Annotated in this window: 103 protein-coding genes, 3 tRNA genes, 2 pseudogenes and 1 riboswitch (2 of these 109 cut by a window edge); of the genes and pseudogenes, 57 read left to right on the forward strand and 51 right to left on the reverse strand. The window is 67.8% G+C overall.

The window, feature by feature from the left end; all coding sequences use genetic code 11:
* The 4 genes from cydD to hisC form a co-directional block, all read right to left on the reverse strand.
* A protein-coding gene (cydD, locus tag OG972_RS20815) for a thiol reductant ABC exporter subunit CydD (RefSeq protein ID WP_266983634.1) crosses the window boundary here: on the reverse strand, positions 1-1,961 show its 5' portion. 1,552 nt of this gene lie to the left of the window's left edge; the window shows 1,961 of its 3,513 coding nt (coding positions 1-1,961); the start codon lies at positions 1,959-1,961; its stop codon lies off the left edge, out of view.
* Positions 1,962-2,078: 117 nt separating this feature from the next.
* Positions 2,079-3,080, reverse strand: coding sequence for a cytochrome d ubiquinol oxidase subunit II (cydB, locus tag OG972_RS20820; protein WP_266983636.1), 1,002 nt, complete (start codon positions 3,078-3,080; stop codon positions 2,079-2,081).
* 18 nt (positions 3,081-3,098) lie between these two features.
* Positions 3,099-4,610 carry a cytochrome ubiquinol oxidase subunit I gene (locus OG972_RS20825; RefSeq protein WP_266983637.1) on the reverse strand — a complete coding sequence of 504 codons (1,512 nt, stop codon included), beginning with the start codon at positions 4,608-4,610 and terminating at the stop codon, positions 3,099-3,101.
* A 235-nt stretch (positions 4,611-4,845) separates the two neighbouring features.
* Positions 4,846-5,925, reverse strand: coding sequence for a histidinol-phosphate transaminase (hisC, locus tag OG972_RS20830; protein WP_266983639.1), 1,080 nt, complete (start codon positions 5,923-5,925; stop codon positions 4,846-4,848).
* A 369-nt stretch (positions 5,926-6,294) separates the two neighbouring features.
* Here hisC and OG972_RS20835 point away from each other — a divergent pair, with 369 nt between their 5' ends.
* From OG972_RS20835 to OG972_RS20845, 3 genes are all read left to right on the forward strand, one after another.
* Positions 6,295-7,407, forward strand: a complete 1,113-nt coding sequence (locus OG972_RS20835; RefSeq protein WP_266983641.1) for a LacI family DNA-binding transcriptional regulator — start codon at positions 6,295-6,297, stop codon at positions 7,405-7,407.
* A gap of 173 nt (positions 7,408-7,580) precedes the next feature.
* Entirely contained in the window at positions 7,581-8,636 is a 1,056-nt protein-coding gene (locus tag OG972_RS20840) for a metallophosphoesterase (protein WP_323135880.1), read from the forward strand.
* A 182-nt stretch (positions 8,637-8,818) separates the two neighbouring features.
* Positions 8,819-9,643, forward strand: a complete 825-nt coding sequence (locus OG972_RS20845) for a hypothetical protein (protein ID WP_266983643.1) — start codon at positions 8,819-8,821, stop codon at positions 9,641-9,643.
* 333 nt (positions 9,644-9,976) lie between these two features.
* On the opposite strand, the gene OG972_RS20850 is transcribed toward OG972_RS20845, so the two are convergent.
* Positions 9,977-11,389: an NF041680 family putative transposase gene (locus OG972_RS20850; protein WP_323135951.1), complete on the reverse strand. Its 1,413-nt coding sequence runs from the start codon at positions 11,387-11,389 to the stop codon at positions 9,977-9,979.
* Positions 11,390-11,550: 161 nt separating this feature from the next.
* Positions 11,551-13,341: a phosphomethylpyrimidine synthase ThiC gene (thiC, locus tag OG972_RS20855; protein WP_266983647.1), complete on the reverse strand. Its 1,791-nt coding sequence runs from the start codon at positions 13,339-13,341 to the stop codon at positions 11,551-11,553.
* A riboswitch (TPP riboswitch) is annotated at positions 13,334-13,467 on the reverse strand. It overlaps the preceding gene by 8 nt.
* Positions 13,468-13,537: 70 nt before the next feature.
* Between thiC and OG972_RS20860 the strand changes: the two genes are divergently transcribed.
* Entirely contained in the window at positions 13,538-14,875 is a 1,338-nt protein-coding gene (locus OG972_RS20860) for a YibE/F family protein (protein ID WP_266983649.1), read from the forward strand.
* 81 nt (positions 14,876-14,956) lie between these two features.
* On the opposite strand, the gene OG972_RS20865 is transcribed toward OG972_RS20860, so the two are convergent.
* From OG972_RS20865 to OG972_RS20880, 4 genes are all read right to left on the reverse strand, one after another.
* A complete protein-coding gene (locus OG972_RS20865; protein WP_266983651.1) occupies positions 14,957-15,394 on the reverse strand; it encodes an SsgA family sporulation/cell division regulator in 438 nt (145 codons plus the stop codon).
* A 100-nt stretch (positions 15,395-15,494) separates the two neighbouring features.
* Positions 15,495-16,265, reverse strand: a complete 771-nt coding sequence (locus tag OG972_RS20870; protein ID WP_323135881.1) for a helix-turn-helix domain-containing protein — start codon at positions 16,263-16,265, stop codon at positions 15,495-15,497.
* Positions 16,266-16,509: 244 nt separating this feature from the next.
* The gene (locus tag OG972_RS20875; RefSeq protein ID WP_266990618.1) at positions 16,510-16,722 is read right to left on the reverse strand and encodes a DUF5326 family protein; all 213 of its coding nucleotides are present in this window, start codon (positions 16,720-16,722) and stop codon (positions 16,510-16,512) included.
* 127 nt (positions 16,723-16,849) lie between these two features.
* Positions 16,850-17,167, reverse strand: a complete 318-nt coding sequence (locus OG972_RS20880; protein ID WP_266983653.1) for a cupin domain-containing protein — start codon at positions 17,165-17,167, stop codon at positions 16,850-16,852.
* A gap of 68 nt (positions 17,168-17,235) precedes the next feature.
* On the opposite strand from OG972_RS20880, the gene OG972_RS20885 reads away from it, so the two are divergent.
* The 4 genes from OG972_RS20885 to OG972_RS20900 all read left to right on the forward strand — a co-directional run bounded on the left by OG972_RS20885 (position 17,236) and on the right by OG972_RS20900 (position 20,427).
* On the forward strand, positions 17,236-17,613 hold the full coding sequence (locus OG972_RS20885; protein ID WP_266983655.1) for a phage holin family protein: 378 nt from the start codon (positions 17,236-17,238) through the stop codon (positions 17,611-17,613).
* A 39-nt stretch (positions 17,614-17,652) separates the two neighbouring features.
* Positions 17,653-18,777 (forward strand): cystathionine gamma-lyase, encoded by a 1,125-nt coding sequence (locus OG972_RS20890; RefSeq protein ID WP_266983657.1) that lies wholly within the window; start codon positions 17,653-17,655, stop codon positions 18,775-18,777.
* A gap of 220 nt (positions 18,778-18,997) precedes the next feature.
* Positions 18,998-19,894: a LysR family transcriptional regulator gene (locus OG972_RS20895; RefSeq protein ID WP_266983659.1), complete on the forward strand. Its 897-nt coding sequence runs from the start codon at positions 18,998-19,000 to the stop codon at positions 19,892-19,894.
* Positions 19,895-19,947: 53 nt separating this feature from the next.
* Positions 19,948-20,427, forward strand: coding sequence for an NUDIX domain-containing protein (locus OG972_RS20900; protein ID WP_037702185.1), 480 nt, complete (start codon positions 19,948-19,950; stop codon positions 20,425-20,427).
* Between the two features lie 44 nt (positions 20,428-20,471).
* On the opposite strand, the pseudogene OG972_RS20905 reads toward OG972_RS20900, so the two are convergent.
* Positions 20,472-21,596, reverse strand: a pseudogene (locus tag OG972_RS20905) (globin domain-containing protein); the annotation flags it as partial.
* Between the two features lie 454 nt (positions 21,597-22,050).
* On the opposite strand from OG972_RS20905, the gene OG972_RS20910 reads away from it, so the two are divergent.
* Positions 22,051-22,941 carry a GNAT family N-acetyltransferase gene (locus OG972_RS20910; protein WP_266983664.1) on the forward strand — a complete coding sequence of 297 codons (891 nt, stop codon included), beginning with the start codon at positions 22,051-22,053 and terminating at the stop codon, positions 22,939-22,941.
* Positions 22,942-23,107: 166 nt separating this feature from the next.
* On the opposite strand, the gene OG972_RS20915 is transcribed toward OG972_RS20910, so the two are convergent.
* From OG972_RS20915 to OG972_RS20925, 3 genes are all read right to left on the reverse strand, one after another.
* Positions 23,108-23,347, reverse strand: coding sequence for a hypothetical protein (locus tag OG972_RS20915; protein ID WP_266983666.1), 240 nt, complete (start codon positions 23,345-23,347; stop codon positions 23,108-23,110).
* Positions 23,348-23,418: 71 nt separating this feature from the next.
* On the reverse strand, positions 23,419-23,847 hold the full coding sequence (locus OG972_RS20920; RefSeq protein ID WP_266983668.1) for a heme-binding protein: 429 nt from the start codon (positions 23,845-23,847) through the stop codon (positions 23,419-23,421).
* A gap of 66 nt (positions 23,848-23,913) precedes the next feature.
* Complete coding sequence (locus OG972_RS20925; protein WP_266983670.1) at positions 23,914-25,125, reverse strand: MFS transporter; 1,212 nt, start codon at positions 25,123-25,125, stop codon at positions 23,914-23,916.
* A 138-nt stretch (positions 25,126-25,263) separates the two neighbouring features.
* On the opposite strand from OG972_RS20925, the gene OG972_RS20930 reads away from it, so the two are divergent.
* The 3 genes from OG972_RS20930 to OG972_RS20940 are packed head-to-tail and all read left to right on the forward strand — an operon-like array spanning position 25,264 to position 27,413.
* On the forward strand, positions 25,264-25,722 hold the full coding sequence (locus tag OG972_RS20930; RefSeq protein WP_266983672.1) for a MarR family winged helix-turn-helix transcriptional regulator: 459 nt from the start codon (positions 25,264-25,266) through the stop codon (positions 25,720-25,722).
* 28 nt (positions 25,723-25,750) lie between these two features.
* Positions 25,751-26,203 carry a GNAT family N-acetyltransferase gene (locus OG972_RS20935; protein ID WP_266983674.1) on the forward strand — a complete coding sequence of 151 codons (453 nt, stop codon included), beginning with the start codon at positions 25,751-25,753 and terminating at the stop codon, positions 26,201-26,203.
* Positions 26,204-26,249: 46 nt separating this feature from the next.
* Positions 26,250-27,413, forward strand: coding sequence for a winged helix DNA-binding domain-containing protein (locus OG972_RS20940; RefSeq protein WP_266983676.1), 1,164 nt, complete (start codon positions 26,250-26,252; stop codon positions 27,411-27,413).
* Positions 27,414-27,466: 53 nt separating this feature from the next.
* Here OG972_RS20940 and OG972_RS20945 read toward each other — a convergent pair whose 3' ends face one another.
* The gene (locus tag OG972_RS20945; RefSeq protein WP_266983678.1) at positions 27,467-28,849 is read right to left on the reverse strand and encodes a serine hydrolase; all 1,383 of its coding nucleotides are present in this window, start codon (positions 28,847-28,849) and stop codon (positions 27,467-27,469) included.
* 64 nt (positions 28,850-28,913) lie between these two features.
* Positions 28,914-29,498: a dihydrofolate reductase family protein gene (locus tag OG972_RS20950; RefSeq protein ID WP_266983680.1), complete on the reverse strand. Its 585-nt coding sequence runs from the start codon at positions 29,496-29,498 to the stop codon at positions 28,914-28,916.
* Between the two features lie 117 nt (positions 29,499-29,615).
* Between OG972_RS20950 and OG972_RS20955 the strand changes: the two genes are divergently transcribed.
* Positions 29,616-30,221: a TetR/AcrR family transcriptional regulator gene (locus tag OG972_RS20955; protein WP_266983681.1), complete on the forward strand. Its 606-nt coding sequence runs from the start codon at positions 29,616-29,618 to the stop codon at positions 30,219-30,221.
* Between the two features lie 78 nt (positions 30,222-30,299).
* Here the strand turns inward: OG972_RS20955 and OG972_RS20960 are convergent.
* The 3 genes and pseudogenes from OG972_RS20960 to dnaB form a co-directional block, all read right to left on the reverse strand.
* Positions 30,300-30,706, reverse strand: a pseudogene (locus OG972_RS20960) (N-acetyltransferase family protein); the annotation flags it as partial.
* Between the two features lie 425 nt (positions 30,707-31,131).
* Positions 31,132-31,728, reverse strand: a complete 597-nt coding sequence (locus OG972_RS20965; protein WP_266983682.1) for a dihydrofolate reductase family protein — start codon at positions 31,726-31,728, stop codon at positions 31,132-31,134.
* 211 nt (positions 31,729-31,939) lie between these two features.
* Positions 31,940-33,400, reverse strand: a complete 1,461-nt coding sequence (dnaB, locus tag OG972_RS20970) for a replicative DNA helicase (protein WP_266990620.1) — start codon at positions 33,398-33,400, stop codon at positions 31,940-31,942.
* A 478-nt stretch (positions 33,401-33,878) separates the two neighbouring features.
* Between dnaB and OG972_RS20975 the strand changes: the two genes are divergently transcribed.
* Positions 33,879-35,216 carry an MATE family efflux transporter gene (locus OG972_RS20975; RefSeq protein ID WP_266983683.1) on the forward strand — a complete coding sequence of 446 codons (1,338 nt, stop codon included), beginning with the start codon at positions 33,879-33,881 and terminating at the stop codon, positions 35,214-35,216.
* A gap of 90 nt (positions 35,217-35,306) precedes the next feature.
* Here OG972_RS20975 and rplI read toward each other — a convergent pair whose 3' ends face one another.
* The 4 genes from rplI to rpsF all read right to left on the reverse strand — a co-directional run bounded on the left by rplI (position 35,307) and on the right by rpsF (position 36,992).
* Positions 35,307-35,753 (reverse strand): 50S ribosomal protein L9, encoded by a 447-nt coding sequence (rplI, locus tag OG972_RS20980; RefSeq protein WP_266983684.1) that lies wholly within the window; start codon positions 35,751-35,753, stop codon positions 35,307-35,309.
* Positions 35,754-35,771: 18 nt separating this feature from the next.
* On the reverse strand, positions 35,772-36,008 hold the full coding sequence (gene rpsR / locus OG972_RS20985; RefSeq protein ID WP_003967857.1) for a 30S ribosomal protein S18: 237 nt from the start codon (positions 36,006-36,008) through the stop codon (positions 35,772-35,774).
* A gap of 43 nt (positions 36,009-36,051) precedes the next feature.
* A complete protein-coding gene (locus OG972_RS20990; protein ID WP_266983686.1) occupies positions 36,052-36,627 on the reverse strand; it encodes a single-stranded DNA-binding protein in 576 nt (191 codons plus the stop codon).
* A gap of 74 nt (positions 36,628-36,701) precedes the next feature.
* Positions 36,702-36,992, reverse strand: coding sequence for a 30S ribosomal protein S6 (gene rpsF / locus OG972_RS20995; protein WP_015609864.1), 291 nt, complete (start codon positions 36,990-36,992; stop codon positions 36,702-36,704).
* Positions 36,993-37,268: 276 nt separating this feature from the next.
* On the opposite strand from rpsF, the gene OG972_RS21000 reads away from it, so the two are divergent.
* The 3 genes from OG972_RS21000 to OG972_RS21010 all read left to right on the forward strand — a co-directional run bounded on the left by OG972_RS21000 (position 37,269) and on the right by OG972_RS21010 (position 40,057).
* On the forward strand, positions 37,269-37,580 hold the full coding sequence (locus tag OG972_RS21000; protein ID WP_266983688.1) for a hypothetical protein: 312 nt from the start codon (positions 37,269-37,271) through the stop codon (positions 37,578-37,580).
* A gap of 217 nt (positions 37,581-37,797) precedes the next feature.
* Entirely contained in the window at positions 37,798-38,916 is a 1,119-nt protein-coding gene (locus tag OG972_RS21005) for a peptidoglycan bridge formation glycyltransferase FemA/FemB family protein (protein ID WP_266983690.1), read from the forward strand.
* Positions 38,917-39,025: 109 nt separating this feature from the next.
* Positions 39,026-40,057, forward strand: a complete 1,032-nt coding sequence (locus OG972_RS21010; protein ID WP_037702122.1) for an alanine racemase — start codon at positions 39,026-39,028, stop codon at positions 40,055-40,057.
* A gap of 90 nt (positions 40,058-40,147) precedes the next feature.
* Here OG972_RS21010 and OG972_RS21015 read toward each other — a convergent pair whose 3' ends face one another.
* From OG972_RS21015 to OG972_RS21025, 3 genes are all read right to left on the reverse strand, one after another.
* A complete protein-coding gene (locus tag OG972_RS21015) occupies positions 40,148-41,674 on the reverse strand; it encodes a glycosyltransferase family 87 protein (protein WP_266983694.1) in 1,527 nt (508 codons plus the stop codon).
* A 113-nt stretch (positions 41,675-41,787) separates the two neighbouring features.
* Positions 41,788-44,073 carry a transglycosylase domain-containing protein gene (locus OG972_RS21020; RefSeq protein WP_266990622.1) on the reverse strand — a complete coding sequence of 762 codons (2,286 nt, stop codon included), beginning with the start codon at positions 44,071-44,073 and terminating at the stop codon, positions 41,788-41,790.
* A 107-nt stretch (positions 44,074-44,180) separates the two neighbouring features.
* A complete protein-coding gene (locus tag OG972_RS21025) occupies positions 44,181-44,303 on the reverse strand; it encodes a hypothetical protein (protein ID WP_266983696.1) in 123 nt (40 codons plus the stop codon).
* A 584-nt stretch (positions 44,304-44,887) separates the two neighbouring features.
* Between OG972_RS21025 and OG972_RS21030 the strand changes: the two genes are divergently transcribed.
* The 4 genes from OG972_RS21030 (at position 44,888) to OG972_RS21045 (ending at position 48,740) form a co-directional block, all read left to right on the forward strand.
* Positions 44,888-45,595, forward strand: a complete 708-nt coding sequence (locus OG972_RS21030) for a PadR family transcriptional regulator (protein ID WP_266983698.1) — start codon at positions 44,888-44,890, stop codon at positions 45,593-45,595.
* Between the two features lie 67 nt (positions 45,596-45,662).
* The gene (locus OG972_RS21035) at positions 45,663-46,745 is read left to right on the forward strand and encodes an inositol-3-phosphate synthase (RefSeq protein ID WP_266983700.1); all 1,083 of its coding nucleotides are present in this window, start codon (positions 45,663-45,665) and stop codon (positions 46,743-46,745) included.
* A gap of 124 nt (positions 46,746-46,869) precedes the next feature.
* A complete protein-coding gene (locus tag OG972_RS21040) occupies positions 46,870-48,138 on the forward strand; it encodes an MFS transporter (RefSeq protein ID WP_266983702.1) in 1,269 nt (422 codons plus the stop codon).
* A 245-nt stretch (positions 48,139-48,383) separates the two neighbouring features.
* On the forward strand, positions 48,384-48,740 hold the full coding sequence (locus OG972_RS21045) for a hypothetical protein (RefSeq protein WP_266983704.1): 357 nt from the start codon (positions 48,384-48,386) through the stop codon (positions 48,738-48,740).
* Positions 48,741-48,860: 120 nt separating this feature from the next.
* Here OG972_RS21045 and OG972_RS21050 read toward each other — a convergent pair whose 3' ends face one another.
* The gene (locus tag OG972_RS21050; RefSeq protein WP_266983706.1) at positions 48,861-50,303 is read right to left on the reverse strand and encodes a CCA tRNA nucleotidyltransferase; all 1,443 of its coding nucleotides are present in this window, start codon (positions 50,301-50,303) and stop codon (positions 48,861-48,863) included.
* A gap of 183 nt (positions 50,304-50,486) precedes the next feature.
* Here OG972_RS21050 and OG972_RS21055 point away from each other — a divergent pair, with 183 nt between their 5' ends.
* The 7 genes from OG972_RS21055 to trxA all read left to right on the forward strand — a co-directional run bounded on the left by OG972_RS21055 (position 50,487) and on the right by trxA (position 60,127).
* Positions 50,487-52,784: a DUF6049 family protein gene (locus tag OG972_RS21055; RefSeq protein WP_266983708.1), complete on the forward strand. Its 2,298-nt coding sequence runs from the start codon at positions 50,487-50,489 to the stop codon at positions 52,782-52,784.
* Positions 52,785-52,833: 49 nt separating this feature from the next.
* Positions 52,834-54,996 (forward strand): murein biosynthesis integral membrane protein MurJ, encoded by a 2,163-nt coding sequence (gene murJ / locus OG972_RS21060; RefSeq protein WP_266983710.1) that lies wholly within the window; start codon positions 52,834-52,836, stop codon positions 54,994-54,996.
* Between the two features lie 129 nt (positions 54,997-55,125).
* On the forward strand, positions 55,126-56,847 hold the full coding sequence (locus OG972_RS21065) for a protein kinase family protein (protein WP_266983712.1): 1,722 nt from the start codon (positions 55,126-55,128) through the stop codon (positions 56,845-56,847).
* A 160-nt stretch (positions 56,848-57,007) separates the two neighbouring features.
* Positions 57,008-57,712, forward strand: coding sequence for an RNA polymerase sigma factor SigM (gene sigM / locus OG972_RS21070; protein ID WP_266983714.1), 705 nt, complete (start codon positions 57,008-57,010; stop codon positions 57,710-57,712).
* Positions 57,709-58,653 carry a hypothetical protein gene (locus tag OG972_RS21075; RefSeq protein WP_266983716.1) on the forward strand — a complete coding sequence of 315 codons (945 nt, stop codon included), beginning with the start codon at positions 57,709-57,711 and terminating at the stop codon, positions 58,651-58,653. Before sigM ends, OG972_RS21075 begins: the two co-directional genes overlap by 4 nt.
* A gap of 133 nt (positions 58,654-58,786) precedes the next feature.
* Positions 58,787-59,749, forward strand: a complete 963-nt coding sequence (gene trxB, locus OG972_RS21080) for a thioredoxin-disulfide reductase (RefSeq protein ID WP_266983718.1) — start codon at positions 58,787-58,789, stop codon at positions 59,747-59,749.
* 45 nt (positions 59,750-59,794) lie between these two features.
* Positions 59,795-60,127 carry a thioredoxin gene (gene trxA / locus OG972_RS21085; protein ID WP_030930508.1) on the forward strand — a complete coding sequence of 111 codons (333 nt, stop codon included), beginning with the start codon at positions 59,795-59,797 and terminating at the stop codon, positions 60,125-60,127.
* An 81-nt stretch (positions 60,128-60,208) separates the two neighbouring features.
* Here the strand turns inward: trxA and OG972_RS21090 are convergent, their stop codons facing one another.
* From OG972_RS21090 to rpmH, 9 genes are all read right to left on the reverse strand, one after another.
* Complete coding sequence (locus tag OG972_RS21090; protein WP_266983721.1) at positions 60,209-60,826, reverse strand: GNAT family N-acetyltransferase; 618 nt, start codon at positions 60,824-60,826, stop codon at positions 60,209-60,211.
* Between the two features lie 303 nt (positions 60,827-61,129).
* A complete protein-coding gene (locus tag OG972_RS21095) occupies positions 61,130-62,239 on the reverse strand; it encodes a ParB/RepB/Spo0J family partition protein (RefSeq protein ID WP_266983723.1) in 1,110 nt (369 codons plus the stop codon).
* A complete protein-coding gene (locus OG972_RS21100; RefSeq protein WP_323135882.1) occupies positions 62,236-63,312 on the reverse strand; it encodes a ParA family protein in 1,077 nt (358 codons plus the stop codon). Before OG972_RS21100 ends, OG972_RS21095 begins: the two co-directional genes overlap by 4 nt.
* Positions 63,313-63,605: 293 nt before the next feature.
* Entirely contained in the window at positions 63,606-64,322 is a 717-nt protein-coding gene (gene rsmG / locus OG972_RS21105) for a 16S rRNA (guanine(527)-N(7))-methyltransferase RsmG (RefSeq protein WP_266983725.1), read from the reverse strand.
* Positions 64,323-64,431: 109 nt separating this feature from the next.
* Positions 64,432-64,941: a R3H domain-containing nucleic acid-binding protein gene (locus OG972_RS21110; RefSeq protein ID WP_266983727.1), complete on the reverse strand. Its 510-nt coding sequence runs from the start codon at positions 64,939-64,941 to the stop codon at positions 64,432-64,434.
* Positions 64,942-64,955: 14 nt separating this feature from the next.
* Complete coding sequence (gene yidC / locus OG972_RS21115; RefSeq protein ID WP_266983729.1) at positions 64,956-66,236, reverse strand: membrane protein insertase YidC; 1,281 nt, start codon at positions 66,234-66,236, stop codon at positions 64,956-64,958.
* Between the two features lie 3 nt (positions 66,237-66,239).
* The gene (gene yidD / locus OG972_RS21120; protein ID WP_078840445.1) at positions 66,240-66,599 is read right to left on the reverse strand and encodes a membrane protein insertion efficiency factor YidD; all 360 of its coding nucleotides are present in this window, start codon (positions 66,597-66,599) and stop codon (positions 66,240-66,242) included.
* Positions 66,596-66,967: a ribonuclease P protein component gene (rnpA, locus tag OG972_RS21125; RefSeq protein WP_078840444.1), complete on the reverse strand. Its 372-nt coding sequence runs from the start codon at positions 66,965-66,967 to the stop codon at positions 66,596-66,598. Before rnpA ends, yidD begins: the two co-directional genes overlap by 4 nt.
* 18 nt (positions 66,968-66,985) lie before the next feature.
* A complete protein-coding gene (gene rpmH / locus OG972_RS21130) occupies positions 66,986-67,123 on the reverse strand; it encodes a 50S ribosomal protein L34 (protein ID WP_030930485.1) in 138 nt (45 codons plus the stop codon).
* A 380-nt stretch (positions 67,124-67,503) separates the two neighbouring features.
* On the opposite strand from rpmH, the gene dnaA reads away from it, so the two are divergent.
* The 9 genes from dnaA to OG972_RS21175 all read left to right on the forward strand — a co-directional run bounded on the left by dnaA (position 67,504) and on the right by OG972_RS21175 (position 80,270).
* Positions 67,504-69,306, forward strand: a complete 1,803-nt coding sequence (gene dnaA, locus OG972_RS21135; RefSeq protein ID WP_323135883.1) for a chromosomal replication initiator protein DnaA — start codon at positions 67,504-67,506, stop codon at positions 69,304-69,306.
* A 1,047-nt stretch (positions 69,307-70,353) separates the two neighbouring features.
* Entirely contained in the window at positions 70,354-71,484 is a 1,131-nt protein-coding gene (gene dnaN, locus OG972_RS21140; RefSeq protein ID WP_266983733.1) for a DNA polymerase III subunit beta, read from the forward strand.
* 131 nt (positions 71,485-71,615) lie between these two features.
* Entirely contained in the window at positions 71,616-72,494 is an 879-nt protein-coding gene (gene gnd / locus OG972_RS21145; protein ID WP_037702073.1) for a phosphogluconate dehydrogenase (NAD(+)-dependent, decarboxylating), read from the forward strand.
* 83 nt (positions 72,495-72,577) lie between these two features.
* The gene (gene recF / locus OG972_RS21150) at positions 72,578-73,708 is read left to right on the forward strand and encodes a DNA replication/repair protein RecF (protein WP_266983737.1); all 1,131 of its coding nucleotides are present in this window, start codon (positions 72,578-72,580) and stop codon (positions 73,706-73,708) included.
* The gene (locus OG972_RS21155; RefSeq protein WP_266983739.1) at positions 73,705-74,286 is read left to right on the forward strand and encodes a DUF721 domain-containing protein; all 582 of its coding nucleotides are present in this window, start codon (positions 73,705-73,707) and stop codon (positions 74,284-74,286) included. Before recF ends, OG972_RS21155 begins: the two co-directional genes overlap by 4 nt.
* Positions 74,287-74,702: 416 nt before the next feature.
* Positions 74,703-76,772, forward strand: coding sequence for a DNA topoisomerase (ATP-hydrolyzing) subunit B (gyrB, locus tag OG972_RS21160; RefSeq protein ID WP_323135884.1), 2,070 nt, complete (start codon positions 74,703-74,705; stop codon positions 76,770-76,772).
* 47 nt (positions 76,773-76,819) lie between these two features.
* Positions 76,820-79,444: a DNA gyrase subunit A gene (gene gyrA, locus OG972_RS21165; RefSeq protein ID WP_266983741.1), complete on the forward strand. Its 2,625-nt coding sequence runs from the start codon at positions 76,820-76,822 to the stop codon at positions 79,442-79,444.
* 93 nt (positions 79,445-79,537) lie between these two features.
* Entirely contained in the window at positions 79,538-80,122 is a 585-nt protein-coding gene (locus OG972_RS21170) for a DUF3566 domain-containing protein (RefSeq protein ID WP_266983743.1), read from the forward strand.
* A gap of 71 nt (positions 80,123-80,193) precedes the next feature.
* Positions 80,194-80,270 (forward strand) — tRNA-Ile (locus tag OG972_RS21175).
* Positions 80,271-80,786: 516 nt separating this feature from the next.
* Here the strand turns inward: OG972_RS21175 and OG972_RS21180 are convergent.
* Complete coding sequence (locus OG972_RS21180; RefSeq protein WP_266983745.1) at positions 80,787-81,152, reverse strand: DUF6344 domain-containing protein; 366 nt, start codon at positions 81,150-81,152, stop codon at positions 80,787-80,789.
* Positions 81,153-81,427: 275 nt separating this feature from the next.
* Between OG972_RS21180 and OG972_RS21185 the strand changes: the two genes are divergently transcribed.
* The 3 genes from OG972_RS21185 (at position 81,428) to OG972_RS21195 (ending at position 85,007) form a co-directional block, all read left to right on the forward strand.
* Positions 81,428-81,562: a DLW-39 family protein gene (locus OG972_RS21185; RefSeq protein ID WP_221939369.1), complete on the forward strand. Its 135-nt coding sequence runs from the start codon at positions 81,428-81,430 to the stop codon at positions 81,560-81,562.
* A gap of 230 nt (positions 81,563-81,792) precedes the next feature.
* Positions 81,793-83,655 (forward strand): VWA domain-containing protein, encoded by a 1,863-nt coding sequence (locus OG972_RS21190; protein WP_266990630.1) that lies wholly within the window; start codon positions 81,793-81,795, stop codon positions 83,653-83,655.
* Entirely contained in the window at positions 83,655-85,007 is a 1,353-nt protein-coding gene (locus OG972_RS21195) for a hypothetical protein (protein WP_266983749.1), read from the forward strand. The genes OG972_RS21190 and OG972_RS21195 overlap by 1 nt, the downstream gene beginning before the upstream one ends.
* A gap of 22 nt (positions 85,008-85,029) precedes the next feature.
* Here OG972_RS21195 and OG972_RS21200 read toward each other — a convergent pair whose 3' ends face one another.
* Both OG972_RS21200 and OG972_RS21205 read right to left on the reverse strand, forming a co-directional pair.
* On the reverse strand, positions 85,030-86,418 hold the full coding sequence (locus OG972_RS21200) for a serine/threonine-protein kinase (protein WP_266983751.1): 1,389 nt from the start codon (positions 86,416-86,418) through the stop codon (positions 85,030-85,032).
* 217 nt (positions 86,419-86,635) lie between these two features.
* Entirely contained in the window at positions 86,636-87,184 is a 549-nt protein-coding gene (locus OG972_RS21205; RefSeq protein WP_266983753.1) for a DNA-binding protein, read from the reverse strand.
* Positions 87,185-87,355: 171 nt separating this feature from the next.
* On the opposite strand from OG972_RS21205, the gene OG972_RS21210 reads away from it, so the two are divergent.
* Positions 87,356-87,428, forward strand: a tRNA-Ala gene (locus tag OG972_RS21210).
* 84 nt (positions 87,429-87,512) lie between these two features.
* Here OG972_RS21210 and OG972_RS21215 read toward each other — a convergent pair.
* Positions 87,513-88,232, reverse strand: coding sequence for a DUF5324 family protein (locus OG972_RS21215; protein ID WP_266990632.1), 720 nt, complete (start codon positions 88,230-88,232; stop codon positions 87,513-87,515).
* A gap of 321 nt (positions 88,233-88,553) precedes the next feature.
* On the opposite strand from OG972_RS21215, the gene OG972_RS21220 reads away from it, so the two are divergent.
* Together OG972_RS21220 and OG972_RS21225 are read left to right on the forward strand one after the other, a co-directional pair.
* Positions 88,554-89,081, forward strand: coding sequence for a peptidylprolyl isomerase (locus OG972_RS21220; protein WP_266983755.1), 528 nt, complete (start codon positions 88,554-88,556; stop codon positions 89,079-89,081).
* A gap of 157 nt (positions 89,082-89,238) precedes the next feature.
* Complete coding sequence (locus OG972_RS21225) at positions 89,239-90,138, forward strand: rhomboid family intramembrane serine protease (RefSeq protein WP_266990634.1); 900 nt, start codon at positions 89,239-89,241, stop codon at positions 90,136-90,138.
* Positions 90,139-90,425: 287 nt separating this feature from the next.
* Here OG972_RS21225 and crgA read toward each other — a convergent pair whose 3' ends face one another.
* Positions 90,426-90,680 carry a cell division protein CrgA gene (gene crgA / locus OG972_RS21230; RefSeq protein ID WP_266983757.1) on the reverse strand — a complete coding sequence of 85 codons (255 nt, stop codon included), beginning with the start codon at positions 90,678-90,680 and terminating at the stop codon, positions 90,426-90,428.
* A gap of 141 nt (positions 90,681-90,821) precedes the next feature.
* On the opposite strand from crgA, the gene OG972_RS21235 reads away from it, so the two are divergent.
* From OG972_RS21235 to OG972_RS21260, 6 genes are read left to right on the forward strand one after another with little or no spacing between them, the layout of a single operon-like run.
* Positions 90,822-91,589 (forward strand): DUF881 domain-containing protein, encoded by a 768-nt coding sequence (locus tag OG972_RS21235; protein ID WP_266983759.1) that lies wholly within the window; start codon positions 90,822-90,824, stop codon positions 91,587-91,589.
* A gap of 25 nt (positions 91,590-91,614) precedes the next feature.
* Positions 91,615-92,343, forward strand: a complete 729-nt coding sequence (locus tag OG972_RS21240; RefSeq protein ID WP_266983761.1) for a class E sortase — start codon at positions 91,615-91,617, stop codon at positions 92,341-92,343.
* 56 nt (positions 92,344-92,399) lie between these two features.
* Entirely contained in the window at positions 92,400-92,582 is a 183-nt protein-coding gene (locus OG972_RS21245) for a hypothetical protein (protein WP_037702041.1), read from the forward strand.
* Entirely contained in the window at positions 92,579-93,217 is a 639-nt protein-coding gene (locus tag OG972_RS21250; protein WP_266983765.1) for an aminodeoxychorismate/anthranilate synthase component II, read from the forward strand. The genes OG972_RS21245 and OG972_RS21250 overlap by 4 nt, the downstream gene beginning before the upstream one ends.
* Positions 93,214-94,560, forward strand: coding sequence for a class E sortase (locus OG972_RS21255; RefSeq protein ID WP_266983767.1), 1,347 nt, complete (start codon positions 93,214-93,216; stop codon positions 94,558-94,560). Before OG972_RS21250 ends, OG972_RS21255 begins: the two co-directional genes overlap by 4 nt.
* A gap of 26 nt (positions 94,561-94,586) precedes the next feature.
* Positions 94,587-95,315 (forward strand): class E sortase, encoded by a 729-nt coding sequence (locus tag OG972_RS21260; protein ID WP_266983769.1) that lies wholly within the window; start codon positions 94,587-94,589, stop codon positions 95,313-95,315.
* A gap of 104 nt (positions 95,316-95,419) precedes the next feature.
* Here the strand turns inward: OG972_RS21260 and OG972_RS21265 are convergent, their stop codons facing one another.
* The 7 genes from OG972_RS21265 to OG972_RS21295 all read right to left on the reverse strand — a co-directional run bounded on the left by OG972_RS21265 (position 95,420) and on the right by OG972_RS21295 (position 104,763).
* Positions 95,420-96,457, reverse strand: coding sequence for a restriction endonuclease (locus tag OG972_RS21265; protein ID WP_323135885.1), 1,038 nt, complete (start codon positions 96,455-96,457; stop codon positions 95,420-95,422).
* Between the two features lie 215 nt (positions 96,458-96,672).
* Entirely contained in the window at positions 96,673-98,673 is a 2,001-nt protein-coding gene (pknB, locus tag OG972_RS21270) for a Stk1 family PASTA domain-containing Ser/Thr kinase (RefSeq protein WP_266983773.1), read from the reverse strand.
* A gap of 167 nt (positions 98,674-98,840) precedes the next feature.
* Positions 98,841-100,295 (reverse strand): penicillin-binding protein 2, encoded by a 1,455-nt coding sequence (locus OG972_RS21275; protein ID WP_266983775.1) that lies wholly within the window; start codon positions 100,293-100,295, stop codon positions 98,841-98,843.
* The gene (locus OG972_RS21280) at positions 100,292-101,701 is read right to left on the reverse strand and encodes an FtsW/RodA/SpoVE family cell cycle protein (RefSeq protein ID WP_266983777.1); all 1,410 of its coding nucleotides are present in this window, start codon (positions 101,699-101,701) and stop codon (positions 100,292-100,294) included. The genes OG972_RS21275 and OG972_RS21280 overlap by 4 nt, the downstream gene beginning before the upstream one ends.
* Positions 101,702-101,723: 22 nt before the next feature.
* Positions 101,724-103,241, reverse strand: coding sequence for a Stp1/IreP family PP2C-type Ser/Thr phosphatase (locus tag OG972_RS21285; RefSeq protein WP_266983779.1), 1,518 nt, complete (start codon positions 103,239-103,241; stop codon positions 101,724-101,726).
* 129 nt (positions 103,242-103,370) lie between these two features.
* Positions 103,371-103,886 carry an FHA domain-containing protein gene (locus OG972_RS21290; RefSeq protein ID WP_037702017.1) on the reverse strand — a complete coding sequence of 172 codons (516 nt, stop codon included), beginning with the start codon at positions 103,884-103,886 and terminating at the stop codon, positions 103,371-103,373.
* A 10-nt stretch (positions 103,887-103,896) separates the two neighbouring features.
* The gene (locus tag OG972_RS21295) at positions 103,897-104,763 is read right to left on the reverse strand and encodes an FhaA domain-containing protein (protein ID WP_266983782.1); all 867 of its coding nucleotides are present in this window, start codon (positions 104,761-104,763) and stop codon (positions 103,897-103,899) included.
* Between the two features lie 317 nt (positions 104,764-105,080).
* Between OG972_RS21295 and OG972_RS21300 the strand changes: the two genes are divergently transcribed.
* The 3 genes from OG972_RS21300 to OG972_RS21310 all read left to right on the forward strand — a co-directional run bounded on the left by OG972_RS21300 (position 105,081) and on the right by OG972_RS21310 (position 106,954).
* Positions 105,081-105,163, forward strand: a tRNA-Leu gene (locus tag OG972_RS21300).
* Between the two features lie 231 nt (positions 105,164-105,394).
* Positions 105,395-106,159 (forward strand): histidine kinase dimerization/phosphoacceptor domain-containing protein, encoded by a 765-nt coding sequence (locus OG972_RS21305; RefSeq protein ID WP_266983784.1) that lies wholly within the window; start codon positions 105,395-105,397, stop codon positions 106,157-106,159.
* A gap of 135 nt (positions 106,160-106,294) precedes the next feature.
* On the forward strand, positions 106,295-106,954 hold the full coding sequence (locus OG972_RS21310) for a response regulator transcription factor (protein ID WP_266983786.1): 660 nt from the start codon (positions 106,295-106,297) through the stop codon (positions 106,952-106,954).
* 198 nt (positions 106,955-107,152) lie between these two features.
* Here the strand turns inward: OG972_RS21310 and OG972_RS21315 are convergent, their stop codons facing one another.
* Positions 107,153-107,764 (reverse strand): FMN-dependent NADH-azoreductase, encoded by a 612-nt coding sequence (locus OG972_RS21315; protein WP_266983788.1) that lies wholly within the window; start codon positions 107,762-107,764, stop codon positions 107,153-107,155.
* A gap of 132 nt (positions 107,765-107,896) precedes the next feature.
* Here OG972_RS21315 and OG972_RS21320 point away from each other — a divergent pair, with 132 nt between their 5' ends.
* A complete protein-coding gene (locus OG972_RS21320) occupies positions 107,897-108,244 on the forward strand; it encodes a helix-turn-helix domain-containing protein (protein ID WP_266983790.1) in 348 nt (115 codons plus the stop codon).
* Between the two features lie 13 nt (positions 108,245-108,257).
* Here the strand turns inward: OG972_RS21320 and OG972_RS21325 are convergent, their stop codons facing one another.
* A complete protein-coding gene (locus tag OG972_RS21325) occupies positions 108,258-108,725 on the reverse strand; it encodes a MarR family winged helix-turn-helix transcriptional regulator (protein WP_266983792.1) in 468 nt (155 codons plus the stop codon).
* A 75-nt stretch (positions 108,726-108,800) separates the two neighbouring features.
* On the opposite strand from OG972_RS21325, the gene OG972_RS21330 reads away from it, so the two are divergent.
* Positions 108,801-109,943 carry a hypothetical protein gene (locus tag OG972_RS21330; RefSeq protein WP_266983794.1) on the forward strand — a complete coding sequence of 381 codons (1,143 nt, stop codon included), beginning with the start codon at positions 108,801-108,803 and terminating at the stop codon, positions 109,941-109,943.
* 182 nt (positions 109,944-110,125) lie between these two features.
* On the opposite strand, the gene OG972_RS21335 is transcribed toward OG972_RS21330, so the two are convergent.
* Positions 110,126-110,719 (reverse strand): YdeI family protein, encoded by a 594-nt coding sequence (locus tag OG972_RS21335; protein WP_266983796.1) that lies wholly within the window; start codon positions 110,717-110,719, stop codon positions 110,126-110,128.
* Between the two features lie 110 nt (positions 110,720-110,829).
* On the opposite strand from OG972_RS21335, the gene OG972_RS21340 reads away from it, so the two are divergent.
* The 3 genes from OG972_RS21340 to OG972_RS21350 form a co-directional block, all read left to right on the forward strand.
* On the forward strand, positions 110,830-112,149 hold the full coding sequence (locus OG972_RS21340; protein ID WP_266983798.1) for an ISL3 family transposase: 1,320 nt from the start codon (positions 110,830-110,832) through the stop codon (positions 112,147-112,149).
* Between the two features lie 107 nt (positions 112,150-112,256).
* The gene (locus OG972_RS21345; protein ID WP_266983800.1) at positions 112,257-113,708 is read left to right on the forward strand and encodes a DUF2252 domain-containing protein; all 1,452 of its coding nucleotides are present in this window, start codon (positions 112,257-112,259) and stop codon (positions 113,706-113,708) included.
* A gap of 58 nt (positions 113,709-113,766) precedes the next feature.
* Positions 113,767-114,621 carry the 5' portion of a hypothetical protein gene (locus tag OG972_RS21350; RefSeq protein ID WP_266983802.1) on the forward strand. 51 nt of this gene lie beyond the right edge of the window, so only the first 855 of its 906 coding nucleotides appear in the window; it begins with the start codon at positions 113,767-113,769; its stop codon lies beyond the right edge, outside the window.

Below are 114,621 nucleotides of genomic sequence, written 5' to 3' on the forward strand. Positions count from 1 at the left end.
CGGCCGAGCCCGAAAGCACGGGTCGCGGTCACGGCGACCATCAGATAGAGCACCGGAGGCTGTTCGGAGGCACGGGAGATCAGCCAACCGGAGACGGCCATGAGCCCGACAGCCGAGCCCAGGGCGAGGCTGCCCAGCAGGAGCGCAAGTGCCAGCTGTCCGCGGTGTTCCCCTGCGGCATCCCGGACCCGGGCGAGCACGTGGCCGGACCGTGCCGTGGTCTCCCGCAGCACCTCGGGCTCCCGCACGCCGTTGGGTACGTCATCGGAGGCGCGCGCCGGTCCGTCCGCCCCGACCGGCTCCGTGGCCGCCGCGGATTCCGGTGCCACGCCCGGTTCCAGTGTCACCACTCGGTCGGCGACCGCGAGCAGCGCCGGCCGGTGCACGACGAGCAGCACGGTCCGGCCCGCGGCCAACCTCCGTACCGCGTCGACGATCCCCGCCTCCGTCTCGCCGTCCAGGCTCGCAGTCGGCTCGTCGAGCAACAGCAGCGGCCGGTCGGCGAGGAACGCCCGGGCAAGTGCAAGCCGTTGCCGCTGGCCGGCGGAGAGTCCCGCGCCGTCCTCGCCGAGCAGTGTCTGCGCACCGTCGGGAAGGTCCACCACGAAGTCGTACGCCCCCGCGTCCCGCAACGCCGCCGTCACCGCATCGTCGTCCGCGTCCGGCCGGGCCAGCCGTACATTCTCCGCAATCGTGCCCGCGAAGAGATGCGGGCGCTGCGGCACCCAGGCGATCCGCTCCCGCCAGCGCTCGGGCGCAAGTGCCGCCAGATCCGCACCGCCGACGCGCACCCGCCCTTCGTCGGGCTCCGCGAACCCCAGCACCACATGGAGCAGGGTGGACTTCCCGACTCCGCTCGGGCCGACCAGGGCGACGGTCTCCCCCTCCTCGACCACCAGCGAGGCCCTGTCCAGCGACGGAGCGGTACGCCCCTCGTGCCGTACCGTCACCCCCTCCAGCTCCAGCCTCAGCGACTGCGGGACGTCCGCCGTACCGCTCGCCCGCACCTCGGTCTCCAGGACCGCAAAGATCTCCTCGGCGGCCGAGAGCCCCTCGGCGGCGGCGTGGTACTGCGCCCCGACCTGCCGGATCGGCAGGTATGCCTCGGGCGCGAGGATCAGCACCACCAGGCCGGTGTAGAGGTCCAGTTCGCCGTGCACGAGCCGCATGCCGATGGTGACGGCGACCAGCGCCACCGACAGGGTGGCGAGAAGTTCCAGGGCGAAGGAGGACAGGAACGCGATCCGCAGAGTCCGCAGGGTGGCCCGGCGGTACTGCGACGTGATGGTGCGGATGGACTCGGCCTGGGCTTTGGCCCGGCCGAAGACCTTCAGCGTCGGCAGTCCGGCGACCACGTCGAGGAAGTGTCCGGAGAGCCGGGAGAGCAGCCGCCACTGGCGGTCCATCCGGGACTGGGTGGCCCAGCCGATCAGGATCATGAAGAGCGGGATGAGCGGCAGCGTGATGACGATGATCGCGGCCGAGACCCAGTCCTCGGTGACGATCCTGGCGAGGACCGCCACGGGCACGACGACCGCGAGCCCGAGCTGCGGCAGGTAGCGCGCGAAGTAGTCGTCCAGCGCGTCGACACCACGGGTGGCAAGCGCCACCAGCGAGCCGGTGCGCCGCCCGCTCAGCCAGTCCGGTCCGAGCGCCGCGGCGCGGTCGAGCAGTCGGCTGCGGAGCTCGGACTTGACCGCCGCGCTGGCCCGGTACGCGGCGAGCTCGGTCAGCCAGGAGACCAGCCCCCGGCCGAGCGCGACAGCCGCCAGCAGCACCAGCGGGGTCCACAGCTCAGCAACGGTCAGCCCGTCCTCGAACCCTCCCACCACCACTTCGGCGATGAGCATGGCCTGGGCGATGACCAGCGCCGCCCCGACCACTCCGAGTGCTACCACGGCCGCCAGGAAGAGGCGGGTGGCACGGGCGTAGTGGAGAAGGCGCGGGTCGATCGGTTTCACGTGAAACATCCCCAATGAGCTCGGGCGGTGGACCAGGCGGGACGTGTCGGACCGTCCCCAGGACGTGTCCGGCGGATCGGGCTCGGCCGCGAGCCGCCGGGACACGTCCCCGGCGCGTCAGTGCGCTTCAGCGATGTGCTGTGTACCGATCCGCTTGCGGAACACCCAGTACGTCCAGCCCTGGTAAATCATCACCACGGGAGTAGCGATCCCCGCGCACCAGGTCATGATCTTCAGCGTGTACGGCGTGGACGAGGCGTTGGTGACCGTGAGGCTCCAGGCGTCGTTCAGCGAGGACGGCATGACGTTCGGGAAGAGCGCCAGGAAGAGCATCGCGACCGCGGCCGTGATGGTCAGCCCGGAGAGCGCGAACGACCAGCCCTCGCGCCCCGCCGCGACGGCACCGATCGCTCCGACCAGCGCCACCACGGCGGTGATCATCGCGAGCAGGCTCCAGCCGTCGCCGTGGTCGACCTGGGTCCAGATCAGGAAGCCCAGGGAGAGCACCGCGGTGACCAGTCCCAGCTTGAATGCCAGCCTCCGCGCCCGTTCCCGGATGTCCCCGACTGTCTTGAGCCCCGCGAACACCGCGCCGTGGAAGGTGAAGAGGAAGAGCGTGACCAGTCCGCCGAGGATCGCGTACGGGTTGAGCAGGTCCCCGAAGTTGCCCACGTACTCCATGTCGGCGTTGATCTTCACGCCCCGGACAATGTTCCCGAAGGCCACGCCCCAGAGCAGGGCGGGGATCAGCGAGGTCCAGAAGATCGCGTTCTCCCAGTTGGTCTGCCACCGCTCCTCGGGCCGCTTCGCCCGGTACTCGAAGGCGACACCGCGCACGATCAGGCAGAGCAGGATGATCAGCAACGGCAGGTAGAACCCGGAGAACAGCGTGGCGTACCACTCGGGGAAGGCGGCGAACGTCGCGCCGCCCGCGGTGAGCAGCCACACCTCGTTGCCGTCCCAGACGGGCCCGATCGTGTTGATCAGGACCCGCCGTTCCTTGCGGTCACGGGCCAGCAGCTTGGTGAGGACACCTATCCCGAAGTCGAATCCCTCCAGGAAGAAGTAGCCGATCCAGAGGACGGCAATGAGCACGAACCAGACGTCGTGGAGTTCCATCTCTCAGCTCCTCTGCTCTCAGTAGGAGAAGGCCATCGGCCGGTCGGCGTCGTCGTGGTCGTCGCCGCCGATCTTGGTGGGCGGGTTGAGGTCGGACTCCGTGAGTTCCGGCGGTCCGGCCTTGATGTACTTCACGAGCAGCTTGACCTCGATCACGGCGAGCACCGCGTAGAGCAGGGTGAAGAGGATCATCGAGGTGAGTACCTCGCCCTGCGAGACGCCGGGGGAGACCGCGTTGCGCGTCTGCAGCACCCCGTAGACGACCCAGGGCTGGCGGCCCGTCTCGGTGAAGATCCAGCCCCAGGAGTTGGCGATCAGCGGGAAGAGGAGCGTCCACAGGGCGACGATCCAGTAGAGCCTGGCGAGCTTCGGGCTGAGCGCCTTGTTCTTGAAGAGGACCAGGCGCGGCACTTCGTCCTCACCGGTCCGCAGCCCCGGCGGCAGCATGAACCTCTTCCGCGTCAGCCACAGTCCGAGCAGGCCGAGGGCGAAGGACGCCATGCCGAAGCCGATCATCCAGCGGAAGCTCCAGAAGGCGACCGGGATGTTGGGCCGGTAGTCGCCGGGGCCGAACCGTTCCTGCTCGGCCTTGTTGATGTCGTTGATGCCGGGGACGTACGAATTGAAGTTGTCGTCCGCAAGGAAGGACAACACCCCCGGGATTGAGATCTCCACGGTGTTGTGACCCTTGGCCACGTCTCCGACCGCGAAGATCGAGAAGGGGGCCGAGTACTGCCCTTCCCACAGCGCCTCGGCCGCGGCCATCTTCATCGGCTGCTGCTTGAACATGACCTTGCCGAGCATGTCACCGCTGACAGCGGTGAGCAGACCGGCGATCACGACGGTGACCAGTCCGAGCCGGAGCGAGGTGCGCATCACCGGGATGTGCTTCTTGCGCGCCAGGTGGAAGGCGGCGATGCCGACCATGAACGCGCCGCCGACCAGGAAGGCCGCCGTGATGGTGTGGAAGAACTGGGCGAGAGCGGTGTTCTGGGTGAGCACATGCCAGAAGTCGGTGAGCTCGGCCCGGCCGCGTTCCTTGTTGATCCGGTAGCCGACCGGGTGCTGCATCCAGGAGTTGGCCGCGAGGATGAAGTACGCGGAGAGGATGGTTCCGATCGAGACCATCCAGATGCAGGCGAGGTGGATCTTCTTCGGCAGCTTGTCCCAGCCGAAGATCCACAGCCCGATGAAGGTGGATTCGAAGAAGAAGGCGATCAGCGCCTCGAAGGCGAGCGGAGCGCCGAAGATGTCGCCTACGAACCGTGAGTAGTCGGACCAGTTCATGCCGAACTGGAACTCCTGGACGATGCCGGTGACGACGCCCATGGCGATGTTGATCAGGAAGAGCTTGCCCCAGAACTTGGTCGCCCTGAGGTACTTCTGATTGTTCGTCCGCACCCAGGCGGTCTGCAGGCCGGCGGTGAGCGCGGCGAGCGAGATCGTCAGAGGAACGAAAAGGAAGTGGTAGACGGTGGTGATACCGAATTGCCATCGCGCGAGGGTCTCGGGCGCCAGAGCCAGCTCCACGTCGTCTCTCCTTACGTCGCCGTAGCCGCAGCGGCAGTTCGCCCTGTTAATCCGACTGATCACTGGAGAAACAGGACACGCTTGTGAACGCGTTCACATTCACAAGCATTATGACGCACAGACTTCCGGGATGTTCGAGGGGGGGTCCCTATCGGGACGCTCCACGCGAAGGCCCCGCACCTCGAGAAACGAGAGGTACGGGGCCTTCCGGTACACCCGGGCCGGACGCGCCGCGCTACAGCTCCTTGCGGTACGCCTCCGCCACCCTCAGGAACACGTCGTTCGCCTCGTCCTCACCGATCGAGACCCGCACGCCCTCGCCTGCGAACGGCCTGACCACGACACCGGCCCGCTCGCAGAACCCGGCGAAGTCGACCGTACGGTCGCCCAGCCGCAGCCAGACGAAGTTGGCCTGGGACTCCGGAACGGTCCAGCCCTGGTCCACGAGAGCCTTGTGCACCCGGACGCGCTCGCAGACCAGAGAGCCGACCCGGCCGAGAAGTTCGTCCTCGGCGCGCAGCGAGGCGACCGCCGCGTCCTGTGCCAGTTGGCTGACCCCGAACGGCACCGCCGTCTTGCGCAGCGCCGCCGCCACCGGCTCATGGGCCACCGCGAACCCGACCCGCAGACCGGCCAGACCGTAGGCCTTGGAGAACGTCCGCAACACCGCCACATTGGGCCGGTCCCGGTAGATCTCGATGCCGTCCGGCACGTCGATGTCGCGGATGAACTCCTTGTACGCCTCGTCCAGCACCACGAGCACATCGCCCGGCACCCGGTCCAGGAACCGCTCCAGCTCGGCCCTGTGCACCACGGTCCCGGTCGGATTGTTCGGGTTGCAGACGAAGATCATCCGGGTGCGGTCCGTGATCGCGTCCGCCATCGCGTCGAGGTCGTGCACCTCGCCGTCGGTAAGCGGAACCTTCACCGAGGTCGCTCCGCTGACCTGGGTGATGATCGGGTACGCCTCGAAGGAGCGCCAGGCGTAGATGACCTCGTCGCCCGGGCCCGAGGTGGCCTGGAGCAGTTGCTGCGCCACCCCGACGGAACCGGTGCCGGTGGCGAGATGCGAGACGGGCACGCCGAACCGGTCGGCCAGCTCGTTCATCAGACCGGTGCACGCCATGTCCGGGTAGCGGTTGAAGTTCGCGGCCGCGGCCAGGGCGGACTCCATTACCCCGGGCAGCGGCGGATACGGGTTCTCGTTGGAGGACAGCTTGAATGCGACCGGTCCGCCGGCCGCCGCCGGCCTGCCCGGCACATAGGCAGGGACGCCGTCCAGCTCGGCGCGCAGCTTGGGGCTCGTCTCGCTCACCGCAGGTCCTCCTCGACCGTCGCACACATCAATACTGCTCACCTTATGAGGATTGCGCGCCGCTGCGAATGGCAGAGCAGCGGAATCGCCCGATGGGCCCGGGAGTGAGGGGAGCGTTCCTCGTACTGGCGCGCGCCGGTGGCTCACTCCGTGGCGCGCATCCCTCGAAGAGGTGAGTTGAGACCTCTTCGAAACATCGACCATTGAGTAGGCCCATCCTCCTCAGTGCATGACACACTACGGTTCGTCCCGCCAACACCCTTGTTTTGCCAGGCATTTGCGGCTATGTGACCATGCAGAAACGTGCCTGTCGACGGGTGAATATGCGGCCGGGCCAACCGTCCGCGCGAGCCCTACTATCGGCTCGCCATGACAGCAGCAGGGAAGCACCAGGTGAGCCGGACGGAGACCCCCCGGCGCGGCGGTCGGCAGGGACGAGCGGGAATCCGGGATGTGGCCGCCGCCGCCGGGGTCTCCATCACGACCGTCTCCGACGCGCTCAACGGCAAGGGCAGGCTCCCGGACGCCACCCGCCGCCATGTCCGCGAAGTCGCCGAGCGTCTGGGCTACCGCCCGTCCGCCGCGGCCCGAACCCTCCGTACCGGCAAGTCCGGCCTCATCGGCCTGACCGTGACGACGTACGGGGATGAACCTTTCACCTTCACCGAATTCGCCTACTTCGCCGAGATGGCCAGGGCGGCCACCTCCGCCGCTCTCGCCCGCGGCTACGCCCTCGTCATTCTCCCCGCCACCTCACGCCATGACGTCTGGTCGAACGTCGCCCTCGACGGCACTGTCGTCATCGACCCCTCCGACCAGGACCCGGTCGTCACCGAACTCGTCCGGCAGGGGCTGCCCGTCGTCTCGGACGGCCGCCCGGCCGGGACCCTCCCGGTCACCGCCTGGGTCGACAACGACCACCGGGCCGCCGTGCTCGACCTCCTCGACCATCTCGCCGCCGCCGGGGCCCGCCGCATCGGTCTGCTCACCGGCACCACCACCGACACGTACACCCGCCTCTCCACCACCGCGTACCTCCACTGGTGCGAGCGCGTGGGCCAGGACCCGGTGTACGAGTCCTATCCCGCCCACGACCCGTGCGCGGGGGCGGTCGCCGCCGACCGTCTGCTCGCCCGCCCGGACCGGCCCGACGCCGTCTACGGGCTCTTCGATCCCAATGGCACCGATCTGCTGGCGGCCGCCCGTCGGTACGGCCTGCGCGTCCCCGAGGACCTGCTGCTCGTCTGCTGCAGCGAGTCCACCGTGTACGCGACGACCGAGCCGCCCATCACCACGCTCTCGCTCAAACCGCGCCGGATCGGTACGGCGGTCGTCCAGCTCCTCATCGACGCCATCGAAGGCGTCGACCAGGACGGCCCGGTGGAACAGGTCATACCGACGGAACTCATCGTGCGGACGTCCTCGCAACGCCGTCCGCCCCGCACCACGGTCAGCGCCCCGCGGGCCCCTTCAGGGGACTGATCAGTAAAATTGGGACAAATCGACTGGTGAACCTCGCGTGCGCCGGGATTCACCACCCCTGGTGCGTCACACAGCACGATCCGCATTCCTATGATGGGCGCACGACACCGCGGACCACCCCGACCAGCAGGGCCCGTCAGGTGTACGGCGGCGCGACGGTGGTGGAGGGGTCGATGACACAGGGGGCCGGTCAGGAACCCGTGGTGCGGACGGCGACGTTGCGTGACTTCCGCGTGCCGCCCTATGCGCAGACTCCGGTGCCACCCGCGGCGCCGCATCCGGGCAGTGCCGTTCCGGCGGACGAGCCGGAGGGCTACACGCCCACCGCGCGCGATCTTCCCGTGATCAACCTCGGTGACACCGTCCAGGTGCAGACGGTCCCCGACCCTCGGCCCGCCCAGGACCCGGGGCTCGGACCGCTGCACGTCGTCGGCGACGTCCACGGCTATCTGGACGAACTCCACGCCGCCCTGGCCGAACAGGGGCTCATCGACGCGGAGGGCCAGTGGGCCGCGGGCAACGCCCGGCTCTGGTTCCTCGGCGACTTCACCGACCGCGGTCCGGACGGCGTCGGCGTCATCGAACTCGTCATGCGCCTGTCCGCCGAGGCCGCGGCCGCGGGCGGCTACTGCAAAGCTCTGATGGGCAACCACGAACTGCTGCTCATCGGTGCCAAGCGGTTCGGCGACACACCGGTGAACTCCGGAGCCGGCACCGCCACGTTCCAGGCCGCCTGGCTGCTCAACGGCGGCCAGAAGAACGACATGGAGCGGCTCCAGGACCACCACCTCCAGTGGATGTCCCGGCTCGACGCGGTCGTCGAGGAGGACGGGCATCTGTTGATGCACTCCGACACGACGGCGTACCTCGATTACGGCTCCACCATCGAGGACGTCAATGACACCGTGCACGCCATTCTCACGCGTAACGACGCAGACGAGTGCTGGGACCTCTTCCGCAAGCTCACCAAGCGGTTCGCCTTCCGCGACGAGGCGGGTCCGCAGGCGGTCCAGGAGCTGATGGCGGCCTACGGCGGACAGCGCATCGTCCATGGTCACAGCCCCATTCCGTATCTCCTCGGCGAGGTCGGCTCGGAGGACGGCGAGGACAGCTCCGGACCCGTGGTGGAGGGCCCGCACGTGTACGCGGACGGGCTCGCGATCGCCATGGACGGCGGTGTGACCATGGCCGGAAAGCTACTGGTCGTCAAGCTGCCGTTGCATGACTGACGGTCTTCGGGGAAAACGCATCCACGACCTGACCACGCCGAACACTGGGCCTATTTACGGAAACCCCCTGTCACCCCGTGCCGTGGGCGCTCTACCATCGGCGTATCAGTAGCAGGCTCTCCTCCGTTTCCGCCCAACTGCCCGGCCAAAGCGGGCAGTCAGGCCCAACGGAGCATCGGGGGATGCACATGAACAGCGCTCCGCACCTGCTGGCCGAGGACCGACCCGAGTACGAGCGGATCCTCGGCGACGCGCTGCGTCACGCTCACGAACGACCGGATCTCGCCGGAGTCGGCGAACGGCTCAACGCGGAACAGCTGCGCACCATGGCACTGAACGCCACGGCGCTGATCACCACGGCGGCGGCCACCGAGTACGACCACTATGTGAAGGCCCGCGAAGAGCTGCGCGGACCGGCCGCCGACTCCGCCCAGGGCTCGGGCCTCGGCTCCGACGCGGACGATCCGGACCGGCCGGGCGCCGGGATAGGGGCGGTCGTCACGGTCCTGGCACCGATGCTCGCGGGCACCGCCGCACTGATCTTCCTGCTGGTCGGCTACCTGCTGAAGATGCTCAGCCGACCCCCCTCGTTCGCCGACACCATGGTCGCCGCCGGGTGGTTCTTCGCGGCAGCCACTGCGGCCGCGATACTGGCCGCCGCCGTCGGACTGCTCATCACGGCGCTGCGCAACGGATCGACCGCGCTGCCCGCCGAGGACGCCGAGGACGAACTGCCGGAGGAGGTGGCGCGCGCTAGGGAGGCCTGGCGTCATGCGCTGCTGGAGCGCGGCATCCTGCCGTTCCTGCGCAACGCACTCGCCGATCCCACCGCACGCGCCGCATCGCGCGCACCGCAACCGTCGGTCAACCGAATCCCGAAGATCGGCTACAGCAGACCGGACTTCACGGGGCCGGACGAGGGGCCGGCGGCGGGCCCCCGCCCGTCGTTCACGAGCCCGGACTTCACCAGTCCGGACTTCGGCGGCCCGGAACACGAACCGGACTGACCGGGCGCCGCGGCCCGGCCTGCCTCGTGAGGGGTGGAGGATCACCAGCCGTGGCACCACGGGCCCTGGGATCAGCAACGCTCGGTCCACCAGGGCCGTCGCCGCCTCACGGGTCGGCGGCCTCCACAGCGCACGCCGCAAGATCCCACTCCTCCGCACAGGAGACCAGGACAACCGATTCCACGTCACTCACCCCTGCGCCTCCCCTGCCGGCCTGGCCACGCGGGAAACGTAACGGCTGCCACCGGCAGCCGGCGGGTGGAGCGGCCCGCGGCTCCCCCGGTGGCTTCCGGGGGCCGCGGGCCGTTCCGGTACGGCTACTCAGCTTGATCTTTAACCTCGCTGCTGTTTCAGGCGGACGTGTTCGGTGAGGGTTTCGGCTCGTTTCACGGTCTTCCCGGGTTCGTGCCGTGGGGCTGGCCTGCGGTTCTTGGAGCCGGGTGGGCGTCCGGGGCCGGGCCGGGAGGGTTTGGGCACTCCTGCGGGACGGGCGGTCTTCGCGCGGAGGTGGCGGAACCCCCGGCGGACGCGGGCGGGGGTGAGACGGCGGGGTTCGGCTGGCCGTTCCCAGGAGCGGCGGAGGTCCTCGGCGAGCGGTCGGGCGAGGCGGAGTTGGGTGTGGGCGGCGATGATCAGCCAGGTCCACAGGTCGGCGGTGTGTGGGTCGCGGACCTTGGGGACGGTCCAGCCGAGGGTCTGCTTGAACAGCCGGAAGGTGTGCTCCAGGTCGAAGCGCCGCAGGAATGCCTGCCAGCGCAGGTCGACGTCCGTGCTGGTCATCGCGGTGCGTGAGGACCACAGCCAGACCGGTTTCGGGTCGCGGTCGCCGGGCAGGTGCTCGACCTTCAGCCGGATCAACGTGCCGTGGATCAGGGGGAGTTCACCGCAGTGGTCGAGCCAGGGGCCGCGGGTGGTCAGGCGGGGATGCATCCGGTCCCAGGCGAGGGTTTCGGCCGTGCCGTAGCGGGTGGTGGTGCAGGTGGTGGCCTGGTCGGGGGTGTGCCAGGAGTCCGGCTTGGAGAAGGTGAGGACACCGCCGTGCTTGCGGGGCTGCCCGCCGCGCGGAGTGGAACGGCGCGGTCCGGCGTCACGGAGCATCACCCGGTCCGAGCGCAGCCGGCCGACCAGCTCGACGGGCAGGTCCGCCAGGACGTAGGCGAGGCGGGTGACGTCGTAGCCGGAGTCCATGACGATGAGAATGTCCTGGTCACCGGGCTTCCACTGGCCGGCTCGCAGGAGCCGGGTGAAGACGTCGCGGAGTTGGGCGGCAGTCACCGCCGTGGCGTCGTCGGCAGGGCCCAGGCGGATCGCGTCCAGCACAGCGGTCCACGATGTGCGTCCTGTTTCCAGGGCGGCGACGAAGGAGTAGGGCCAGCCGGGGATGAACTGGTCGGCGCTGCGGCCTCGCCCGTAGACATGGCAGAACAGCAGGTCCGGGCTGGTCGGGGCGTCGGGACGCAGCCAGTTGCTCACATCGACCGCGAGGACGATCCGCCCGTCGGCGGCACGCGGCAGCGGTGTGGAGGCGAGGAGCCTGCGCAGGCGGCGTGGTTCCAGCCAGCCGTGGTTGACCGCGTCGTACATCGCCCCGTGCCCGCGCCGGTGCTCGGCCGTCAGCGTCAGCTCGGCCAGCGACGTCACCGGACCGTCCGCGCACAGCACTGCGTCGGTCAGCTCGAAGAGCGCATCCGCACGGGAGTAGAGGCAGTCGTAGAACTCGACACGAAAGTGGGACAGCACGCTCAGTGCTGCGTCAGCGGGACCTGCAGGGGCCAGACTCTTCACAGCGGCCGTTCCTTCACGCGACGTTGCTCGACACCTCGAAGCGTGAAGAACGGCCGTCCTGCTGTCTCAGAAACAAGGCAAGATCAGCAGGTCAGGTGACCCGGCGAGGTTAAACAAAAAGCTCAGTCGGTGAGCGGGAGGTACACCCGGTTGCCGGCGGCCGCGAACTCCGCCGACTTCTTCATCATGCCCTCGGCGATCTCGGCCTCGGTCGCCGCGGGCTCGTCGCCGCCGAACTGCTCCGAGATGCTTCGGCTGATCTTCATCGAGCAGAACTTCGGGCCGCACATCGAACAGAAGTGGGCCGTCTTCGCCGGCTCGGCCGGCAGCGTCTCGTCGTGGAACTCCCGGGCCGTGTCCGGGTCGAGTGCCAGGTTGAACTGGTCCTCCCAGCGGAACTCGAACCGCGCGTCCGACAGTGCGTCGTCCCAGCCCTGCGCTCCCGGGTGCCCCTTGGCGAGGTCCGCAGCGTGGGCCGCGATCTTGTAGGTGATGACGCCCGTCTTCACGTCGTCCCGGTTGGGCAGGCCCAGGTGCTCCTTGGGCGTGACGTAACAGAGCATCGCCGTCCCCCACCAGGCGATCATCGCCGCGCCGATTCCCGAGGTGATGTGGTCGTACGCCGGGGCGATATCGGTGGTCAGCGGGCCGAGCGTGTAGAACGGCGCCTCCTCGCAGATCTCCTGCTGGAGGTCGATGTTCTCCTTGATCTTGTGCATCGGGACATGGCCCGGGCCCTCGATCATGGTCTGGACGCCGAACCGCTTGGCGACCGAGTTGAGCTCGCCCAGCGTGCGCAGTTCGGCGAACTGCGCCTCGTCGTTGGCATCGGCGATCGAACCGGGGCGCAGTCCGTCGCCCAGCGAGTACGTCACGTCGTACGTCGCGAGGATCTCGCAGAGCTCCTCGAAGTTCTCGTACAGGAACGATTCCTTGTGGTGCGCCAGGCACCACGCAGCCATGATCGACCCGCCGCGGGAGACGATCCCGGTCTTGCGCCGGGCGGTGAGCGGGACATACGGCAGCCGCACGCCGGCGTGGACCGTCATGTAGTCGACGCCCTGCTCGGCCTGCTCGATCACGGTGTCCTTGTAGATCTCCCAGGTCAGCTCCTCCGCCCTGCCGTCGACCTTTTCGAGGGCCTGGTAAAGGGGCACGGTGCCGATCGGCACGGGGGAGTTGCGAAGCACCCACTCACGGGTGGTGTGAATATTGCGGCCGGTGGAGAGGTCCATGACCGTGTCGGCGCCCCATCGCGTCGCCCAGGTCATCTTCTCGACCTCCTCCTCGATGGAGGAAGTGACCGCGGAGTTGCCGATGTTGGCGTTGACCTTCACCAGGAACCGCTTGCCGATGATCATCGGCTCGATCTCCGGGTGGTTGACGTTGGCCGGCAGGACCGCCCGGCCGACCGCGATCTCCTCGCGTACGAACTCGGGTTCGACGTTCTCCCGGATCGCCACGTACTCCATCTCCGGGGTGATCTCGCCCCGGCGGGCGTACGCGAGCTGGGTGACGGGCTGCCCGTCGCGGCTGCGGCGCGGCTGACGCGGACGGCCGGGGAAGACGGCGTCGAGGTTACGCAGTCCGCCGCGCGGCGAGGTGTGCTTGAGCCCGTCGTCCTCGGGGCGGACGGGGCGGCCCGCGTACTCCTCGGTGTCGCCGCGGGCGATGATCCAGTTCTCCCGCAGGGGTGCGAGACCGCGCCGTACGTCGGTTTCGGTGGTGGGATCGGTGTACGGCCCCGACGTGTCGTACAGCGTCACGTCCTTGCCGTTGGTGAGGTGCACCTTTCGCACCGGCACCCGGAGGTCCGGGCGCGGGCCCTGGACGTATCCCTTGTGCCAGCCGATGGACTGTCCGGCCTCGTCGCTCTGGTTCGAGGCAGGCGTGCGTGCGTCCGATGTGGTCATGAGACCTACTCCCTACGCCGGCATTACCCGGTAACAGGTTCGGCGGTCGGCGCAGCCTGTCCCGTACGAATGTACGGATATCAGCGCCCTCTCAGCCCGGTGCTCCGAGCTCCCGCGTGTGCAAAGGTGCCACCACGCTAGCGCCTGTTCCGGCGTGCTGGACAGAGGGCCTGTTCCTTCTTGCGATGATCGCCCGGTGACGTCCCTCCAGAGCGCCCCCGAAACGCAGGACCATCAGCACGGGCATTCGCACAGCCACGGACCCGCTGCACCGGTCTCCACACATCTACGCAAGGTCATCGCGGCCGTGCTGATCCCGTTCGCCACGGCGGTCGTTGTCGGCCTGATGGTCCTATGGCCGGGCGGTGCGCCCGCGCACGAGCGCACCGGTGTCGGTTTCGACCGGCAGACCCAGCAGGGCAGGGTGGTGAGCGTCGACAAGGTCGACTGCAAGAACGTGAACGCCGCGCAGACGCCGGTCACGGGCGGCGCCACGACGCCATCGGGGGGCGCGGGCGCCGGCCAGGGACCGGGGCTGTGCGAGAAGGCCACGGTCGAGGTGACGACCGGGCACGACAAGGGGCGCACGTTCGTCGAGATCGTTCAGCCCGACGCCCCCCGGCAGTTGCGCGAGGGTCAGGGGGTGGTCGTGGCGTACGCCCCGGACGCGCCCCATGACCTGCAGTACTCCGTGACGGATGTGAACCGGAAGTTCCCGATGGCACTGCTGGCCGGGATCTTCGCTCTCGCAGTGGTCGTCGTCGGCAGAATGCGCGGGTTGATGGCGCTGGTCGCGCTCGCCGTGTCGTTCGCCGTACTGACCCTGTTCATCCTCCCCGCGATCCTTCAGGGGTCGAATCCGCTACTCGTTGCGGTCGTCGGGGCCAGCGCGATCATGCTCATCGCGCTCTACATGTGCCACGGTCTGACCGCCCGTACCTCGGTCGCGGTCATCGGCACGCTGATCTCACTGCTGCTGATCGGGCTGCTCGGTTCGCTCTTCATCGGCTGGGCGAGCCTGACCGGGAACACCGACGACAACACCGGTCTGATCCACGGCCTCTACCCACACATCGACCTGAGCGGCCTGCTGCTGGCCGGCGTCATCATCGGTTCGCTCGGTGTGCTCGACGACGTGACGGTCACCCAGACGTCGGCAGTCTGGGAGCTGCACCAGGCGGACCCGGCCATGGGTGCGCGAAAGCTGTACCGGGCAGGGATCAGGATCGGTCGCGACCACATCGCCTCGGTGGTCAATACGCTGGTGCTCGCCTACGCGGGCGCCGCGCTTCCCCTCCTGCTGCTGTTCTCGATCGCGCAGAGCAGCGTGGGGACGGTGGCCAACAGCGAGCTGGTGGCGGAGGAGATCGTCCGGACGCTGGTCGGCTCGATCGGACTGGTCGCCTCGGTGCCGGTGACGACGGTGCTCGCGGCACTGGTCGTCTCCGCGGACCGCACAGGGCTCGGAGCGGAAGCAGGAGCTTCGGCACCCGTACGGGGCGGGAGGGGCCGGCGTCGCAGGGCGAGGCATTGAGCACCTCGACGCGGAGCACATATCACCCGTTCGGCAGATACGGCGTTCGATCGGGACGGTAGGCCGTGCGCGCAGTCTTCCTCAGCCGGCGTTCTGTTCCTTGGCCAGGATCCGGCCCAGCGCCTCTTCCAGGCTGCCCTCGAAGTCACTCAGCGTGCACTCCTGCCCGAGGGGCACGAGCTTGTCCGTGCGGTCGAGAAACGCAACGAGTGGCGCTGTACCGGCCCTGAACAGGGCGCGATCCGTCCCGACCTGCAGCCGGATGTGGACGTCGGAGAGCCCCTCGGGCTCCGTGGGACTGATGTGCACATCGCCGTCGCCGCTGGGGCTGTTGAGGCCGTCCAGCAGCAGCTCGCGGCCGAAAGCCCAGGTGACAGGGGCGTCGCCGGGCAGGTGGAAGGTCATCCGGATCGCATACGGATCGCCCACCTCGTACCGGAGTTCCACCGGGATACGGAATGAGAGCTCCTCGGAAACGAGAAAGCTCATCATGACCTCAGCTTGAACCGACTCGCGCATCGTCCAACCCCGCAGTAGATGAATCTGGCCAGGAATGATCCCCCTGGCCCTATTGACGCCATCGTGGTGCACGCGATAGCAGATCACAAGGAGTGATTTTTCAGATACTGATAGAGAACACGAACGAACGCAAGAGGCTCGCCACTTCACTTCGTAGTCGTTCGACTGCGGGGAGCAATCGATCTTCTTGGTCGAGAGGCATGGAAATCGCCATGGCGGCGGCAGTGAATCCGGCCGTGATCGGGATGGCCGCGCAGACCGTCCCCAGGGTGTACTCCTGTCGTTCGATGACAGGTTCCATTCGCTCCAGCGATCTCAAACGCTCAAGAAGCGCCGGCCGGTCCCGCAACGAATAGCGGGTGAGCGGCTGCACGGGGTGACGGTCCAGATGGTCCTCACGGGCCTTCTCATCGAGCCGGCTGAGCAGACACTGACCGAGCGCATGGGCATGCCCGGTCTCCCGGAACGAGGCCCACTCGTCCACCGCGGGTGCCGGGGGGGCGTCGGCGACCGCGATGAGTTCGATCTCACCCTCGCGGTAGACGGCACAGTAGACCGGCGCACCGATGATGTCGCGCCAGCGGGCCAGCGACTGGGTCATTCTGCTGCGACGATTCTGCAGACAGCCGTCGTCGACGAGCCGCTCGGCCGCGGTGCCGAAGAGGAAGACGCCGTTCTCGCGGCGCAGGTAGCCCTCGTGAGTGAGGGTGCGCAGCAGGTGATAGGCGGTGGGAAGAGGAAGTCCTGCTTCCCGTGCGAGCTGCTTCGCGGGCGCCCCGTCGCGATGGGCGCCCACAGCCTCCAACAGCCTCAACGCCCGCTGAACCGAACCGATCAACGTCGGAACAGCGGTGCTCGATGCCGTGGTCAAAAGTCACCCCCAGGCAGCGACGGGCGGTCGGCCCGTCCGTGGGGGCCGCCCCCACGGTCCTACCGCAAACCTGAGGTCCGGAGACCGGACGTACGCACAAACCACTGGTCACAGCGGTGACGGACAGTTAATTCCCAGGTGGCGGCAGCGGACAGCCACTGTATCGGCCGTGTAAGCAGGGGGCGTCATTTCATCCTGTGCTTAGCCCAGCTGGGCTAATTGCCCGACTGGTGACCGCCCGCCCCTACCAGTCGCCGCGCGAGGACGAGGAGGACATGAACTTCCGTACGACGAAAACGAGGCCACCGACCAGGATGACGAAGACCAGGACATTGAAGAGCAGACCGATCACGAACCCGATCACGCTGGCGATCAGACCGCCGAACACCACAATCGCGATGACGGGCACCGCGACCCACTTCACCCACCAGGGCATCCCCGCGAATATCTCCCGCACAGCCATCGTCCCTACCTCATTCCTGTGAGTACCTGACTCGATGCTAGAGGCGCGGGGGTCGCCTGCGGGGGCTCCGGAGCCCTCGATCTCCCCTGATCGAACCCCGAGGAATCCCTGAGAGCCGGGCTCAGCTCTCGGGCGGAGAGAAGACCACCATGACCCGCAGATCCTCGGTGATGTGGTGGAACTTGTGGGCCACGCCGGCCGGTACGTACACCACGCTTCCCCTGCCCACCTGCGTGGTCTCCATGCCCACGGTGATCGAGGCACGACCGCTGACGATGAGGTAGACCTCGTCCTGCTGGTGCGGCTGCTGCGGGTCGAGTTCGCCGGCATCCAGCGCGTACAGGCCGACGGACATGTTCCGCTCCCGCAGGAACTGCAGATACGCGCCGTCGTTGGCGGCACGTTCCGCCTCCAGTTCGTCCAGCCTGAATGCCTTCATGGCCCGTCCGCTCCTTGCTTCTGTTCAGCCGGTGTCCGCCACCGATCACGTCTGCCACGATCAGACACATGAAGAATTTTGTAGTCAAGACGATCGCCAACGCGGGTGCGCTGGCCGTGGCCATCTGGCTGCTGGACGACATCACGCTGTCGGGCGGCAGCACCGGTCGCAAGGTGCTCACCCTGATCCTGGTCGCCCTGCTCTTCGGCCTGGTGAACTTCGTGGTCAAGCCGATCGTGAAGGTGCTCACCCTGCCGCTGTTCATCCTCACGCTGGGGCTGATCACCCTCGTGGTGAATGCGCTGATGCTGATGCTGACCTCCTGGTTGGCGGGCCAGTTCAATCTCAGCTTCCACGTCGACGGCTTCTGGACCGCCGTGCTCGGCGGCCTCATCATCTCGATCGTGTCCTGGGCACTGAACGTGGTCCTGCCCGACGAGGACTGATCCGACACCGCACATACCAGAGAGAACAGAGAGAACAGCATGAGCACCATGGGCGACGGCACCCGGACGGTACGGGCAGGCCTTCCCGAACCGGAGCAGTACGAACCCACCCTGCCCGGTCCGGTCTTCGCCGCACACTTCCATCTCTCCGGCGAGCCGACCGGTCCGTACACCTACGGACGGGACACCAACCCGACCTGGACCCATCTGGAACGAGCCATCGGCGAGCTCGAAGCGCCGGGAGAGGCCGTCGAGACCACGGTGTTCGCCTCCGGAATGGCGGCGATATCAGCGGTGCTGCTGTCGCAGGCACGTACCGGTGACACGGTCGTCCTGCCCGACGACGGCTATCAGGCGCTGCCTCTGGTGCGTGAGCAGCTGGAGGCGTACGGGGTCGAGGTGCGGACCGCGCCGACCGGGGGCGACGGACAGCTTGCGGTCCTGGGAGGGGCCCGGCTGCTGTGGATCGAGACGCCGTCCAATCCGGGACTCGACGTCTGCGACCTGCGGCGGGTCATCGACGCCGCGCACGCGGCCGGCACTCTGGTGGCCGTCGACAACACGCTCGCCACCCCGCTCGGCCAGCGCCCTCTGGAACTGGGCGCCGACTTCTCCGTGGCCAGTGACACCAAGGGCATGACCGGGCACGGCGACATCCTGCTCGGCCATGTGACGTGCCGGGATCCGGAGCTGGCTGCGGGTGTACGGCGTTGGCGCAAGGTCGTCGGGGCGATCCCCGGCCCGATGGAAGCCTGGCTCGCGCACCGTTCGCTGGCCACGCTGGAGCTGCGCATCGACCGGCAGTGCGCGACCGCGCTGGTTCTCGCCGAGGCGCTGGGCAAACGGCAGGAGGTGACCGGGCTGCGGTACCCCGGGCTGCCCACCGACCCCTCGTACCCGGTTGCCGTGCGGCAGATGCGGCGCTTCGGCTCCGTGGTGTCGTTCGTGCTGCCCGACCGCGAGATCGCGGAGCGCTTCCTTGCCGGGCTGCGGCTGGTAGACGACGCCACCAGCTTCGGCGGCGTGCGCTCCACCGCCGAACGGCGGGCGCGCTGGGGCGGCGACGCCGTACCGGAGGGCTTCATCCGTTTCTCGGTCGGGGCCGAGGATGCGGACGACCTGATCGCCGACGTGGAGCGGGCCCTGGACGAGGCGATGGGCTAGACGCCAGATCAGGACATCAGGACAGAGGAGAACCAGCGGTACGGACGGTCCGAGCCTCCCCCCTCGTGGCTCGGACCGTCCCGGTTCCGCACGCGAAGAACCGCCTGGACAAGGCTAATTGACTCTGCGTCAGTGTCCAATCACAGTAGCGACAGCGACCTATCGACATATTTATGATTGTTCGGGTCGGACGCGTCGAAAGGGCGGGAGGGAGCCGGACATGGACCTGGCCCTGCTGCGCACATTCGTCACGGTGCACCGGGCCGGTTCCTTCACCCGGGCCGCCGCGCTGCTCGGTCTCTCCCAGCCCGCGGTCACCTCGCAGATACGCACACTGGAACGGCAGCTGGGCCGCCCGCTCTTCCTGCGCAGGGCCCGCGGCGTCACCCCGACCACCATGGGCGACGAGCTCGCGCACCGGGCGGCTCCCCATCTGGACGCACTGGTCGAGATCGCCGAGACGGGGCTCGACGAGGAGTCGGTCGTACGGACGCTGCATCTGGCCGGCCCGCCGGAATTCACCTCGCTGCGGGCCCTGCCCGCGCTCGCCCCGCTCCTCTCCCAGGGCCTCGCCCTGCGCAGCACGTTCCTCGCCAATTCCGAGGAGGCGCTGGAGGGCCTCGCCGCCGGACATCATGATCTGGCCATTGCGACGGCCCGGCCGCGCGGTGGTCTGCTCACCGCGACTCCGCTCTGCGACGAAGAGCATGTGCTGGTCGCCGCCCCGCGCTGGGCGGCACGCCTCGGCCCCGGAGCGCTGCGGCGCAGGGGTCCCGTGGTGCTTCAGCAGCTGCCGGTGGTGGAGGTGCATGAGAGCCTTCCGCTCGTCTCCCGCTACTGGGCCGCCGTCTTCGACGGCCGACCGGCCGCAGCGGGCGCCGTCATCGTGCCGGATCTTCGCGCGGTCCTGGAGTGCACTGCGGCGGGCGCCGGACTCGCTGTACTGCCGCGCTATCTGTGCGAGGGGGCACTGGAGCGCGGCAAGGTGGTGGCCCTCCTGGACCCGCCCGTGCCACCGCTGCGCACCTACTTCCTGGCCGCACGGACCGGCACGCTCGCACTGCCGCATATCGCGCGGGCCCACGAGTGGCTGGTGCGTGCTGCCGTCGATTGGTGACCCGACGGCAGGGCGGGTGTTTCAGAAAGGGTTCTGTGGGCCACTCTCTTGCCATGACCGAACGTCCTGTGGTCAAGCGCACCGCACGCGCCATCCTGCTCGACGGCAACGACCTCATCCTCATCAAGCGCACCAAGCCGGGGGTGGATCCGTACTGGCTCACGCCGGGCGGCGGGGTCGAGCCCGAGGACGCAACCGTCGTCGACGCACTCCACCGCGAGGTGGACGAAGAGCTCGGCGCCAAGATCACCGATGTGGTCCCCTGCTTCGTCGACACCGTGGAACACATCGAGGGCGGTGGAGTGAAGGGCGTCAAGGTCCAGCACTTCTTCGTCTGCCGACTGGACTCGATGGACCTGTCCCGGCGACACGGCCCCGAGATCGACGATCCGTGCGGTGAGTACGACGTCGTACGGGTGCCGTTCAGCCGGATCGGGATCGCCGCCGTCCATCTCGTGCCGCTGTCGCTGCGGCACTACCTGGACGGCAACATCGAGGGCGTCCGGGCGATGCACGCGCCGGACCTGGGCTGATCGCGAGCCCGGAGGCCCCATGCCGATGGGATGGGCCGTCGTGGTCAGCCCGGGCCCAGGGGCGCCAGTTCCTCGACGAGGTCATGCCGGATGCGCTCGGGCGGCATACCGATCCCTCTGAGGACGTCCGCGACGCTGCGGATCATCCCCGGCGGCCCCGCGAGATAGGCGTCGTACTCGGGCCACGGACCGCCCTCGCGCACCGCATCGGGCAGCAGGCCTTTCAGCCCGCTCCCCGTACCGCTGGAGACCACAGGCCGCACGGCGAGCCAGGGAAAGGTCTTCTGGAGCCGCAGCATCGTGTCGATGTCGTACAGGTCGCGGTCGCTGCGTGCGCCGTAGAAGACCTGCACGGGGCGCCGGTCGCCATGCTCGGCAACATCCTCGACGAGCGCCTTGATGGGCGCGATGCCCGTGCCGCCGCCCAGGCAGAGCAGACCGTTGTGGGTGGTGTGGTCGACGGTCATCGAGCCGGTGGGTGGGCCGAGACGCACCACGTCGCCGGGGCGGGCCCGGCGCACCAGAGCGTTGGAGACCCAGCCCGCCGGGACCGCCTTGACATGGAAGGTGAGCAGACCGTCGGGCCGAGGGGCCGAGGCGAAGGAGTAGTGCCGCCAGATCCGTGGCCACCACGGTGTTTCCATGGCGGCGTACTGGCCTGCGAGAAAGGGATACGCCTGACCGGGACGGACGGTGAGGACCGCCGTGTCGGGCGTTCTCAGGTCGTGGGAGACAACCTCCGCCAGCCACCAAGCGGGAGCCCGTTCCGCGTCCTCGGCAGCCGCGTCGATCATGATCTGCGAAATCGCTGTGTAGGCACGGATCCAGGCCGCTTCGGTCTCCCCGTTCCATGTGGTGGCGTAGCGGCTCAATGCGCCGAGGAGAGCCTCGCCGAATGCGGGATAGTGCGCGGGCAGTGCGCCGTATTTACGGTGCCCGCGAGCCAGTCCACCGAGGTACTCGACCAGCGCATCGGGGTCGTCCATCCGGTCGGCAGCCGTGAGGATCGCCCGGAGGAGACGGTCGCGCCGGGTGTCCATCGCGACCGGAAACATGGCCCGCAGATCGGGGTGGCGCACGAAGAGCAGGGCGTAGAAGTACGAGGTGGCCTGGTCCGCCACAGGACTGACCTCCGCCAGGGTGCGATGGATCAGGGTCGCATCGGGAGATCTCGGTGTTCCATCACCGGTCGACGTGGTGGCCGGAGCGTCCATATTTGTGCCTCGCCTCGAGCAGCTTCTGGTCGCATGAGCGTGCCGACACCGCACGCAGCGCCTGCGGTCCCTCGCCCCAGCATGCCTGCGACGCCTGCAGGTCGGACAAATAGCGGGAAGTCCGGGTATCCGAACCAGTTCTCCCGTTATGCTCTTTTGCCCCATGGCCAAGCCGGGAACCCGGGGACAGCGCAGGCAACACGTAGCAACGCCGAATCACCTCTTGACCGCCGCTCAGCTGCGTGTTTCACGTGAAACTGCGCACGTGTGCAGCTCGCTGCCGAGCCCTCACCGCGGACTCGGTTCTCTGGCCGCGCGGGCACCATCGACACCGTCGGCGCATATGCGTCTCGACCGGATCCGGTAAAGCGGTGGACGAGCGATCACTGCGTCGGACAGCCTGGCCCTCATGGCCAGCCCACTGCCCCACCCGCACGCCGATACGCCCATCCGGCTCCTCACCCGGGGAGACTTGGTCCCCTGCGCCAATCTCTGCGAGGACCGCGGCTGGCCGCGTGACGAGCCTCGCTGGGCTCTGCTCCTCTCCGCAGGGACGGGCTACGGCATCGATGATCCCGAGGGCAAAGGCCTGATGGCCTCCTGTGTGATGACCTCATACGGCCAGGGACTCGCCGCCATCGGCATGCTCCTCGTCGCCGAGCGGTACGCGCGCCAGGGGATCGCCCGGCGCCTGATGCACCAGGTGATCGAAACGGCGGGGAAGACGTCACTCAGCCTGTACGCGACGCCGGCCGGTCGGCCGCTGTACGAAGAGCTCGGTTTCGAAGCGGTGGGCCGGGCCGAGCGGATCAGTGGTCGTTTCCGGCCGACCGGCGCGTCGGGCGGCGGCGCTCCCGCAGCGTCCGGCATGACCGTCCGCCCGGCGACGGCCGAGGATCTGCGTGCCATGCTCCGGCTGGACGCAGAAGTGTTCGGCGCGGACCGGACGCATCTCCTTGCTCGGCTGCCGGCCTTCGCAGATCACCTACGGGTCGCGGAGGACGAGGGCGGGCTTGTCGGCTACGCGGCGCTGTGGCCGAGCGACGGTGTCCATGTGGTCGGTCCGCTGATCGCCCGGGACACCGTCACGGCGATGGCACTCATCGGCTCCCTCGCGCAGGCGACGGACCGTCCCCTGCGCGCGGACATCGACGCACGTCATGAAGCACTGTTGGACCGGCTCAAGGAGTGCGGTCTGCAGCCGGCCGGCTCCGGAACCACGGTGATGGCCTACCGGTCCCCCGACCTGCCGGGCGACTGGACCCGTCGCTTCGCACCGCTGACCGTGGCGACGGGCTGACGCGGACCGGGCTGAGCGGCGCCGAGCCGGGGAAATGCCTGTCACCGGCCCGTTGTCCTGTCAGTCGAACCAAACCGCGAGCCGGACGTTTGTGTCACCGTGGATGCCGGCCGGCGTTTCCATCACCGTCCACACCGGCTTCCGGTCTCCGTCCACTGGAACGGCCTCACGCCGGGTCATCCGCGCGACCGATGCGGCGGACGCGGTCGCAGACGCCCTCCGGCAGCCCACGGTCGGCCGCGAGCGGTCGAAAGTCGGCACGGTTGCGCACGCCCAAGAGGCAGCCGAACGCGTCGTAGCTCCGGCCCATGTAGAGCAGATCGAAATCGACTGCGGCCGACCAGGGCTCGCCCTTTTCATGCCAACTGGCCCGGCACTCGATGAAACCGTAGATGTCCGTCCCCATGTGCCGGGACTCTTCTGGCACATGAGATCGGACACCGATGGATTTCCGCTGCCTTCACAGCGGTTGGCGAGTCAGCCGAGAGCCGTCACGGCGGCCGTGGCGAAGCCGTGGTCCTGCTCGGGCGCGCCGCCGCCCACGCCGACGGCTCCGATCAGCCGACCGCCGCGGAAAACAGGAACACCGCCGGCGATGAAGAGCAGCGGCTGGTCGAGGGCGGTTGGCAGGGTGTGGAAGAGCCCGCCCGGCTGGACCGCGTCGACAAGGTCGGCTGTCGGGGCGCCGAGCTGAAGGGCTGTGTACGCCTTGCGGGTGCTGGTCTCGCCCGCGATGAGAACGGCCCGGTCGTCGCGACGGAAGGCCAGCAGGTGACCGCCCGCGTCGAGGACCGTCACAGCGACGGTGACACCGGCGGCTTCGGCGGCAGTGCGGGCTGCGGCGACCAGCAATTCCGCGTCCTGAATGGTCAGAGGGGCAACGGCGGTGGGGAGGGTGGTGCTCATGGGGGATGGCTCCTTGGTGCGGTGGAGAGTGCGCGCCCCGGGGTGAGCGCGCGCGTTGTCGGGGTGTCAGTGCCGGGCGACGGATGCCTCGACCGGCTCGGGAATGTGTCCGGCGACCAGGCGGCTGCGGGTGGCTGTCCGGCGCTCCAGTGCGCTGGAGAGGACGGCGAGGACCAGAGCGGAAGCAGCCAGTGCGGCGCCGACCCAGTTGGGTGCGGTGTATCCGAGACCGGCGGCAATGACGAGGCCGCCGAGCCACGCCGACAGCGCGTTGCCGAGGTTGAAGGCGCCGATGTTGACGGCGGAGGCAAGGGTCGGGGCCCCTGCCGCCTGGTCGAGAACCCGCTTCTGCAGCGGCGGTACGGTCGCGAAGCCGAGGCCACCGATCAGCACGATGGTGACGGCTGCCGCGATCTTGTTGTGGGCGGTCAGCGTGAAGAGCGCCAGGATCACGGACAGGGCGCCCAGCGACACGTACAGCATCGGCATCAGGTGGCGGTCGGCGAACTTGCCGCCGAGCAGATTGCCCCCGACCATGCCGAGTCCGAAGAGGACCAACAACCAGGTGACGGAGGACGCGGAGTAGTCGGCGATTTCGGTCATCATCGGCGTGATGTAGGTGATCGCGGCGAAGACTCCGCCGAAGCCCAGGACGGTCATCGCCATGGCGAGCAGCACCTGCACATTGCGGAACGCGGCCAGCTCATGACGGAGCCGCACACCTTCGGCCTTCGGCTGCTCGGGCACCAGCCTGGCCACACCCAGGAGGCCGACGACTCCGAGGGCCGCGACGACGAAGAACGTGGTCCGCCACCCCACGCTCTGCCCGATGTAGGTGCCGAGCGGTACGCCGACGACGTTGGCGACAGTGAGGCCGGTGAACATCATGGCGATCGCGCCGGCCTTCTTCTGTGGGGCGACCAGATCGGCCGCGACGACCGATCCGATGCCGAAGAAGGCACCGTGGGCGAGGGAGGCGATCACTCGCCCGGCGAGCATCACGCCGAAGACGGGGGCGAGGGCGGACACCACGTTGCCCACGACGAACAGCCCCATCAGGAGCATGAGCATGCGTTTGCGGGTGACCCGTGTGCCAAGGACCGTCATCAGCGGAGCGCCGAGTACGACTCCGAGTGCGTAGCCGGTGACCAGGAATCCTGCGGTGGGGATCGAGACCTGGAAGTCCGCAGCAACCTCGGGGAGCAGCCCCATGATCACGAACTCGGTGGTTCCGATACCGAATGCCCCAATAGCGAGGGCGAGGAGCGCGAGCGGCATGGGTTTCACCTTCCCAGGAGATTGCGCCTGCACTTTACAAGCGTCCACAATAATTACAGACGCCGATTAATTGCAAGCGCTGACTATTGCAGACGCCCTCTGTCCTGGAGGCAAGCGGCTCCGCACGGAGGAGAGACCATGACAGCGACGGACCCTGCACCGACTGCCCTCTCGCAGGGCTGGTGCGCCCTCTCCCTGCTCCACGGCAAGATCGAGTCCCATATCGAGCGGGCCCTGCAGTCCGGGCACGGGCTCAGCGCGCGGGGGTACTCCCTGCTCGACGTCCTGAGCCGACAGCACAACGGTCTGGGCGGCCATCTGCAGATGAAGCAGGTCGCCGACGCGGTCGTGCTCAGCCAGAGCGCCACCACCCGTCTGGTCAGCCGCCTCGAAGACCGCGGGCTGCTGACCCGGTATCTCTGCGACACCGACCGCCGCGGCATCTACACCGATGTCACCGATGCCGGTCTCACATTGCTCGCCCAGGCCCGGCCGACCAACGACGCCGCTCTGCGCGCCGCCCTCGACGAGGCTGCCAGAAACCCCGAGCTGGCCCCGCTCGTCACGGCGGTCGAAGAGCTGAAGGTCCCCGCGTAGGCCGCCCGAACTGCATAGTCTGCCGATCATGAGCGCTTTGGAAATACGCCCTGCGGCCCCCACCGACATCCCGGCCGTCGTGGCCATGCTCGCGGACGATCCGCTGGGCGCGCAGCGCGAGTCGCCGGACGACCTTGCCCCCTACCGCGCCGCGTTCCAGCGACTCGCCAATGACCCGAACCAGCACCTGGTCGTCGCCGTCCGCGAAGGCGGTGTTGTCGGGACCCTGCAGCTGACAGTGATCCCCGGACTCTCCCGGCGCGGTTCGACCCGCTCCATCATCGAGGGCGTTCGCGTCCATGCCGATGAGCGCGGCAGCGGCCTCGGCACTCAGCTGATCCAGTGGGCGGTGGACGAATCCCGGCGCCAGAACTGCCAGTTGGTCCAGCTGACGTCCGATGCGACCCGGACCGATGCCCATCGCTTCTACGAGCGGCTCGGTTTCACCGCCAGTCACATAGGTTTCAAGCTCGCTCTGTGACCGCAGCTCGGAATCCACAGGATCCGACGAACCGAAGGAGCGCTCGATGCACGCCATGAGCGACACACAGCGCCGGACCAGACTCGGCCGACGTCACCTCCTGGCGCCCTCCGTGCGGGCCGCATCCGCGGTGCCCGTGGCCGACGCGGTCGTTGCCCTGCACGCCACCGACGCGGCCACTGTCTTTCTTTCCACCTGCGCCCGGCTCGCCGAGGCCGGCGTGGACACGGTGGAGCGTGCTCTCTACGAGGACGTCTCTCTGGTCCGGCTGCTCTCCATGCGCAACACCCTCTTCACGGTGTCCAGCGGGCTCGCCCCGTATGTCGACGCGTCGAACGCCCGGGCCGTGGCTGCCAAGGAGCGCCGGACCTTCCTCAAGCACCTGCACGACGACGGGAACGGACTGGGCGAGAACTGGCTCATCGAGACGGAAAAGGCGACCTTGGCCGCCCTCACTGCGCGCGGCTCCGCCACCGGCAGCGAGTTGTCCGCCGCCGTACCGGCGCTTCGTACGAAGATCACGGTCTTCCCCGGCAAGAAGCAGGAGACAGTTCAGGGAGTCGCCACCCGTGTTCTGCGGGTGCTCGCAGCCGAAGGCCTGATCCGCCGGGACCGGCCGCGCGGCTCCTGGACCTCCAGCCAGTTCCGCTGGACGGCAGCCGAGTCATGGCCTGCCCGGGAGCCCGCAGAGGCACGGGCGGAACTGGCCCTGCGCTATCTCCGCTCGTACGGCCCCGCAACCGAGGCCGATCTGAAGTGGTGGACGGGCTGGGGCCTCGGCCAGGTACGCAGTGCGCTGGCAGCCACCGCAGCCGAGGAGGTGCGGCTCGACAGCGGCGCGACGGGCTGGATCTCCCCGGGGGACACGGAGCCCGAACCGGCCCTGGAGCCGTGGGCGGCACTGCTTCCCGCCCTCGACCCGAGCGCGATGGGCTGGGCCGATCGCGGTTTCCATCTTCCGGCCGAGCACCGGTCGGCCCTTTTCGATCGGGCCGGCAACATCGGCCCGACGGTGTGGTGGAACGGCGAGATCGTGGGTGGCTGGGCACAGCGCGCCGATGGCGAGCCGGTCTGGCGACTGCTGTCCGACATCGGCCGGGATGCCACCACCGCGATCGAGGCGGAGGCGTCCCGGCTGTCGGAGTGGGTGGGGGAAACACGGATCACTCCACGCTTCCGCACGCCGCTGGAAAGGGAGTTGACGGCATGAGCGGGCTCCGGCGTCACGCTTCACGTGAAACGTGGCGCCGGACGCCGTGACGCTCAGGCGCCGAGGCCCCGCCAGCCCTCCGCATCGACCCCGCCGGGAACGGCCGACGCGGGATCGTACGGCTCACGTGTGAAGACGAACGACCCCAGGTCGAGATGGCTCACCCTTCCGTCGACGTCCCGGACGACACGAAGCGTCTCCCCCGCGTAATAACCGTCGAGGCCGGTCCAGGTACCGTCCGGCTGCGCGACAAATCGGGCACCGCGGCCGTCGCCACGCAGCGGCCCCAGTTCCAGCCCCCGGTCTGCAGTCAGGCGCAGGACATTCGGATGCGTGCCCCAGTACCAGGGTCCGGTCAGCGCGAGGAGTTCCGGGTCGGCCTCGGGCAGCGGACGCCAGGGCTCAGGGATGCGCGGCTCGGCCTCGGCGACGATCTCCACGAGGTCCGCGGCGATCGTACCGACGAGCGGCCCAGAAGTGGCGTTGGTGAGCACCACGACGGCCACATCGTCCTCGATGCTGAACCAGAGCGTGGCCAGGAACCCGGGCAGCGAGCCGGTGTGCCCGAGCAGGGTGCGGCCGCTCTGTTGTACGACCTGCAGGCCGAGACCGTAAGCGCCTTCCCCGGGGCCGGACTTGGACGGCGCCGACGGAGCACGCATCTCCTCCACCGAAGCGGCCCCGAGCACACGGTCATCCCCCTCGACGAGGAAGGCGGCGAACCGGAGGAGGTCGGCGGTGGTCGACCAGAGCTGCCCGGCCGGTGCCATAAGACCGAGGTCCTCCGCCGGTTCGGGAAGCATGGCATCGGCCCACGGGTGGACGGCCCAGCCACCCGCGTACGGCGCCTGTGGCTGGGTGCTCGTACGACGCATGCCCAACGGTTCCAGGATCTCGCGCTGCAGCACCTCCGCCCACGATGCGCCGCGCACCGCCTCGATCAGCGCTCCGAGCACTGAGTAGCCGGGGTTCGAGTAATGGTGACGACGGCCGGGAGGGTGCATCCGCGTCTGCTCGCCAAGGACATCGGCGAGCCCAGGGCGCAGAGTTCCCGGCGTCCGCTCCCACCAGGGCGCAGGCGATTCGGCACTCAGACCTGCACTGTGGCCCAGTAGTTGGAGGACGGTGACCCCGCCGACGCCTGTCCCCGGCAGGTGCTTTTCCAGCGGGTCGTCGAGATCGAGCAACCCCTCGTCCCGCAGCCGCAGGACCAGCACAGCTGTAAAGGTCTTGGTCAGAGAACCGATCCTGAACTGCGTGTCGGAGTCGGGGGCGTGACCGTCGACGCAACTGCGCGAGCCGTTCCAGACGATCCGGCCCTGCCGCTGCACCGCAGCGACGAGCGAGGGCGTACGGCCTTCGGCCTGCGCGGAAGCGACGCGGTGCAGCAGCGCCCGCTGCGTACCGGGAAGCAACTCTTCTGAGGAATAGGTCATGGTCAACAAGTACCGGCACATGGACTCGTCGGCGACCCGATTTCGCCGCCCGCGGTCCTGGGGGTCAGCGCTTGCGGCTGTACGTCCTGACGAGTACTCCGTTGTTGAAGGCAGCCACCGAATCCAACATGAACTCCGTGTCCGCAAAATCCGATCCGAACATCGGCATACCCGAGCCGTAGACCAGCGGATACGTCTTGATCACGAGCTCGTCGATCTCGTCGAGCAGCTCCCCCGCGACCTGTGAGCCACCGCAGAGCCAGATCCCGAGGCCGCTCTCCTCCGCCTTGAGTTCCCGCACCCTGCCGACCACGTCGCCGGAGACGAGTTCGACGTTCGGGTCCGGCGACTCCTTCATGGTCCGGGAGGCCACGAGCTCACGCAGTTGGGCATACGGGCTGGTGATGTTGACGTCCAGCGCCAGTTGGTAGCTGCCCCTTCCCTGGATCACGGTGTCGAACTTCTGATTCCTGACGCCGTGCATTCCCAGCTGCAGGCGGCCTGCGGTCGAAACCGTCTCCGGATACTGGGACTTGAGGTAGTCGAGGAACTCCTCGTCCACGAACCGGTACATGGACGACGCATCACCGCTCGGGTCACCGATGAAGCCGTCGATGGAGCAGGCAATGAAGTAGGTCAGCTTTCGCACAGGATCCCCGTTCAATGTGGCGTCGGCTCGGGCATGAACCACTTCATTTATAGTGCTTCATATGTAGTGGTTGCGCAATCCCTTTCCGCAGAGGGACCGAAGGAAGAGGAGACACACATGGTCAGGAACCCGGAGCGCAGAACGGCGCTCGTCGATGCCGCCATCGAGGTGCTGGCGCACGAGGGTGCGCGAGGGCTCACCTTCCGCGCGGTCGACACACGGGCGGGCGTACCGGTCGGGACGGCGTCCAACTACTTCGCCAACCGGGACGACCTGTTCATGCAAGCCGGCGCCCGGATCACCGACCGGATGACACCGGACCCGGTCGGAGTCGAGGAGGCCATGCGCCCGGCCCCCTCGCGCGAGCTGGTCACCGAACTGATGCGATGGCTGGTGCAGCGCATGGCCGCCGATCGCACCGGCTATCTCGCCATGCTGGAACTGCGTCTGGAGGCCACCCGGCGCCCCGCTCTCCGCGACCGGCTCAACCGGACCTTCCGCGCCAACCTGGACGAGAGCGCCCGCTTCCACCGGGAAGCGGGGCTGCCTGGCGATGCCGACGCCTTCCTCGTGCTGTATCTCGCCATGACGGGCCTGCTGCTGGAGCACTTCACCCTGCCCGACGTGCTCACCGGGAGCGACACCGCCGACGCTCCCCACACCGATGCCGTCCTGAACCGGCTTGTGGAGACGATCGTCACCCGCATCATCCCTGCGGGGTGACCAGCAGGGGCAGGGCAACGCATGGCCGGGGCAACCCTGTCCGGGCGAAAAAGCAACCCCGGCCATGCGGCATCGCGTCTACAGATCGAGCTGGTGGAGAAGCGATTTATGGGTCGGCAGGTATCCGAACGCGTCGTTGATCGCGCGCATGGGCCGGTTGCTGTCGGCCGTGTCTGTCAGCAGACCGTCGAGATCCGGGTGGTACTCGACGGCCTGCCGGATAGCCTCGGCCTTCATCCATCGGCCGAGGCCATGTCCGCGGTGTTCGAGCAGGACACCGGTGCCGTAGTGCCGGCCGTCGCCCCTGCCGGCCACTGGGTCAGGACCTTGCGAAAGCCCCGCGCCGACAGGAACCGGTCACCGGGTGATCCCGCGTCCACCTGAGCAGTGACGCAGCTCCGGCCCTCGGCTCGAGCAGTGGCCACAGCCGCTTCCAGCAGCTGCGAGCCGATGCCGTTCCACCTCTCGGCCGGATGGACGTCGAGTTCGGGATCGCCCGGAGCCCGCAACAACGGCGTTTATCGGCTGCCGAACCCACCGTGGAACATCCCATCGGCTTGGGTTCCGGCCTGCGACGCGGGCTCACAAGGAACGATTGACCGCATGGCTGTCGGTCGCACCGACCGAAGCAAGCTCGCTTCCTGGAGGCGTCCTGCGAGGTCGAGAAGGCCACCCGCCACGTCGCGCTCGGGCCCGGCCGGCGGCCCTGAAGTGCTTCGACCAGGAGCCGGCCTGCATGACGCTGCGCACCACCGAGCCGGCCAAGCCCCTCGTCCAGGACCTCGGCGCCGGCAGCGGTGCGACGGGCGGATGACTGCCACGCCGACGGCCGGGGCGAACGACGGGAACCGGCAAGCGCCGGAACCGTACGGCCACCATGGTCGGCCCGGCGCACCCCCAGACGCCCGACCTACCCCTCGGCGACCGGCCGGTAGGTGCACACGTGCACCCCTGTGCCGCTGGTGACCGTGGAGACCAGCTCCAGCGGGCGCAGCGCGCCGTCGCCGGGGAAGATCGTCTTACCGCCGCCGAGGATCACCGGCATGATCATCAGCCGGAGCTCGTCGACCAGGCCCTCGCGCAGGAGGGTGCGCGCGAGCGTGGGACTCCCCATGACCAGCAGGTCGCCGCCCTCGGCCTCGTGCAGCTCACGGATGCGGGCGACGGCCTTGTCGCCGGGGATGCGCGTGGTGTTGTCCCACGCCAGCTCGGCCTCACCCAGCGTCTCGGACACGACGTACTTCGGGATGGCGTTCATCCGGTCGGCGAACGGGTCACCGGCTCGCTCGGGCCACGCCGCGGCCATCGACTGCCACGTGCGACGCCCGAACAACAGCGCCTCGGCCTTGGTCAGCGCGTCGTCGAAGGCACCGCCCACCACCTCCGGATCGAAGAACGGGTGCGACCAGCCACCGTGGACAAAGCCACCGTCGGTGTCCTCGTCAGGTCCGCCTGGCGCCTGCACGACGCCGTCCAAACTCATGAACTCACTGATCACGATGCGCACGGGACTCGCTCCTCTTCCTCTTCCTCACGGGTCAACTGCAAGAAAGACTCCGGCCCCGCTCCAAAGTCATCGCTCCCCGTGGATCCCGCATTCGCCGCCGGGAGAAGAGGGAGGTGCCGGCGAGTCTCGCGGCGACGCCGTCACAGGTGCCGCCGTGATGCCCACGAGGCTGCGACTGTGCCGTGAAGTCGGGAGACCCTTGGGACATCCTCTAGGTCTGCGCCATGTCCACGAAGCGTGAGTAGTGGCCCTGGAATGCCACAGTGATCGTTGCCGTCGGACCATTACGGTGCTTGGCCACCATCAGGTCCGCCTCGCCCGCCCGCGGTGACTCCTTCTCGTACGCATCCTCGCGGTGCAGCAGGATCACCATGTCGGCGTCCTGCTCGATGGAGCCGGATTCACGAAGGTCGGAGACCATCGGCTTCTTGTCCGTACGCTGCTCCGGACCACGGTTCAGCTGGGACAGCGCGATGACCGGGAGCTCCAGCTCCTTCGCCAGCAGCTTGAGGTTTCGGGACATGTCCGAGACCTCCTGCTGACGGCTCTCGGCACGCTTGGAGCCACCGGACTGCATCAGCTGCAGATAGTCGATGATCACCAGCTTGATGTCGTTCCGCTGTTTCAGCCGTCGGCACTTCGCCCGGATCTCCATCATCGACAGGTTCGGCGAATCGTCGATGTAGAGCGGCGCGGCCGAGACGTCCGGCATCCGGCGGGCCAGCCGCGTCCAGTCCTCGTCGGTCATCGTGCCGGAGCGCATGTGGTGCAGAGCCACCCGCGCCTCGGCGGACAACAGCCGCATCGCAATTTCGTTGCGGCCCATTTCGAGGGAGAAGATCACACTCGGGAGGTTGTTCTTGATCGACGCGGCCCGTGCGAAGTCCAGGGCCAGCGTGGACTTGCCCATGGCCGGACGTGCCGCGATGACGATCATCTGGCCCGGGTGCAGGCCGTTGGTCAGGGCGTCGAAGTCGGTGAAACCGGTCGGTACGCCGGTCATCTCGCCGGAGCGCGAACCGATCGCCTCGATCTCGTCGAGCGCGCCCTCCATGATGTCGCCCAGCGGCAGATAGTCCTCGCTGGTGCGCTGTTCCGTGACGGCGTAGATCTCGGCCTGCGCCGAGTTGACGATCTCGTCGACGTCACCATCGGCCGCGTATCCCATCTGCGTGATCTTCGTGCCCGCCTCGACAAGCCGTCGCAGGACCGCCCGCTCGTGGACGATCTCCGCGTAGTACGAGGCATTGGCCGCGGTCGGCACGGACTGGACGAGGGTGTGCAGATAGGGGGCGCCGCCCACCTTGGTGATCGCGCCGCGCTTGACCAGCTCGGCCGCGACCGTGATCGGGTCGGCGGGCTCGCCCTTGGCATAGAGGTCGAGGATCGCCTGGAAGACGGTCTCGTGGGCGGGGCGGTAGAAGTCGTGCCCCTTGATGATCTCCACGACGTCGGCGATGGCGTCCTTGGAGAGAAGCATGCCGCCGAGGACCGACTGCTCGGCGTCGAGGTCCTGAGGGGGCACGCGCTCGAATCCGGGTGAGCCGCCGTCCCAGCCGCCGCTCTCCCTTCCGCGGTCGTGCTGCTCGCCGCGGTCCCGGTCTTCGCCACGACGCTGGCGGGTTACGGGCAGACGGTCACTGGGACCGGTGTCGGCCCAGGGGTCGTCCAAAGGCTCGGGAATGCTCACCGTGCCACCTCCTCCCGTCCGCTCCGCGGACCTTCGCCGTGCCACTCTTTCTTACGGCACAGCACCGACAAACAAGACGCTCGACTCCGGTTCCGGCACGTCGAGTTCTGCGGGATTCCAGGGCTGAAACGGGGTGTGGGCGCCGGTCCACGGTAGGCCTCGCCGCACCGTCAGCCAATCTGGTTATCCACAGGGCATGTGGACGACGGACCAGATGCTGTGGAGAACTCCGCAGAACCTGTGCACGGAGCGGGGGACAGCACTGTGGACAAACTCATAGCGCTGCGTTGAACGCGGCCCTGACCTGGGCTTTCTCCATCCACGGCCTGTGGGGGAGAAAAACTTTCCGAGCCGACACATGATCACGGCAAACCGCACACAGGAGAACACTCAGCGCCAGTGAATGTAAGGACTGCTATGGCATTGCATCCGTTACCTGTGGAAGATTAGATTAGCCCTCATGTCCCAGGCCACCGCGACCTCACATTCCGGCCGTCGACGGCACGATCGCGAGATCGTCGCACTCGCCGTCCCCGCCTTCGGCGCGCTCGTCGCCGAGCCGCTCTTCGTCATGGTCGACAGCGCCATCGTCGGCCATCTCGGCACACCGCAACTAGCCGGCCTGGGCGTCGCCGCGGCTCTGCTGACCACCGCCGTGAGCATTTTCGTCTTCCTCGCCTACGCCACCACGGCAGCAGTCGCGCGACGCCTAGGTGCGGGCGATCTCGCCTCCGCAATACGGCAGGGCATGGACGGCATCTGGCTGGCGCTGCTCCTCGGCATCGCCGTCATCGCCGTGGCACTGCCCTCTGCCCCCTGGCTCGTCGATGTCTTTGGCGCCTCCGACACCGCCGCACCGTATGCCACCACCTATCTACGGATCTCCAGCCTCGGTATCCCCGCCATGCTCATAGTCATGGCCGCCACCGGCGTACTCCGCGGCCTGCAGGACACCAGGACCCCGCTGTATGTCGCCATCGGCGGATTCGCGGCCAACGGAGCCCTCAACGCAGGGCTTGTCTACGGCGCCGGTCTCGGTATCGCCGGATCGGCCTGGGGCACCGTGATCGCCCAGGTCGGCATGGCCGCGGCCTATCTGATCGTGGTGGTGCGCGGAGCACGCCGACACGGCGCATCGCTGCGCCCCGACGCGGCAGGGATCAGAGCCAGTGCCCAGGCCGGCGTCCCCCTGCTGGTTCGTACGCTGTCGCTCCGCGCCGTCCTGATGATCGCCACCGCCGTCGCCGCACGCCTGGGCGACACCGATATCGCCGCCCACCAGATCATCCTCTCCCTGTGGACCCTGATGGCCTTCGCTCTCGACGCCATTGCGATCGCCGGGCAGGCCATCATCGGCCGCTATCTGGGGGCGAATGACACCGAGGGCGCACGCGAGGCATGCCGCCGCATGGTGCAGTGGGGCATTGCCTCAGGTGTGGTGCTCGGAGCACTGATCGTGCTCGCGCGTCCCCTGTTCATCCCCTTGTTCACCGGCGACCAGGGCGTGCAGAGCACCCTGCTCCCCGCATTGCTGGTAGTGGCCGTGTGCCAGCCGATCGCCGGTGTGGTCTTCGTACTGGACGGCGTACTGATGGGCGCCGGAGATGGTCGGTACCTCGCCTGGGCCATGCTGATCACCCTGGCCGTCTTCGCTCCGGTCGCCCTGCTCGTGCCCATGCATGGCGGGGGCCTGACTGCTCTGTGGTGGGCGATGGCGCTGATGATGACGGTCCGCATGGTGACGCTCTGGCTGCGTACGCGCTCGGGCAGGTGGATCGTCACCGGAGCCACCCGCTGAGCAGTGGCCGTCGATCCTGTTTCACGTGAAACGACAAAGGGCCGCACCCCGTGGGGTGCGGCCCTTCAGCTGCTCTGGTGAGCTGTGCCCTTAGGCAGCAACGACCTCGATGCCGAGCTTCGCCGCAACCTCGGGGTGCAGACGCACGGACACCTGGTGCCCGCCGAGCGTCTTGATCGGCGAGCCGAGCTCGACGCGACGCTTGTCGACGTCCGGGCCACCGGCAGCCTTGATCGCCGAAGCGATGTCGGCCGGGGTGACGGAGCCGAAGAGACGGCCGGCGTCGCCGGAGCGAACGGCCAGACGAACCTTCACGGCCTCAAGCTTGGCCTTGATCTCGTTGGCCTGCTCGATCGTCGCGATCTCGTGGATCTTGCGGGCGCGGCGGATCTGCGCCACGTCCTTCTCGCCACCCTTGGTCCAGCGGATGGCAAAGCCACGCGGAACCAGGTAGTTACGGGCGTACCCGTCCTTGACGTCGACGACGTCGCCGGCAGCGCCGAGGCCAGAGACCTCGTGGGTGAGGATGATCTTCATTATTCGGTCACCCTTCCCTTATCGCGCGGTGGACGTGTAGGGCAGCAGCGCCATCTCACGGCTGTTCTTGACTGCCGTGGCGACGTCACGCTGGTGCTGCGTGCAGTTGCCGGTTACGCGGCGGGCACGGATCTTGCCGCGGTCGGAAATGAACTTCCGCAGCATGTTCGTGTCCTTGTAGTCCACGTACTGGGTCTTGTCCTTGCAGAAAGCGCAGACCTTCTTCTTAGGCTTGCGCACAGGCGGCTTCGCCATGGTGTTTCTCCTGTGTGATCAAGAAGTGGGGGTACGAGCTGCCCTAGAAGGGAGGCTCGTCCGAGTAGCCGCCGCCGGAACCGCCGGAGCTTCCGCCCCAACCGCCTCCGCCGCCCTGCTGACCCCCGCCTTGCTGGCCGCCGGCCGGCGCGCTGGTGGCCCACGGGTCGTCGGCGGGAGCACCGCCGCCGCCCTGCTGGCCGCCGCCACCGGGACCGCCGCCCCAGTTGCCGCCGCCCTGCTGGCCACCGCGACCGGTGGTCTTGGTGACCTTGGCCGTGGCGCTCTTGAGACTGGGGCCGACTTCCTCGACGTCCAGCTCATAGACCGTGCGCTTCACGCCTTCGCGGTCTTCGTACGACCGCTGCTTCAGCCGGCCCTGCACGACAACGCGCATGCCTCGCTGGAGCGACTCGGCGACGTTCTCCGCCGCCTGCCGCCAGACCGAGCAGGTGAGGAACAGGCCTTCGCCGTCCTTCCACTCATTGGTCTGCCGGTCGAAGATGCGGGGAGTGGACGCGACACGGAACTTCGCGACCGCCGCACCGGACGGGGTGAAGCGCAGCTCGGGGTCGTCGACGAGATTGCCGACGACCGTGATGACGGTCTCGCCTGCCATGGGTGAACCTCTCGGCGGGGATTGCTTCTGGCTGCTTGCTGCTACTCGAACCCGATGACCGCTGAGCTAGATGCTCAGTGGATCTCGGGACGGAGGACCTTGGTCCGGAGGACCGACTCGTTCAGGTTCATCTGGCGGTCGAGCTCCTTGACGACCGCAGGCTCGGCCTGCAGGTCGATGACCGAGTAGATGCCCTCGGGCTTCTTCTTGATCTCGTAAGCGAGACGACGACGGCCCCAGGTGTCGACCTTCTCAACCTTTCCGTTGCCCTCACGGACGACGGAGAGGAAGTTCTCGATCAGCGGGGAGACAGCGCGCTCCTCGAGATCGGGGTCGAGGATGACCATCACCTCGTAGTGACGCATGTGGAACCCACCTCCTTTGGACTCAGCGGCCACGGTCGTTCCGTGGCAGGAGGGTCGTGATGCGTAAGCAACAGTGTCTCCGAGTAAAACAGCCGCCACTGACAATGCCCTCTTCTGAGGAGGGCTGCCGTGCTGGCCTGGGCAGACACCGGTGCAGACCGTACAGAGTACCCGCACACCGGCTTCCGGTTGAAATCCGGTGCTCAGGAGACGCAATCTGTACACATCGGGTGTGAGCGGCGCCACGAGGCGCCCCTTTCGGCCAGGAGGTACTCCATGGCACAGACAACGCAAACCCGCCGCCCCGCCGTTTCCCTACTCGCCACGGACGGCAGGCCCCATCCGCTCCAGGACACTCTGGTGGCGGTAACCGTGGTCCTCGGTCTTATCGCCTTCGTGACGGCGATGTTCCACAGCCTGCATCTGATCAGCTCGTGGACCGGACTCATCGGGATCCTCACGGGTGCATACGGGCAGTACATCTCGGCGACCACGCGCGAGAGGTTCCCGCTGATCCTCGGTATAGGCGCGTCCGCCATCGGGTTCTACCTGGGTATGGCCCACGGGGGCCTCTTCGGCGGCCTGTAGCCACGCCTGTCCCGGACACCTCCGGACCGCCGGTCCCGGCGGTCCACCCGCATCCCGTCAGGGGGTCGTACAGGCCCCCGGGGGGCGGACAGCCGGGACCCACCTGGCCGACAAGGTCCGACAGGGCCAGCCGACGCGCTCCCCGGTCGCAGTAGGCTTCGGCGCGAGAGCCGGAGCCCCTGACCGATGGGGACACACCTGCCGAGGAGCGCCCCGCATGAGCCTGACCCTGAGGACCATCAGCCGAGAGCAGCATCTGGCGTACATCCAGAGTCTGCCGTCGGCCAGTCACTGCCAGGTCCCGGCGTGGGCTGATGTGAAGACCGAATGGCGCTCGGAGAACCTTGGCTGGTTCGACAAGAGCGGCGAGATCGTGGGCGCCGCCCTGGTGCTGTACCGCCAACTCCCGAAGATCAAGCGGTATCTCGCCTACCTCCCCGAGGGCCCGGTCATCAACTGGTATGCGCCGAATCTCAATGACTGGCTGCAGCCGATGCTCGCGCACCTCAAGCAACAGGGTGCCTTCTCGGTGAAGATGGGTCCGCCGGTCGTCATCCGCCGCTGGGACGCAGCCGCCATCAAGTCCGGTATTCAGGACCCCGACGTGAAGCGCCTGCGCGACGTCGAGGCCACGCACATCGAGCCGCGTGCCTTCGAAGTCGCGGACCGGCTGCGGAAGATGGGCTGGCAGCAAGGCGAGGACGGTGGCGCCGGCTTCGGCGACGTTCAGCCGCGCTACGTCTTCCAGGTGCCGCTGGCGAACCGCTCGCTCGAAGACGTCCTCAAGGGCTTCAACCAGCTGTGGCGGCGCAACATCAAGAAGGCCGAGAAGGCCGGCGTCGAAGTGGTCCAGGGCAGTTACGAGGACCTCGCCGAATGGCAGCGGCTGTACGAGATCACCGCCGTGCGCGACCACTTCAGGCCGCGTCCCCTCTCCTACTTCCAGCGCATGTGGACCGTCCTCAACTCCGAGGACCCCAACCGCATGCGGCTGTATTTCGCGCGCCACAACGGGGTGAACCTCTCCGCGGCGACGATGCTCGTCGTCGGTGGGCACGTCTGGTACTCCTACGGCGCATCCGACAACATCGGACGCGAGGTACGGCCCTCGAACGCCATGCAGTGGCGGATGCTGCGCGACTCCTACGCGATGGGCGCCACCGTCTACGACCTGCGCGGCATCAGCGACTCGCTCGACGAGACCGACCACCTCTTCGGCCTGATCCAGTTCAAGGTCGGCACCGGTGGCGAAGCCGTCGAGTACGTCGGTGAGTGGGACTTCCCGCTCAACAAGCTGCTGCACAAGGCGCTGGACATGTATATGTCGCGCCGCTGACGAAACCGGCTTCATTCGTTTCAATAAGCACGTCGGGTGCTTCAGGCACTCCATCAAGCTCTGCATACCTCTGATACACCGCAGCCACCAGAAAGGTTCCGGACCGGCCATGGCGCTCTCCCTCTACGTCGACACCGCGCGCTGGCGGGCGCACCAGAAATCCGTCCTCGACCAGTTCCCCGGGCTCGTCCCGGTCTGCAAGGGCAACGGATACGGCTTCGGTCACGAGCGACTCGCGGACGAGGCGATCCGCTTCGGCTCCGACACACTCGCCGTCGGCACCACCTACGAGGCAGCCCGCATAAAGGACTGGTTCAGCGGCGATCTGCTGGTCCTCACCCCGTTCCGGCGGGGTGAGGAGCCCGTGCCGCTGCCCGACCGCGTCATCCGGTCGGTCTCCTCCGTGGACGGCGTGCACGCGCTGGTGGGCGCCCGGGTCGTCATCGAGTGCATGAGCTCGATGAAGCGTCACGGCGTCAAGGAGGAGGAGCTGGGTCAGCTGCACGCCGCCATCGAGGACGTGCGTCTCGAAGGCTTCGCGCTGCACCTGCCGCTGGACCGCACCGACGGCTCGGACGCGGTCGAGGAGGTCATCGGCTGGATGGACCGCCTCCGCGCCGCCCGGCTGCCGCTGCACACCATGTTCGTCAGCCATCTGCGCGCCGAGGAACAGGCCCGGCTGCAGCAGCAGTTCCCGCAGACCCGCTTCCGCGCCCGGATCGGCACACGGCTGTGGCTCGGCGACCACGACGCGACGGAGTACCGGGGGGCCGTCCTCGACGTCACGCGCGTCGCCAAGGGCGACCGTTTCGGCTACCGCCAGCAGAAGGCCGCCTCCGACGGCTGGCTGGTGGTCGTCGCCGGCGGCACGTCGCACGGCGTGGGCCTGGAGGCCCCGAAGGCGCTGCACGGCGTGATGCCGCGCGCCAAGGGCGTCGCCCGCGCGGGCCTGGCCACCGTCAACCGGAATCTGTCGCCCTTCGTCTGGGCGGGCAAGCAGCGCTGGTTCGCCGAGCCGCCCCACATGCAGGTGTCGATCCTGTTCGTGCCCGCGGACGCACAGGAACCGAAGGTCGGCGACGAGCTGGTGGCCCATCTGCGCCACACGACCACCCAGTTCGACCGCCTCGTCGACCGCTGAGACACCGGGCCGGACGGCACGACGACCGGCCCCCACGACCGATGGGGCCAGGGCCTCGCCAAGGATTTCGCGCCCTTGACGAGGCCCTGTTCAGTCCGCGGCCGGTCCAGGTGGCCCTGTTCGGTCTGTGACCGGCCCGTGCGCCCCACCCCACTCCACCCGCGGCCCCTCGACTGCGGGTGCCGCGTGCCGCGGCGGATGCGCCGCCGCACGCCCGAGCACGAAGACGTCCTCGGCGCCGTCGAACACCCCGCCCGACGGATCGTCCGAACCGTCCCTGCGTACGACGTCCCGCTCCGGCATCAGAATGTCCCGTACGACGACGGCGCAGAGGTAGAGCGTGCCCAGCAGATGCAGGGCGATCGCCACCTGGTAGCCCTCCGTCGGCAGTCCCTGGTGCTTGTCGCCGCTCGTCGTGTACGCGAGGTACATCCAGATCCCGAGGAAGTACATGACCTCGCACGCCTGCCAGATCAGGAAGTCCCGCCACCGCGGCCTGGCCAGCGCGGCAAGGGGGATCAGCCACAGCACGTACTGCGGCGAGTAGACCTTGTTGGTGAGAATGAACGCCGCGACGACAAGAAGGACCAGCTGGGCGAAGCGGGGCCGGCGCGGGGCCATCAGCGTCAGCACCAGGATGCATGCGCAGAGGAAGAGCGTCAGCAGCGTCGATACGGTGTTCACCGTGCCGACCGGGATGGAAATGCCGGTGCGCTGCGAGATGATCAGCCAGAACGACCCGAAGTCGAGCGGCCGGTCGTGGCTGAACGTGTAGAACTTCTTCCACCCCTCGGGCGCGAACACCATCACCGGCAGGTTCACCACCAGCCATGATGCGGCCGCGCCGAGTGTCGCCACGAAGAACTCCCGCCATTTGCCTGCCCGCCAGCTGAGCACGAAGACTGCCCCCAGCAGGAATACGGGATAGAGCTTCGCGGCCGTGGCGAGGCCGATGAGGATACCGAACGCCAGCGTCCGCTGCCGGGACCACATGAGCATCGCCGCAGCTGTCAGCGCGACGGCCAGCAGGTCCCAGTTGATCGTCGCGGTGAGCGCAAAGGCGGGCGCGAGGGCGACCAGCAGTCCGTCCCACGGACGGCGCCGGTGGGTACGGGCGACACACACCGCCATGACCGAGGTGCAGATCAACAGCATGCCCGCGTTGACCATCCAGTACATCTGCTCGCGGTACTGGATGGCGCCACCGGGCGTCAGCCAGGCCGCGACCTGCATGAACGCCCCGGTCAGGACGGGGTACTCCAGGTACTGCATGTCGCCGCTCAGCCGGTCGAAGTACGGCACAAGACCGTCCGCGAAACCACGTCCGACGAAGAGGTGCGGAATGTCGGAGTAGCAGGCATGCGTGTACTGCGAGCTGGCGCCCCTGAACCACGCCCAGTTGTAACAGGGCGCTTTCTGCACCATGCCGAGCGCGAACATGCCGATCGCCACCAGGGCGACGACACGCACAGGCGTGAGGGGGCCGGAGCCGAGCCGCGCCCAGCGCCCCGACCGCCCGCCGATCAGCTCGCTGCCGGCCGCGGCGATCTCGTCCTGGTGCGTGGGCCGAACGACGGGCCGTTCCTGGTGCACGCTCGTGTCTTCTGCGCTTGGCATGCCGCACATCCTGCCGTACGGGGCTGTGGAAACGGCGAGGGCCGCCGCACCGAGTGGTGCGGCGGCCCTCGTGGCTTTCTTCCGGCTGCGCCTATGGGCCGGCCCTTCGGTCGCTATCCGGTCGGACCTCCGAAGAAACCGCCATTGCCGTTCCCGTTGCCGTTCCCGTTGCCCCCGCCACCTGACGAGGTCCCCGGAGACGTAGTCCCGTCCGTCGGAGTGGGAGATCCGCCTCCGCCGCTACCGGCTGAGTTACCGCCGTTGTTGCCTCCGTTGCTGTTCTGGCAGTTCCAGTCCCACGCCCCGCAGCTGCCGCTCGGGTCGGGCGTGGGGGAGGAGGGAGTCATCGAAGGAGTCGTGGACGGCCTACCGGAGGGGGTCTGCGACGGCACGATGCTCGGCGTCGGCGACGGGCTCTTCGCGCCGCCCCCGTAGACCGTGTCGCCCCACGGCTCCGGCTTCGGGAAGGTCAGGACGTCCGTCCCCTTCAGCGCGTCGGCCATGTAGTCGTGCCAGATCTGGGCCGGGAACGAGGCACCGTGGATCGTCTGCTCGCCACCCGTGCCGTACATCTTCTCGAACTTACGGTTCTTGTGCTTCTCGTTGTCGTCCAGCCGGTACATGCTGATGGCGGTCGACAGCTGCGGGGTGTACCCCACGAACCAGGCGGACTTGTTGTCGTCCGTCGTACCCGTCTTGCCCGCGACATCACGGCCGGGGAGCTGGGCAGGTGTGCCGGTCCCGTGCTCGACGACGTTCTTCAGGACGTCGGTGACATTGTCGGCTACGGCGTCGGGGAAGGCGCGCTTGCTGGCCTTCTTGTGCTGATAGATGATTTCGCCGCGGTACTTGGCCTGGCTGACGGAATAGGGGTCGTTCTGCATACCGCTGGTGGCAAAGGTTCCGTATGCCCCCGCCATGCGGATCGCGCTGGGCTGTGACGTACCGATGGAGAACGACGGAACTGTCGAATCGGCCATGGATTTGTCGTCGCGCAGGCCTGCGGCGACGGCGACGTCCTTCACCTTGTCGGTGCCGACGTCCATACCGAGCTGGACATACGGGGAGTTGGCAGAATGCTGCATGGCCTCGCGAAGGGTGATGTTCCCCCTCGACTCATGGCCGTCGTTGGTCTGCAGCCACTCCTTGCCGTTCTCGTCCATCCAGATCTCGCCGTTGTACTTCTTGATCTTCAGCTTGTCGTCGGCGTTGTAGATGCTCTTCGGGGAGACCTTCGTACGCTCCGACTCCCCCTGATCCGGCGGGCCGGCCGGATCGCGCTTGCCGTACTCCATCGCCGCAGCCAGCACGAACGGCTTGAAGGTAGAACCGACCTGCGCACCAGTGGTGTCGGCGTTGTTCGTGTAGTGCGTCGTCGCGTCCTGACCACCGTAGATCGCCCGGATGGCGCCGGTATGCGGATCCACCGACGCGCCACCGAACTGGACGTGCGTGTCCGTCCTGGGGCGCTGCTTTGGTTTGATCTTGTTGTCGTAGACCTTCTTGACCGCGTCCTTGAGCTTGTTGACCTTGTTCTGGTCGAAGGTGGTGTGGATCTCGTAGCCGCCCCGGGCAAGTTTTTCGGGTGTGACCTTCGGGTTGTTGTTGAGGAAGTTCGTCCTGGCGAGACTCACCAGATAACCGATCTGACCGCCCAGCTGCGCGTCCTTCGTCGGCGCCTTCGGCATGGGGAACTTCGTGTACTTGGCCCGCTCCTCCTTGGTCATCCGGCCGTCCTTCACCTCCTCGTCGAGAATCCAGCGCCAGCGTGTCTCCGCCCGGTCCTTGTTCTTCTCGGCAGTCGCCTGCACGCGGTCGATCTCGGGAGCACCGGCCGGGTCGTAATAGGTCGCGCCCTTGAGCAGGGTGGCCAGGAAGGCACACTGGCTCGGATTGAGCTTGCTGGCGTCCGTGCCGTAGTACGTACGAGCCGCGGCCTGAAGCCCCGATGCACCTCGCCCGTAGTACGAGATGTTCAGATAGCCGGCCATGATCTTCTGCTTGGACTCCGTCTTGCCGACCTTGAGCGTGATGAAGAGCTCTTCGAACTTCCGGCTCAGGGTCTGCTCCTGAGAGAGACGCGAGTTCTTCACATACTGCTGGGTGATCGTCGAGCCGCCCTGGGTCTCACCGCCCTTGGCCATGTTGTAGAAGGCCCGGGCGATACCCATGGGATCGATGCCCTGATCAGTCTCGAACGACTTGTTCTCCGCCGAGATGACAGCGTTCCGCATGGCCTCGGGGATCTGGGCATAGCTGATCTCCTGGCGGTTGGCGGCGCCGCCCGTGGCGATCATCTGGGTGTTGTTCGCCCAGTAATAGACGTTGTTCTGTGCACGCGCGGTGTCCTTCACCTTGGGCGTTGCGACCATCGCGTACGCGAGACCAGCGAGGCCCATGAGGAGACCGAGGAAGCCGATACACAGGCTGGAGACCAGCTTCCAGGACGGCACCCAGCGCCGCACTCCGTACTTGCCGGCGCGCGGGTAGTCGATGAAGCGCTTCTTCACGGGACGCTGATTCCCGCGCCCGCGGCCCCGGCCGGGGCCCTCGTACCCCTCGCCACCACCACCGCGGCGTCGGCCACCCCCGCCGCCATGACCCGCGCCACCACCTCCCTCGGCGGCACGCCGGCTTCCGCTTCCCCGCTGGGCGGCTCGTCTGGCCGCGGCACGCCCGCCGTACGGACTCTCGTCGCCGTACGAACCGGAAGGTGACTCATTAGTTACTCCGCGTGACGGGGCCGTGCGGCGCCCTGAGGACTGCTGGGCGGCTCGTCTGGCCGCGGCACGCCCGCCACCTTGCGGTTGCTGCATCTTGCGACGGTGCTCGCTCATCGAACGACTACTCCTCGGGCAGGCGAGAGCGCCTGGAAGCGGCAGTTGAGATCCGGTCCCCCCGAATTACGGACGGACCCTACGGCAGGCTCATCCGCAGTGCGTCCGGTCAGTCCGCGACGACTGACGCTCGGGGGCGTCGCGCGGTTCCCGGTGGTCTGCATGCCGCACAGACTACGCACGGTCAAAACCCACCTAGGGCCCAAGTTCACCCCAAATCACGCAAGTCGCTTCCTACGAATTGGTGATGTGACGCCGTTCACGATGACCCCCCTTGTCGCATCGCGGTGAGCGATCTATCGTCATGATGTATCGAGTCGATACATCAGCCCGGCATAGGGCTCCGCGAGAGCACCCGGAGAAGGAGGAGGCGAAGTTGAGCAGACGCTCGGGCATCCTCGAATTCGCCGTACTCGGCCTGCTCCGCGAATCCCCCATGCACGGGTACGAACTGCGCAAACGCCTCAACACCTCGTTGGGGATCTTCCGCGCCTTCAGCTACGGCACCCTCTACCCCTGCCTCAAGACGCTGGTAGCCAGCGGCTGGTTGATCGAGGAACCGGGAAACGGTCCGGCAGAGGTTCCGCCCGCCGTCGGACGTGCGGTCGCCCCTGCCTCTTCACTGGCAGGACGCCGCGCCAAGATCGTCTACCGGCTGACGGCAGAAGGTAAGGAGCACTTCGAGGAGCTGCTCTCGCACACCGGCCCCGACTCCTGGGAGGACGAGCACTTCGCAGCCCGCTTCGCCTTCTTCGGACAGACGGAGCACGAGGTGCGGATGCGCGTCCTGGAAGGCCGCCGCAGCCGGCTGGAGGAGCGCCTGGAGAAGATGCGCGCCTCTCTGGCACGCACCCGCGAACGACTCGACGACTACACGCTTGAGCTGCAGCGACACGGCATGGAATCCGTGGAGCGCGAAGTGCGCTGGCTGAACGAGCTCATCGAGAGCGAGCGGTCGGGACGGGATCAGCGACGATCCTCGCCCGAGGGCTCCGCTCAGCAGAACACAGCAGGGGAGACGGACGGCCTGCCCCGGCACCGGGGTCATACCCCGCCGGATCCGTCCGACGACACCGCCAAGTGAAGTCCCGGCACTTCCGCAGGGCCTTCATCGGAATCACCAAGAACACTCAACACAGGGAGCAACCGGAATGGGTTCGGTTCGCGTAGCCATCGTCGGCGTGGGCAACTGCGCCGCCTCGCTGGTGCAGGGCGTCGAGTACTACAAGGACGCCGATCCGGCCGGCAAGGTGCCCGGTCTGATGCACGTCCAGTTCGGCGAGTACCACGTGCGTGACGTCGAGTTCGTCGCCGCCTTCGATGTCGACGCGAAGAAGGTCGGCCTCGACCTCGCGGACGCCATCGGTGCCAGCGAGAACAACACCATCAAGATCGCCGACGTTCCGAACACCGGCGTGACCGTCCAGCGCGGCCACACCCACGACGGCCTGGGCAAGTACTACCGCCAGACCATCGAGGAGTCCACCGAGGCCCCGGTCGACGTCGTCCAGATCCTCAAGGACAAGCAGGTCGACGTCCTCGTCTGCTACCTGCCCGTCGGTTCCGAGGTCGCTGCGAAGTTCTACGCGCAGTGCGCCATCGACGCCAAGGTCGCGTTCGTCAACGCCCTCCCGGTCTTCATCGCCGGCACCAAGGAGTGGGCGGACAAGTTCACCGAGGCCGGTGTCCCGATCGTCGGCGACGACATCAAGTCCCAGGTCGGCGCCACCATCACGCACCGCGTGATGGCGAAGCTCTTCGAGGACCGGGGCGTCATCCTGGACCGCACGATGCAGCTGAACGTCGGCGGCAACATGGACTTCAAGAACATGCTCGAGCGTGAGCGCCTGGAGTCCAAGAAGATCTCCAAGACGCAGGCCGTCACCTCCCAGATCCGTGACCGCGAGCTCGGTGCGGACAACGTCCACATCGGTCCGTCGGACTACGTGGCCTGGCTGGACGACCGCAAGTGGGCGTACGTGCGCCTCGAGGGCCGTGCCTTCGGTGACGTTCCGCTGAACCTGGAGTACAAGCTCGAGGTCTGGGACTCCCCGAACTCCGCCGGTGTCATCATCGACGCCGTGCGCGCCGCGAAGATCGCCAAGGACCGTGGCATCGGTGGCCCGATCCTCTCCGCGTCCTCCTACTTCATGAAGTCCCCGCCGGTCCAGTACTTCGACGACGAGGCCCGCGAGAACGTCGAGAAGTTCATCAACGGCGACGTCGAGCGCTGACACGACCGGCAACGGTGTGTGACCGCGGCAGGGCGATGAACGGCAACGCTTCTCCCCTTCCGCCTCGTTGAGGGTCCCCGGGCAATCCGCCCGGGGACCCTCAACGTATGTGACCCTTGCCCATATGCCCGTCGTACGTGATCTGCGCGTACTCCTGCGCCTTCGGAACTTCCGTCGTCTGCTGGCCGTACGGCTCCTCTCCCAGTGCGCCGACGGCGTCTATCAGGTCGCCCTCGCCACGCACGTCGTCTTCTCCCCGGAGAAGCAGACATCAGCGGCGGCCATCGCCTCCGCGATGGCTGTGCTGCTGCTGCCGTACTCGCTCATCGGCCCTTTCGCCGGTGTCCTGCTGGACCGCTGGCCGCGCCGCCAGGTCTTCCTGTATGGCAATCTGCTGCGCGCAGCCCTCGCCTGCTGCACTGCCCTGCTGATCCTCGGCACCGCACCCGACTGGCTCTTCTACGCCTCCGCGCTGTGCGTCACTGCGGTGAACCGCTTCGTGCTGGCGGGACTCTCGGCCGCGCTGCCACGGGTCGTCGACAGGGACCGGCTGGTCATGGCCAACTCGCTCTCACCGACAGCGGGCACGCTCGCCGCCACGGCGGGCGGCGGCCTCGCCTTCGCCGTACGCCTCGTAGCTGCGGACTCGGATGCCGCAGTGGTGCTGCTGGGCGCCGGGCTCTACCTCGCCTCGGCACTGGCCTCTCTGCGCCTCGCCACCCAACTCCTCGGACCGGATAGGAACGGCAGTCCTCTCCGGCTGAGGGATGCGCTGGCCACCACCGCGCACGGGCTTGTCGACGGGCTGCGCCATCTGGCGAAACGGACTGACGCGGCACGGGCACTGGCCGCCATGACAGTGATCCGGTTCTGCTACGGGGCTCTGACCGTGATGGTGCTGATGCTGTGCCGGTACGCCTGGTCCAACAGCGAATCCGGCGGTCTGGCCCTGCTCGGACTGGCCGTGGGCGCCTCGGGGGCGGGATTCTTCGCAGCGGCCGTGCTGACGCCCTGGGCGGTTGGACGGCTCGGCCGGTTCCGATGGATAGCGACGTGCGCCGCCGCGGCTGCCGTCCTCGAACCCGCGCTCGGACTGTGGTTCGCCCCCCGACCGATGCTGGTCGCGGCGTTCGTCCTCGGAGCCGTCACTCAGGGAGCGAAGATCGCGACGGACACGGTGGTGCAGACCGCGGTGGACGACTCATTCCGCGGTCGCGTCTTCTCCCTGTACGACGTGCTGTTCAACGTGTCCTTTGTGGGCGCTGCCGCAGTAGCCGCTGCGGCTCTGCCTCCTGACGGGAAGTCGGTCACAGTGGTGATCGGGCTTGCGCTGCTCTACGGGATCGTCGCCGTGACGATGTTCCGGTGGAGCCGTGTCAGTGAAGTGCTATAGCGTGCGCGCGCCAAAAGAGAAGCGGGCGCACGATCCACGGGGGTATCCGCATGTCCTATCCGCCTCAGCAAGGCCCTGGACCATATGGGCAACAGCCTCAACAGCCGTACCAACCCCAACAGCCCGCGTACGGCTATCCGCAACAGCAGCCGTATCCGCCGCATCAGGGTCAGCAGCCGTACGGCGGCTACCCCGGTGGACCCCCGGCCCAGGGCACGCCCCCACAAGGTCCGCCGCCTCAGAACATGTCCGGCGGCAAGAAGACTTTCCTGGCGGTGCGCAACATCGTCATCATCGTGGTGGCGCTCGGCGCCCTCGCGGGTCTGAAGTTCGGCTGGGACAAGATATTCGAGTCGGACGCCAAGGCCGCCTCGGTCGGAGACTGCCTGCAGAACAAGGGCTCCAACATCAGCCCGGACATGGCGTCGGCCGACTGCAGCTCGTCGGCAGCTGAGTACAAGGTGGCCGAGGTGCACGACGGCACCACGGAGACGGACCTGTGCGACGCCAAGAAGTACGTCGCCTACACCGAGACCTCCGGCAGCCGTAAGAGCCGGACCAGCGTGGTCCTCTGTCTGACGCCGATGAAGTCGACGGGCTGACCTTCTTCCGCGACAGATACCGACAGTCGCACCGAGGGGCGTTGTTTCACGTGAAACAACGCCCCTCTGCACATCCGCTCGCGGTCATGTTTCACGTGAAACATGACCGCGGTTCCACCCTCAGCTCTGCTCGGCCCACCACTTCTTGAGCTCCGCGACGGCCACGTCATGCCCCATCGGGCCGTTCTCCAGTCGCATTTCCAGCAGGAACGCGTATGCCTTGCCGATCACCGGCCCAGGACCGATGCCCAGCGTCTTCATGATCTCGTTGCCGTCCAGGTCGGGCCGGATGGCGTCCAGCTCCTCCTGTTCCTTCAACTGTGCGATGCGCTCCTCAAGCGCGTCATAGGTGCGTGACAGCGCGCCGGCCTTGCGCTTGTTCCGCGTCGTGCAGTCCGAGCGCGTCAGCTTGTGCAGCCGCTCCAGCAACGGGCCCGCATCCCGCACATACCGGCGGACGGCGGAGTCAGTCCACTCGCCGTCGCCATAGCCGTGGAAGCGCAGATGCAGCTCCACCAGCTTCGAGACGTCCTTGACCGTGTCATTGGAGTACTTGAGTTCCGTCATGCGCTTCTTGACCATCTTGGCGCCCACCACCTCGTGGTGATGGAACGAGACGCGTCCGTCCTTCTCGAAGCGCCGGGTCCGCGGCTTACCGATGTCATGGAGCAGCGCGGCAAGCCGCAGAGTCAGGTCGGGACCGTCCTCCTCCAGGTCGATCGCCTGCTCCAGCACGGTCAGCGAGTGCTCGTAGACGTCCTTGTGACGGTGATGCTCGTCACTTTCCAGCCGTAGCGCGGGCAGCTCCGGCAGCACCTGCTGCGCCAGTCCTGTACCGACCAGAAGCGCCAGTCCCTTGCGGGCGTGCGCGGAGAGCAGCAGCTTGTTGAGTTCCTCACGGACCCGCTCGGCGGAGACGATCTCGATACGTCCAGCCATCTCCGTCATCGCAGTGATGACATCAGAAGCAACCTCGAAGTCCAGCTGCGCGGCGAAGCGCGCGGCACGCAGCATGCGCAGGGGGTCGTCGGAGAAGGACTCCTCGGGTGTCCCGGGGGTGCGCAGCACCCGCTCGGCCAGGTCCTCCAGACCACCGTGCGGGTCGATGAATTCCTTCTGCGGCAGCGCGACGGCCATGGCATTGACCGTGAAGTCGCGGCGTACGAGGTCCTCCTCGATGGAGTCGCCGTAGGAGACCTCGGGCTTGCGCGAAGTCCTGTCGTACGCCTCCGACCGGTACGTGGTGACTTCGATCTGGTAGCCGTTCTTCTGGCAGCCCACTGTGCCGAAGGCGATACCGACCTCCCACACCGAGTCGGCCCATGGACGCACGATCTTCAGTACGTCCTCGGGCCGGGCGTCGGTAGTGAAGTCCAGGTCGTTCCCGAGCCTGCCGAGAAGCGCGTCCCGGACCGAGCCACCGACCAGGGCCAGACTGAATCCGGCATCCTGGAATCGGCGGGCAAGGTCGTCGGCGACCGGGGAGACCCGCAGCAGTTCACTGACTGCGCGATGCTGCACCTGGGTCAGGGCACTGGAATTCTCTTCATTGGCGTTCGGCACAACAGAAAAGGGTACGTGCCCGGACCGGTCGGGGCGTCATCGTTTCTCCTCGCCCTGCAAGACTCTCCCGATCATGTAGCGCACACCCCAGCACTTAGCCCCCGCGCACATCGTTACCATGCGGGGACGCAGCAACCGACAACCATCGACAACAGCTGACGACGACGAGGGACGGGTAGGCGCGTGGCCGAGGCGGCAGACATCCAGGGGATCAGTCCTTCTCCTGCCCGCCGGTGGCTGCGGCGCACGGCATCCTTGGTCGTCGCAGCGCCGCTCGTGGCAGCGCTGCTGGCCGGCACGGCCGCGCCCACGGCGCAGGCCGACGTGGCGAGCAAGGCTCCCACCGGCTCCAGCACCGTCGATGTGTCCCTGGACACCCTGGCTCCCAGCGCACCGGTCAAGGGGGACACGCTCACCGTCTCCGGCACGCTGACCAACAGGAGCAAGGAATCGGTCACCGACGCCCGGGTCGATCTGCGCGTCGGACCGAGGCTCTTCGGCAGGACATCCATCGACGCTGCCGCGGAGCGCACCGGGTACGTGCCCGGCAGCGATCCCGCAGCGATCGGCGGTAAGTACACGGTGGAATTCGCGAAGCTCCCTTCGGGCATCAGCCAGGACTTCACGCTGTCCGTGCCCGTCGACAAGCTGGAACTCGACGACGCAGGTGTCTACCAATTCGGTGTCTCCCTGTCCGGGCGGACCGCCCGCGCCCCGTACGAGCAGGTACTCGGAATCCAGCGCACCTTCCTTCCCTGGCAGGCGGAGGAGAGCGATTCCAGGACCCATGTCACCTATCTCTGGCCGCTGATCGCATCCGCCCATGTCACTGCCGAGACCGGCTCGGACGAGCAGCAGACACCGGTCTTCGCCGATGACGACCTTGCGGCCGAGATCGCTCCGGGCGGTCGCCTCGACCAGATGGTCTCGCTGGGCAGCCAGCTGCCCGTCACCTGGGTGATCGACCCGGATCTGCTGGCCGGCGTCGATGCGATGGCGAGGAATTACCGCATCAAGGTCGGCGACACCACCGTGCCCGGTAAGAACCAGGCCGTTGCCAAGCGGTGGCTCAGCTCACTGGAGAAGGCGGTGGCGGACGGCAAGGTCGTGGCGCTGCCTTTCGCCGATCCGGATCTTGCGTCCATCGCGCACCGCGGCAAGAACGTCTCGGGGACCCTCAGCCACCTGCAGACCGCCACCGAGGTGGCCGGCACGACGGTGGAGACGATCCTGCACGTGAAGCCGTCCACCGACTTCGCATGGCCGGTCGACGGGGCGATCGATCCTTCGATCGTCGATGTCGCCACGTCGGCCGGTGCCCACAACGTGATCGCCCGCAGCGACAGCCTCCAGGAAACAGGGAGACTGCCGTACACACCGACCGCGGCCCGGCCGATCGGTGGCGGTACCAACGCCGTCGTGGCCGACTCCCGGCTCTCCAAGGCCTTCGAGGGAGACATGTCGCATGCGGAGGATTCCACTCTCGCCGTTCAGAAGTTCCTCGCCACAACCCTCGCGCTGACCGAGCAGGACACGGACACCGAGCGCAGCATCGTCGTCGCACCGCAACGGATGCCGACCGCCGCTCAGGCGCAGTCGATGGCACAAGCCCTGCACGCCCTCGACGACCAACGGTGGACACAGCCTCTCGACCTCGTGGGCGCGGCCGAGGCCGAGCCCGATGCCCAGGCGACGACGAGGGTCCCCGGGACCTCCCAGTACCCGAAGAGGCTCCGCAGCCAGGAGCTGCCCACCCAAGCCTTCCAGGACATCAAGTCCACGCAGGTCTCGCTGGGCAGCTTCCAGGTCATCCTCACTCAGCAGGAACGGGTGGTGACCCCCTTCGGCAACGCGATCAACCGGGCCATGTCGACGTCGTGGCGCGGCAGGCCGCTGGAGGCACAGCAGTACCGGGACTCGGTACGCACATATCTGCAGGGCCTCATCAACGAGGTGCAGCTCATTTCGAAGTCGGACGTCACGTTGTCCGGCCGCAGCGCCACGATCCCGGTGACCGTGCAGAACAGGCTCCTGCAGGGTGTCGATCATCTGAAGCTCCGGCTGAAGTCGGAGAATCCGACGCGGCTCAGGCTGAACGACGGCGGCGCGGTGGCCGAGCAGCCGATCCGAATCGCCGGTGGCCACAGCCAGTCCGTGAAGTTCGACGCAGCTGCGAACGCCAACGGCCAGGTACAGGTTGTGGCGCAGCTGTACACCGAGGACGACATTCCGTACGGCGAAGAGATGACCTTCACGGTAAAGGTCTCCGAGGTCACACCGACCGTGTTGCTGGTGATCGCCGGCGGGCTGCTGCTGCTGGTCCTCGCAGGCATCAGGATGTACACCCATCGCAAGCGCGCCAACGCAAGCGACCCGGCCGGAGATGACGGCGGTGAACCCGAGCAGCCGAGTGACCCGACGCCGGACACCGGTCCGGAAAGCGGGGAGCCGTCAGGCACGGGTGAGAAAGTAGACCGTTGAGCGATGTCTGTCGTGGCCGGTCGGCCGGGGACGATGAGGTGGGGTTTCGATGAACGCGCCGTACGACGGTGATCGTGGTCAGGGTGCGGGCGGAGATGGTTCTTCCGGTGGCCCCCCGATGCCACCTGGCCCGGGCCAGGTGCCGCTGCCGCCCGACCCGTACCTCCAGGACGCGTACAACCGCGACCCTTACCGCGCTCAGGATCTGTCCGCCCAGGACCCGGTGACCGAGGCGCTGTACGACCGCGCCGCCCACCCGCCGCCACCCCCTGGCACGTACCAGCCGCCGCAGCCGCTCTACCAGCAGCCGCCTGCGGCGCAGTACGCCCCCGATCCACGCATCTGGGCGCAGACCCCGCCGCCCGAGCCCGACGGCCCGTCCCGGCACCTGCCGTACGGGGACGACGCGGCAACCACACAATTCGTCGGTGTGGACGACCTCGTCACCCAGGCATCCGAGCACCAGGAGCAACCGGACGCATTCGCTCACTTGTTCCGGGATCAGGAGGGCCCGGCCGGGTCCCCCGCTCCGTCCGAGCCAGAACCGGCTCCGGCCCCGGCACCCACTCCGCCGAAGTCCGGCGGCCGGGCCTCTGGCTTGCTGAAGTCCAGCGCGGTGATGGCGGCCGGCACACTCGTGTCCCGTCTTACCGGCTTCGTCCGCAGCCTGGTGATCACCGCCGCGCTGGGTGCGGCGCTCCTCGGTGACAGCTTCACCATCGCCTACACGCTGCCGACGATGATCTACATCCTCACCGTGGGCGGCGGGCTCAACTCGGTCTTCGTTCCTCAGCTCGTCCGTTCCATGAAGGACGACGAGGACGGCGGCGAGGCGTACGCCAACCGCCTGCTCACGCTCGTCATGGTCGCGCTCGGCGTGATCGTCGCGATCGCGGTCTTCGCTGCTCCCCTGCTGATCCATCTGATGTCGAGCACGATCGCGAACGATCCGGCGGCCGACAATGTGGCCACCACCTTCGCCCGGTACTGCCTGCCGACCATCTTCTTCATGGGCGTGCACGTGGTGATGGGCCAGATCCTCAACGCCCGCGGAAAGTTCGGCGCGATGATGTGGACCCCGGTACTCAACAACATCGTCATGATCTTCACGTTCGGCATGTTCATCTGGGTCTACGGCACCTCCGCCGAATCCCACATGGGTGTGCAGACGATTCCGCCGGAGGGCGTCCGGCTGCTGGGTATCGGCACACTGCTCGGCCTTGTCGTCCAAGCCCTGGCGATGATTCCGTATCTGCGCGAGGCCGGCTTCCGCTTCCGTCCGCGCTTCGACTGGAAGGGCCACGGACTCGGCAAGACGGTCAAGCTGGCCAAGTGGACCGTTCTGTTCGTCTTCGCCAACCAGGCCGGCGTGCTGGTCGTCACGCAGCTCGCAACCGCCGCCGGTAAGGCTTCCGACAGGAACGGCACGGGATTTCTCGCCTACTCCAATGCGCAGCTGATCTGGGGCATGCCTCAAGCGATCATCACCGTCTCGGTCATGGCAGCCCTGCTGCCCCGTATCTCCCGGGCCGCCCACGACAACGACCCCGGCGCGGTCCGCGACGACATCTCGCAGGGGCTGCGCAACTCCGCCGTGGCAATCGTGCCGGTCGCCTTCGCGTTCCTCGCGCTGGGCGTGCCGATGTGCACGCTGCTGTACTCCTCCAGCGGCACCGAGGCCGCCAGGTCCATGGGCTTCATCCTGATGGCGTTCGCCCTCGGTCTCATCCCGTACTCCGTGCAGTACGTGGTGCTCCGTGGCTTCTACGCCTACGAGGACACCCGCACGCCCTTCTACAACACGGTCATCGTCGCCGGGGTCAACGCCGCCGCTTCCGCTCTCTGCTACGCGCTGCTTCCGGCCCAGTGGGCGGTCGTAGGCATGGCGGCTTCGTACGGGCTGGCCTATGCCGTCGGCGTGGGCATCGCCTGGCGCCGACTGCGTAACCGGCTGGGCGGCGACCTGGACGGCGCACACGTCGTCCGTACCTACGCCCGCCTGTGTCTCGCGGCGATCCCTGCGGCGATCCTCGGCGGTGGCGTGGGCTTCGCACTGCTCCAGGGCCTGGGCGAGGGTGCCTTCGGTTCGCTGATCGCCCTGCTCTGCGGTGGGACCGTGCTGATGGGGGTCTTCTTCATCGCGGCGAAGCGCATGCGGATCGAGGAGATCAACGGCATGGTCGGGATGGTCCGCGGGCGGCTCGGACGCTGAAGATCAACCGGCCCGCACAACCATCGCCGCTCTCCGTGTGTCGTGCATAGCGCTGGAGTGTGGGCACAATTGGCGTGACTGTGCAGAGCTGGCTGGCATCGCGCAACGGATGGGGAGGCAGGAACGACGGTGGCGGAACGTAGCACGGCTGCCGTCGACGTGGCCGACAACAGCGGTGATGAGCCGCTGGCCGCCAAGGCGGACGAGGCCACGACCGACGGGACGGCAGAAGCCCAGGAATCGGCGGGCACCAGCCCCCAGGACGCAGACGATGAGCGAAGCAGCTCGGAGGCCGCCTCGGCGACCCCTGATCTGCACAGCGGCCACAGACTTGCCCAGCGCTACCGACTGGAAGAGTGCGTCACCCGACTGGACGGATTCAGCAGCTGGCGTGCTGTCGACGAGAAACTGCGCCGCGCGGTGGGCGTCCATCTGCTCCCCGCGGACCACCCGCGAGCCCGCTCCGTGCTGGCCGCGGCCCGGTCCTCCGCACTGCTCGGCGACCCCCGCTTCGTGCAGGTCCTGGACGCGGTCGAGGAGGACGACCTTGTCTACGTCGTCCATGAATGGCTTCCCGACGCCACCGAGCTCACGGCTCTGCTGGCCTCCGGCCCCATGGAGGCTCACGACGCGTACCAGTTGGTCAGTCAGATCTCCCAGGCCATGGCAGCCGCGCACCGCGAGGGCCTCGCGCATCTGAGGCTCACCCCGGGAGCGGTGCTGCGCAGCTCGACCGGTCAGTACCGGATCCGCGGCCTCGCCGTCAACTCCGCCCTGCGGGGCATCACCGCAGAGCGTCCGCAGCGCACGGACACGGAGGCGATCGGCGCCCTGCTCTACGCAGCGCTGACACAACGCTGGCCGTACGAGAACGACGCGTACGGTCTCTCCGGACTGCCCAAGGGCGTGGGGCTGATCGCACCCGACCAGGTGCGGGCCGGCGTACACCGCGGTCTCTCCGAGCTCGCCATGCGCGCCCTGGCCAACGACGGCGCCACCGCGTCCCGGCAGGAACAGCCGTGCACCACCCCGGACGAGCTCGCCAAGGCCGTCGCAGCGATGCCGCGCATCCGCCCGCCCGAGCCCACGTTCACGGCTCCGCCCGAGTACCAGCGGACGACCTACCAGCAGGGCACCTACGGACGTCCGTCCGCCCGTCCCGGCACAGCCGTGACTCAGCCCGTGATGGCCGCACCCCCGGCGCCGCTCCAGAGCCGCACCGGCAAGGTCCTCAAGTGGGCCGTGTCCGCATTGCTGATCGCGGCCCTGGGCCTCGGCAGCTGGCAACTCGCAGAGACGCTCCTCGACCGCGGCAACGACCCGGGGAACCCCGGCAGCACACAGACCAACCCGGAGAACGGTGACAAGCACGCTCCCGCTCCGACCAAGCCGCTGCGGATCGTCAAAGCGACGGAGTTCATGCCCGGCGGCTCGGGGATAAAGCAGGAGGACGTGCCCTATGCCGTGGACGGCAAGTCGGACACCGCCTGGGTCACCCCTCAGTACAAGGGCTACGCAAATTTCGGCAACCTCGCGAACCGCAAGCAGGGCAGCGGCATAGTCGTTGACCTCGGCAGTGTGCAGGACGTGAGAGGCATCAAGATCGAGATGTACCGCAGTGGTCAGAAGGCCGAAGTACTGGCCGCTGACAAGAGCGCATCCGCGCCGTCGTCCCTCGCCGACTTCTCGCAGCGCCTCACGAAGCTCGCTACGGCTGGGAACGGCCTGGAGAAGGACCTCGATGAACCGGTGCGAACCCGCTACATCCTGATCCACATCACCGAACTTCCGCCGGATGGGTCAGCGAGCCTCTTCCGCGGCGGCATCTCGGAGATCTCCGTTCTCGGCTGACGGCACAGGCCGACGGGAACGCATCCCGCCCGTCGGCCTGCTGCGCGAGCAGTAACGAATGACCGCAGCACTCATCGGACCAAGCTTCCTCATCTCTCTGACCCCGCTCGCCTGAATCGTGATAGACAGACGGACCTGACACACAGAGGGGGGAGGGGAGGTGGCCGCCGAGCCTTCAGAGCCACTCAGCGACTCAGACCTCCTCGCCCGTCACGTAGCCGGTGAACCGGATGCCTTCGGTGAGCTCGTACGGCGCCACCGCGACCGGCTTTGGGCCGTGGCACTGCGAACTCTGGGAGACCGCGAGGAAGCGGCCGACGCGGTTCAGGACGCCCTGGTCTCCGCCTTCCGAGCCGCTCATACCTTCCGCGGCCAGTCTGCCGTCACCACCTGGCTGCATCGCATCACGGTCAACGCCTGCCTCGACCGGGTTCGCAAGGCAGCGTCGCGCAAGACCTCACCCGTCGACGACACCGAGCGGCTCGAACAGCTCCTGGAGCCCCACGAGTCCGCTGAGGCACCGGCCGAGCGTCAGGATCTGCACCGCGAACTTCTGGTGGCGCTCGGCACGCTTCCCGCCGAACAACGGGCCGCACTGGTTCTCGTGGACATGCAGGGCTATCCCGTGGCGGAGGCCGCCCGCATCCTCGAGGTGCCGACCGGCACTGTGAAAAGCCGCTGTGCACGGGGCCGAGCTCGGCTGGCCCCCCTCCTCGCCCACCTCCGTGGTGAAGTCGGAGAGAGCGGTGAAGTCGGCACGGGAAGGAACCGGACGCAGAAGGCATCCGTCCCACCCGCATCGAGGCCAAGGGACGCAGAGACCAGTGATCCTGCTGGAGTGAAGGGCGGAGGTGGGCGCACATGACATCAACGACCGACACGACCCAGCACCCGGACGTCTCGGAGATCTCCGAGCTCACCGAAGGGCTGCTCTCGCCGTCCCGCACGGCGGAAGTGAGCCGCCACGTGGATGACTGCGCACTCTGTGGCGACGTCCGGTCCGCTCTCGAAGAGATCCGCGGACTGCTCGGCACTCTGCTCGCTCCCGCGCGCATGCCCAATGATGTCGCAGACCGTATCGATGCCGCGCTGGCCGCCGAGGCCTCTGTTTCACGTGAAACAGAGGCCGCCGCAGAGCAGGGTCAGGAAGCGGGAGACCAAGAGGCGCGGGGCCTGGAGGCCGAGAGCAGGGCAACTCAGTCCCACGTTGCGGACCGCCCATCGGGGCACCCCAGGGCCGCCGGCGGCCCTGGGCGCCGGTCGGCACGGCGCCGCCGCATCGTCCTCGGCACAGCGCTCGGCGCTGCGGCGGTGGGCATGAGCGTCCTCATGCTCCAGACGTCCCAGGACTCCTCAGGGTCCAAGTCGGCGGACATGGGCGTCAGTGCCTCGAAGGCGGGAGCGAGCGCATTTTCGGGCTCCCCACTCAGCCAGCGCGTACACACCCTCCTGAGTAATGCCGAGGCGTCCCCTCCCAAGCATCCCAAGGCTGCGAAGCAGGCGCCGTCCGTCGATGTCCAGTCGACCCCGGGGGGCGAGCATCCTGCCGCCTCAGCCTCCGACACACCGCTGCGTGCTCCCGTCGCGTCCGTCCCCGCCTGCGTACAGCTGAGCACCGGACGAAAGACTGCCGCACTCGCCGTCGAGGAAGGCACTTACGAGGGCACCAACGCCTTCCTCGTCGTTCTGCCGCACGAGACCGACGCCGCCCTCGTCCAGGCCTATGTCATCGATGCGAGCTGCGTCCGCACAGACCCTGCAGGCACGGGCGATCTTCTCCTGACCCGCACCTACGCTCGCCCCTGAGAATGGCACCGAACGGCGCTCCGGCACGTCGGGAATGCATCCCCCGTAGGATCCGTTGGGTGGGGTGAGAGTCGTTGAACCGACCCCAGTAGGCGTGGACAGTAGGCAGTCTGCAGAGACGAGGAAGAAACCCGTGAGCGACGTCCGTAATGTGATCATCATCGGCTCCGGCCCCGCGGGTTACACCGCCGCCCTTTACACCGCGCGTGCGTCGCTGAAGCCCCTGGTCTTCGAGGGCGCCGTCACCGCCGGTGGCGCGCTGATGAACACCACCGACGTGGAGAACTTCCCCGGATTCCAGGATGGGATCATGGGCCCCGAGCTCATGGACAACATGCGCGCCCAGGCGGAGCGCTTCGGCGCCGAGCTCATTCCCGACGATGTGATCGCCGTCGACCTCGCTGGTGACATCAAGACCGTCACCGACACAGCTGGCACAGTGCACCGCGCCAAGGCTGTCATCGTCACCACCGGCTCCCAGCACCGCAAGCTCGGTCTCCCCAACGAGGACGCGCTCTCCGGACGCGGCGTCTCCTGGTGCGCCACCTGTGACGGCTTCTTTTTCAAGGACCAGGACATCGCCGTGGTCGGCGGCGGCGACACGGCCATGGAAGAGGCGACGTTCCTCTCCCGCTTCGCCAAGTCGGTCACGATCGTCCACCGCCGCGACTCGCTGCGCGCCTCCAAGACCATGCAGGAGCGTGCCTTCGCTGACCCGAAAATCAAGTTCGCCTGGGACAGCGAAGTGGCCGGGGTACACGGCGAGCAGAAGCTCTCCGGTCTGACCCTGCGCAACACCAAGACCGGCGAGACGTCCGAGCTTGCGGTGACCGGTCTGTTCATCGCCGTCGGCCATGACCCGCGTACCGAGCTCTTCAAGGGGCAGCTCGACCTCGATGACGAGGGCTACCTCAAGGTCGACGCTCCCTCGACGCGCACCAACCTGACCGGCGTCTTCGGCGCCGGCGATGTCGTCGACCACACGTACCGGCAGGCCATCACCGCTGCCGGCACCGGCTGCTCCGCCGCCCTCGACGCCGAGCGCTTCCTTGCCGTGCTCGCAGACGAAGAAAAGGCCGCTGCGGCAGCCGTCTGATCCACGCCTCTCACCCCACACCCCCGCGAAGTTAAGGAGGCCGCCGTGGCCGGCGCCCTGAAGAACGTGACTGACGACTCCTTTGACGAGGACGTCCTGAAGAGCGAGAAGCCCGTACTGGTGGACTTCTGGGCAGCCTGGTGCGGCCCGTGCCGCCAGATCGCTCCCTCCCTGGAGGCAATCGCGGCCGAGCACGGCGACAAGATCGAGATCGTCAAGCTCAACATCGACGAGAACCCGGCGACCGCTGCCAAGTACGGCGTGATGTCGATCCCGACGCTGAACGTGTACCAGGGCGGCGAGGTCGCCAAGACCATCGTCGGCGCCAAGCCGAAGGCCGCGATCCTCCGCGACCTCGAAGGCTTCATCGCCGAGTAGGACCACGGTGCACTGTTCCACGTGAAACGGGTCCATCCCTTGAGGGGATGGACCCGTTTCACATTCTCCCGAGCTCTCGGATCACAGCGGGCGCAGTGCCGGTTCCTTCTGCACGACACCCAGCAACCGGTCCAGTGCCAGTTCGACGTCTTCCTTCCACGAGAGCGTCGTGCGCAGCTCCAGTCTCAGCCGTGGATGCACCGGGTGCGGGCGTACGGTCTTGAAGCCCACCGCCAGCAGATGGTCAGCCGGAAGTACACAGGCCGGCTCCTTCCACCGGGCATCACCGAACGCCTCGATCGCCTTGAATCCTCGCCGCAGCAGGTCCTTGGCGACGGTCTGCACCATGACCCGCCCCAGACCCTGCCCCTGATACCCGGGCATGATCCATGCGGTCATCAACTGCACGGCATCCGGGGACACGGGACTGGTGGGAAAGGCCGTCGAACGCGGCACATACGCCGGTGGCGCATAGAGAACGAAGCCGACCGGTACGTCGTCCACATAGACGACCCGGCCGCACGATCCCCATTCCAGCAGGACAGCCGAGATCCACGCTTCCTTTTCCAGCTCCGGAGTGCCTGCCTTTACCGCAGCTTCCCCACTGACCGGGTCAAGCTCCCAGAAGACACACGAGCGGCACCGCTTGGGGAGATCGGGAAGGTTATCCAGTGTGAGCGGTACGAGCCGCCGTCCCATGAAGGCTGTTCCTCGCTTCCTTCGCCCGCCGCATCACGTGCGGCGGTCAGTGCACTCCGTTCGCGGAGCAGGCCGCCGACAAACCCTCCGACGGCTCCCAAGCCCAGCCCCACTGTCACCAGTCGGCTGCGGCTCACTGATCGCATGGCCCTCCCTCCGCCGAGGTGGATCAAGCTGGATGTGCCATATCAGAACGAATCGTATCCACCCGGAGATGAAGCCGACACCGTGAGAAAGCAAAGGGCGGGCTGTGTTCCGGTAAGCACCCGAACACGGCCCGCCTCACGGCTCACTCGGCGGGTGTCAGCCCTCGCCGTCCTCGCCGTCCTCGGTCGGCTCCTCGGAGAGACGCCGCTCCAGCACGCGGCCCTCACCCGGCGCCAGACTGCCAAGAATGCGGTCCAGGTCTTCCATCGAGGCGAACTCGACGACGATCTTTCCCTTCTTCTGCCCGAGGTCGACCTTCACCCTGGTCTCGAAGCGGTCCGAGAGCCGGGAAGCGAGATCGGAGAGGGCGGGAGACAGCCGACCGCCGGCCCGGGGCCCCTTGGCCTTCGGGGTACTGGTGGTCCGGGAACCCATCAGGGTCACGATCTCCTCGACCGCACGCACCGAGAGGCCTTCGGCCACGATGCGATGGGCCAGTCGATCCTGCTCCTCGGAGTCGTCCACGGACAACAGCGCTCTGGCATGACCGGCCGACAGCACCCCGGCAGCGACCCTGCGCTGCACAGGCGGAGAGAGCCGCAGCAGACGCAGCGTGTTCGACACCTGCGGACGCGACCGTCCGATCCGGTCGGCCAGCTGGTCATGCGTGCACTTGAAGTCCTTGAGCAACTGGTCGTACGCGGCTGCCTCCTCCAGTGGGTTCAACTGAGCCCGGTGGAGGTTCTCCAGGAGTGCGTCCAGGAGCAGCTTCTCGTCGTCTGTGGCCCGCACGATGGCCGGGATGCGCTCCAGACCCGCCTCACGGCAGGCCCTCCAGCGCCGCTCGCCCATGATGAGCTCGTAGCGCTCCGGTCCCAGCTTCCGCACGACGACAGGCTGGAGGAGACCGACCTCCTTGATGGAGGTGACCAGCTCGGCAAGCGCGTCCTCGTCGAACACCTCGCGAGGCTGCCGGGGGTTCGGAGTGATGGAGCCGAGAAGCACCTCGGCGAAGTAGGCTCCCGCAGCGTCCGTCGCCCCGGAGGAGGCTTCGGGCTGCGAGACGGGCGCACTCGTCCCCGGTACAGCGGGAGCAGCCGCAAGCGTGGCCACCTTGGCCGCGGCCACCCCTCGCTCGGCGGTCATCACCGGGAGCGCGCCCGGTGAAGCCGCGCCCGGCTCGGAGGCCGGCACCTGACGCTCCTGCGGGGCAGCGGGAATCAGTGCGCCGAGCCCACGCCCCAATCCTCTACGACGCTCACTCACTGGATCCCCTCCGAAACGTTCTGCTGGCTGTTCTGGCTGCCCGAGTGGGCATGCTGGGCCTCGTAGTGCACCCCGACCCCCCGCAGGGCAATCTCACGAGCTGCTTCGAGATACGACAAGGATCCGCTGGAACCCGGGTCGTAGGTCAGCACGGTCTGCCCGTAACTCGGCGCCTCCGAGATTCGCACGGACCGGGGGATGCTCGTGCGCAGCACCTCCTTGCCGAAGTGGCTGCGCACCTCCTCCGCCACCTGGGAAGCGAGCCGGGTCCTGCCGTCGTACATGGTGAGAAGGATCGTCGACACATGCAGATCGGGGTTCAGGTGTCCCCGGACGAGATCGACGTTCCTCAGGAGCTGCCCCAGTCCTTCCAGCGCGTAATACTCGCACTGGATGGGGATCAGCACCTCGGCGCCCGCGACCAGGGCGTTGACCGTCAGCAGACCGAGCGAAGGCGGGCAGTCAATAAGGATGTAGTCCAGCGGCTGCTCATACGCCTGGATCGCTCGCTGCAGTCGACTCTCCCGCGCCACCAGCGACACCAGTTCGATCTCCGCACCGGCGAGATCGATGGTGGCGGGGGCGCAGAAGAGGCCTTCGACGTCCGGTACGGGCTGCACCACGTCGGAGAGCGGCTTGCTCTCCACCAGGACGTCATAGATAGAGGGAACTTCGGCATGGTGGTCGATACCCAGGGCCGTGGAGGCGTTTCCCTGCGGGTCGAGGTCGACCACCAGAACACGTGCACCGTGGAGTGCGAGCGAGGCGGCAAGGTTCACCGTCGTGGTCGTCTTACCCACTCCGCCCTTCTGGTTGGCCACCACCATGACGCGTGTCTGGTCAGGGCGGGGCAGCCCTTCGCCGGCGCGGCCGAGGGCCTCGACCGCCAGCTGGGCCGCACGACCGATGGGTGTGTCATCCATCGGCGGCGGTGTTTCACGTGAAACACCGTCCCCCGCCGATTCGGTTCGGGGACCGGGGACCGGATCGGTCATCGGTCCCGCGATGTTGGCGTCGGACCGCAAGGATTCACTCTCCTCGACTTCAGGCTCGCAATGAGCAGAGCCTGCCATGCTTTCGGGGTCGTGAACCAGCGAGGCCCGCTCTTCTGTGGATGAATCCACTTCTGTGGACAACTCCGTAGCCCTTACGGGCCTGCGATGGCGCGGAGCGGCAGCCTTTCGGCCGCGGCCGATGATTCCATGCAGCAGAGAGCGACGTTTCACGTGAAACACGATGCCCCTGCAGCCTAGCTACAGGGGCACGACACTCCGCACAGAGTGCGTATGGCTGCTTGTGCGGAGCATTACTGATAGGCAGCATGAACCGTACGTAATGACTGATTCCGCAGCGTGACTACCCGGGCTCAGCGCCGCCGTCGCGTGCGACTCGCCCTTGCAGCCTTGGCCCTCTTTGCGGCGAACCTCACACCGCCCGGGCTCTCACCGACCACCACGCGCACCACGGTGGACATCGGCTCGACCACGCCCTCCCCGACGTGCAGCACCTCGGTCTCCACCACTCCGAGCTTGCTCAGAGCGGCCCGCGCACCGTTGATCTCCTCCTCGGCGGTGTCGCCCTTGAGCGCCAGCATCTCCCCGTAGGGTCGCAGCAGCGGCACGCCCCAGCCGGCGAGTCGATCGAGTGGTGCCACGGCACGGGCTGTGACGACATGCACCGGTTGGAGCGTCCCGAGGACTTCCTCGGCCCGGCCACGGACCACGGTCACATGGTCCAGCCCGAGCAACTCGACGACTTCCTGGAGAAAGTTCGTCCGCCGAAGCAGCGGCTCCAGCAAGGTGATCTTCAAGTCGGGACGCACCAACGCCAGTGGAATCCCCGGGAGACCCGCCCCGGAGCCCACGTCGCAGACCGTGACACCTTCGGGCACCACTTCGGAGAGCACCGCGCAGTTCAGCAGATGCCGTTCCCACAGCCGGGGCACTTCGCGGGGACCAATCAGACCGCGCTTGACCCCGGCATCGGCAAGGAGTTCCGCGTACCGGACAGCCTCCGGGAAGAACTCACCGAAAACCGCCCGCGCCTCTTCAGGCGCCTGGGGAAGCTCTACTTCCGCCGTCACGGGAACCGTCCTTCCATACCGCACCACCGCACTGTGGGTGGCTGACTATCAGGCTGACAAAGATCGGCCCCGCCTGCGAACAGACGGGGCCGTCGGAACAAGGATCCGGTCAGGCCGGGAGAACGACGACGAAGCGCTGCGGCTCCTCGCCCTCCGACTCGCTGCGCAGACCTGCGGCCGCAACCGCATCATGCACAACCTTGCGCTCGAACGGTGTCATCGGTTCCAGCTTCACCGGCTCACCAGTCTTCTTGACCTCATCCGCGGCCTTGGCACCCAGCTCGGCCAGGACCGCGCGCTTCTTGGCCCGGAAGCCTGCGATGTCCAGCATCAGACGGCTGCGGTCACCGGTCTCCCGGTGCACAGCCAGCCGCGTCAGCTCCTGGAGCGCCTCCAGCACCTCACCGTCGCGGCCCACGAGCTTCTGCAGTTCACGTGCCGAGTCGCTGATGATCGAAACCGCGGCCCGGTCCGCCTCGACGTCCATGTCGATGTCACCGTCAAGGTCGGCGATGTCGAGCAGGCCCTCGAGGTAATCGGCTGCGATCTCCCCTTCCTGCTCAAGGCGGGTCAAGGTGTCGCTGCCCTCAGCGGCCGTGGAGGTGGTGCCTTCCGTCACGGATGGACTCCTTCTTACTTCTTGGACGGGTGCTTGGGCCGCTGCGGGCCCCTGCGCTGTCCGGACTTGGCTTGGCGTGAGGAGCCGGGCGCGGGCTTGCCCGCCGGCTTCGGCTTGTCGTCCTGCGGTGCGTCCTGCTTCTGCAGCGAGGTCTTGGCCTCCGACTCGGTGGAGTCGGTCTCCTTCGCCGCACCGGGCTGAGCAGCACCGGTCTGAGTCGTACCGCTCTGACGCTTCGCCTTGGTCTGGCGCTTGGGCTGCTGGCGCTTCTGTGCGGATCCGCCCTCGGCCTCGGCAAGAGCGGTGTCGCTCTTCGTCACCGTGCCGTCCTCCTGGGTGGCAAGGCCGAGTTTGGCCAGCCCGGTGATGAACTTCCGCTCGATGTCGTTGCGGTCAGAGCCCTTGGCCACGATCCGCTTGACCGTGTTGCGCCTGGTCCGGCCGCGCACCTCCCCGTGAGTGGTGACGCTCTTCAGCAGACGTTCCAGGTACTGGTTCTGCGCCTTGCTGCCCGGGGTCGGGTTCTGGTTGATCACGTACATCTGCTGACCCATGGTCCAGACGTTCGTGGTCAGCCAGTAGACGAGGACACCGACGGGGAAGTTGATGCCCATGACGGCGAAGATCAGCGGGAAGATGTACATCAGCATCTTCTGCTGCTGCATGTACGGCGTCTTGACCGTCAGGTCGACGTTCTTCGTCATGAGCTGGCGCTGCGTGAAGAACTGCGACGCCGACATCATGACGATCATGATCGCGGTGACGACGCGGACGTCGGTCAGCGAGGCACCGAGCGCTTCGACCTTGGCCGGGCTGTCCATGAACTTGGCGGCCAGCGGAGCACCGAAGATGTGTGCCTGCCGGGCGCTGTCGAGCAGCGGCTGGTCGATGACACCGATCGTCTTGCCCGAGGCGATGGCCGAGAGCACGTGATAAAGGGCGAAGAAGAACGGCGACTGCGCCAGGATGGGAAGGCACGAGGAGAGCGGGTTGGTACCCGTCTCCTTGTACAGCTTCATCATCTCTTCGGACTGACGCTGCTTGTCGCTCTTGTAGCGCTCCTGGATCGCCTTCATCTTCGGCTGGAGCACCTGCATGTTCCGGGTCGACTTGATCTGCTTAACGAAAAGCGGGATCAGACAGATCCGGATCAGCACCACAAGGGACACGATGGACAGGCCCCAGGCCCAACCCGTGTCATCGCCGAAGATCGCTCCGTACAGCGTGTGGAACTGGACGATGACCCACGAAACGGGGTAAGTGATAAAGCTGAACAGACTGGCAATCGTGTCCACTAATCAGGCTCCTTGAGCATTGGGCGAAGTCTCTGCGGCCGGGCTCGGGGGTTCGGAGGCCGTCCCCCCGGGAGGCACATCAGCGGCGGAGTCCCCGCCCTTGCTGCCACGCAGTGCATTACGCAGCAGTTCGTGCCAACGCGGACGTTTGCGTGGCGGAACATGGTCCACGCCGCCGGGTGACCACGGATTGCACCGCAGGATGCGCCATGCGGTCAGCGCGGTTCCCTTGATCGCTCCGTGCCGGTCGATCGCCGTATATCCATAGTGGGAACACGACGGGTAGTAACGGCAGACAGGCCCGAGGAGTGGGCTGATCGTCCACTGGTACAGCTTGATCAGAGCCAGCAGCGGGTACTTCATCGCGCGCCCCCTCCCAGCAGCCGCTGAAGGGCGGCGTCCAGGTCTCGGGCCAGCTGTTCATGGTCGGCGTCGCCCGATCCGGGCAGCGCTCGTACGACAACCAGGCTACCGGGGGGCAGCATGGCCAGACGATCGCGGACCAGATGGCGAAGCCTCCGCTTCACCGCTGTGCGTACGACCGCGCCACCCACGGCTTTGCTGACAACGAAACCCGCACGCGGCGGGGGAGCACTCTCCCCAGTCACGTGCGGGTCCGTTGCACCGCTGCGTAGATGGACGACGAGTAGCGGGCGTCCGGCCCGGCGTCCTCGACGTACTGCGGTCGCGAAGTCCTCGCGCCGCCTCAGCCGATTCTCGGTAGGCAGCACGTCATGACCTGTACGCGATCAGGCGGACAGGTTGGCGCGACCCTTGCCACGGCGGGACGCGAGAATCGCGCGGCCGGCACGGGTGCGCATACGCAGCCGGAAGCCGTGGGTCTTCGCGCGACGACGGTTGTTCGGCTGGAAGGTGCGCTTGCTCACTCGGGGGCTCCAGAAATGATTGTGTGTTGGCGGGACATCGCCTGGCTGTCACCGTGCGCCCACGAGAGACTCGCGTAAACGCCTTAGTGCACCGCTTCACAATCACAGATCGTGATCTTTGCCCATCGGAGGCAGGCGGCAGCAGCCATCGACAACTCGACCTGGTCACGGTACGCGCGGCTACGCCATCCGGTCAAACCCGCCCCGCGACGACCCGCGCTGTACACAGCCTGTGGACAACGACTTGAACCTCGCGGGTCGGCCTGACTACCGTGGTTGGACTGCGGTTCTTTTTCTTCCCGCCTGCCGGGCCTCACCCGTCCCGACCCATCCCGTCCCGAGAACCACACATTCGTGGGACCAGCGAGAGAGCGTGCCTTGTGGCTGACGTACCTGCCGATCTTGCCGCAGTGTGGCCACGAGTGCTGGAGCAACTCCTCACGGAGGGCCAGCAGGGCATCGAGCCGAAGGACAAGCAGTGGATCGAGCGCTGCCAGCCGCTCGCGCTGGTCGCCGACACCGCGCTGCTCGCCGTGCCCAACGAATGGGGCAAGCGCGTTCTCGAGGGACGGCTTGCGCCGCTCATCAGCGAGACCCTGAGCCGCGAATGCGGACGCCCGATCCGGATCGCGATCACCGTCGACGACTCGGCGGGCGAGCCGCCGACCCCGCCGGCGCCCCCGATGCACCAGTCCCAGCAGCCGCAGCAGCACCGCTACCAGGGACCCCAGCACGACGAGCGGCAGCACAGCGACGCCTACGACGGATACGGCCACCGGCCCTCGGACGACGGCATGCCGACGGCCCGCCCCGCCTACCCCGACTACCAGCAGCAGCGCCCCGAGCCCGGAGCCTGGCCGCGCACCCAGGAGGACCTCTCCTGGCAGCAGCCCCGGCTCGGCGGATTCCAGGAGCGCGACGCGTCCGCGGAGCAGTGGCGTGAGCCACAGCACGACTACCGCCCCCAGCAGCACGACTACAGGTCCCAGCCGCCCGAGCGCCAGGGTTACGAGCAGCAGCGTCCCGAGCGCCACGAGATGCCGGACCTCCAGCCCCAGCACCGGCATGGCGGTCCCGGTACCGGACGCCCCGGCGGCGCCACCGGACCGATGGGTGCACAGCCCGCACCCGCACCCGGTCCCGGCGAGCCCCATGCCCGGCTGAATCCGAAGTACCTCTTCGACACCTTTGTCATCGGCGCGTCCAACCGATTCGCGCACGCCGCCGCCGTCGCCGTCGCCGAGGCGCCCGCGAAGGCGTACAATCCCCTCTTCATCTATGGGGAGTCGGGGCTCGGCAAGACCCACCTGCTGCATGCCATCGGGCACTACGCGCGCAGTCTCTATCCGGGCACCCGGGTGCGGTATGTGAGCTCCGAGGAGTTCACCAACGAGTTCATCAACTCGATCCGCGACGGCAAGGGCGACACCTTCCGCAAGCGGTACCGCGACGTGGACATCCTGCTGGTCGACGACATCCAGTTCCTGGCGAGCAAGGAGTCGACGCAGGAGGAGTTCTTCCACACCTTCAACACGCTCCACAACGCCAACAAGCAGATCGTGCTGTCCTCGGACCGGCCGCCCAAGCAGCTGGTCACCCTGGAGGACCGGCTGCGGAACCGTTTCGAGTGGGGTCTGACCACCGATGTGCAGCCGCCGGAGCTGGAGACGCGCATCGCGATCCTCCGTAAGAAGGCGGTGCAGGAGCAGCTCAACGCCCCGCCGGAGGTCCTGGAGTTCATCGCCTCCCGCATCTCCCGCAACATCCGGGAGCTTGAAGGAGCGTTGATCCGGGTGACGGCCTTCGCCAGCCTCAACCGGCAGCCGGTGGATCTCGGGCTGACCGAGATCGTGCTGAAGGACCTGATCCCGGGTGGCGAGGACTCGGCTCCGGAGATCACGGCGACGGCCATCATGGCGGCGACCGCCGACTACTTCGGTCTGACCGTGGAGGATCTCTGTGGATCCTCACGCAGCCGGGTGCTGGTGACGGCTCGCCAGATCGCGATGTATCTCTGCCGTGAGCTGACGGATCTCTCACTGCCCAAGATCGGCGCGCAGTTCGGCGGCCGCGACCACACAACGGTGATGCACGCGGACCGCAAGATCCGTGCGCTGATGGCGGAGCGACGCTCCATCTACAACCAGGTCACCGAGCTCACCAACCGCATCAAGAACGGCTGACAGAACGCCGGTACGGCTTCTGGCACGACTTCATGCACGGCGCCGAGGGCGCCCCTGCCTGACTTCCACACAAGTCCGGCAAGGGCGCCCTTCGTCGTTTCCTGCCCACATCCACGGGCCCAGGGCATGCCTCGGCGTGGTCCTGTCCTGCCGACCATCGGCAGCACTTCTGCCGGCCTCCGGAACGCCTCCGCGGGGCTGCCAAGACGCCTCGGCGGAGCTTCCAGAGGCCTCCCGGAGCTCTTCGCGGCGCCATCCGCACGCCTCCGCCCCGGCCCCGGTGTTCGAATACACGCCGCCGACCTGCGGTTCTCCACAGATCTGGGGAAAATTTCCTCTCCACAGCCTGGGGATCGCGAAGTTGTCCATATTGCTTCCACAGGGGCGACTGCCGATACTCCATCAGGCCAGGTCAAGGGCCTGGGGATTTGTGGTCAACAGTGATCCACAGCCTGTGGACAAAATATTCATCCACAGAGCCCCTCCGATGTTGTCCACCGGCGGCCCACAGGCCGGGCTGCGTTGTCCCCAGCTTCTCCACACCCCTGTCCACTGTTCGGCAACACAACACCCGCATTCACCGCGCGGAGTGAAAGGCGTCACACCAAGGAGCCTGGTTGGGCTGTGGGGAACCTGGGTAAAGCTGGGGACAGCCCTGGGGAGAACCACCCCTGTCCTGTGCATCGGGTGTGCAGAACTTTTGCGTGTCCACAGAAACGCCGGGTTGTCCACCGATGCCACCCACAGGACCAGTGGATAAAAAAGCGTGCCTGACCTGCGAAAACGACGTTATCCACGGTTTCCACAGGACCTACTACTACTGCCACATAGAGTTAGCTCGGATTCCGCTTCGAAGTGGGTGCTGTGCACAACTCGGCGCCGGAGCTCTCCAAACCTCTTGTCGCGACTTGACCCCGAGCAGCACCGAGTGTCGGTGCCGTAGGTCAGACTGGTCCCCGGACGTCCTCCGCCTGCCATCGGCGGAGCGACCCCGAGCAGACGACGAAGGCCAGCAGGGCGAGCGAGCAACAGCAGGAGGCGGTTCCGGTGAAGATCCGGGTGGAGCGCGATGTACTCGCGGAGGCGGTGGCCTGGGTGGCCCGCAGCCTTCCGGCCCGTCCGCCGGCGCCCGTTCTTGCGGGCCTTCTTCTGAGGGCCGAGGACGGCGCGCTCAGCTTCTCCAGCTTCGACTACGAGGTCTCGGCCCGGGTCTCGGTGGACGCCGAGGTCGAGGAGGACGGCACGGTGCTGGTCTCCGGCCGGCTGCTCGCCGACATCTGCCGCGCCCTCCCCAACCGACCGGTGGAGATTTCCACCGACGGTGTACGGGCCACCGTGGTCTGCGGCTCCTCGCGATTCACACTCCACACCCTTCCTGTGGAGGAGTACCCGGCGCTGCCGCAGATGCCGACGGCGACGGGCACGGTCCCCGGCGAGGTCTTCGCCTCGGCCGCCGCCCAGGTCGCCATCGCCGCGGGCCGCGACGACACCCTGCCCGTCCTGACCGGCGTGCGGATCGAGATCGAGGGCGACACCGTCACCCTGGCGTCCACCGACCGCTACCGCTTCGCGGTCCGCGAGTTCCTGTGGAAGCCGGAGAACCCGGACGCCTCGGCCGTCGCCCTGGTGCCCGCCAAGACGCTGCTGGACACGGCCAAGGCCCTGACCAGCGGTGACACGGTGACGCTGGCGCTGTCCGGCTCCGGTGCCGGTGAAGGTCTGATCGGTTTCGAGGGCGCGGGTCGGCGTACGACCACGCGACTGCTCGAAGGCGATCTGCCGAAGTACCGGACGCTGTTCCCCACCGAGTTCAACTCGGTCGCCGTCATCGAGACCGCCCCGTTCGTCGAGGCCGTCAAGCGTGTGGCCCTCGTCGCCGAGCGGAACACCCCGGTGCGGCTCAGCTTCGAGCAGGGCGTGCTGATCCTCGAAGCCGGATCCAGCGACGATGCACAGGCTGTGGAGCGCGTCGACGCCGTGCTGGACGGTGACGACATCTCGATCGCCTTTAACCCGACCTTCCTGCTCGACGGGCTCAGCGCGATCGACTCCCCGGTCGCCCAGCTCTCCTTCACGACGTCCACCAAGCCTGCGCTGCTCAGCGGTCGGCCGGCTGTGGATGCCGAGGCGGATGACGCGTACAAGTACCTGATCATGCCGGTCCGCCTCTCCGGCTGATCCGGCCACCGGTCCTGTCACGGCAGCTTCCGACGGGCACGCTCAGCGCCGAGCATGCCCGTCGGTCTGTCCCCGGCCGGGCGTAGGCTCGGCCTTGGGTACGAATCGGCACAACGCTTAAGGAATCTCTGATGGAGCTCGGTCTCGTCGGCCTCGGCAAGATGGGCGGCAACATGCGCGAGCGCATCCGCCGCGCAGGCCACACCGTCATCGGTTACGACCGCAACCCGGACGTCTCCGATGTCCACAGCCTCGAAGAGCTTGTGGGCAAGCTGAAGGGCCCACGGGTCATCTGGGTGATGGTCCCGGCCGGTGCCGCGACCCAGTCCACGATCGACGAGCTGGCCGCGCTGCTCTCGCCCGGCGACATCGTCGTGGACGGCGGGAACTCCCGCTGGACGGACGACGAGAAGCACGCGGTCGAGCTGGGAATCAAGGGCATCGGCTTCGTCGACTGCGGTGTCTCGGGCGGCGTCTGGGGCCTGGAGAACGGCTACGCGCTGATGTATGGCGGCGACGCCGAGAACGTGGCGAAGGTCCAGCCGGTCTTCGACGCGCTGAAGCCGGAGGGTGACTTCGGTTCCGTCCATGCGGGCAAGGTCGGCGCCGGCCACTTCGCGAAGATGGTCCACAACGGCATCGAGTACGCCATGATGCAGGCCTATGCCGAGGGCTGGGAGCTGCTGGAGAAGGTCGACTCCGTCACCGATGTCCGTGAGGTCTTCCGATCCTGGCAGGAGGGCACGGTCATCCGTTCCTGGCTGCTCGACCTGGCGGTCAACGCGCTGGACGACGACGAGCACCTCGACAAGCTCCGTGGCTTTGCAGCCGACTCTGGTGAGGGCCGGTGGACGGTGGAGGCTGCGATCGACAACGCGGTGCCGCTGCCCGCGATCACCGCGTCGCTCTTCGCGCGATTCGCCTCGCGCCAGGACGACTCCCCGCAGATGAAGATGATCGCCGCGCTGCGCAACCAGTTCGGTGGCCACGCGGTCGAGAACAAGAAGTAGCCGCACCGAGGGCGGGCCGGACCATATCACCGGCCCGCGCTGCGGAGCACGGAGCAGGAAGCCGGGAAGGTCGGCATACACCCATGCATGTCACGCATCTCTCGCTGGCCGACTTCCGCTCGTACGCCCGGGTCGAGGTACCTCTCGACCCGGGCGTCACCGCGTTCGTGGGGGCGAACGGTCAGGGCAAGACGAATCTGGTCGAGGCCGTCGGTTACCTCGCGACGCTCGGTAGCCATCGTGTCTCCTCCGATGCGCCGCTGGTGCGGATGGGCGCGGACCGGGCCGTCATCCGGGCCGCCGTCACCCAGGGCGAGCGCGCGCAGCTGATCGAGCTGGAGCTCAATCCGGGGAGGGCCAATCGCGCCCGGATCAATCGATCGTCGCAGGTCAGGCCCCGTGACGTGCTGGGGATCGTACGGACTGTGCTGTTCGCGCCGGAGGATCTGGCGCTCGTCAAGGGCGATCCGGGGGAGCGTCGGCGCTTTCTCGACGAGCTGATCACTGCGCGTTCGCCGCGGATGGCCGGGGTCCGTTCGGACTACGAGCGGGTGCTGAAGCAGCGCAACACCCTGCTGAAGTCCGCGGCGATGGCGCGCAGGCACGGCGGCAGGTCGATGGATCTGTCCACCCTCGACGTGTGGGACCAGCATCTGGGCCGGGTGGGCGCGGAGCTGCTGGCGCAGCGGCTGGATCTGATCGCGACCCTGCACCCGCTGACGGACAAGGCGTACGCGGATGTCGCGCCCGGTGGTGGCCCGGTGACGCTGGAGTACCGCAGTTCGGTCGGTGCGGGCGTGGAGCCCGCCCGTACCCGTGACGAGCTGTACGAGCAGCTGCTCGCTGCACTCGCGGAGGTCCGCAAACAGGAGATCGAGCGCGGCGTGACGCTGGTCGGTCCGCACCGTGACGATCTGCTGCTGGGACTGCGCGGGATGCCCGCCAAGGGGTACGCGAGCCATGGCGAGTCCTGGTCGTACGCGCTGGCGCTGCGGCTTGCCTCGTACGATCTGCTGCGCACCGAGGGCAATGAGCCGGTGCTCGTGCTGGACGATGTCTTCGCCGAGCTGGATGCGCGGCGCCGGGAGCGGCTGGCGGAACTGGTCGCTCCGGGTGAGCAGGTGCTGGTGACGGCGGCGGTGGACGATGACGTTCCGGGGGTGCTGGCGGGAACGCGGTATGCGGTGTCGGCGGGCGAGGTGAAGCGGATATGAGCGGCTCCGTCGATCCGGCGAAGGGTGCTGCCGGCGGCCCGCAGGAGCCGTTGGGCGAGGCGAAGCAGCCGGAGGCGTCCGGTGTCGATCTGGCGCGGGTCGCCCTGCGTGCGGCGAAGGAGCAGGCTCGGGCGCGCGGGGCTGCGGCGCAGCAGAAGAAACAGGCCAGACGGGGCGGGGGGCTGCGTTCCGGCGCGCGGGCGGACGGGCGCGATCCGTTGCCGCTGGGCGCCGCGATCAATCGTCTGATCACCGAGCGCGGCTGGGAGACCCCCGCGGCGGTGGGCGGTGTGATGGGCCGCTGGCCGCAGATCGTCGGTGAGGATCTGGCCAATCATTGTGTGCCGCTGCGGTACGACGAGGCCCCCGAGGAGCGGGTGCTCACGGTGCAGTGCGATTCGACGGCCTGGGCGACGCAGCTGCGGCTGCTGGCGCCGCAGCTGGTCGCCCGGCTGAACGCGGATCTGGGGCACGGAACTGTAAAGTTGATCAAGGTTCTGGGGCCGGGTGGTCCGCAGCGCAGATTCGGTCCGCTGCGTGCGCCGGGAAGCACCGGCCCGGGCGATACATACGGCTGACCTGGGCTTTTCTGTCCCTGCGTGGTTCTCTTCCCGATGTCGGCAGCTGCCGTTCCGCAGTCCGGAGAAGTTCGGCTGGGGTGGTGTGCTGCCTTCTCTGCGGTGTTGTCCGCTGCTTCCGTGATGTACGGGTCTGTGCAGGTTGAAACCTTGCGGTGCGGCCGGGGCGTCCCTCACTGTAGCGAGAGGTTGACAGGCCGAAGCGCTCAATGCCCGCGTGAGCCTCTTGGGGCCCCATCCCGAATATGGGGAGTCGTCAGGCGCTCATTCAGGGCGGCACATGCGGACTCAGGTACCGGCAAACCCCCATTCGTGTCGGCGCTACCGGTAGACTGGTGAACAATCCCGCATCCTTGCGGGAGTCGTCGATACAAGCCGAACGACGCAGCCGCTCCCGCTTGTCCGGAGAACGGCCTGTGCTGTGCCAGAAAGGGCGCTTCGTGGCCGATTCCGGCAACCCCAACGAGAACATTCCGTCCACACCCGGTGAGAGCGGCGAGGCAGCTTCCTCGTACGACGCCAGCGCGATCACCGTCCTCGAGGGCCTGGACGCGGTCCGCAAGCGACCTGGCATGTACATCGGCTCGACCGGTGAGCGTGGACTTCACCACCTTGTGCAAGAGGTCGTCGACAACTCGGTCGATGAAGCCCTGGCCGGGCACGCGGACACCATCGACGTCACGATCCTTGCCGACGGCGGGGTCCGAGTGATCGACAACGGTCGCGGTATCCCCGTCGACATCGTGCCGTCGGAGAAGAAGCCCGCGGTCGAGGTCGTGCTGACGGTGCTGCACGCCGGCGGCAAGTTCGGCGGCGGCGGATATGCCGTCTCCGGCGGTCTGCACGGTGTCGGTGTCTCCGTCGTGAACGCCCTGTCGACGCGCGTCTCGGTCGAGGTCAGGAGGGACGGCTACCGCTGGACCCAGGACTACAAGCTCGGTGTGCCCACGGCGCCGCTGGCCCGTAACGAGGCCACCGACAGGACCGGCACGACCGTCACCTTCTGGGCCGACGGCGACATCTTCGAGACCACCGAGTACTCCTTCGAGACGCTGTCGCGCCGCTTCCAGGAGATGGCGTTCCTCAACAAGGGCCTGACGATCAGGCTCACGGATGAGCGTGAGTCGGCGAAGGCGACGGCGGGCGCGGATGTCGCGGAGGCGGTCGAGGTCGCCGAGGAGGAAGCGGCCCGGACGGTCACGTACCACTACGAGGGCGGCATCGTCGACTTCGTGAAGTACCTCAACTCCCGCAAGGGCGACGTCATTCACCAGTCGGTGATCGACATCGAGGCCGAGGACAAGGAGCGACTCCTCTCGGCCGAGATCGCGATGCAGTGGAACACGCAGTACAGCGAGGGTGTCTACTCCTTCGCCAACACGATCCACACGCATGAGGGTGGTACGCACGAGGAGGGCTTCCGCGCGGCGCTGACCACGCTGGTCAACAAGTACGCGCGGGACAAGAAGCTGCTGCGCGAGAAGGACGACAACCTCACCGGTGACGACATCCGTGAGGGTCTGACGGCGATCATCTCGGTGAAGCTGGGCGAGCCGCAGTTCGAGGGCCAGACGAAGACCAAGCTGGGCAACACGGAGGCGAAGACCTTCGTCCAGAAAGTGGTCCACGAGCACCTCACGGACTGGTTCGACCGGAACCCGAACGAGGCCGCGGACATCATCCGCAAGGGCATCGCGGCAGCCACGGCCCGCGTTGCCGCCCGGAAGGCGCGCGACCTGACCCGTCGCAAGGGGCTCCTGGAGAGCGCCTCGCTGCCGGGCAAACTGAGCGACTGCCAGTCGAACGACCCGACGAAGTGCGAGATCTTCATCGTCGAGGGTGACTCCGCCGGTGGTTCGGCGAAGTCCGGCCGTAACCCGATGTACCAGGCCATCCTGCCGATCCGAGGCAAGATCCTGAACGTCGAGAAGGCCCGGGTCGACAAGATCCTGCAGAACACCGAGGTCCAGGCGCTGATCAGTGCCTTCGGCACGGGCGTGCACGAGGACTTCGACATCGAGAAGCTCCGCTATCACAAGATCATTCTGATGGCGGACGCCGACGTCGACGGTCAGCACATCAACACGCTGCTGCTGACGTTCCTCTTCCGCTTCATGCGGCCGCTGGTCGAGGCCGGCCATGTCTACCTCTCCCGCCCGCCGCTCTACAAGATCAAGTGGGGCCGCGACGACTTCGAGTACGCGTACTCGGACCGCGAGCGCGACGCCCTGGTCGAGCTCGGCAAGCAGAACGGCAAGCGGATCAAGGAAGACTCGATCCAGCGCTTCAAGGGTCTCGGTGAGATGAACGCCGAAGAGCTGCGCATCACGACGATGGACGTCGACCACCGCGTGCTCGGCCAGGTCACGCTGGACGACGCGGCGCAGGCCGACGACCTCTTCTCGGTGCTGATGGGTGAGGACGTCGAGGCACGGCGCTCGTTCATCCAGCGCAACGCCAAGGACGTCCGCTTCCTCGACATCTGAGTCGGCCGTACCAAGCAAGCCGCAGCTCGAAAGGACTTTGACCAGCAATGGCCGACGAGAACACCCCTGTCACCCCTGAAGAGGAACCCGCAGCCGCGGGTGTGGGCATGCGTGTCGAGCCCGTGGGGCTCGAGACGGAGATGCAGCGCTCCTACCTCGACTACGCGATGTCCGTCATCGTGTCGCGTGCGCTGCCGGACGTACGGGACGGTCTCAAGCCCGTCCACCGTCGTGTGCTGTACGCCATGTACGACGGCGGGTACCGGCCCGAGAAGGGCTTCTACAAGTGCGCCCGTGTCGTCGGTGACGTCATGGGTACGTACCACCCGCACGGCGACTCCTCGATCTACGACGCGCTCGTGCGACTGGCACAGCACTGGTCGATGCGCATGCCGCTGGTCGACTCCAACGGCAACTTCGGTTCTCCGGGCAACGACCCGGCCGCAGCCATGCGGTACACCGAGTGCAAGATGATGCCGCTGTCCATGGAGATGGTCCGGGACATCGACGAGGAGACCGTCGACTTCCAGGACAACTACGACGGCCGCAACCAGGAGCCGACGGTTCTGCCGGCGCGCTTCCCGAACCTGCTGGTCAACGGCTCCGCGGGCATCGCGGTCGGCATGGCGACCAACATCCCGCCGCACAACCTGCGCGAGGTCGCGGCCGGTGCCCAGTGGTATCTGGAGCACCCGGAGGCCTCGCACGAGGAGCTGCTGGACGCCCTGATCGAGCGGATCAAGGGCCCGGACTTCCCGACCGGAGCGCTCGTCGTCGGCCGCAAGGGCATCGAGGAGGCGTACCGCACGGGCCGTGGCTCCATCACGATGCGCGCGGTCGTCGCGGTCGAGGAGATCCAGAACCGGCAGTGCCTGGTCGTCACGGAGCTTCCGTACCAGACCAACCCCGACAACCTCGCGCAGAAGATCGCCGACCTGGTCAAGGACGGCAAGGTCGGCGGCATCGCGGACGTCCGCGACGAGACGTCCTCGCGCACCGGCCAGCGCCTCGTGGTCGTGCTGAAGCGGGACGCGGTCGCCAAGGTCGTACTCAACAACCTGTACAAGCACACCGATCTCCAGACGAACTTCGGCGCGAACATGCTGGCGCTGGTCGACGGGGTGCCGCGCACGCTGTCGATCGACGCGTTCATCCGCCACTGGGTGACGCACCAGATCGAGGTCATCGTCCGGCGTACGAGGTTCCGCCTGCGCAAGGCGGAGGAGCGGGCGCACATCCTGCGCGGTCTGCTCAAGGCACTCGACGCGATCGACGAGGTCATCGCCCTCATCCGGCGCAGCCAGACGGTCGAGATCGCGCGTGAGGGCCTGATGGGCCTGCTGGAGATCGACGAGATCCAGGCGAACGCGATTCTGGAGATGCAGCTGCGCCGACTGGCCGCGCTGGAGCACCAGAAGATCACGGCCGAGCACGACGAGCTCCAGGCGAAGATCAACGAGTACAACGAGATCCTGGCGTCGCCGGTACGGCAGCGGCAGATCGTCAGCGAGGAGCTGGCGGCGATCGTCGAGAAGTTCGGCGACGACCGGCGCTCCAAGCTGGTGCCCTTCGACGGTGACATGTCCATCGAGGACCTGATCGCCGAGGAGGACATTGTCGTCACCATCTCGCGCGGCGGCTATGTGAAGCGTACGAAGACGGACGACTACCGCTCGCAGAAGCGCGGCGGCAAGGGCGTCCGCGGCACGAAGCTCAAGGAAGACGACATCGTCGACCACTTCTTCGTGTCGACGACCCACCACTGGCTGCTGTTCTTCACCAACAAGGGTCGCGTCTACCGGGCCAAGGCGTACGAGCTTCCGGACGCCGGCCGGGACGCACGCGGTCAGCACGTCGCCAACCTGCTGGCCTTCCAGCCGGACGAGCAGATCGCAGAGATCCTGGCGATCCGGGACTACGAGGCCGCGCCCTATCTGATCCTCGCCACCAAGGGCGGCCTGGTGAAGAAGACCGCGCTGAAGGACTACGACTCCCCGCGTTCCGGCGGTGTCATCGCGATCAACCTCCGTGAGACGGAGGACGGCAGCGACGACGAGCTGATCGGTGCGGAGCTGGTCTCGGCCGAGGATGATCTGCTGCTTATCAGCAAGAAGGCGCAGTCCATCAGGTTCACTGCGACGGACGATGCGCTGCGCCCGATGGGCCGTGCGACCTCGGGCGTCAAGGGCATGAGTTTCCGCGAAGGCGACGAACTGCTCTCGATGAATGTCGTCAGGCCCGGTACGTTCGTGTTCACTGCCACCGATGGTGGGTACGCGAAGCGGACCCCCGTCGACGAGTACCGCGTTCAGGGTCGTGGCGGCCTGGGTATCAAGGCCGCCAAGATCGTGGAGGACCGGGGCTCGCTGGTCGGCGCGCTGGTGGTCGAGGAGACGGATGAAATCCTCGCCATCACGCTCGGCGGCGGTGTGATTCGTACGCGAGTCAATGAAGTCAGGGAGACGGGCCGTGACACCATGGGCGTCCAACTGATCAATCTGGGCAAGCGTGACGCGGTCGTCGGCATCGCACGTAACGCCGAGGCCGGCCGCGAGGCCGAAGAGGTCGACGGAGATGCGGATGCCGAGGCGACTGCCGAGGCGACCGCAGAGAACACTGTCGAGGGCACTGTCGAAGGCACGTCGCCTTCGGCCGGGGAGCACGAGGAGTAGAGCGTGAGTGGAGCCACGGGCGCCGGTTCGGCCGCTTCCGGAGCTGGAGCGAGCGGTGCCCGTGGCCCTGCCACGGACTCCCAAGGGGGCACTGTGACGGACACCCGGGGGCCTCAGCCCCAGTACGAGGGATACGCGACCGGGCCGCTGCCCGGTGAGCGTGAGCCCGCGCCGGGGCAGGCAGGCGGGCCTTACCACCCGCCGCAGGCGTACCCCTCGCCCGCGGGCGGGACGCAGGGCGGGCAGCAGGGCGTCGGTGCCGCGCAGGCGGCCCGTCGCCCGCGGACGGGGGCGCGGACCACTCCGCGTACCCGCAAGGCGCGACTGCGGGTGGCGAAGGCCGACCCGTGGTCGGTGATGAAGGTCAGCTTCCTGCTCTCCATCGCGCTCGGCATCTGCACGGTCGTGGCGGCCGCGGTCCTGTGGCTGGTGATGGACGCCATGGGCGTCTTCTCCACCGTGGGCGGCACCATCAGCGAGGCGACCGGTTCCAACGACAGCAACGGCTTCGATGTGCAGTCGTTCCTGTCGCTTCCGCGCGTCCTCATCTTCACGTCGGTCATCGCGGTGATCGACGTCGTGCTGGCGACCGCGCTGGCGACGCTGGGCGCCTTCATCTACAACTTGTCGGCCGGTTTCGTGGGCGGTGTCGAGCTCACGCTGGCCGAGGACGAGTAGGGCTGCGGGTATCGATTTTGGGACTGGCCCCGACGTGCGCTAATCTTCAGAAGTCAGCGCGCAGGCGCGGCGGGGCTATAGCTCAGTTGGTTAGAGCGCATCCCTGATAAGGATGAGGCCACAGGTTCAAATCCTGTTAGCCCCACCAGTACAAAGACCCCCAACCGATCACGGTTGGGGGTCTTTGGCATCTATGGCTGACATCAGCCGACGAGTGGGTCTTGCAGCAGGTCGGCGAGCAGTGCAACGGCTTCCCGATCGTCGGAGCCGACCACGTGCGTATAGGCGTCCTGGTCATGCCGATCTGGTCACGAGACGCTCGAAGCTCCGGGAGGAGCCCACAGAGTCGATCATGCTGCCCCGCTCCGAGGTTGTGCGTGGTTGTACGGGGATGCGCGCGGGGCAGGAATGTGCAGGGTCCCGCGACGAGGGCTGTACGGTCTCGGGTGTCGGAGTGCGGAGTGCAGGGCGCGGGGCGCGGGAACGGCTCTGTCGGCGCAGGCGATCGCGCGATCGGGAACCGTGGAGCAAGGCTTCGCGAACTGCGAGTCCGTCCGCCACTGCCGTGGTGGGCGCGAAGCCGGCCCCCGGCTGCCCGGCGTACGAAAAGGCCCCCGTCCGGTGTGAACCGGACCAGGGGCCCCGTGCGTCAGTGGCGCCGCTCTCACGGTGGCAGGAGGGATGCGTCCCCCGCCGGGGCCCCGTGGGCGGTGCGGGCGGCGCCGGTGGTGTCTGTGGCGCCCATGGCGTCCCTCATGTCCGTCGGCAGGTGCCTGGTGGCCGGTGAGGAGCCGTGTGCCTCGGCGCGGATGCGCTGCTTCATCGTGGGTGGCAGCGACCTGTCACGCGGAAGGGTCCATCGCACCGACGGGGTGGTTGCGGTTGCTGCGGTCGCACCCGTGTGCTCCTGATTCGTGGCCTTCGGCTGCGCGGCCGTGGCGGGGGTGCTGATGAGCCCCATCGACGCGAGAAGCGCGAAGAAGGCGGTGATGAAGGCGGTCCAGATGCTCTTGGCCTTGAAGGTGCTCATGGCCCCTCGCTTTCGGGTGGTCCGGTTTGCTTACCTTTCTGATGATCTGGATGTGGCTCGCGATTTCGGTGACCGACGCCGTGGATCCGCCGATCTTCAGATGAACACCACTCGTATGGTGCAACCGGGCTGGACGGACCGGTGCGGAGCAGGGATGGATGGCCGCTTTTGTCCGGGAAGCAGCCAGGCCGCAGGCAGGTCACCGATCGGTATCGGTCGGTGTGTATAGTCGGGCGGCAGAAGTCCCCTACGTCAAGGAAAGACGAGGTCGCGCGGTGAAGAAGCTTCTCCTGGTCGCACTGGCCGCCATCGGCGGGCTCCTCGTGTACCGCCAGATCCAGGCGGATCGCGCCGAGCAGGATCTGTGGACGGAGGCGACTGACTCCGTGCCCGCAGGTTCGGGTGCCTGAGACAGAACAGCCTTGTGCGGGCCCCGGTCGCTGAGCGGCCGGGGCTTCGTGCTGTTGCGGGACCGTGACACCTGTGCTCTTGAATTCACCTACGCAAATCAATAGGTTGCGAGAGCAAAGCAGCCGGTGGGTCGGTCGAGGGGGCGCGCGTGAGAGCACGGAACCACCGCCGTACTTCAGCAGCGGGGACATGGATCGGCGGAGCGCTGCTCGCCCTGGTCGCGGGTGCAATGCCCGCCACGGCGGCCGACGGCGCATCTGCAGCCCCCGCCACGACCTCTCAGGACGGCAGCAGCAGCCTGGTCATGGTGCTCGACTCCTCCGGCTCCATGGCGGACGACGACGGAACGGGCCGGACCCGGATGGAGTCCGCCCGTACCGCTGTGGGCACCGTCGTTGACGGTCTTCCCGACGGCTACCCGACCGGTCTGCGGGTGTACGGAGCCGACCGGCCCAGGGGCTGCACGGACACCCGTCTCATCCGCCCGGTGCAGGCACTCGACCGGGCCGCAGTGAAGCAGGCCGTGGCGGACCTGCGGCCCAGGGGCGACACTCCTGTCGGGCTCTCCCTGCAGAAGGCCGCGAACGACCTCCCCGAGCCCGCGGACGATGCGATCGGGACGCGCACGATCCTGCTGATCTCCGACGGCGAGGACAACTGCGGTACGCCGCAGCCCTGCGAGGTGGCCGAGCGACTCGGCAAGGACGGGATCGGGCTGCGCATCGACACCGTGGGTTTCCAGGTGAAGGGCCGAGCCCGCGAGCAGCTCGAATGCATCGCGGAGGCGGGCAACGGCCGCTATTACGACGCACCGGACGCCAAGTCGCTGGCCAGGCAGTTGCAGCGGGCAGCACAACTCTCCGCGGACGGCTACCGGTTCCGTGGCAAGCAGGTCGAGGGCGCCGCGACCGGCGGCCGGGCGCCCACGCTCGTACCCGGGCAGTATCTGGACACCATCGGTCCGGGCGAGAAGCGGTATTACGCGGTCGGTCTGGACGCCGTGTCCGCGGCGGACTTCTCGGCGACGGCGGTGCCGCAGCCCGGGGCCGCCGTCGACACCTTCGACGCGCTGAGTACCAGCATTGAGTACGGCACCGACAGTTCCTGCGCCACGGACACCGCGCGCTTCTACCAGAAGGAGGGTGCGACCCCGCTGACCTCGGCGGTCGCCCGTATCCTCTCCGCCGAGGGGACCCGCAGCTGCGACCGGGCGGGCCACTACCGGCTGGTGGTGGAACGGGCGAGCAAGGAGGGCTCCGATGCCGCGCGTTGGCCGCTGGAGCTCGTGTACGGGGTGGAGGTACCGCTGAAGAAGGGGGTCACGCCCGCCGCGTCCGAGCCGGAGTACGGGGCGGGCGGCAAGAGCGCGGTGCTGCCCTCCGGCAACCCCCGTGATGTGCGGGGAGGCACGGGATTCAACGACGCCGAGGAGCTCGGCCTGGGCGTGTGGCGCGACCGGATCCTGCCGGCGCAGACGCTCTGGTACAGGGTTCCGGCGGGCTGGGGCCAGCAGGTGCGCTACGACGTGGAGTTCGCCAACGAACCCACGGTCGCGAGGGTCGCCTCGACGTACTCGTACGGTGCAACGCAGCTGTTCACACCGGCCCGCTTCCCGGTCGGCGGCGGTGGCGAGTTCACCTCGTCGGCCCTGTACAACGGCCGTCCGGCCGCGATCAGGATGGGCTCGGTGCCGGTCGCCTGGACCAACCGCTACGAGTACCGCCGGGCGGTCCAGCCGGTGCACGCAGGGGGCGAGTTCTACATCTCGGTGACGCTGGGCGCGCAGGCCGCCGAGATTGCCGAGAACGCACAGATCGGTGTGGTCCTGCGGGTGTCGGTGCTCGGGGACGAGCGGGCCGGCCCCGAGCACCATGCCGCCGTCCTCGCCGGGAAGCCGAACAGGGGAGAGGACAAGAGGACCGACAAGAAGGGCAATTCGGCTGCGGCCGGAGACAGCGGAGGTACGGGCGGGGCAGGATGGACCGGCGTTGCGGCCGCTGCCGGGGCGGGCGCCGTGGTGGTGATCGCCGGGCTCGTGTTCGTACGCAGCCGCCGCAGGTCGGCCACACAGACGACGAGGGGAAGCGCGTGATGAGGCAGCGCAACAGGGGCCGGGCGACGCTGGCCGCGGCCGCGGCAATGTGCGCGGTGGCGGCGCTGCCGGGGCAGGCGTACGCGGCCGGTGAGCCTGCTGCGTACACCTTCGACCCCGGGGCGAAGGCGGTCCGGGGCGCGGAGGTCAGCACCGACGCGTCGGCCCTGAAGCCCGGGTCCGTCTACAGGAGCTCGATCAAGCCGGGCGAGAAGCTCTACTACCGTCTCGACCTCGACGCCGCCACGAACGCGTACGTCTCGGCGGTGGTCGTACCCAAGGCCGGTGGCAAGGTCGCGTACGGGGACGGCATCACGGTCAGCGTCAGGGACAGCACGGACCTGCAGTGCAGTTCCGAGGACGCCCGCTTCCAGGCGGCGGAGTTCCCGCATCCGATCGCCGCGTACGCCTACCGGGTCACGGACAAGGACAGCCACACCTGCCAGGACGCCGGCACGTACAACGTCCTGATCGAGCGGGAGAGCAAAGCCACCTCGACGCCCGATGCCTGGGACCTGGAGCTCCGTTACGAGTCGGAGCCGAAGCTGAAGAAGGGTGGTACGGCGCCGACCGAGGCGCCGGAGGACTGGCCCTCGGCGTCGCCGACACCGCCCACGCAGGCCAAGAAGGAGGAACGGCCCGGCGGCACGAGCTATTACGACGCCACCAGCCTGGAGACCGGCACGTGGAGGGACGGCATCGAGCCGGGGCAGACCCTCTTCTACCGGGTGCCGGTGGACTGGGGACAGCAGATCTTCGCCACCGTCGACCTCGGCAACAGCGTCGGCGGCTCGGACGAGTACGTCGGCAACGCGCTCGCACTGTCCCTGGACAATCCGGCGCACGGCCATGTCGACGACGCCTCGCCGCTGTCGTACTCCGGCAGGCCCGCCTCGGTGTCGCTCGATCCGCTGCCCCCGGTGGCGTACGAGAACCGGTTCACGTTCAGTGCCGGCGAGAGCGCCATGCGGTTCGCGGGCTGGTACTACCTGTCGGTGTCGCTCAGCCCGGAGGTCGCGAAGGCCTACGGGAACAAGGCGATCCCGATGACTCTCAAGGTGCAGGTCGAGAACGCGGCGGAAACGTCGCCGTACGGGGGTTCCGCCGGAATCTTCGGTGTGACGCAGGACGACAAGGACATGGCCAGGAGCGGCCAGAGCGCACCCCAGGCCGACAAGAGCACCACGATGAAGATGGTGGGCGCGGCCGGGATCGGCGCAGGCGCCGTGCTGGTGCTCGGCCTCGGGGCGTGGACGCTGCTTGCGCGTCGCCGCACGGCCGCCGCCGCGGGCGGTCCTGCCGGTGGCGCGGCCGGGCAGCCGCCGTACGGAGGGCCGCCGCAGGCCTGGTGACAGCGGCTGCAGCCACCGGGCCTCAGGCCTGGGTCAGTGCCCAGATTCCGACAGCGAAACAGATCAGCGCAACCAGCAGGACCGGGATCGCCACCTTCGGGGGCGGTCCCGGACGCTTCTGCGATGCCTGTGCGGGAGCGGCGGCCATGGGATGGGCCGGAGGTGCTGCCGGAGCGAAGTTCGGGGACATCCCCGCCCCGGGATGCGGAACCTGCTGCTGCTCGGCGGTGTATGCACGAGTAGGAGCCGGTTCGTGCCGCACTGCGGATGTCGGGGCCTGGGAGAGATCCGGTGGGGCGGCAGGGAAGGGGGAAATCGTATGTGCCGGGAGCGGAGTGGGGGCAGGGGCAGGGGCAGGCTGGGCCGGCTGGGGCAGCGGCGTGGGTGGCTGCTGCGGAGGCGGGGCGAGATGGAAGCTGCCCGTCTCCGACATCGGGGAGGGCGGCGGGGTGTGTGGCTGCTGTGCGGCCTGCTGTGCGGCTTGGCCCGCGTGTGCGGTGTGGCCGACCGGGGAGGGCGGCCTGGGGGTGGCGACCGGGCCTTCGGGGCCGAAACCGGCGGGCAGCGGGCCGAGTTGGTCGAAGACCTCCACCGGTTCGTCGTCGACGCCTGGATCCGGCAGCATCTCGACCGCGGCCGTCAGTGCCTTGCGCGCGCCGGTGGCCGTGCGGAACCGGGCCTGCGGATCCGGCTGCAGAAGACCGGCGAGGACCTGCCACAGCGGTTCCGGGATGCCTTGCGGGGCGCTGGGGGTGCCGTGCGAGGCGAAGTATTCGACGAGGGCCCGGGCGTCCGGCTTCTTCCCCTGCAGCAGATAGAGCGCGACAAGCCCCACGGCGAAGAGGTCTGCGGGGAAGTCGGGCTCCGCCCCCATCATCTGCTCGGGCGCGAAGTAACCCGGCGTTCCCACCACATAGTTGGTCTCGGTCAGGCGGGGCTCGCCCTTGCGCATGGAGATGCCGAAGTCGGAGAGCCGCAGGTGCGGCCGACCGGTGCCGGTGGCCTCCATCAGGATGTTGGCGGGCTTGATGTCGCGGTGCACGACGCCTTCCGCATGCACCGTCGACAGTCCGGACAGCAGCTGGTCGAGCAGCGTGCAGACGAAGCGCGGGGGCAGCGGTCCGTAGTCGCCGATGACATGCGCAAGCGAGCCGCCGCTCACCAGATCCATGGTGAACAGGACCTTGTCGTCGTCCGCGGCCCAACTGGCCGGGGCGAGCACATGAGGATGCTCGATCCGCAGGGCCTGCTCGCGGACGAAGCGCAGCAGCGTGTGTGCGTCGCTCTGCTGAAGCACCTTGGCCGCCACGTACCGGCGGCGCCGGTGGTCCCAGGCTCGCCAGACGGCGCCGACGCCACCACGTCCGATCGGATCGATCAGCTCGTACCGACCAGCGAAGACCTCACCCATTGCGCTGTGCCCGCTCCCAGTTCCTGTTTCGGCTCGTGCCCGGCTCTCGGGGGTAGTGCACCAGGATCTTTCATTCGGCTGAGCCCGTGGGGTCCGGTACGCACATCCGCCGCGTTGGCGTCGGTCCACAACGCCCGGCGCTGTTTCCCTCCTCCGTCTGGCAGCCGCACGTACCAGGTTCCGCCCCCTGAATCCGGCCCGAACCGAAAGAAAGGTCCTAGCTCTGGTGTCCTTCGTAGTGCGCGACCGCGTCCGCGGTGCGGCCGGCGCCGTACACCCTGAGGAACTCTGCCAGTTCCGGGTGGGTCGGGGCGAGGGAGTCGGCGGCATCGATGATGTCACCGGCGGCCGCGACCGACCGCAGCAGCGACTGGATCTCACGGACCACGCGACGGACGGTGGGTGCCCCACCGCTGGTCGTGGTCTGACCGGTGCCGGTGAGGACGGAACCACCCTGGGACTTCTTGATCTCTTCCATGCGGTCGGTGGCCTCGCCCGCGCTGACGCTGCCGTCGGCGACCTGGCTGGCCAGCTCCTGGAGAGCCTGGACGCGCTGGACGACCGCGGGGTTGCCGATCTTCGCCCGCTGACCGCTCATCAGCTGGGACAGCATGGGTGCGGACAGCCCGAGTACGGCGGCGAGCCGGGCCTGGTTCAGACCGAGATCGTCGATGAGCCGACGGAACAGCGCGCCCAGCGGTTCCCCGTACCAGCTGCGCTGAAGTTCCCTGGCTCTTGCCGTTGCTTCCTGCTGAACTGCATCCATGGCGTCTCCCCTTCGCTGAGGCTTCGCTGCTGCGAACCTCGTCGAGCATCTTACGGAGAGTGGTTGCCGACCGGGAGTCCCAATCTTTTTGGAAGATTCAGGGGGTCACCCGGTAGTCTGGTCTGCGGCGGTGACCAAGACGCTGATGCGTCTGGTGCTGTCCTCTTTCTCGGGGCCTTAGCTCAGTTGGTAGAGCGCTGCCTTTGCAAGGCAGATGTCAGGAGTTCGAATCTCCTAGGCTCCACGTCAAGAGCCCCTCCGACCTGCGGAAACGCAGGTCGGAGGGGCTCTCTTGTATGTCTGCCGTGGGCCGGGCGGCAGTGGCGGCTCAGCGGCCGTCGTCGAGGTCGGTGCCGTCCACCTCGTCCGTCCTGTCCGACTCGGCCTGCTTGGCGCGGACCTCGGGGTCCACAGCCGTCGGTCCGCTGCCGTCGACCGAAGTCAGCGGCGTACGGTCGGCGACCTCCGTGGGGGCGGGGGGCTCGACCAGCCAGTCCGGATTGGCCTGCTTGTCCCACCACCGCCACGCGGCGTAGGCGCCGCCCGCCAGGACGGAGACCACGGCCACCACCTTGAGCACGCGCCCGGCCTTGGCCCGCCGCTCGTGCTTTCTGGCCAGCTTCCTGATCTCCTTCGCCGTGACCTGCCCGCGCAGTGCGGCCAGTGCCGCGGCGCTGCGGGTCGTGGCTTCCTCGGCGACGGGTTGGGCGGCGGCCATCGCCTGCTCGACGCGGGGCACGGTGTACTCCGCGGCGCTCCTGGCCGCCTGACGGGTGCGGAGCGCGGCGCGCTGGGCGGCCTCGTCGACCTTGGGGGGCACATGCGCGCGAGCCAGTTCGATACGTGGTGCGAGATGCGCGTCGTACTGGACGCGGGCCTGCTGGGCTGCCTTCGACACCCTCGGCGCGAGCCGCGTACGGGCCTCGTGCGCATAGTGTGCCGCCTGGTCCTTGGCCGAGTCGGCGTAGGGCGCCACCACTTCCGCGGCGTGCTGCACGCTTTCCTTCGCCGAGTCGGTTGCGGCGCGCACGCTGTCGATGCGGGTCACGGGATCCTCCTCCTTGGTGGCGGGTAGGTACTCCGCCTTTCCACCCATTTCGAAATCATGCCCCGCGATGGCGTGTGCGGCATGTGGGGCGGGCATCCGGGGCATGAGAGACGGCTGTACAAAACAGTCATAAGCGACGTGTGTGGGCAATGTTGTGCAAGGGGAGCTTGCCGATGACAATGCCACGGTTCGGTTCAGCACGCGCCGGTTCGTCACGCACTTGGCCTCTTTTGTTCCTGCGGGGGGCCGCAGGAAGGCCGTGCGACGGATGGTCCGTGCGAGGATCGGTGGACGTCAGCGAAGACTTACGGAAGGCAGATCGTGGCCGAGCAGCTTTACGCCACCTTGAAGACCAACCAAGGCGACATCGAGATCCGGCTTCTGCCGAACCACGCGCCCAAGACGGTCAAGAACTTCGTCGAGCTCGCCACGGGCGAGCGGGAGTGGACCCACCCCGCGACCGGCAAGAAGTCCACGGACAGGCTGTACGACGGGACCGTCTTCCACAGGGTCATCAGCGGCTTCATGATCCAGGGCGGGGACCCGCTGGGCAACGGCACCGGCGGCCCGGGCTACGAGTTCGGTGACGAGTTCCACCCGGACCTCAGCTTCAACAAGCCGTACCTCCTGGCCATGGCCAACGCCGGCCCGGGCACCAACGGTTCGCAGTTCTTCGTGACCGTCTCGCCCACCGCGTGGCTGACCGGCAAGCACACCATCTTCGGTGAGGTGACGGACGAGGCCAGCAAGAAGGTCGTGGACGCCATCGCGAGCACCCAGACCAACGCACGCACCGACCGTCCGGTGCAGGACGTGGTGATCGAGTCGGTCGTCGTCGAGACCCGATGATCGCCTGTGGTCACGGTGTGATCACTCTCTGATCGGCCGTCTCGGGAACCAACCGCCCTGCTTGTCCGTACTTGGTTACATAGCGGACGAGCAGGGCGGCATCATGCGCGCGGTCGTCCACGACGTGACCCGAGGGGGCCAGCAAGTGATGGGACCGATGGACGAGCAGCCGCCCGGCGCCCGGGACCAGTCCGCCGATGCCCGCGGCCCACTCAGCTGCTACCGCCACCCCGGCCGCGAGACGGGGATCCGCTGCACGCGCTGCAACCGTCCGATCTGTACCGAGTGCATGGTCAGCGCCTCGGTCGGCTTTCAGTGCCCGGACTGCGTCCGCCAGGGTTCAGGTACGGGGCACGGCCCGGCCGCCAATCAGCCGCGCACCCTGGCCGGCGGCACCGTCGCCGCCGACCCGCGGCTGGTCACCAAGATCCTGCTCGCCCTCAATGTCGTCCTGTTCATCGCGGTACATGTGAAGGTGTCACTGCTCGACGACCTGACACTGCTGGGACGGGCCACCTACTACGAGGGCGGTCCACTGGAAGGGGTCGCGGAGGGCCAGTGGTACCGGCTGGTGACGTCGATGTTCCTGCACCAGGAGGTGTGGCACATCGCGTTCAACATGCTGGGACTGTGGTGGCTCGGCGGTCCCCTGGAGGCGGCGCTCGGCCGCGCCCGCTACCTCGCGCTCTACCTGCTCTCCGGCCTGGCGGGCAGCGCGCTCACCTATTGGCTCGCCGCACCGAACCAGGGCTCGCTCGGTGCCTCCGGCGCCATCTTCGGTCTGCTGGGCGCCACCGCCGTGCTCATGCGTCGGCTGAACTACGACATGCGGCCGGTCCTCGTGCTCCTCGCGCTGAACCTGCTCTTCACGTTCAACCCCTGGGGCGGAATCGCATGGCAGGCGCATGTCGGCGGTCTGATCGCGGGCACGTTGATCGCCATCGCCATGGTGCACGCACCGCGTGAACGGCGGACGCTGGTGCAGTACGGCACCTGTGCGCTGGTCCTGGTGGCGGTGGTCCTCATCGTGGTCGCCAGAACTGCCGCACTGACCTGATCACAGGCACCAGGGGGCTTCTCCCGGCAGTTGTCCACAGCGGGTGCACGATCTTGTGCATTCTGTGGGTACAACTGTGCCCCTTGTCGCTGAGCTGGGTTTTTCCAGCGGAGACAAGGGGCGTGCCACCCCTCGACGGGGGAGACTGCAGTCACACCGGCGTCAACATCCGGGGAGTTATCCACAGATCGTCTGACCTTTTCCCCCGCCTGTGGATAACGCTGTGGGTAACTCAGGGCAAGGGTTGCGGTACCGGGACCGGCTGTGGTTCTACGGGTGCTGTCCGGCTACTTCCACTGCGTGGAGACGCCGAAGCCACCGGCGATGAAGCCGAAGCCCACGACGATGTTCCAGTTACCCAGCGTCTTGATGGGCAGATCGCCGTCGGTCACGTAGAACACGACGATCCAGGCCAGACCGATCAGGAAGAACGCCAGCATCACCGGCGCCACCCAACTGCGGTTGGTCAGCTTTATGTTGGTCGTCTGCTTCGCCGGAGGCGGCGTGAAGTCGGCCTTCTTGCGGATACGTGACTTCGGCACGAGGAACTCTCCTGTCGATGCGCTGCGTGACCGCGCAGGGAACTGTGGCTGGCGCCGGGGCGGGGCGCGAGGGGGAATGCTTCCTCCCCCGGGCGTCCGTTAGCGTAGTGCTTCCGTGGCGCCGAAGGAGATAAGGGTACGTTGAGCAATTCTGCCGACTCTCCCCAAGGGCCGGTCCGGCGCACCTTCCGGCACCCGGTCCGCGTGCTCACCGCTGCCGTTTTCGCCCTTGCCGGGCTGATCTTCGTCACCAGCGCCAACACGGCCAAGGGCACCAACATCCGCACCGACTCGTCGCTGCTGAAGCTCTCCGACCTCATTCAGCAGCGCAGCGAGAAGAACGCGGGGCTCGACGACTCCAACGCGTCCGTACGCGAGGACATCGATGCCCTCGCCCAGCGCGACGACGGCAGCACCAAGGCGGAGGACGTCAAGCTCAAGGCGCTGGAGCGGGCCGCGGGCACCAAGAAGCTCTCCGGCCGGTCCGTCGCCGTCACGCTCGACGACGCCCCGCCGAACGCCACCGCGAACCCCGGCTACCCCGATCCGCAACCGAACGACCTGGTCATCCACCAGCAGGACCTGCAGGCGGTCGTCAACGCTCTCTGGCAGGGCGGTGCCCGCGGCATCCAGGTCATGGACCAGCGGCTGATCTCCACCAGCGCGGTGCGCTGCGTCGGCAACACGCTGATTCTCCAGGGTCGGGTCTACTCGCCGCCGTACAAGATCACCGCGGTCGGCGACCCCGACCGGCTCAAGAAGGCCCTCGACAACTCTTCCTCGATCCGGAACTACCTGCTGTACGTGAAGGCGTACGGGCTCGGCTGGAAAGTGGACGAGCACGAGGCGGTGACTCTTCCCGGCTACTCGGGCACAGTGGATCTCCACTATGCGAAGCCGGTGAAGTAGCGAGCAGTTCCGGGGAGGCCGACCGGTGTCGGTGCGACTGATCGTCAGGACCTTCAGCGAACTGTGCATCACCGCGGGCGCCTTGATCATCCTCTTTGTGGTGTACGTGCTGTTCTGGACCGGGGTGAAGGCCGCCGGCGCCACCGAGGGGCAGATCGACACCCTGCAGAACCAATGGGCGCGGGGGGCAGTGTCCGTACCCGGGCCGAACGCGGCAGGCACGCCGGCGCCCTCGACCTCGCCGACGCCCGCACCCACGCCATCGCACGCCCCCGGCGCCTACCGCGACGGGAAGCCGTTCGCGATGCTGTACATCCCCCGCTTCGGCAGGAGCTGGGAGTGGCCCGTCCTGGAGAACACCGAGGTCGGAACCTTGCAGAAAGGGCTCGGCCACTACCGCGGGACCGCCCCCCTCGGCGGCGTCGGCAATTTCGCGGTGGCCGGACACCGTCGTACCTACGGGGATCCCTTCAAGGATTTCCCGACGCTGCGCCGCGGCGACGCGGTGGTGCTGACGGACGGGACGACGTGGTTCACGTACCGCATCGAGAAGAAGCCGTACCGCACCGTGCCGAGCGACACCGGTGTCATCGACGCCGTCCCCCGCAAGTCCGGCTTCGACGGACCCGGCCGCTATCTGACGCTGACCACCTGCGATCCCGAGTGGGGCAGCAGCCACCGGCTCATCGCCTGGGCGCATCTCGACGCGACGCAGCCTGTGGCCGACGGCAAGCCGGCAGCTTTCCACAGCTGACCCACGCCCCTGCCCCGGCCCTTTAGTCTGGTCCCGTACCGAATGAAGGGGACAGCATGTACGGCTGGATCTGGCGGCATCTGCCGGGCAATGCGTGGGTGCGCGGGCTCATCTCGCTCGTGCTGGCACTCGCCGTCGTCTATGTGCTTTTCCAGTACGTCTTCCCGTGGGCCGAGCCGCTGCTTCCGTTCGGCGACGTGACGGTCGACGGCACGAGCGGAACGGGGGCCGGCCAGTGAGCGCTCGCATCCTTGTCGTCGACAACTACGACAGCTTCGTCTTCAACCTCGTCCAGTACCTCTACCAGCTCGGCGCCGAGTGCGAGGTCCTGCGCAACGACGAGGTGACCACGGCACACGCCCAGGACGGCTTCGACGGCGTTCTGCTCTCGCCCGGCCCCGGCACTCCTGAGCAGGCGGGCGTCTGTGTCGAGATGGTGCGCCACTGCGCGGCGACCGGCGTCCCGGTCTTCGGCGTCTGCCTCGGCATGCAGTCGATGGCCGTGGCGTACGGCGGGGTGGTGGACCGCGCCCCCGAGCTGCTGCACGGCAAGACGTCGCCGGTGACGCACGAGGGCAAGGGTGTTTTCGCCGGGCTGCCGTCCCCGTTCACCGCGACCCGCTACCACTCGCTCGCCGCCGAACCGGAGACGATCCCGCAGGAGTTGGAGGTCACGGCGCGCACGGCCGACGGCATCATCATGGGGCTGCGCCACCGCGAACTGCCGGTGGAGGGTGTGCAGTTCCATCCGGAGTCGGTCCTGACCGAGTACGGCCATCTGATGCTGGCCAACTGGCTGGTGCGGTGCGGTGATACGGGAGCCGTCGCGAGGTCGGAGGGGCTCGCGCCGGTGGTGGGCAAGGCTGTCGCGTGACCGCACTCCGCCCCGAGCACGACACCGGTGAGGAAGGCCCGTACGAGCAACGAGCGTACGAGGCCACGGGCGCGTTCGAGGCGGCAGTCGACCAGCTGGCGGACCCGCTGAACGACCCGCTGCCGGGGCAGCACGCCTCGCCGTGGTTCCGGGCGGAGAGTATTCCGGCGGAGACGGCGGAGACGGCGGAGACCGGGGCGGCGCAGGGCCGGCGGTCGGAAGGCCAGGTGCAGGCGTCACACGGGGCACAGGGGCCTCAGGGGACGCCGCGTGAGTGGTACGACCCCGAGGGGTACGAGCGGGACTGGTACGGGCAGCAGGAGCCTGTCGTGGCGCCTCCGCCCCCGCCACCGCCACCGCTCCCCCGCAACGACGAGACGATCGGTCTGCGGACGGCGGACACCCGACGCCCGGCCGACCGGGCGACGACAGCTCCGATACCGCAAGCGGAGCCGGAGTACGACACGGCGCCTGCCGCGGCTCCGGATCCCGGTCCGGAGACCACAGAACTCGAATCGCGCACGGAACCGCCCACCGGGGGCCGGGCCGAGCGGCGGCGCGCCGCCAAGGGGCGCGGCCGCCGTCGCGCCGAGCCGCAGAGCCGGTCGGCGGCGACGCCGGAGGGGCGTCCGCTCTCCCGCGTCGAGGCGCGGCGGGCCGCCCGCGCGGCCAAGGACAGCCCGGCCGTCGTCGCCAGCCGGGTCGTCGGCGAACTGTTCATCTCGCTCGGCGTGCTGATGCTGCTGTTCGTCACGTACCAGCTGTGGTGGACGAATGTGCGTGCCGACCAGATCGCCGGGAGCGAGACGCACAAGATTCAGGACGACTGGGCGAAAGGCCGCAAGCCCGGGGCGTTCGAGCCGGGGCAGGGCTTCGCCATCATCCACATCCCGAAGCTGGATGTGGTCGCGCCGATCGCCGAGGGCACCAGCAAGGAGAAGGTCCTCGACCGCGGCATGGTCGGCCATTACGGAGAGGGCGCGCTCAAGACGGCGATGCCGTCCGCCGCGCAGGGCAACTTCGCGCTGGCCGGTCACCGCAATACGCACGGCGAACCGTTCCGCTACATCAACCGGCTGAGCAAGGGCGACCCGATCGTGGTCGAGACGCAGGATGCGTACTACACGTACGAGATGACCAGCGTCCTTCCTCAGACGTCGCCGTCCAATGTCTCGGTGATCACCCCGGTGCCGCCCGGTTCGGGCTTCACGAAGCCTGGCCGCTACATCACTCTGACGACCTGTACGCCTGAATTCACAAGTACGTACCGGCTGATCGTCTGGGGCAAGATGGTCGACGAACGGCCGCGCAGCAAGGGGAAGCCCGACGCGCTCGTCGGCTGAACTTCATCACGACAGGGACGGGTGCGGTGGCAGCGAGGACCCAGCAGGAAGAACAGACCGACGAGTCCGCGCCCCCGGTGCGGAGCAGGGACCGCCATCCCGTCGCGACCGCGGTCAGTCTCTTCGGCGAGCTGCTGATCACCGCGGGCCTGGTGCTGGGCCTCTTCGTCGTCTACTCCCTGTGGTGGACGAATGTGCTCGCCGACCGCGAGGCCGAGAAGCAGGGCCACACCGTCCGCGACCGCTGGGCCGAGGGACCCGGGGCCCTCGACACCAAGGACGGCATCGGCTTCCTGCACGTACCTGCGATGAAGAACGGCGAGGTGCTCGTCAAGAAGGGCACCGACACGAAGAACCTCAACGACGGCATCGCCGGCTACTACACGGACCCGGTGAAGTCGGCTCTCCCCTGGGACAAGCAGGGCAACTTCACGCTGGCGGCGCACCGCGACGGGCACGGGGCGAAGTTCCACAACATCGACAAGGTGAAGACGGGCGACGCCGTCGTCTTCGAGACCAAGGACACCTGGTACGTCTACAAGGTCTTCAAGGAGCTTCCCGAGACGTCGAAGTACAACGTCAAGGTGCTTCAGCCGGTCCCCAAGGAGTCGGGCGTGAAGAAGCCCGGCCGCTACATCACGCTGACGACCTGCACGCCGGTCTACACGTCGAAGTACCGCTACATCGTGTGGGGCGAGCTGGTGCGTACGGAGAAGGTCGACAAGGATCGCACGAAGCCGGAGGAGCTGCGTTAGCCGTGACTGAGCTCCTTCGAGGAGCTCAGTCGCTCTAGGATGGCGAAGGCCCGAAGTCGCAACTAGCCTTTGCGACTTCGGGCCCCTTCTCTGTCTGGCGGCGGTTACCTCAGGATCGCGAGCGGTACTCCGGCGCTCCACTTTTCGAGGTGAGTGCGGTCGACGAGGGTGATGCCGTAGGTCTCGGCGATGGCGCGTGCGTCGGGTGTGAAGGAGGTCGTGGCGACGAAGAGAGCCACATCGGCCCCGTGCTGGACGAAAGAGGCGCCGAGGAACTTCTGCAGCTCTCCGCTCCACACCGGACGGTAGGGCGCGAAGCTCTTGCACTGCACGACGATGCTGCGGCCGTCCGCGGTCGCTGCTGTGACATCCACACCTCGGTCGCCGCGGCCGCCATGCACCACGACGTCCGTGCAGCCGTCGCGGCGGAGCAGTGCGGCGACGTGGTGCTCGAACTGCCGCCAGTTCATGGCGTCGATGGTCGCCATGATTCCGGTGTACGGGCGCGGGCCCTGGGCGTGCTCGAGGTGCCTGAGCCTTTGGTGGTGGTTGCAGAGCTTCCGCTCGACCTTCTCAACGTCGTCCCGGAGCGAGATCAGCTCCTTGCGGTGCTCGCCGGAGGCCTCGATGAGGGCGTTGAACATGGGGACGACGGTCTTGCCGAGGATGTGGGTGATGCGTCGGTCGATGCGGTCGTCGAGGGAATCCGGTCCCCTGTGGACAGAGTTATCCACAGGCTGAGTTCGTGCCATGTACTCCACGTCGAGCAGGTATGTACGCACCTGACGTGCGACTTCGCTGTCGCGGAGCAGCATGGCGACGTTGAGTACCGTCCGCCGGGAGAAGACCGCGATCGCCCGTGAACGTGACTGAATTCCACAGGCCCCCTTGAAGAGGGCCAGTCGCGTGCCTATCAGAACCTGGAGGCCATTGGAGTCCAGCTCCTCCCTGTGGTCCTCCATAACGGACTCAAGGGTCTTCACGGTCACCTCGAAGTACGCCGCGACCATCGCCGTGGTCACGTGCATGCCGTCCGGCAGCAGCGAGAGTGCCTTGACCTTGTCGAGCACCTCTGTCCGGCCAGCTACGTCATTGCGCAGAGACCTCGACTCCAGCAGTACTGCATTGTTGATCACGTTCATGCCCTCTCGGCTCGTCTCGGATGTTGGTGCGAGCTGGGGGGTAGGGCCTGAACCCCCAAGTCACCCCACCGGTCCAACGATTCAGGACATATGAAGACACGATCGGTTTACGGCTGCATGTGCGGTATGCCAGCAGGAGGTAGCCCGGCAGGCACAGCAAAGGGCCCCGGTCACCGTTGCGGTGACCGGGGCCCTTCGCGTTCGTGCGGTGGGGCTCAGTTCTGCGAGCCCGATGGGCCGCCGAAGATATTGCCGTCCCCGTTGCCCTTGCCGCCTACCGTGGTGAGGGTGATGACGGTGGTCGCGGGGTCGGCTTGGGTGCCCGGCTGCGGATCGATGTTGGCGACCCTGGCGTTGTCGTCGTCCGAGCTGTTCTGCGCGAACTGGATTTGAGTGAAGCCCTGCGCGGCCAGGGCCTGCTTGGCCTGGGCGACCGTGCTGCCCCTGACTTCGGGGACGGGGACCGTCGCCGGCTGCGTCGGGCCCTTGGAGACCGTCAGCACGATCTGGGTGTCCAGCGGCTGCTTACCGGCGTCCGGCGCCGGGGTCTGATCGATGACCTCACCCGCCGGCTTGTCCGAATCGACGTCGGTTCGCGAGACCTTCTGGAAGCCGACACCGTTGAGCTGGGCCACCGCGGCGTCGTACTGCTTGGTCCTGACGTCGGGAACGTCCTGGGTGGCCTGCCTGGCGACCGTGATCTTGACCTCGGACTCCCGCTCGGCCTTCGTGTTCCCCTTGGGGATCTGGGCGAGTACGGTGCCGGGATCCGCGGTGGACGATTCGGTCGTGACGACCTTCACCGAGAAGCCCTTCTCCTCCAGGATCTTGCGGGCGTTCTCCTCGGACTTCTCCGTGACGTCCGGGACCTCGACCTTCGGCGCACCGGTGGAGACGACGACCTTGACGGTCTCGTTCTCCGCCATCTTGCCGTCCTTGGGCGTCTGGCTGCAGATCTTGCCCTTGTCCTGGTCCTCGCAGGGTTCGCGTGAGCTGACCTTGACGAGGACACCGGCGTTCTTCGCGAGATTCTCCGCCTCCGCCACGGTCGAACCGACCATGTTCGGCACGTCGACCTTGCCGTTGTTGCTGTTGTCGCCGCCGAAGACGGACTTGCCGATCAGGATCGCGCCGATCAGCACCAGGATGCCCGCGACGATCAGCAGGATCGTCGAGGTGTTGTTCTTCTTCTGGCGGCGGCGGTCCGGGCGCTCGTCGTATCCGTAGCCGCCGTCGTCCGGATTGACCGGGGGCAGCATAGAGGTCTGGGCGCCGTTCGGGTCGGCTGCGCGCAGCGCGGTGGTGGGCTGGTCGTTGCCGTACCCGTCGTATGCCCCGTAACCGGCCGCGCCCATCGCCGCGGTGGCGGCGACCGGCTGTCCGTCGAGGCAGGCCTCGATGTCGGCACGCATCTCGTCGGCCGACTGGTAGCGGTAGTCCGGGTCCTTGACCAGGGCCTTCAACACGATCGCGTCCATTTCGGGCGTGATCTCGGGGTCGAAGGTGCTGGGGGTCTGTGGCTCTTCCCGCACGTGCTGGTAGGCGACCGCGACGGGTGAGTCACCGATGAACGGCGGCCGGACGGTCAGCAGCTCGTAGAGCAGGCAGCCGGTCGAGTACAGGTCGGAGCGCGCATCGACCTGCTCGCCCTTGGCCTGCTCCGGGGAGAGGTACTGGGCGGTGCCGATGACGGCCGAGGTCTGGGTCATCGTCATGCCGGAGTCGCCCATGGCGCGGGCGATACCGAAGTCCATGACCTTGACCTGGCCTGTGCGCGTCAGCATGACGTTCGCCGGCTTGATGTCGCGGTGGACGATGCCTGCGCGGTGCGAGTACTCCAGCGCCTGGAGGATCCCGACCGTCATTTCGAGGGTGCGCTCGGGCAGCAGTTTGCGGCCGGAGTGCAGAAGTTCTCTGAGCGTCGACCCGTCGACGTACTCCATCACGATGTACGGGATGGAGACACCGTCGACGTAGTCCTCGCCGGTGTCGTAGACGGCGACGATCGCCGGGTGATTGAGCGAGGCGGCGGATTGGGCCTCACGGCGGAACCGGGCCTGGAAGGACGGGTCGCGGGCGAGATCGGTCCGCAGCGTCTTCACAGCGACGGTGCGGCCGAGCCGGGTGTCGTGCGCGAGGTAGACCTCGGCCATGCCACCACGGCCGAGCACCGAGCCCAGCTCGTACCGGCCGCCGAGGCGACGCGGCTCTTCCATAACTGTTCCAGCCCTCTCCGTCAGTCCCGACCGCACCGGTGTGTGGTCCGGCGGTGTGCTGCTCGCGCATACGGTACCGGCCAGGCACTACCTGATCGGCCCACAGCCGTCAGCTGATATCTGACCGGTATCCCAATGTGCAGGTATGGCACCCGATGTGATGGGCGTCACCTCTTGTTGATGACCGCCTCCATCACGGCCTTGGCGATCGGAGCGGCCAGACCGCCGCCGGAGACATCGTCCCGGTTGGCACTGCTGTCCTCGACCACTACCGCCACGGCGACGGGCGAGCCGCTGCTGGTCTTCGCGTACGAGATGAACCAGGCGTACGGCTTCTCGCTGTTGTTCAGACCGTGCTGGGCGGTACCGGTCTTGCCGCCGACCGTGACGCCGTCGATGAGGGCCCTGGTTCCCGTGCCGCTCTTGACGACCGTCTCCATCATCTGCTGGAGCTTCTGCGCGTTCTCACCCGAGAGGGGCCGGCTTAGCTCCTCCTTCTCGTGGGTGTAGATCACGTCGAGGTTGGGCGCCTTCCGCTCGGCGACCATGTACGGCTGCATGAGCTTGCCGTCGTTGGCGACCGCGGCGGCGACCATGGCCATCTGGAGCGGGGTGGCGCGGTTGGAGGCCTGACCGATGCCCGCCATGGCGTTCTGCGGCCGGTTGTCCTTCGGGTAGACGCTCGCGTCGGCGCGGACCGGGGTGAAGATCTCCTTGTTGAAGCCGAACTTGGCGGCCTCGTCCATCATCTTCTGGTTGCCCAGGTCGTCGCTGATCTTGCCGAAGACGGTGTTGCAGGACATCCGCAGCGCTTCCCGGAGCGAGGCGTTCTCGCACGGGATGTTGCCCTCGTTCTGCAGGACGGTGCTCACCTGCGGGAGCTTGTACGGCAGCGGGGAGTCCGTCTTGCCGTCGATGTCGGTGTAGAGGCCGTTCTCCAGGGCCGCGGCGGCCGTGACGACCTTGAACGTCGAGCCGGGCGGGTAGGTCTCGCGCAATGCCCGGTTGAGCATCGGCTTGTCCTTGTCCTTCAGGAGGTTGTTCCAGGCCTTGGTGTCCGCGTCGGAGTTGCCCGCGAAGGTCGAGGGGTCGTACGAGGGGGTGCTGGCGAGGGCCAGGATGGCGCCGGTCTGCGGGTCGAGCGCGGCGACGGCACCCTTCTTGTCGCCGAGCCCCTGGAAGGCGGCCTTCTGGGCGGCGGCGTCGAGGGTGGTGACGATGTTGCCGCCCTGCTTCTTCTCGCCCGTGAACATCGACAGGGTGCGGTTGAAGAAGAGCTGGTCGTCGTTGCCGGTGAGGATGCCGTCCTCGAGCTTTTCGAGCTGCGAGGCGTCGAAGGCCTGCGAGGAGTAGCCGGTCACGGGTGCCCACATGGGGCCGTTCTTCCAGGACCGCTTGTACTTGAAGTCGCTGCCCTTGGTCTCGACCGAGGTGGTCACGGGGTTGCCGTCGACGATGATGTTGCCGCGTTCATGGGCGTACCGCTCGATGCGGACGCGGCGGTTCTCGTCGCGGGTGTTCAGCTCGTCGGCGCGGACGTACTGGAGATAGTTGGTCCGAACGAGCAGGGCGAGGATGAGGACGCCGCAGAAGATCGCGATCCGGCGCAGGGGCTTGTTCACGGTCGGACCACCTGGGTCATCTCGGCGTCGGAGGACGGTGCGGGGGCCGGAGCGGGGCGGCGTGCGGTGTCGCTGATCCGGATCAGGATGCCGATCAGGGCCCAGTTGGCGATCACGGACGAACCACCGGCCGCGAGGAACGGCATCGTCATACCGGTCAGCGGGATGAGACCCATGACACCACCGGCGACGACGAAGACCTGGATCGCGAAGGCGCCGGAGAGACCGATCGCGAGGAGCTTGCCGAACGGGTCGCGGGCGGCGAGCGCGGTGCGGACACCGCGCTCGACGATCAGACCGTAGATCAGCAGGACGGCCATCATTCCGGCGAGACCGAGTTCCTCACCGACGGTGGAGAGGATGAAGTCGGCGTTGGCGGCGAAGCCGATCAGGTCGGAGTGGCCCTGACCGAGTCCGGTGCCGAGGGTGCCGCCGGAGCCGAAGGACATCAGGGCCTGGGCGATCTGGTCGGAATGGGCCATGGTCTTTTCCCCGAAGGGGTCCAGCCAGGCGTCGACCCGCTGCTGGACATGCGGCTCGAACGTGGCGACGCCGACTGCGCCGACCGCCGACATCAGCAGACCGAAGACGATCCAGCTGGTCCGCTCCGTCGCGACGTACAGCATGATCACGAAGAGGCCGAAGAACAGCAGCGACGTACCGAGGTCGGTCTCGAAGACCAGGATCAGGATCGACATCGCCCAGATGACGAGGATCGGTCCGAGGTCACGGCCACGGGGCAGATAGAGGCCCATGAAGCGGCGGCTGGCGAGGGCCAGCGCATCGCGTTTGACCATCAGATAGCCGGCGAAGAAGATCGCGATGATGATCTTTGCGAACTCGCCGGGCTGGATGGAGAAGCCGGCGATCGTGATCCAGATCTTGGCGCCGAACTTGCCCGGGAAGAACATCGGCAGGATCAGCAGGACCAGCGCCGCCACCATGGAGATGTAGGTGTAGCGCTGCAGGATGCGGTGGTCCTTCAGTAGGAACAGTACGGCGGCGAACAGGGCCACGCCGACCGCCGAGTACAGCAGCTGTCTGGGGGCGGAGGGAGTGAAGGCGCCGTACAGCGACTTGGCTGTCGCGATCAGCCGCTCCGACTGGTCGAGCCGCCAGATCAGCACCAGCCCCAGCCCGTTGAGCAGAGTCGCCAGTGGCAGCAGCAGCGGATCCGCGTACGGAGCGAACTTGCGCACCACGAGGTGGGCGACGCCGCCGAGCAGGATCAGGCCGAACCCGTATCCGAGCATGCCGGAAGGCAGTGTGCCGTCCATGGCAAGGCCCACATTGGCGTACGCGAACACCGAGATGGCGATGGCGAAGACCATCAGGGCGAGCTCGGTGTTGCGACGGCTCGGTGCGTCGATCGCGCCGATCGTGGTCGTATTGGTGACAACGCTCATGTGCTGAAGGCCCCCTACGGCTTTACTGCTTACCGCACTGCGGGACCAGCTTCGTCTCTTCCTCCGAGAGGCTGGGGCCGGGAGTGGGAGTCGCTGTGGTCGGCTTTGTCTTGCTGGTGGTGGACGTGGAGCCGGACTCGGTGGACGTCTTCGAGAGGTCCGAGCCCGTGCCTCCGGCTTCACCCTCGCCGGTGCGGGGTTTGCTCGCTGCCTCGGCCGCGCGGCGCTGCGCGTCCTTCTTGCAGGCGGACGCCTGGGTCGAGAGCTCGCCGATCTTCTCGCGGGCGTCGGCCAGGTTGCCCTCGGCGATGGTCGCCTCGACCTGCTTGCGCTGGTAGGACGGGAGGTACTTGAGTTCGATCTCGGGGTGGTCCTTCTCGACCTTCGAGAGTGAGACCCATGCGAGGTCCTGGCTGATGCCGCGGTACAGCGCAACATGGTCGTTCTTCGCGCCTACGAAGAACTGGTTCTGGGTCCAGCGGTAACCGCCGTACACACCACCGCCGATGACGGCCAGCGCGAGCACGATGTAGAACGACCGCTTCAGCCACTTGCGGCCGCCGCCGGGCTTGGCGAAGTCGTCGTCGGTGTACGCGTCGAAGGAACCGTCCGGCATTCCGCCGTAGCCGACGCCGTCGCCGCTGCCGGGCGGGCCGAAGCCGCCCGCGGGCGGCGGGACGGGGCGGCCGAGACCGGCCGCCCGGCCGGCCGGGGTGGTCATGGCGTCGCCGTCGTTCAGCTGGGCGGACTGGTTCTCGGCGACCGCGCCGACGATGACCGGGGTGTCGTTGAGCTGCCCGGCCAGGGTGTCGTTGCTGTCCACGTCGAGGACGTCGGCGACGATGCAGGTGATGTTGTCCGGGCCGCCGCCGCGCAGGGCGAGCTGGATGAGCTCCTGGATCGTCTCCTGCGGGCCCTGGTAGCTGGCGAGGGTCTCCTCCATCGTCTGGTGCGAGACGACGCCGGAGAGCCCGTCGGAGCAGATCAGGTAGCGGTCGCCGGCCCGGACCTCACGGATGGAGAGGTCGGGTTCGACGTGGTCGCCGCTGCCCAGCGCGCGCATCAGCAGAGAGCGCTGCGGGTGGGTAGTGGCTTCTTCCTCGGTGATGCGGCCCTCGTCGACCAGCCGCTGGACCCAGGTGTGGTCCTGCGTGATCTGGGTCAGCACGCCGTCGCGCAGCAGGTACGCGCGTGAGTCGCCGACGTGGACCAGGCCGAGGCGCTGACCGGTCCAGAGCAGAGCGGTGAGCGTGGTGCCCATGCCCTCCAGCTGGGGGTCCTCCTCGACCATCATGCGCAGTTGGTCGTTGGCCCGCTGGACCGCCGTGCCGAGCGAGGTGAGGATGTCCGAGCCGGGCACGTCGTCGTCGAGCTGAACGAGCGTCGAGATCACCTCGGAGCTGGCGACCTCACCGGCCGCCTGGCCGCCCATGCCGTCGGCGATGGCGAGAAGGCGCGGACCGGCGTAGCCGGAGTCCTCGTTTCCCTCCCGGATCATGCCCTTGTGCGATCCGGCGGCGAAGCGCAGGGACAGACTCATGCGCACCTCGCCCGTCGGCTCGGGGTACAGCCGGTCTCGCGCCACACTGCCCACCCTCCGGTCGGGAGCAGGGCCGGGTCCGTTGCCCGGCCCGCTACGGCCCGCTCGCTCCGCTCGCTCATTGTCGTACTACTTCCGCAGCTCGATGACGGTCTTGCCGATCCGGATCGGCGCGCCCAGCGGAACAGGCGTCGGGGTGGTGAGGCGGGTCCGGTCGAGATACGTGCCATTGGTGGACCCGAGATCCTCGACGATCCACTGGCCGTCACGGTCGGGGTAGATCCTGGCATGCCTGCTGGACGCGTAGTCGTCGTCCAGCACGATCGTTGAATCGTGGGCCCGGCCCAGCGTGATGGTCTGTCCCTGGAGCGCCACCGTGGTGCCGGTGAGGGTGCCCTCGGAGACGACCAGCTTTGTGGGTGCCCCACGGCGCTGGCGGCCGGGCTGCTGGCGTTGCTGCGGCGGTGCCGCGGCGGTCTGGCGTGCCTGTTGCGGTCGCGTGTCGCCCGCGTTGCGGCGTGAGCCGCGCTGCGTGACGCGCGTTCCGAACAGGTCGCTGCGGATGACCTGAACGGCCACGATGACGAACAGCCACAGAACAGCCAGGAAACCTAGCCGCATGACCGTCAGGGTCAGCTCTGACATTGCCCCCGCTTCACCCTTCGGCTTGCCGGTAAACGATGGTGGTGCTGCCCACGACGATCCGCGAGCCGTCGCGGAGCGTAGCGCGGGTGGTGTGCTGCCCGTCTACCACGATGCCGTTGGTAGACCCGAGATCCTGGATCGTCGAGGGCGTTCCGGTCCGGATCTCACAGTGCCGGCGCGATACGCCGGGGTCGTCGATCCGCACGTCGGCGTCGGTGCTGCGTCCCAGCACCAGCGTCGGGCGGGAGATCTGATGGCGGGTGCCGTTGATCTCGATCCAGCGCCGTACCTGCGCGCTCGGCATGGGGCCGGGCGCGGCCGGCGGGCGCCGGTCGGCAATGGGTGCTCCGGGACGGCCGCTGCCCGGCGGCGGGGCCGCGGGCATGGGCGGGACGGAGCTGGGCGGATAGCCGTAGCCGCCGGTGGGCTGCGGGGCGGCGGAGCGCCCGTGGCCGGGCTGTCCGGGGTGGCCCTGAGGGGCCTGCTGGCCCTGCTGCGAGGAGCTCGAAGCAAGGGTGCGGCTGCGCACGCGGTAGAGCCCGGTGTCGAGGTCCTCCGCCTTCTCCAGATGAACCTTGATCGGTCCCATGAAGGTGTAGCGCTGCTGCTTGGCGTAGTCCCGGACCAGACCGGAGAGCTCGTCGCCGAGCTGGCCGGAGTACGGGCTCAGGCGCTCGTAGTCCGGAGCGCTGAGCTCGACGATGAAGTCGTTGGGGACGACGGTCCGCTCGCGGTTCCAGATGGTTGCGTTGTTGTCGCACTCACGCTGGAGGGCACCCGCGATCTCGACCGGCTGGACCTCGGACTTGAACACTTTGGCGAAGGTGCCGTTGACCAGACCTTCGAGACGCTGCTCGAAACGCTTCATGACTCCCATAGGGCACCTCCTCCGGTGTTCTCGTCCCTGTACTGCTTACTGATCGTATCCACGCGTCGGGAAATCGGCTGGTTCCCCTTGTCTGCCCAGTGGATGAGTGTCACCCCTCACACGGATCGTAGAGGTGACCGCTCCTCACAGTGTCCCGCACCTGCGGTGTGCTGAGGAGGAGTGGGGGTGACCGCACCGCGTTCCCGCTTCCCGTCATCCGCCCGGCGAAACAACGGATGTGAATCCACCCTGTCCAGCGTGCTAATCTTCCGGATGTCGCCAGGCGCTCGCACCAACAGGTGAGAGAGTCTGAAAACACCACTCATGCGCGAGTGGCGGAACGGCAGACGCGCTGGCTTCAGGTGCCAGTGTCCTTCGGGACGTGGGGGTTCAAATCCCCCCTCGCGCACAAGAGAGAAGCCCCACAGGCCAACGGCCTGTGGGGCTTCTTCGTTCCCGGACGAGGTGATCGGCGGCGGGGCGACTTTCGTCGTGCGCGGGCGCAACGAAAGAAAGGCGTCGCGTGTGCGAAGGGCTGCCTAGGGTGCGGGGCGTGTACGCGATATCGAAACTCCGGGCCGGGCGGCAGTAGTGTGCGGCGCCGGAACTGTGGTCCCGCCGCAGGACGGCCGGGGAGGCCGTGCTGGCCGTGGTGCTCGGGCTGCTGGCCGCGGGGACGGAAGAGCTGCTGCGCGGCGGGGAACTGCGGTTGTGGGTGGTGCCGTCCATGGTCATGGTGCTGTCGCTGCTCAGGCGCCGGCTGCCCGTGAGCGTGCTGGTGGTGACGTCCGCCCTGGCCGGGTTCTCCGGCGGATTCGCGTTGCTGCTGATGGTGGTGGCGTGGAGTTCCGGGCACCGGATCGCCGAAGCAGGACGGGCGCTGGGGGCGTTCACCGCCTCGTACGTCCTCTACGTGGGTGTGACCGTTGCGATGACCTGGTCCGGGCTGCGGCCGCTGACCCAGGTGTTGTTCACCACCCTCTACTTTTTGGCGACGACGCTCGTGCCCGGTCTCGCCAGCCGGTACTGGACGCAGCGCCGGACCCTGCTGCACGCCCTCCAGGAGCGCAATGCGCAGCTGATCCGGGAGCGGGCCATGATCGTGGGGCAGGCGCGGCTCATGGAGCGCCAGCGGATCGCTCAGGACATGCACGACAGCCTCGGTCACCAACTGGCGCTGATCTCTGTCCATACAGGGGCACTGGAGGTCGACCCGGAGCTGACGGTGCGGCAGCGCGAGGCGGTCGGTGTGCTGCGTGGTGCCTCGGTCCGTGCCATGCACGAGCTGCGGGAAGTCGTCGGGATTCTGCGGGACGACGTCGCGGGACCCGGGCGCGGCGGCGAGGACGGGCAGCGGGTGGCGCGGGGCCCGAGGAGCCGGCCGGGGCGCGGTGCCTGGTCCTGATGTTGTCGGAGGTGGGCGACAGCCTCAGTACCGAGCCGGTGTTCCGGTTCTGCTTCCGGGACGGCAGGCTGATCGAGAAGAAGGCCTATGAGGTCCCCAGTAGATGAGAGGGACAGGACGAGTACGGGGGTACGTGTGACGGGGCAGCCGATCAGAGTCGTCATCGCTGACGACGAGCCCCTCATCCGGGCGGGGATACGGATGATCCTGACCTCGGACCGCTCCATCGAGGTTGTCGCCGAGGCGGCGCATGGGCGCGAGGCCGTGGATCAGGTCCGCGCCCATGCGGCGGATGTCGTGCTGCTCGACATCCAGATGCCGGTGATGGACGGGCTCACAGCACTGGTGGAACTGCGCACGGCGGCACCGGCGGTGCGGGTGATTGTGCTCACGACGTTCGGGGAGCGGGAGAACGTCCTGCGGACGCTGGAGCAAGGGGGCGCCGGATTCCTGCTCAAGGACACCGCGCCCACCGAGCTGATCCAGGCGGTTCGGGCGGCAGCGGCCGGTGATGCCTATCTCTCGCCCGGTGCCACTCGGTATGTGGTCGATCAGCTGGCCATGGGACGGGCGGCCAAGCGGGGCGAAGAGGCGCGGCGGCGGGTGGCGGAACTCAGCGGGCGGGAGCGCGAGGTGCTGGCCCTGCTCGGCGAGGGGCTGTCCAACGCGGACGCCGGCAGGCGGCTGCACATGAGCGAGGCAATGGTGAAGACGTATGTGAGCCGGATCCTGGCGAAGCTGGGGTGCGAGAACCGGGTGCAGGCTGCGCTGTTGGCGAGGGATGCGGGGCTGTAGGCCTGCTGCGGGCGCGTTTTGGAGGCTCTGGAACCCCAGGATGTGTTTCACGTGAAACATCCGATTCGGGGCGTTCGGTATAGGCGGGGCGTTTCTGTGTGGCGGGGTGCTTGTGTGTCCCCATGCGACGACGAGCCGGGGCTCGCGGGAGTGTCCGATCCCCCGCGAGCCCCGGCCGGTTTTCCGTCGTGCCGCGACTCAGGCGGCGAGGCGGGTGGCGAGAGCCTTGGCCTTCTCCGTGGCCTCGGTGAACGCCCTGGCGCGGGAGGCCTCGGCGAGCGGGATGAGCTCGGCCATCGCGGGCTGGGAGTGGGCCAGCGTCAGCTCCGGGACGATGAAGTCGACCTCGGCGCCGAACATGCTCGTCAGCAGCTTCTCCAGGTAGTTCTGGACGAACTCGGAGTCCTCGCGCGGGGTGCCGGGGGCGTACGAGCCGCCGCGGCTGGCGACGACGGTGATCGGGGTGCCCGCCACCGGGCTGTCGGGACCTACGTTGCGGCCGACGATGATCACCTGGTCGAGCCAGGCCTTCAGGGTCGACGGGATGCTGAAGTTGTACATCGGGGCGCCAATCAGGACGGCATCCGCGGCTTCCAGCTCGGCGGCGAGCTCGCTGCGCAGCGGGTCCTCGGCGCCGGCGGCCGCCGCTGTGGCGTCCAGGTGGGGCAGCGGGTTCGCGGCAAGGTCGCGGTAGACGACCTGTCCGTCAGGGTGCTGCTCGAGCCAGGTCTTGACGAAGGTGGCGGTGACCTCGCGCGATGCGGAGCCCTGCGGGAAGACGGCGGAGTCGAGGTGCAGAAGCGTGGCCATGGGGGATCTCCACGGATATCTAGAGGGTGGTGCCCGGCCGGGGATGCAGGGCATCTTTTTCGTATGCACCTAGTAATAACATAGGGGCTTACTAATCATAAGCACCTCACTGCGACGCAGTACCCTGGGTGCATGGCGGACCACAGTGAGCAGGCGTGTCGACGGGTCGACGTGAGCATCACGCGCGTCTTCGAGCTGTTCGGGAAGCGCTGGACGGGCCCGATCGTCTCCGTGCTTCTGCAGCAGCCGGTGCACTTCGCGGATCTGCGGCGGGCGATTCCGGGTATCAGTGAGCGCATGCTCTCGGACCGGCTGACCGAACTCGGCACGGCCGGGCTGGTGGTGCGTGAGGTCGACGAGGGTCCGCCGCTGCGGGTCTCGTACCGGCTGACGCGGGCCGGCGCCGCGATGGAGCCCGCCCTGAAGGAGCTGGCGCTCTGGGCGCAGGCGTACCTCGTGGTCGACGAGGGCGGCTGCTGACGGCTCTCGGCAGTTACAGGGGCGTGCCCGTGCCCGGGGTACTCGCCCCGCCCGCCGCGTTGTAGCGCAGCAGGTACTCGGCGAACCGCGCGAGGTCGTCCGCGGTCCATTCCGCGAGGCGCTGCTGGTAGGCCGCGTGACGGCTGGCCTGCGTCGAGGCAAGGGCCTGGGTTCCGGCCTCGGTGGGGTGCAGTACCTGGATCCGGTGGTCCGTGGGGTCCGGGTGGCGCTCGACCAGGCCGAGCTTCTCCAGGGTGGCGATCTGCCGGCTGACCGTCGACTTGTCGAGCATGTAGTGCGCAGCCAGATCCGTTGCGCGGCAGCCCTGCCGGTCATCGATGTGCGACAGCAGTGTGTACGAGACCAGCGGAAGCTCCGGATGGAGGCGGGCCGCGGCGGCGCGCGCCCGGCGCGCGAACGCCGTCAGCTCGCGCTCGATGACGTCCAGCGACTCTTCGCGTTCCCCGGCGGTGTCAGGCACGGTCTCACCTTCCCGAATGTTCAGTTGTATAGTACAACGGATAGGAGAGTTGTAAAAGCCAACCATTGGAGTCCGATGTCCACGGGTCCGAGTGCCGCCGGCGGCACGACCGCCGCTGCCCTGCGCCATGTGCTGAGCCATCTCGTCACACCCCTGCTGATGTGTATCGGGATGGGGCTCGCCTACCTGGGGGCGTTCCATGCTCCGGAACCGCACGACCTGCGGGTGGACGTGGTCGGATCGGGGCCGAGCGCACAGGTGCTCGCGCAGACGCTGCAGGACAAGGGTGACGGCGCGCTCAGCGTGCGTACCGTCCCCGACCGGGACACCGCGGTGAACCACCTGAGGACACAGGCGAGTTACGGCGCCTACCTGCCGGGGAAGCACCCCGAGCTTCTCGTGGCCAGCGCCTCCTCCGACACCAGCGCCACGGTGGTGGAGAAGGTCTTCACGAAGGTGGCGGCCGCGCAGGGCGACCCGCTGAAGGTGACGGACACGGCACCGACCGCGGACGGCGATCCGACCGGCCAGGGGATCTTCTTCCTGCTGGTCGCGGTGAGTATCGGGTCGTACGCGTCGGTCGCGGTGATCGGTGGCGCGGGTGCGGTGCTGGCGCTTCGGATCAGGGCGGCGCTGGCCCTCGGTGCCTCACTCGTGGTGAGCATGATCGGGGCCGTGTTCGCGGGGCCCATGTTCGGGCTGGTGGACCACGGGCTGGGCGGACTCTGGGCGATGGCCTGGCTCTACTCGGCGGGCATTCTCCTGATCGGTGTGGGGCTGCACACATTCCTCAAGCGGTGGACGACGCTCGGCGTGATGGTGCTGTTCGTGATGCTGAACTTCACCAGCTCCGGCGGCATCTTCCGGCCCGAACTGCAGCCCGGCTTCTTCGGTTCGCTGCACGCGTTCTGGAACGGCGCGGGCTTCGTCGAGGGTGCGAGGAGCCATGTGTACTTCGATGGGCACGGACTCGGCGGACACGTGCTGGTGCTCGCGCTCTGGTTCGTGGTGGGGCTGGCCGCGATGGGAGCGGCCGGGTTGGCCGAGGGGAGGCGGCGGAAGTCTGCTGCGCAGGCTCAGGGTGTGGGTTCGTCCCGGCACCGGACCGGGACGGAGAACCGGACGGGCACGGAGAACAGGGGGACGGCGGAGCGTCGGGCCGAGGCCGAGGCGAGGGAAGAGCTGGAGGAGGAGCTGGAGGAGTCTGTCGGCGTCTGACCAGGGCAAGGCGCTGTCCACAGGCGTTCGTTCAGGTTTTCCGGGTCTTCGATCTTGAGCGGTGCGCCTACTCAGGGCCTCTGACGTTTCGTTACGCTCGGTGAGGGCACCTGGTGGCTGTTGCCGGGGCCGCAGGCGCGCCGGGGCCTGGGGCACTACACGGCTGCTGTCCCTCTCCGTGACTACGGGTAGAGCTTCTCGCCCTTCGCCAGCATCGCTACGTACTTCTCTATCCGGCGCGCCCGGGTCTCGGGCTTCTTGGCGTCTTGGACCCTGTACAGGATCGCGTAGCGGTTCTGCCGGTCCAGCGTCTCGAAGAACTCCGCCGCGGCCGGGTCGGCGGTCAGGGCCGCCGTGAGGTCGTCCGGCACCGTGGCGGTCTTCGCGCCGTCGTAGGCCGCCTCCCAGCGGCCGTCTGCCTTGGCGCGGTCGACCTCGGCCTGCCCCGGGGGATGCATCCGGCCCTGCTCGATCAGGGCGGCCACCTTGTCCCGGTTGACCTTGGACCACTTGCTGCGCGGCTTGCGCGGGGTGAACCGCTGGAGCCACCACTGGTCGTCGAACTTGGCCTTCTGGCCGTCGATCCAGCCGTAGCAGAGTGCCACGTCGAGCGCCTGGGCGTAGTCCAGCGCGACGATTCCGGGGCCCTTCTTGCGAAGCTTGAGCCAGATGCCGGACGAGGCGGCATGGTTCTCGCCGAGCCATGCCTGGAATGCCTCGGCGGATTCGAATGCGACGATCTCCAAGTCCTGAGTCACCCCTGCAGCGAACCACACCCGGCCGATTGGCGTGACGCATTCGGGCACGGTCCCGGATGCAGGATGCCCGTGGACCTGCGTGATCATTTCTGTTCTCGACGCAGAACGATCATGCAGGAGCCACGGGCTTGCTCAACGATACGACGTTGCTGCTCGACCTCGACGGGGTGTCCGTCGCGCGGGTTGAGCGGCTGGCCGACGGAAGGCGCCGAGTTCACCTGGTCACGGCCGACGAGACAGCCAGGGCCTGCCCGGCCTGCGGGGTGTTCGCCACCCGGGTGAAGGGCTCGGCGGTGACCCGGCCGCGCGATCTCCCGTACGGCGAGAGCGGATTGGAGTTCCGCTGGCACAAGCGCCGCTGGTGGTGCCGCGAGGCCGGCTGCCCTCGCCGGTCCTTCACCGAGCAGATCCCGCAGATCCCGGCCGGTGCCAGGCTGACCGCCCGGCTGCGGGGTGCGGCCGGGCGCCGCATAAGAGACGCCGGCTCCACGGTCATCCAGGCCGCGCGGGATCTGCATCTGTCCTGGCCGACCGTGATGGAAGCCTTCCGCGCGCAGGCCCGCGACGTCACCGAGGCACCTCTGCCGCAGGTCGCGGTCCTGGGCATCGACGAGACCCGCCGCGGACGGCCCCGCTGGGAACAGGATGCGGATACCGGCAAGTGGCGCCTGACCCGGGACCGGTGGCACACCGGCTTCGTCGACGCAGCCGGCCACGGCGGGCTGCTCGGACAGGTCGAGGGCCGCACCGTCGCCGACGTCCTGGCCTGGCTGGCCACCACCGACCTGGACTGGAGAAAGGGCATCGGCTACGTCGCGATCGACATGTCCGCCACCTACCGCGCCGCGATCCGCATCGGCCTGCCGCACGCCACCGTCGTGGTCGACCACTTCCACGTGGTCCAACTCGCCAACAAGATGCTGTCCATGGTCCGCCGCCGCACCACCGTCGAGACCCGCGGCCGACGCGGACGAGCGAGCGACCCGGAGTGGAAGGCCAGACGGCGACTGCTGCGCAACCGCGAGGACCTCACCGACGACCAGTTCGCCACCATGTGGAACACGCTCCTGGGCGAGGGGAAGATCGGGCAGACGCTGCTGACAGCCTGGATCGCCAAGGAGAACCTGCGCAGCCTCCTCGCCCTGGCCCGCACCGGCGCCGACCGCCACCAAGTCGGCCACGCCCGCTGGAAGTTCCTCACCTGGTGCGCGGACTCCGACATCCCCGAAGTCCGCCGGCTCGCCACCACCGTCGACCGCTGGTGGCCCGAGATCGCCGCGTTCATCGACACCGGACACAGCAACGCCAAGAGCGAAGGGATCAACCGCGTGATCAAGCTCGTCGCCCGCAACGCGTTCGGCTTCCGCAACGCCGAGAACCAACGACTACGGACACGCTGTGTCACCACCCGCCGAGCCCGCGGACACCTCCGCACCGCTCAACTTTGAAGACCCGGTTTTCCACAGGGGCAGACGGCTGTTGGTGGACGGCGGTACCGTCGTCGGCAGTTGATGTTGAACAGGACGTCGGTCGAGGGCGGGGGAGGCTGCGCGCCATGGGTGAGTTCGAAGTGGCAGTACCGGGGCAGCGGGTTGTGACGGATGAGCCGCGCATACCGGTCGTGCCCGGGTTCGCCCGGCGTGCGGCTGTTGCGGCGGGAAGCGCGCCGCAGTCGCCGAGGGGGACGGGCAAGGCGCTGCGCGACCGGGTGCCCAGGACCTCGCACGATGCCCTGGTCCTTCCCTCGGGCCGGCCCGACGCCGTGCAGGCGGTCGAGGAGTCGAACCGGGGCCGAGTGCCCGACCTCGCACCGATCCGGGTAGGGCGGATGGCTGCCACACCGTTCGCGTTTCTGCGCGGTTCGGCCGGGCTGATGGCCCATGACCTGATGGGCACACCGGTGACCGGGGTGGGCGCCCAGCTCTGCGGCGATGCGCATGCGGCCAATTTCGGGCTGTACGGCGATGCGCGAGGCAGTCTGGTCATCGATCTGAACGACTTCGACGAGACCGTGTTCGGCCCGTGGGAGTGGGACCTCAAGCGGCTCGCCACCTCGCTGGTGCTCGCGGGGCGTGAGGCCGGGGCGGACGAGGACACCTGTCGGCGGGGTGCGTACGACACGGTGGGCGCGTACCGGCGGACGATGCGATTGCTGGCCAGACTGCCCGCGCTCGACGCCTGGAATGCCATCGCCGACGAGGAACTCGTCTCGCACACGGACGCGCGGGATCTGGTCGGCATGCTGGAACGGGTCTCGCAGAAGGCCCGTAAGAACACCAGCGCCCGCTTCGCCGCCAAGTCCACGGAGGAGGCCGAGGGTGACGGACGCCGCTTCGTCGACGCACCGCCGGTGCTGCGGCGGGTGCCGGATGCGGAGGCCGCGGCGGTCGCGGCGGCGCTCGGCGACTATGTGGGCACGATCTCGGAGGACCGGGTGCCGCTGCTCGCCCGTTACACGATCCATGATGTGGCGTTCCGGGTGGTCGGCACGGGGAGTGTCGGAACCCGGTCGTATGTGGTGCTGCTGCTCGATCACCGCGGCGAGCCGTTGGTCCTGCAGGTGAAGGAGGCGCGGCCCTCCGCGCTGGCGCCGTATCTGCCCGCCGTCGGTTTCGAGGTGCCCGAGGCGGCGCACGAGGGTCACCGAGTGGTGCTCGGGCAGAAGCGGATGCAGGTGGTCAGCGACATTCTGCTGGGCTGGGCGACCGTGCAGGGGCGGCCGTTCCAGGTGCGGCAATTCAGGAACCGCAAGGGCAGTGTGGACCCGGCGGCCCTGGCGGCCGACCAGGTCGACGACTACGGGCGGATGACGGGCGCACTGCTGGCGAGGGCCCATGCCCACAGCGCCGACCCGCGGCTGATCGCGGGCTACTGCGGCAAGAACGATGAGCTGGACGAAGCGGTGGCGAGCTTCGCCGTGACGTACGCGGACCGTACGGAGGCGGATCACGCGGAGCTGGTGAGGGCCGTTGGTTCGGGGCGAATAGCGGCTGAGCTCGGGGTGTGAGGGGCGCACCGCCGACCGTGCGTCCTCGGGGCGCGGGCCGGGGCCATACGCTGGACGGGTGACCCACGAAGCCGCCGGGGTGCCGACCACCCGGAACGACGATGACCGGCAGGACAACGACCGGCAGCAGGAACAGCACGAGCAGCAAGCCCCTCGGGGCGACGCCGACGCGGGCGGTGCCGCTGATGCTGCGCGCCCCGAGGCGCGGCTGGCGAAGGCCGTGCGGGCGGCGGAGCAGGCGCTGATCGAGTTCGAGATCGCGGTGGAGACCTTCCGGGTCGAGGTGGAGAACTTCTCCCGGCTGCACCACCAGAAGCTCGGCCCGATGTACGCCCGCCTCGACGAGCTCGACGCGCAGATCGCGGAGGCCCGGGCCGCCCGGACCGGTGACCCAGAGGATCTGCGCAGGGCTCGGGAGGCTCGAGCGCTCGTGATGCCGATGCCGGGCATCGACGAGCTTTTCCACGACTGGCTCGACTCCGACGGGCTGTCCCCCGAGGCGGCGGCGATGCTGACCGAGCAGCCGGTGCGGCCGCCCAAGCGGGTCCGGCCGACCGAGGAGGCGCGCAAGCTCTACCGCGAGCTGGCACGCAGTGCCCACCCGGATCTCGCCCAGGACGAGACGGAGCGGGCGCGCCGGGACGAGTTCATCACCCGCGTCAACGCCGCTTACGGGCGTGGGGACGAGGCCCTGCTGAAGGAGCTGGCGCAGGAGTGGGCGGCGGGGCCCGTTCCACAGCAGGCGGAGCTCAGCGAGAGCGAGGAGCTCTACGCCCGGCTGAACTGGCTGACCCAGCGCAAGGAACTGCTGACGGTGCTCGCCCAGGAGCTGGAGGAGGGCGCGATCGGGGCCATGCTGCGGATGGCACCTGACGACCCGGACCGGCTGCTCGACGAGATCGCCGAACAGCTG

Source organism: Streptomyces sp. NBC_01669 (assembly GCF_026339735.1).
Classification (GTDB): Bacteria; Actinomycetota; Actinomycetes; order Streptomycetales; family Streptomycetaceae; genus Streptomyces; species Streptomyces yanii.

Excerpts from the sequence above, each read along its gene's own strand:
- cydB (WP_266983636.1), bottom strand. The coding sequence starts at position 3,080 with ATGGAACTCCACGACGTCTGGTTCGTGCTCATTGCCGTCCTCTGGATC.
- OG972_RS20835 (WP_266983641.1), top strand. The coding sequence starts at position 6,295 with ATGACAGCAGCAGGGAAGCACCAGGTGAGCCGGACGGAGACCCCCCGG.
- OG972_RS20840 (WP_323135880.1), top strand. The coding sequence starts at position 7,581 with ATGACACAGGGGGCCGGTCAGGAACCCGTGGTGCGGACGGCGACGTTG.
- OG972_RS20845 (WP_266983643.1), top strand. The coding sequence starts at position 8,819 with ATGCACATGAACAGCGCTCCGCACCTGCTGGCCGAGGACCGACCCGAG.
- thiC (WP_266983647.1), bottom strand. The coding sequence starts at position 13,341 with ATGACCACATCGGACGCACGCACGCCTGCCTCGAACCAGAGCGACGAG.
- OG972_RS20865 (WP_266983651.1), bottom strand. The coding sequence starts at position 15,394 with ATGCGCGAGTCGGTTCAAGCTGAGGTCATGATGAGCTTTCTCGTTTCC.
- OG972_RS20880 (WP_266983653.1), bottom strand. The coding sequence starts at position 17,167 with ATGAAGGCATTCAGGCTGGACGAACTGGAGGCGGAACGTGCCGCCAAC.
- OG972_RS20885 (WP_266983655.1), top strand. The coding sequence starts at position 17,236 with ATGAAGAATTTTGTAGTCAAGACGATCGCCAACGCGGGTGCGCTGGCC.
- OG972_RS20890 (WP_266983657.1), top strand. The coding sequence starts at position 17,653 with ATGAGCACCATGGGCGACGGCACCCGGACGGTACGGGCAGGCCTTCCC.
- OG972_RS20895 (WP_266983659.1), top strand. The coding sequence starts at position 18,998 with ATGGACCTGGCCCTGCTGCGCACATTCGTCACGGTGCACCGGGCCGGT.
- OG972_RS20900 (WP_037702185.1), top strand. The coding sequence starts at position 19,948 with ATGACCGAACGTCCTGTGGTCAAGCGCACCGCACGCGCCATCCTGCTC.
- OG972_RS20910 (WP_266983664.1), top strand. The coding sequence starts at position 22,051 with ATGGCCAGCCCACTGCCCCACCCGCACGCCGATACGCCCATCCGGCTC.
- OG972_RS20915 (WP_266983666.1), bottom strand. The coding sequence starts at position 23,347 with ATGGGGACGGACATCTACGGTTTCATCGAGTGCCGGGCCAGTTGGCAT.
- OG972_RS20920 (WP_266983668.1), bottom strand. The coding sequence starts at position 23,847 with ATGAGCACCACCCTCCCCACCGCCGTTGCCCCTCTGACCATTCAGGAC.
- OG972_RS20925 (WP_266983670.1), bottom strand. The coding sequence starts at position 25,125 with ATGCCGCTCGCGCTCCTCGCCCTCGCTATTGGGGCATTCGGTATCGGA.
- OG972_RS20930 (WP_266983672.1), top strand. The coding sequence starts at position 25,264 with ATGACAGCGACGGACCCTGCACCGACTGCCCTCTCGCAGGGCTGGTGC.
- OG972_RS20935 (WP_266983674.1), top strand. The coding sequence starts at position 25,751 with ATGAGCGCTTTGGAAATACGCCCTGCGGCCCCCACCGACATCCCGGCC.
- OG972_RS20940 (WP_266983676.1), top strand. The coding sequence starts at position 26,250 with ATGCACGCCATGAGCGACACACAGCGCCGGACCAGACTCGGCCGACGT.
- OG972_RS20945 (WP_266983678.1), bottom strand. The coding sequence starts at position 28,849 with ATGACCTATTCCTCAGAAGAGTTGCTTCCCGGTACGCAGCGGGCGCTG.
- OG972_RS20955 (WP_266983681.1), top strand. The coding sequence starts at position 29,616 with ATGGTCAGGAACCCGGAGCGCAGAACGGCGCTCGTCGATGCCGCCATC.
- OG972_RS20975 (WP_266983683.1), top strand. The coding sequence starts at position 33,879 with ATGTCCCAGGCCACCGCGACCTCACATTCCGGCCGTCGACGGCACGAT.
- rplI (WP_266983684.1), bottom strand. The coding sequence starts at position 35,753 with ATGAAGATCATCCTCACCCACGAGGTCTCTGGCCTCGGCGCTGCCGGC.
- rpsR (WP_003967857.1), bottom strand. The coding sequence starts at position 36,008 with ATGGCGAAGCCGCCTGTGCGCAAGCCTAAGAAGAAGGTCTGCGCTTTC.
- OG972_RS20990 (WP_266983686.1), bottom strand. The coding sequence starts at position 36,627 with ATGGCAGGCGAGACCGTCATCACGGTCGTCGGCAATCTCGTCGACGAC.
- rpsF (WP_015609864.1), bottom strand. The coding sequence starts at position 36,992 with ATGCGTCACTACGAGGTGATGGTCATCCTCGACCCCGATCTCGAGGAG.
- OG972_RS21000 (WP_266983688.1), top strand. The coding sequence starts at position 37,269 with ATGGCACAGACAACGCAAACCCGCCGCCCCGCCGTTTCCCTACTCGCC.
- OG972_RS21005 (WP_266983690.1), top strand. The coding sequence starts at position 37,798 with ATGAGCCTGACCCTGAGGACCATCAGCCGAGAGCAGCATCTGGCGTAC.
- OG972_RS21010 (WP_037702122.1), top strand. The coding sequence starts at position 39,026 with ATGGCGCTCTCCCTCTACGTCGACACCGCGCGCTGGCGGGCGCACCAG.
- OG972_RS21015 (WP_266983694.1), bottom strand. The coding sequence starts at position 41,674 with ATGCCAAGCGCAGAAGACACGAGCGTGCACCAGGAACGGCCCGTCGTT.
- OG972_RS21020 (WP_266990622.1), bottom strand. The coding sequence starts at position 44,073 with ATGGGCCTCGCTGGTCTCGCGTACGCGATGGTCGCAACGCCCAAGGTG.
- OG972_RS21035 (WP_266983700.1), top strand. The coding sequence starts at position 45,663 with ATGGGTTCGGTTCGCGTAGCCATCGTCGGCGTGGGCAACTGCGCCGCC.
- OG972_RS21040 (WP_266983702.1), top strand. The coding sequence starts at position 46,870 with ATGCCCGTCGTACGTGATCTGCGCGTACTCCTGCGCCTTCGGAACTTC.
- OG972_RS21045 (WP_266983704.1), top strand. The coding sequence starts at position 48,384 with ATGTCCGGCGGCAAGAAGACTTTCCTGGCGGTGCGCAACATCGTCATC.
- murJ (WP_266983710.1), top strand. The coding sequence starts at position 52,834 with ATGAACGCGCCGTACGACGGTGATCGTGGTCAGGGTGCGGGCGGAGAT.
- OG972_RS21075 (WP_266983716.1), top strand. The coding sequence starts at position 57,709 with ATGACATCAACGACCGACACGACCCAGCACCCGGACGTCTCGGAGATC.
- OG972_RS21090 (WP_266983721.1), bottom strand. The coding sequence starts at position 60,826 with ATGGGACGGCGGCTCGTACCGCTCACACTGGATAACCTTCCCGATCTC.
- OG972_RS21100 (WP_323135882.1), bottom strand. The coding sequence starts at position 63,312 with ATGGCAGGCTCTGCTCATTGCGAGCCTGAAGTCGAGGAGAGTGAATCC.
- yidD (WP_078840445.1), bottom strand. The coding sequence starts at position 66,599 with ATGAAGTACCCGCTGCTGGCTCTGATCAAGCTGTACCAGTGGACGATC.
- gnd (WP_037702073.1), top strand. The coding sequence starts at position 71,616 with ATGGAGCTCGGTCTCGTCGGCCTCGGCAAGATGGGCGGCAACATGCGC.
- recF (WP_266983737.1), top strand. The coding sequence starts at position 72,578 with ATGCATGTCACGCATCTCTCGCTGGCCGACTTCCGCTCGTACGCCCGG.
- OG972_RS21155 (WP_266983739.1), top strand. The coding sequence starts at position 73,705 with ATGAGCGGCTCCGTCGATCCGGCGAAGGGTGCTGCCGGCGGCCCGCAG.
- gyrA (WP_266983741.1), top strand. The coding sequence starts at position 76,820 with ATGGCCGACGAGAACACCCCTGTCACCCCTGAAGAGGAACCCGCAGCC.
- OG972_RS21180 (WP_266983745.1), bottom strand. The coding sequence starts at position 81,152 with ATGAGCACCTTCAAGGCCAAGAGCATCTGGACCGCCTTCATCACCGCC.
- OG972_RS21190 (WP_266990630.1), top strand. The coding sequence starts at position 81,793 with ATGCCCGCCACGGCGGCCGACGGCGCATCTGCAGCCCCCGCCACGACC.
- OG972_RS21195 (WP_266983749.1), top strand. The coding sequence starts at position 83,655 with ATGAGGCAGCGCAACAGGGGCCGGGCGACGCTGGCCGCGGCCGCGGCA.
- OG972_RS21200 (WP_266983751.1), bottom strand. The coding sequence starts at position 86,418 with ATGGGTGAGGTCTTCGCTGGTCGGTACGAGCTGATCGATCCGATCGGA.
- OG972_RS21205 (WP_266983753.1), bottom strand. The coding sequence starts at position 87,184 with ATGGATGCAGTTCAGCAGGAAGCAACGGCAAGAGCCAGGGAACTTCAG.
- OG972_RS21225 (WP_266990634.1), top strand. The coding sequence starts at position 89,239 with ATGGACGAGCAGCCGCCCGGCGCCCGGGACCAGTCCGCCGATGCCCGC.
- OG972_RS21245 (WP_037702041.1), top strand. The coding sequence starts at position 92,400 with ATGTACGGCTGGATCTGGCGGCATCTGCCGGGCAATGCGTGGGTGCGC.
- OG972_RS21265 (WP_323135885.1), bottom strand. The coding sequence starts at position 96,457 with ATGAACGTGATCAACAATGCAGTACTGCTGGAGTCGAGGTCTCTGCGC.
- pknB (WP_266983773.1), bottom strand. The coding sequence starts at position 98,673 with ATGGAAGAGCCGCGTCGCCTCGGCGGCCGGTACGAGCTGGGCTCGGTG.
- OG972_RS21280 (WP_266983777.1), bottom strand. The coding sequence starts at position 101,701 with ATGAGCGTTGTCACCAATACGACCACGATCGGCGCGATCGACGCACCG.
- OG972_RS21285 (WP_266983779.1), bottom strand. The coding sequence starts at position 103,241 with ATGAGTCTGTCCCTGCGCTTCGCCGCCGGATCGCACAAGGGCATGATC.
- OG972_RS21290 (WP_037702017.1), bottom strand. The coding sequence starts at position 103,886 with ATGTCAGAGCTGACCCTGACGGTCATGCGGCTAGGTTTCCTGGCTGTT.
- OG972_RS21295 (WP_266983782.1), bottom strand. The coding sequence starts at position 104,763 with ATGGGAGTCATGAAGCGTTTCGAGCAGCGTCTCGAAGGTCTGGTCAAC.
- OG972_RS21315 (WP_266983788.1), bottom strand. The coding sequence starts at position 107,764 with ATGGCCACGCTTCTGCACCTCGACTCCGCCGTCTTCCCGCAGGGCTCC.
- OG972_RS21320 (WP_266983790.1), top strand. The coding sequence starts at position 107,897 with ATGGCGGACCACAGTGAGCAGGCGTGTCGACGGGTCGACGTGAGCATC.
- OG972_RS21330 (WP_266983794.1), top strand. The coding sequence starts at position 108,801 with ATGTCCACGGGTCCGAGTGCCGCCGGCGGCACGACCGCCGCTGCCCTG.
- OG972_RS21345 (WP_266983800.1), top strand. The coding sequence starts at position 112,257 with ATGGGTGAGTTCGAAGTGGCAGTACCGGGGCAGCGGGTTGTGACGGAT.